This window comes from Blautia sp. AF26-2 (assembly GCF_003460955.1).
Taxonomy (GTDB): Bacteria; Bacillota; Clostridia; order Lachnospirales; family Lachnospiraceae; genus Fusicatenibacter; species Fusicatenibacter saccharivorans.
Genome location: NZ_QTWD01000004.1, coordinates 115344 through 230686, shown reverse-complemented (window position 1 = coordinate 230686; position 115343 = coordinate 115344). Strand labels below are relative to the sequence as shown.

At 48.9% G+C, this 115343-nt stretch carries 92 protein-coding genes and 2 tRNA genes (2 of these 94 cut by a window edge); 87 read left to right on the top strand and 7 right to left on the bottom strand.

Translation table 11 applies throughout. From position 1 onward, the window contains the following. Together DWY63_RS07390 and glgD are read left to right on the top strand one after the other, a co-directional pair. On the top strand, positions 1-1073 hold the 3' portion of the coding sequence (locus tag DWY63_RS07390; protein ID WP_117801748.1) for a glucose-1-phosphate adenylyltransferase. The gene continues 136 nt to the left of window position 1, outside the view; 1073 of the gene's 1209 nt are visible here — the last part of the coding sequence; the start codon falls outside the window, past its left edge; it ends in the stop codon at positions 1071-1073. Further along, entirely contained in the window at positions 1067-2209 is a 1143-nt protein-coding gene (glgD, locus tag DWY63_RS07385; protein ID WP_117801747.1) for a glucose-1-phosphate adenylyltransferase subunit GlgD, read from the top strand. The genes DWY63_RS07390 and glgD overlap by 7 nt, the downstream gene beginning before the upstream one ends. A gap of 221 nt (positions 2210-2430) precedes the next feature. Here glgD and DWY63_RS07380 read toward each other — a convergent pair whose 3' ends face one another. Together DWY63_RS07380 and DWY63_RS07375 are read right to left on the bottom strand one after the other, a co-directional pair. Continuing rightward, positions 2431-4194, bottom strand: coding sequence for a Na/Pi cotransporter family protein (locus DWY63_RS07380; protein ID WP_117801746.1), 1764 nt, complete (start codon positions 4192-4194; stop codon positions 2431-2433). Between the two features lie 283 nt (positions 4195-4477). Next, the gene (locus tag DWY63_RS07375; protein ID WP_022461386.1) at positions 4478-4906 is read right to left on the bottom strand and encodes a hypothetical protein; all 429 of its coding nucleotides are present in this window, start codon (positions 4904-4906) and stop codon (positions 4478-4480) included. A 181-nt stretch (positions 4907-5087) separates the two neighbouring features. Here DWY63_RS07375 and DWY63_RS07370 point away from each other — a divergent pair, with 181 nt between their 5' ends. From DWY63_RS07370 to DWY63_RS07320, 11 genes are all read left to right on the top strand, one after another. Next, positions 5088-6521, top strand: coding sequence for a glycoside hydrolase family 32 protein (locus DWY63_RS07370; RefSeq protein ID WP_117801745.1), 1434 nt, complete (start codon positions 5088-5090; stop codon positions 6519-6521). A gap of 4 nt (positions 6522-6525) precedes the next feature. Beyond that, positions 6526-7944 carry a GH32 C-terminal domain-containing protein gene (locus DWY63_RS07365; protein WP_117509271.1) on the top strand — a complete coding sequence of 473 codons (1419 nt, stop codon included), beginning with the start codon at positions 6526-6528 and terminating at the stop codon, positions 7942-7944. A gap of 190 nt (positions 7945-8134) precedes the next feature. After that, complete coding sequence (locus DWY63_RS07360) at positions 8135-9010, top strand: methionyl aminopeptidase (protein ID WP_022461385.1); 876 nt, start codon at positions 8135-8137, stop codon at positions 9008-9010. An 89-nt stretch (positions 9011-9099) separates the two neighbouring features. Further along, positions 9100-10008: a radical SAM protein gene (locus tag DWY63_RS07355; protein WP_242991110.1), complete on the top strand. Its 909-nt coding sequence runs from the start codon at positions 9100-9102 to the stop codon at positions 10006-10008. 136 nt (positions 10009-10144) lie between these two features. Then, the gene (locus tag DWY63_RS07350; RefSeq protein WP_117760780.1) at positions 10145-11347 is read left to right on the top strand and encodes a class I SAM-dependent rRNA methyltransferase; all 1203 of its coding nucleotides are present in this window, start codon (positions 10145-10147) and stop codon (positions 11345-11347) included. 67 nt (positions 11348-11414) lie between these two features. Continuing rightward, entirely contained in the window at positions 11415-11639 is a 225-nt protein-coding gene (locus DWY63_RS07345; RefSeq protein WP_117509268.1) for a DUF6472 family protein, read from the top strand. Between the two features lie 74 nt (positions 11640-11713). Beyond that, positions 11714-12235: a nitroreductase family protein gene (locus DWY63_RS07340; protein ID WP_022461381.1), complete on the top strand. Its 522-nt coding sequence runs from the start codon at positions 11714-11716 to the stop codon at positions 12233-12235. Between the two features lie 135 nt (positions 12236-12370). Next, on the top strand, positions 12371-13042 hold the full coding sequence (locus tag DWY63_RS07335) for a response regulator transcription factor (RefSeq protein WP_022461380.1): 672 nt from the start codon (positions 12371-12373) through the stop codon (positions 13040-13042). 23 nt (positions 13043-13065) lie between these two features. Further along, positions 13066-14085, top strand: coding sequence for a sensor histidine kinase (locus DWY63_RS07330; RefSeq protein ID WP_199607195.1), 1020 nt, complete (start codon positions 13066-13068; stop codon positions 14083-14085). 146 nt (positions 14086-14231) lie between these two features. After that, on the top strand, positions 14232-14999 hold the full coding sequence (locus DWY63_RS07325; RefSeq protein ID WP_055219485.1) for an ABC transporter ATP-binding protein: 768 nt from the start codon (positions 14232-14234) through the stop codon (positions 14997-14999). Next, positions 14992-16992 carry an ABC transporter permease gene (locus DWY63_RS07320; RefSeq protein ID WP_117801744.1) on the top strand — a complete coding sequence of 667 codons (2001 nt, stop codon included), beginning with the start codon at positions 14992-14994 and terminating at the stop codon, positions 16990-16992. Before DWY63_RS07325 ends, DWY63_RS07320 begins: the two co-directional genes overlap by 8 nt. A gap of 118 nt (positions 16993-17110) precedes the next feature. On the opposite strand, the gene DWY63_RS07315 is transcribed toward DWY63_RS07320, so the two are convergent. Beyond that, positions 17111-17650, bottom strand: a complete 540-nt coding sequence (locus DWY63_RS07315; RefSeq protein WP_199607193.1) for an FKBP-type peptidyl-prolyl cis-trans isomerase — start codon at positions 17648-17650, stop codon at positions 17111-17113. A 479-nt stretch (positions 17651-18129) separates the two neighbouring features. On the opposite strand from DWY63_RS07315, the gene DWY63_RS07310 reads away from it, so the two are divergent. From DWY63_RS07310 to DWY63_RS07265, 10 genes are all read left to right on the top strand, one after another. Continuing rightward, positions 18130-19602: a vWA domain-containing protein gene (locus DWY63_RS07310; protein ID WP_117801742.1), complete on the top strand. Its 1473-nt coding sequence runs from the start codon at positions 18130-18132 to the stop codon at positions 19600-19602. A gap of 87 nt (positions 19603-19689) precedes the next feature. Continuing rightward, complete coding sequence (locus DWY63_RS07305) at positions 19690-21129, top strand: ATP-binding protein (protein ID WP_117801741.1); 1440 nt, start codon at positions 19690-19692, stop codon at positions 21127-21129. A 29-nt stretch (positions 21130-21158) separates the two neighbouring features. Then, the gene (truA, locus tag DWY63_RS07300) at positions 21159-21896 is read left to right on the top strand and encodes a tRNA pseudouridine(38-40) synthase TruA (protein WP_117801773.1); all 738 of its coding nucleotides are present in this window, start codon (positions 21159-21161) and stop codon (positions 21894-21896) included. 106 nt (positions 21897-22002) lie between these two features. After that, positions 22003-23331, top strand: a complete 1329-nt coding sequence (rsxC, locus tag DWY63_RS07295; protein WP_117801740.1) for an electron transport complex subunit RsxC — start codon at positions 22003-22005, stop codon at positions 23329-23331. Positions 23332-23344: 13 nt separating this feature from the next. Then, positions 23345-24301, top strand: coding sequence for an RnfABCDGE type electron transport complex subunit D (locus tag DWY63_RS07290; RefSeq protein WP_117801739.1), 957 nt, complete (start codon positions 23345-23347; stop codon positions 24299-24301). Beyond that, the gene (locus DWY63_RS07285) at positions 24298-24936 is read left to right on the top strand and encodes an FMN-binding protein (RefSeq protein ID WP_117801738.1); all 639 of its coding nucleotides are present in this window, start codon (positions 24298-24300) and stop codon (positions 24934-24936) included. Before DWY63_RS07290 ends, DWY63_RS07285 begins: the two co-directional genes overlap by 4 nt. Further along, positions 24933-25637 carry an electron transport complex subunit RsxE gene (rsxE, locus tag DWY63_RS07280; protein WP_022461369.1) on the top strand — a complete coding sequence of 235 codons (705 nt, stop codon included), beginning with the start codon at positions 24933-24935 and terminating at the stop codon, positions 25635-25637. The genes DWY63_RS07285 and rsxE overlap by 4 nt, the downstream gene beginning before the upstream one ends. Continuing rightward, positions 25634-26209, top strand: a complete 576-nt coding sequence (gene rsxA / locus DWY63_RS07275) for an electron transport complex subunit RsxA (protein ID WP_022461368.1) — start codon at positions 25634-25636, stop codon at positions 26207-26209. Before rsxE ends, rsxA begins: the two co-directional genes overlap by 4 nt. Positions 26210-26222: 13 nt before the next feature. Beyond that, the gene (locus tag DWY63_RS07270) at positions 26223-27017 is read left to right on the top strand and encodes an RnfABCDGE type electron transport complex subunit B (protein WP_117509259.1); all 795 of its coding nucleotides are present in this window, start codon (positions 26223-26225) and stop codon (positions 27015-27017) included. A 191-nt stretch (positions 27018-27208) separates the two neighbouring features. Continuing rightward, positions 27209-27709: a heme-degrading domain-containing protein gene (locus tag DWY63_RS07265; protein WP_022461366.1), complete on the top strand. Its 501-nt coding sequence runs from the start codon at positions 27209-27211 to the stop codon at positions 27707-27709. 113 nt (positions 27710-27822) lie between these two features. Here DWY63_RS07265 and DWY63_RS07260 read toward each other — a convergent pair whose 3' ends face one another. After that, on the bottom strand, positions 27823-28713 hold the full coding sequence (locus DWY63_RS07260; protein WP_117801737.1) for an RluA family pseudouridine synthase: 891 nt from the start codon (positions 28711-28713) through the stop codon (positions 27823-27825). Positions 28714-28970: 257 nt separating this feature from the next. Here DWY63_RS07260 and ftsH point away from each other — a divergent pair, with 257 nt between their 5' ends. The 36 genes from ftsH (at position 28971) to DWY63_RS07075 (ending at position 76442) form a co-directional block, all read left to right on the top strand. Continuing rightward, positions 28971-30830, top strand: coding sequence for an ATP-dependent zinc metalloprotease FtsH (ftsH, locus tag DWY63_RS07255; RefSeq protein WP_117509257.1), 1860 nt, complete (start codon positions 28971-28973; stop codon positions 30828-30830). A gap of 220 nt (positions 30831-31050) precedes the next feature. Beyond that, the gene (locus DWY63_RS17955; RefSeq protein WP_158568337.1) at positions 31051-32748 is read left to right on the top strand and encodes a hypothetical protein; all 1698 of its coding nucleotides are present in this window, start codon (positions 31051-31053) and stop codon (positions 32746-32748) included. Positions 32749-32809: 61 nt separating this feature from the next. Beyond that, positions 32810-33202, top strand: coding sequence for a TIGR04086 family membrane protein (locus DWY63_RS17950; RefSeq protein ID WP_158568336.1), 393 nt, complete (start codon positions 32810-32812; stop codon positions 33200-33202). Between the two features lie 133 nt (positions 33203-33335). Continuing rightward, entirely contained in the window at positions 33336-33476 is a 141-nt protein-coding gene (scfA, locus tag DWY63_RS07245; protein WP_022461131.1) for a six-cysteine ranthipeptide SCIFF, read from the top strand. Positions 33477-33592: 116 nt separating this feature from the next. Further along, positions 33593-34951, top strand: coding sequence for a thioether cross-link-forming SCIFF peptide maturase (gene scfB, locus DWY63_RS07240; protein ID WP_117509255.1), 1359 nt, complete (start codon positions 33593-33595; stop codon positions 34949-34951). 24 nt (positions 34952-34975) lie between these two features. Beyond that, positions 34976-37255, top strand: coding sequence for a protein translocase subunit SecD (secD, locus tag DWY63_RS07235; protein WP_117801772.1), 2280 nt, complete (start codon positions 34976-34978; stop codon positions 37253-37255). 79 nt (positions 37256-37334) lie between these two features. Then, a complete protein-coding gene (gene recJ, locus DWY63_RS07230; protein WP_117801735.1) occupies positions 37335-39059 on the top strand; it encodes a single-stranded-DNA-specific exonuclease RecJ in 1725 nt (574 codons plus the stop codon). Between the two features lie 131 nt (positions 39060-39190). Beyond that, positions 39191-39715, top strand: a complete 525-nt coding sequence (locus tag DWY63_RS07225) for an adenine phosphoribosyltransferase (RefSeq protein WP_117509253.1) — start codon at positions 39191-39193, stop codon at positions 39713-39715. Positions 39716-39762: 47 nt separating this feature from the next. After that, the gene (locus DWY63_RS07220; protein WP_117801734.1) at positions 39763-42060 is read left to right on the top strand and encodes a RelA/SpoT family protein; all 2298 of its coding nucleotides are present in this window, start codon (positions 39763-39765) and stop codon (positions 42058-42060) included. A gap of 15 nt (positions 42061-42075) precedes the next feature. Further along, positions 42076-42699 carry an MBL fold metallo-hydrolase gene (locus DWY63_RS07215; protein WP_117801733.1) on the top strand — a complete coding sequence of 208 codons (624 nt, stop codon included), beginning with the start codon at positions 42076-42078 and terminating at the stop codon, positions 42697-42699. Beyond that, positions 42671-44170, top strand: a complete 1500-nt coding sequence (gene hemZ / locus DWY63_RS07210; protein ID WP_117509250.1) for a coproporphyrinogen dehydrogenase HemZ — start codon at positions 42671-42673, stop codon at positions 44168-44170. The genes DWY63_RS07215 and hemZ overlap by 29 nt, the downstream gene beginning before the upstream one ends. Further along, on the top strand, positions 44167-44847 hold the full coding sequence (locus tag DWY63_RS07205; RefSeq protein WP_070103204.1) for an HD-GYP domain-containing protein: 681 nt from the start codon (positions 44167-44169) through the stop codon (positions 44845-44847). Before hemZ ends, DWY63_RS07205 begins: the two co-directional genes overlap by 4 nt. Next, on the top strand, positions 44780-46036 hold the full coding sequence (hisS, locus tag DWY63_RS07200; RefSeq protein ID WP_117801732.1) for a histidine--tRNA ligase: 1257 nt from the start codon (positions 44780-44782) through the stop codon (positions 46034-46036). Before DWY63_RS07205 ends, hisS begins: the two co-directional genes overlap by 68 nt. Before the next feature lie 92 nt (positions 46037-46128). Then, entirely contained in the window at positions 46129-47937 is a 1809-nt protein-coding gene (gene aspS / locus DWY63_RS07195) for an aspartate--tRNA ligase (RefSeq protein WP_117801731.1), read from the top strand. Positions 47938-48160: 223 nt separating this feature from the next. Next, entirely contained in the window at positions 48161-48424 is a 264-nt protein-coding gene (locus DWY63_RS07190; protein ID WP_022461142.1) for a hypothetical protein, read from the top strand. A 222-nt stretch (positions 48425-48646) separates the two neighbouring features. Continuing rightward, on the top strand, positions 48647-50092 hold the full coding sequence (locus DWY63_RS07185) for an efflux RND transporter periplasmic adaptor subunit (protein WP_117801730.1): 1446 nt from the start codon (positions 48647-48649) through the stop codon (positions 50090-50092). Beyond that, complete coding sequence (locus DWY63_RS07180; protein WP_117801729.1) at positions 50089-50772, top strand: ABC transporter ATP-binding protein; 684 nt, start codon at positions 50089-50091, stop codon at positions 50770-50772. The genes DWY63_RS07185 and DWY63_RS07180 overlap by 4 nt, the downstream gene beginning before the upstream one ends. Beyond that, the gene (locus tag DWY63_RS07175; protein ID WP_117801728.1) at positions 50769-53165 is read left to right on the top strand and encodes an efflux RND transporter periplasmic adaptor subunit; all 2397 of its coding nucleotides are present in this window, start codon (positions 50769-50771) and stop codon (positions 53163-53165) included. Before DWY63_RS07180 ends, DWY63_RS07175 begins: the two co-directional genes overlap by 4 nt. A gap of 11 nt (positions 53166-53176) precedes the next feature. Next, positions 53177-54427 carry an ABC transporter permease gene (locus DWY63_RS07170; protein ID WP_055219448.1) on the top strand — a complete coding sequence of 417 codons (1251 nt, stop codon included), beginning with the start codon at positions 53177-53179 and terminating at the stop codon, positions 54425-54427. A gap of 275 nt (positions 54428-54702) precedes the next feature. Continuing rightward, the gene (locus DWY63_RS07165) at positions 54703-55170 is read left to right on the top strand and encodes a CBS domain-containing protein (protein WP_022461147.1); all 468 of its coding nucleotides are present in this window, start codon (positions 54703-54705) and stop codon (positions 55168-55170) included. Between the two features lie 22 nt (positions 55171-55192). Then, positions 55193-56959, top strand: a complete 1767-nt coding sequence (gene argS, locus DWY63_RS07160; RefSeq protein WP_022461148.1) for an arginine--tRNA ligase — start codon at positions 55193-55195, stop codon at positions 56957-56959. 142 nt (positions 56960-57101) lie between these two features. After that, positions 57102-58709: a serine/threonine protein kinase gene (locus DWY63_RS07155; protein ID WP_117801727.1), complete on the top strand. Its 1608-nt coding sequence runs from the start codon at positions 57102-57104 to the stop codon at positions 58707-58709. Further along, a complete protein-coding gene (locus tag DWY63_RS07150; RefSeq protein ID WP_117801726.1) occupies positions 58706-60148 on the top strand; it encodes a hypothetical protein in 1443 nt (480 codons plus the stop codon). Before DWY63_RS07155 ends, DWY63_RS07150 begins: the two co-directional genes overlap by 4 nt. A gap of 90 nt (positions 60149-60238) precedes the next feature. Next, complete coding sequence (locus DWY63_RS18705) at positions 60239-61858, top strand: HAD hydrolase-like protein (RefSeq protein ID WP_117801725.1); 1620 nt, start codon at positions 60239-60241, stop codon at positions 61856-61858. A 178-nt stretch (positions 61859-62036) separates the two neighbouring features. Then, positions 62037-62768, top strand: a complete 732-nt coding sequence (gene rpsB / locus DWY63_RS07140; RefSeq protein WP_022461152.1) for a 30S ribosomal protein S2 — start codon at positions 62037-62039, stop codon at positions 62766-62768. 120 nt (positions 62769-62888) lie between these two features. Beyond that, a complete protein-coding gene (gene tsf / locus DWY63_RS07135; RefSeq protein ID WP_022461153.1) occupies positions 62889-63827 on the top strand; it encodes a translation elongation factor Ts in 939 nt (312 codons plus the stop codon). A 254-nt stretch (positions 63828-64081) separates the two neighbouring features. Continuing rightward, entirely contained in the window at positions 64082-65761 is a 1680-nt protein-coding gene (locus DWY63_RS07125) for an FMN-binding protein (RefSeq protein WP_117801724.1), read from the top strand. A gap of 740 nt (positions 65762-66501) precedes the next feature. Beyond that, positions 66502-69240, top strand: a complete 2739-nt coding sequence (locus DWY63_RS07115; RefSeq protein ID WP_117801723.1) for a translation factor GTPase family protein — start codon at positions 66502-66504, stop codon at positions 69238-69240. Between the two features lies 1 nt (position 69241). Continuing rightward, positions 69242-69946: an IspD/TarI family cytidylyltransferase gene (locus DWY63_RS07110; RefSeq protein WP_055219430.1), complete on the top strand. Its 705-nt coding sequence runs from the start codon at positions 69242-69244 to the stop codon at positions 69944-69946. Continuing rightward, on the top strand, positions 69943-70956 hold the full coding sequence (locus tag DWY63_RS07105; RefSeq protein WP_117801722.1) for a galactitol-1-phosphate 5-dehydrogenase: 1014 nt from the start codon (positions 69943-69945) through the stop codon (positions 70954-70956). Before DWY63_RS07110 ends, DWY63_RS07105 begins: the two co-directional genes overlap by 4 nt. A gap of 6 nt (positions 70957-70962) precedes the next feature. Continuing rightward, positions 70963-71634 carry a ribulose-phosphate 3-epimerase gene (locus DWY63_RS07100; RefSeq protein WP_117801721.1) on the top strand — a complete coding sequence of 224 codons (672 nt, stop codon included), beginning with the start codon at positions 70963-70965 and terminating at the stop codon, positions 71632-71634. Positions 71635-71714: 80 nt separating this feature from the next. Continuing rightward, positions 71715-72275 carry a manganese efflux pump gene (locus DWY63_RS07095; protein WP_055219426.1) on the top strand — a complete coding sequence of 187 codons (561 nt, stop codon included), beginning with the start codon at positions 71715-71717 and terminating at the stop codon, positions 72273-72275. A gap of 139 nt (positions 72276-72414) precedes the next feature. Beyond that, the gene (locus tag DWY63_RS07090) at positions 72415-73179 is read left to right on the top strand and encodes a glycosyltransferase family 2 protein (RefSeq protein WP_117801771.1); all 765 of its coding nucleotides are present in this window, start codon (positions 72415-72417) and stop codon (positions 73177-73179) included. Next, positions 73179-74576 (top strand): sugar transferase, encoded by a 1398-nt coding sequence (locus DWY63_RS07085; RefSeq protein WP_117801720.1) that lies wholly within the window; start codon positions 73179-73181, stop codon positions 74574-74576. Before DWY63_RS07090 ends, DWY63_RS07085 begins: the two co-directional genes overlap by 1 nt. After that, the gene (locus tag DWY63_RS07080) at positions 74569-75444 is read left to right on the top strand and encodes a LicD family protein (protein ID WP_055219421.1); all 876 of its coding nucleotides are present in this window, start codon (positions 74569-74571) and stop codon (positions 75442-75444) included. The genes DWY63_RS07085 and DWY63_RS07080 overlap by 8 nt, the downstream gene beginning before the upstream one ends. 17 nt (positions 75445-75461) lie before the next feature. Next, entirely contained in the window at positions 75462-76442 is a 981-nt protein-coding gene (locus DWY63_RS07075) for a glycosyltransferase family 2 protein (RefSeq protein WP_055219419.1), read from the top strand. A gap of 58 nt (positions 76443-76500) precedes the next feature. Here DWY63_RS07075 and DWY63_RS07070 read toward each other — a convergent pair whose 3' ends face one another. Then, positions 76501-78747: a hypothetical protein gene (locus DWY63_RS07070; RefSeq protein WP_158568334.1), complete on the bottom strand. Its 2247-nt coding sequence runs from the start codon at positions 78745-78747 to the stop codon at positions 76501-76503. A 199-nt stretch (positions 78748-78946) separates the two neighbouring features. On the opposite strand from DWY63_RS07070, the gene DWY63_RS07065 reads away from it, so the two are divergent. The 5 genes from DWY63_RS07065 to DWY63_RS07045 all read left to right on the top strand — a co-directional run bounded on the left by DWY63_RS07065 (position 78947) and on the right by DWY63_RS07045 (position 82787). Continuing rightward, a complete protein-coding gene (locus DWY63_RS07065; RefSeq protein ID WP_117801718.1) occupies positions 78947-80014 on the top strand; it encodes a DUF6077 domain-containing protein in 1068 nt (355 codons plus the stop codon). Between the two features lie 12 nt (positions 80015-80026). Further along, on the top strand, positions 80027-80863 hold the full coding sequence (locus tag DWY63_RS07060) for a hypothetical protein (RefSeq protein ID WP_055227571.1): 837 nt from the start codon (positions 80027-80029) through the stop codon (positions 80861-80863). Positions 80864-80879: 16 nt separating this feature from the next. Beyond that, positions 80880-81230, top strand: coding sequence for an EamA family transporter (locus DWY63_RS07055; protein ID WP_022462984.1), 351 nt, complete (start codon positions 80880-80882; stop codon positions 81228-81230). After that, a complete protein-coding gene (locus DWY63_RS07050) occupies positions 81223-81561 on the top strand; it encodes an EamA family transporter (protein ID WP_022462983.1) in 339 nt (112 codons plus the stop codon). Before DWY63_RS07055 ends, DWY63_RS07050 begins: the two co-directional genes overlap by 8 nt. A 95-nt stretch (positions 81562-81656) precedes the next feature. Then, positions 81657-82787, top strand: a complete 1131-nt coding sequence (locus DWY63_RS07045) for an acyltransferase family protein (RefSeq protein WP_117801717.1) — start codon at positions 81657-81659, stop codon at positions 82785-82787. A 117-nt stretch (positions 82788-82904) separates the two neighbouring features. Here DWY63_RS07045 and DWY63_RS07040 read toward each other — a convergent pair whose 3' ends face one another. Next, the gene (locus DWY63_RS07040; protein WP_243001857.1) at positions 82905-84854 is read right to left on the bottom strand and encodes a sulfatase-like hydrolase/transferase; all 1950 of its coding nucleotides are present in this window, start codon (positions 84852-84854) and stop codon (positions 82905-82907) included. Positions 84855-85159: 305 nt separating this feature from the next. Here DWY63_RS07040 and rfbC point away from each other — a divergent pair, with 305 nt between their 5' ends. Genes rfbC through DWY63_RS06995 form a run of 9 tightly spaced genes read left to right on the top strand, consistent with a single transcriptional unit; the run spans position 85160 to position 96094 of the window. Then, complete coding sequence (gene rfbC / locus DWY63_RS07035; protein WP_022462980.1) at positions 85160-85720, top strand: dTDP-4-dehydrorhamnose 3,5-epimerase; 561 nt, start codon at positions 85160-85162, stop codon at positions 85718-85720. Between the two features lie 16 nt (positions 85721-85736). Beyond that, on the top strand, positions 85737-86537 hold the full coding sequence (locus DWY63_RS07030) for an ABC transporter permease (RefSeq protein WP_117801716.1): 801 nt from the start codon (positions 85737-85739) through the stop codon (positions 86535-86537). Positions 86538-86546: 9 nt separating this feature from the next. Further along, complete coding sequence (locus DWY63_RS07025; RefSeq protein WP_117801715.1) at positions 86547-87878, top strand: ABC transporter ATP-binding protein; 1332 nt, start codon at positions 86547-86549, stop codon at positions 87876-87878. Between the two features lie 28 nt (positions 87879-87906). Further along, positions 87907-88830 carry a class I SAM-dependent methyltransferase gene (locus tag DWY63_RS07020; protein WP_055227563.1) on the top strand — a complete coding sequence of 308 codons (924 nt, stop codon included), beginning with the start codon at positions 87907-87909 and terminating at the stop codon, positions 88828-88830. A gap of 4 nt (positions 88831-88834) precedes the next feature. Then, entirely contained in the window at positions 88835-90211 is a 1377-nt protein-coding gene (locus tag DWY63_RS07015; protein ID WP_117801714.1) for a hypothetical protein, read from the top strand. Positions 90212-90213: 2 nt separating this feature from the next. Next, entirely contained in the window at positions 90214-91185 is a 972-nt protein-coding gene (locus tag DWY63_RS07010) for a glycosyltransferase family 2 protein (protein ID WP_022462975.1), read from the top strand. A gap of 18 nt (positions 91186-91203) precedes the next feature. After that, positions 91204-92445: a rhamnosyltransferase WsaF family glycosyltransferase gene (locus DWY63_RS07005; RefSeq protein WP_022462974.1), complete on the top strand. Its 1242-nt coding sequence runs from the start codon at positions 91204-91206 to the stop codon at positions 92443-92445. Next, positions 92426-93859, top strand: coding sequence for an ArnT family glycosyltransferase (locus DWY63_RS07000; protein WP_022462973.1), 1434 nt, complete (start codon positions 92426-92428; stop codon positions 93857-93859). The genes DWY63_RS07005 and DWY63_RS07000 overlap by 20 nt, the downstream gene beginning before the upstream one ends. A 30-nt stretch (positions 93860-93889) precedes the next feature. Continuing rightward, the gene (locus DWY63_RS06995) at positions 93890-96094 is read left to right on the top strand and encodes a glycosyltransferase (protein ID WP_117801768.1); all 2205 of its coding nucleotides are present in this window, start codon (positions 93890-93892) and stop codon (positions 96092-96094) included. A 194-nt stretch (positions 96095-96288) separates the two neighbouring features. Here DWY63_RS06995 and DWY63_RS06990 read toward each other — a convergent pair whose 3' ends face one another. Beyond that, on the bottom strand, positions 96289-97596 hold the full coding sequence (locus DWY63_RS06990) for a D-alanyl-D-alanine carboxypeptidase family protein (protein ID WP_055227560.1): 1308 nt from the start codon (positions 97594-97596) through the stop codon (positions 96289-96291). Positions 97597-97847: 251 nt separating this feature from the next. Here DWY63_RS06990 and DWY63_RS06985 point away from each other — a divergent pair, with 251 nt between their 5' ends. The 14 genes from DWY63_RS06985 to carB form a co-directional block, all read left to right on the top strand. Then, positions 97848-99683, top strand: coding sequence for a glycosyltransferase family 2 protein (locus DWY63_RS06985; RefSeq protein WP_055219403.1), 1836 nt, complete (start codon positions 97848-97850; stop codon positions 99681-99683). Continuing rightward, a complete protein-coding gene (locus tag DWY63_RS06980) occupies positions 99671-100645 on the top strand; it encodes a glycosyltransferase family 2 protein (protein WP_117801713.1) in 975 nt (324 codons plus the stop codon). Before DWY63_RS06985 ends, DWY63_RS06980 begins: the two co-directional genes overlap by 13 nt. Positions 100646-100795: 150 nt before the next feature. Then, positions 100796-102205 (top strand): undecaprenyl-phosphate glucose phosphotransferase, encoded by a 1410-nt coding sequence (locus tag DWY63_RS06975; RefSeq protein ID WP_117801712.1) that lies wholly within the window; start codon positions 100796-100798, stop codon positions 102203-102205. Between the two features lie 18 nt (positions 102206-102223). Beyond that, positions 102224-103420 carry an LCP family protein gene (locus DWY63_RS06970; RefSeq protein ID WP_117801711.1) on the top strand — a complete coding sequence of 399 codons (1197 nt, stop codon included), beginning with the start codon at positions 102224-102226 and terminating at the stop codon, positions 103418-103420. A gap of 22 nt (positions 103421-103442) precedes the next feature. After that, the gene (locus DWY63_RS06965; protein WP_117801710.1) at positions 103443-104396 is read left to right on the top strand and encodes a glycosyltransferase; all 954 of its coding nucleotides are present in this window, start codon (positions 103443-103445) and stop codon (positions 104394-104396) included. Between the two features lie 173 nt (positions 104397-104569). Next, positions 104570-106396 carry a glutamine--fructose-6-phosphate transaminase (isomerizing) gene (glmS, locus tag DWY63_RS06960; RefSeq protein WP_117509223.1) on the top strand — a complete coding sequence of 609 codons (1827 nt, stop codon included), beginning with the start codon at positions 104570-104572 and terminating at the stop codon, positions 106394-106396. A gap of 145 nt (positions 106397-106541) precedes the next feature. Beyond that, the gene (locus tag DWY63_RS06955) at positions 106542-108263 is read left to right on the top strand and encodes a trypsin-like peptidase domain-containing protein (protein WP_117801709.1); all 1722 of its coding nucleotides are present in this window, start codon (positions 106542-106544) and stop codon (positions 108261-108263) included. Between the two features lie 225 nt (positions 108264-108488). Continuing rightward, on the top strand, positions 108489-109925 hold the full coding sequence (gene clpX / locus DWY63_RS06950; RefSeq protein ID WP_055219393.1) for an ATP-dependent Clp protease ATP-binding subunit ClpX: 1437 nt from the start codon (positions 108489-108491) through the stop codon (positions 109923-109925). Positions 109926-110005: 80 nt separating this feature from the next. After that, the gene (locus DWY63_RS06945; RefSeq protein WP_117509222.1) at positions 110006-110497 is read left to right on the top strand and encodes a zinc-ribbon domain-containing protein; all 492 of its coding nucleotides are present in this window, start codon (positions 110006-110008) and stop codon (positions 110495-110497) included. Continuing rightward, complete coding sequence (locus DWY63_RS06940; protein WP_022462960.1) at positions 110494-110952, top strand: signal peptidase II; 459 nt, start codon at positions 110494-110496, stop codon at positions 110950-110952. The genes DWY63_RS06945 and DWY63_RS06940 overlap by 4 nt, the downstream gene beginning before the upstream one ends. Positions 110953-111114: 162 nt before the next feature. Beyond that, a tRNA-Leu gene (locus tag DWY63_RS06935) sits at positions 111115-111198 on the top strand. A gap of 302 nt (positions 111199-111500) precedes the next feature. Next, positions 111501-111584 (top strand) — tRNA-Leu (locus tag DWY63_RS06930). Between the two features lie 241 nt (positions 111585-111825). Then, entirely contained in the window at positions 111826-112899 is a 1074-nt protein-coding gene (locus tag DWY63_RS06925; protein ID WP_055219571.1) for a carbamoyl phosphate synthase small subunit, read from the top strand. Then, on the top strand, positions 112899-115343 hold the 5' portion of the coding sequence (carB, locus tag DWY63_RS06920) for a carbamoyl-phosphate synthase large subunit (protein ID WP_117801708.1). The gene runs 762 nt beyond the window's last position; the window shows 2445 of its 3207 coding nt (coding positions 1-2445); it begins with the start codon at positions 112899-112901; its stop codon lies beyond the right edge, outside the window. Before DWY63_RS06925 ends, carB begins: the two co-directional genes overlap by 1 nt.

Below are 115343 nucleotides of genomic sequence, written 5' to 3'. Positions count from 1 at the left end.
GCGTAAATTCCGGAATTGATACCGTAGGTATTCTGACACAGTATCAGCCAATGGTGTTAAATGAGTACATAGGAAACGGCCAGCCGTGGGATCTGGACCGCCTCCATGGAGGTGTTCACGTGCTGCCTCCTTATCAGAAAGCCTCAGGTTCTGACTGGTATAAAGGAACTGCAAATGCCATCTACCAGAACATTCCATTCATCGAGAGCTACGATCCGGAGTACGTCATCATCCTTTCCGGAGACCAGATCTGCAAACAGGACTACAGCGATTTCCTCCGCTTCCATAAGGAAAAGGGCGCAGAATTCAGCGTTGCGGTTATGGAAGTGCCGTGGGAGGAGGCATCCCGTTTCGGACTTATGGTAGCAGATGAAAATGACAAAATCACCGAGTTCCAGGAAAAACCAAAACAGCCGAAATCCAATCTGGCATCCATGGGTATCTACATTTTCAACTGGGATATCCTGAAAAAATATCTGATTGAGGACGAGGCAGACCCGAATTCTTCGAACGATTTCGGAAACAACATCATCCCGAATCTTTTAAAAGACGGACGCAATATGTACGCTTATCATTTCAGCGGATACTGGAAAGATGTAGGAACCATCTCCTCTTTGTGGGAGGCAAATATGGAAATCCTCGATCCGGAACACAGCGGAATCAACCTGTTTGACAATAACTGGAAGATTTACAGCCGAAACAGCGGAAAAACAGGCCATAAGATCACCGAAACCGCTGTTGTGGAAAACTGTATGATCACCGATGGCTGCCGTATTGCAGGTCATGTCAAACATTCGATTCTGTTCTCCGGTGTAAAGGTTGCAGAGGGCGCAGAAGTAGAAGATGCCGTTATCATGGGAGGAACCGTGATCGAATCCGGAGCAGTCGTGAAACACTGTATCGTTGCGGAAAACGTTGTGATTGGCCAGAATGCCGTGGTAGGAGAAATGCCGCATGACGGTGAAAAAGGTGTTGCCACCATCGGATCCGGAATCCATATCGGTGAGCGTGCCAAAGTAGGACCAAATACAATGGTAAATGCAAATGTAAAGGATGGTGAAGAAGAATGGTAAACGCAAATGCAGATGCACTGGGCATCATTTTCCCAAACAGTTATGATGAGCAGGTACCGGATCTGGTAAACGAGCGTCTGATGGCCTCCATTCCTTTTGCCAGCCGTTACCGCATGGTGGACTTTATTTTATCCAGCATGGTAAACTGCGGAATCGGAAATGTATCCATTATCGTCCGCAAAAATTACCATTCGCTGATGGATCATCTCGGCTCCGGACGTGAGTGGGATCTCGCCAGAAAAAAAGGCGGCTTAAACATTGTTCCGCCTTATTCCGAGAAGAAAATTCAGGTGTATTCCGGAAGAGTGGAAGCACTGGCAAATGTTCTCGATTTTCTGAAATGGCAGAAAGAAAAATATGTTGTTATGGCGGACACCAACATTGCCTGCAATTTTGATTTCAAAGAGATGCTGAATCAGCATATCGAAAGCGGCGCAGATGTTACTGCAGCTTATACCAAGCAGCCGATTCCGGAAGGCGTCAGAAGCTCTTACGAGAAAACCAATTATCTGCACTACACCTTCTCCATGGCAGGACAGAAGATCAGCAAGATCTTTGTAAACTCGGAGGAAAACGGAGTACAGAATGTATCGATGAATATCTACGTGATGGAGCGTCAGCTTCTGATCGACGAAATCAAAAAAGGCTTTGTCCTTGGAAATAAATTCTTTGAGCGTGATGTCCTGGCACCGCAAACGGAGAAACTGAACATTCAGGGATATGAGTTTACCGGTTATCAGGCAAGAATCGACGATATGAAGAGTTATTTCGATGAGAACATGAAGCTCTTAAAAGATGAGAATCTCGATAGTCTCTTCTCCGGCAACCCGATCTATACCAAAGTCCGCGACGACAATCCGACCCGTTATATCAACGGATCAAAAGCGAAAAACGTGATGGTAGCAGACGGCTGTGTGATCGAAGGCGAAATCGAAAACAGCATTTTGTTCCGTGGTGTCAAGGTAGCCAAGGGAGCAAAAGTAAAGAACTGCATTCTGATGCAGGATACCGTGATTGAAGCAGGCGCTGAGATTGAGTACGTTGTTTCTGATAAATACGTTACGGTATCTGAAGGAAAACAGCTCAAAGGAACCGATTCCTTCCCGGTATTTATTGCGAAGGATCAGGTTGTATAAAGAAAAGAATAGAATGAAATAGAAATACCGACTGCCAATGTAGAATATATCAATATTGATGGGCAGTCGGTATTTTTTGGAAAAATTCAGAGAAAAATAGTAGATTGAGTAATGCATCTGTGATATGGTAATAAAACAAAACAGTGACAGCCTAAGGAAGGGAAGATTCTTACCATAAAAATTCCCGGTTGTACAGCTTATGGTTACAGTACAGTCTGTTTTCAGGCTTTTACATCCGGCAGCTGATACTGTTTTTTCAGCTCTTTATATTCTGCCTCAAATTCTTCTTCTTTCTTCAATGCATGCAGATATTCATGTGTATCGAACGATCCGCTGTGGATCTGGCTGACGCAGACGGCGATGTTGGAGCAGTGGTCGGAGATTCGCTCGAAATCGGTCATGACGTCGGATAAGATGAAGCCAAGCTCGATCGTGCATTTTCCACTCTGGAGCCGTTCGATGTGGTGGTTCTTCAGGCTGGAATTCAGGCTGTCAATCACCTGCTCGAGTGGTTCCACTTCATTTGCTTTTTTTACATCCTCATTGTTGAAAACGGAGAAGGTCAGGCTGACAATATCTTTGACTGCTTTTCCATAAACAGCAAGCTCTGCGGCTCCGTCAGAAGAGAACTGCAGGTTCTTGTCATGCATCTCTCTTGCAGCTTTCATGATGTTGACGGTGTGATCGGAAATTCGTTCGAAATCGCCGATGCAGTGCAGAATCATGGAAAGTGTCTGGCTGTCCTTCGGGGAAAGCTTTTCGCTGGAAAGCTTCACCAGATATGTGCCGAGGGCATCTTCAAAATGATCCACCTTTTTCTCAAGAATATCTACATTTTCCGCATCCGCCTCGTTGTAGGAGGCCATCAGGTCAACAGAAGTAACAAGGCCGGTTTCGGTCAGCTCTGCCATTTTTGCGGCTGCAACTTTACACTGCTGCAGAGCAAAAGCCGGGCTGTCGAGAAAACGGGTATCGAGCATCTGAACAGCTTCGTCTGCTTTTTCTTCCGGTCCGTCCGGAATGGTCAGTTTCGCAAGTTTGACCAGTCCGTCTGCAAACGGGAACAGGATCAGTGTTGCGAAAATATTGAAGCCGGAGTGAACGATTGCGATGCCGGCTGCATTTGCCGAGGTTTCCAGGAATGGAAAATGTACAAAGGCATTGATTCCATAGAAGAGAACCAGGAAAAGAACAGTACCGATAATGTTAAAATAAAGGTGAACCATTGCGGTACGGCGTGCATTGCGGCTTGTACCGATGGAGGAGAGCAATGCGGTGATACATGTACCGATATTCTGTCCCATGATGATAGGGATCGCTACGGCGTAGCTGACGGAACCGGTTGCGCAGAGTGCCTGGAGAATACCGACAGAAGCAGAGGAACTCTGGATCACGGCGGTCAGAATGGTTCCGGCAAGAACACCGAGCACCGGAATTGAGAATTTTACGAGAAGTCCCGTGAATTCCGGTACATCTGCGAGCGGTGATACAGCGCTGCTCATGGTGTGCATACCAAACATCAGAATGGAAAAACCGGTTAACAGGGTACCGACATTTTTCTTTTTATCGCTCTTTGCCAGCATCAGCATAAAAACGCCGATGATTGCAAGAATGGGGGAAAAGGACGACGGGTTCAGCATTTTAATGAATACATTGTCGCCCTGAATGCCGGTAAGACTTAAGATCCAGGAAGTGATGGTGGTACCGATATTGGCGCCCATGATGATGCCGACTGCCTGGTTCAGCTTCATGATGCCGGAGTTTACGAATCCGACAACCATAACAGTAGTTGCAGAAGAGGACTGGATAACTGCGGTAACACCGGCACCTAAAAGAACTGCCATAATCCGCTTTGATGTCAGCTTTTCCAGCAGGTATTCCAGTTTACCGCCGGAAAGTTTGGTCAGGCCATCGCCCATGGCACTCATGCCGTATAAGAACATGGCAAGGCCACCGACAAAGGATAACACTCCAAAAATGTCCATAATTTCTCCCTTTACGTAATTTTCTTTTTCTTTTCGTGGTTTTAACAATAGATACACGTTTTGCAGGTCTTACTCGAGAAAAAACCTACATTTAGAAGATAACACATCTAAAAACAGTTTTGTGTTAAATGTATGTAAAGTTTGTAAAACGGTCAAAACAACTCAAAATCCGGTGCGGCACTGTTTTGTGCCGGTACCGGATCGTTTCTCGATTCCTTTGCATCCGAAAGAAGCTGCCACTCGCAGGATCTGCAGATGCGGGTAGTTTGGCTGAATATGATTTTCATAAGAAATCTTTTAACTTTTCCATGTTGTATTCTTCAAATTTTCGCAGCTTATCCATCAGATCCCGGATTTTGGGATCCGCGTCCTCATACTGGCGGTACTTCTGGATTGCCTCGACGATGCCCATGCTGCTTCCGGTAATCAGCATGCTGGCAATGTGTGAGACGGACGGATCCGTCATAGTCTGCAGGTTTATCATAAAATACGTGCGTGCTTTTTCCATTATGCCAAGGCCTTTTTCATCGTAGCCGTGTTCATTCAGCAGCTCCTTTGCCGCCTGATGAAATTCCTCATAGCCCTGAAACTGGGTTTTCAGATGTTCTTTTAAGTCTTTGTCCTCAACGACTCCAATGAGCTGCCGGATCGTGTCGACACCCATCTGGGAATTCTGGTAAATAAAGTTTAAAAGCTCTGCATCTCCACTCATCGTGCATCTTCCTTTCTTGCTTTCTTTGGTGGTTTCATGAAAAAGTATTGCCGGAAATCGGGGCAAATATACCTGATTTTAATTGTAATTTTACAGGGGAAAAAGTATAATAAAAGCATCGGAAAAAGAGTACGAAAAAGCGGGAAAAACCGCAGAAAAACGGAAAGGAGAAGAAAAAAATATGCAGTTATTTTATACCCCGCAGCATGCCCGTGTCGGCGATGTGATTCCTTATTATGAAGATGGGAAATTCCACCTTTTTTATCTGAAAAACTGGAATCCATATTTCGGCAGCGACAGGAAAGACGGCTGGCATCTGCTAAACACAAAAGATATGGTGCATTACGGGCCGGAGACGGCGATTGGGATTCTGGGAGGAACGGGATCTGTCATCAAGGCAGATGGGATTTACCATTTATATTACTGCGTCTTTGAACAGAATCCGCAGCGGCAGTACGTCTGCCACGCGACGAGCAGTGATCTGGACAGTTGGACGAAACACGAAGAAGAAACATTCGGACCGGACGAAACGATCTATCTGCCGACCGACTGGCGCGATCCATACGTGTTCTGGAATGAGGAAGAAAACTGCTGGTGGATGCTGCTGTGCGCGCAGAGCCAGGGAAAAACAGGCCGCCGCGGCTGTGTGGGCTTATGTAAATCTGCCGATCTTCACCACTGGGAGTGCTGTGAGCCGCTGTATGCACCACATGCGAGCATGTCGGCATACGAATGCCCGGATATGTTTTACGAAAACGGCTGGTGGTATCTGATCTTTTCGCAGTTCACAGACCATTTCCAGACCATTTACCGCATGAGCCGTTCCTGCCATGGACCATGGAAACGCCCGAAAACAGATTCCTTTGACGGTCGTGCGTTCTACGCGGCAAAAAGCTGCGGGGATGGAAACCACCGGTATCTGTTCGGCTGGAATCCGACAAGGACACAGAACACCTGGAATTTCGACCCGGATCCGAACCACGAGGGATACGATTACAAAACATATGACTGGGGCGGTACGCTGATTCCGCATGAAATTTATGCACGGGAGGACGGCACACTGGCGGTAAGACCAAATCCGGCGCTGAAAGAGGTTCTGACCATTCAAAATGACGTAAAGTGGGCACCGATGAACGGCGCGTGGGAGATTGGTGAAACATCTGCCGTTGTTGATACGCCGTATGCTTATGCGTCTGCACTCAGTGAAAACGATGTTCCGCATCAGGGCTGTCTGGCATTTGATTTCACGTTTTCGGAAGGAACAGAGCGTTTTGCCGTGGCACTGCAGGTGGATGAGGAGTTTGCGAGAGGCTACTATTTCTACTTAGATCCGAAGCGGCAGCGTCTGGAGTACAAGAGCGCAATCCGTATGCATGAGCAGGGCGGATGGACGTTCCAGTACGATGTCGAGCTGGAGCGGCCGCTGGAACTGATTCCGGGGAAAACGTATTCCATGGAAATTTATATCGATGAGTCTGTGATGGAAGTCTATGTGGGCGGAACAACGGCTCTCAGTGTGCGCGCGTATGACTTGCACGACCGGAAGTTTGGTCTTGCTGTATCTGACGGAAAGGTGCGCTTTGAAAATATTCAATTGACAACGATGGGAGGATGAGCGGATGAGTCTTTATTTTCGACCGGAAAAGGCAGTGCTGGGTGATGTGATCCCCTATTATGACAATGGTGTTTTTAAACCGTTTTATCTTCGCAATTACCGTGCGAACCGGGATGAACAGCATCAGGACAGCTGGGTGATGCTGAGCACGACAGATCATATTCATTATACGGAGCATGATACAAAAATTGTGGGCGGCACGGGTTCTGTGATCAAAGTGGATGGCCTGTATCACATGTTTTACTGTACCTTTCAGAAGCTGCCAGAGAAGAACTACATGAATCACGCCGTCAGCACCGATCTGGATGTGTGGACGGAAATCCCGGAGGACCGCTTCGCATCGGATGATGTGATCTATGAGCCGATCCACTGGAGGGATCCGTTTGTTTTCTGGAGTGAGGAGGAAAACTGCTGGTGGATGATTTTTGCGGCGCAGAAAAAAGGAAAAACGACGAGGAGAGGCTGTGTGGGTCTGTGCAAATCGAAGGATCTGCATCACTGGGACTATTGCGAGCCGTTTTATGCTCCGATGAATGCACAGTGTGCGTTTGAGTGCCCTGACTTTTTCCGGATGGGAGACTGGTATTATCTCGTCTTTTCTTCGTATGCGGACCGCTATCAGACGATGTACCGGAAGAGCAGAAGTCCGTATGGACCGTGGCAGACGCCGGAAATTGATACGTTCGACACGCGTGCTTTTTATGCGGCAAAGACGGGAAGTGATGGCGTTCACCGATACGTTTACGGCTGGAATCCGACAAGAGAAGTCAACGAGCACAATTTTGATCCGCCGGGATATCCCGGAAAAGACTGTAATACATGGGACTGGGGCGGCAGTCTGGTGGTGCATGAGCTGTGGCAGGATGAGAATGGCGATCTTTTTGTGAAGCCGATTCCACAGGTGCTGGAAGCCGTGGGATGGGAAGAACCGCTTCAGATGCAGGCACTGACAGGAGAGTGGAAGCTGGAAAAGAACCAGGCAGAGGTTGATGCACCGTACGATTTTGGTGCGCTGCTGCTGAATCCGGTGGGGGAAACGAGCCGTCTTTCCTTTGACGTCGAAGTGGACGGGGATTGTCCGAGCGTTGGAATTGCCGTGCATGTCGAAGAAACATTTACGGTCGGTTATTATCTTCTGATTGATTTTGGCCGCCGCCGGATCGAGTTTAAATCCGGAGTCCGCATGACAGAGCGGGGCGGACAGATGTTCCCATATGAGGTGGAACTGGAACGGCCGCTGCCGTCATCAACGGGAAGAAGCTTTCATGTCGATGTGATTGCAGACGGTACGATTCTGGAAGCTTATGTGGATGGCAAAATTGCGCTTGGAACACGGATGTATGATCAGACGGGCGGATGCTTCGGGCTGTATGCATCGGATGGGAAAGCGGTATTTCGGGATATAAAAGTTTTTCACGCATGATAACCTTACTGCACGCGCCGTCCGCATGCGGAATCCGGCGGAGGGTCTCTTTTGAGAGAGTTATTCATTTGGGAACTTTTGCTTGCAGTTTTGCCGGAGTGTGGTAAAGTAGTAGAGGAGTTATATGAATTTCAGCGGGAGACAGAAAATCGGATCTGTCGTTCCGCGTTCAGAAAGAGGATAGAACATTATGCTGAAAAAAATTGGAAGAAATGATCCCTGCTGGTGCGGCAGCGGGAAGAAGTACAAAGACTGCCATCTGGCGCTGGATGAGAAAATCAATTCTTATAAATTAAAGGGATGGAAAATTCCGCCGAAGAAAATTATCAAAAGACCGGATCAGATCGATGGAATTCGTGAAAGCGGTCTTGTCAATATTGCAGTTCTGGATTATGTGGCCGAAAACATTCATGCAGGCATGAGTACGGAAGACATCGACCGTCTGGTCGCAGAAAAGACAAAAGAACTCGGCGGAATTGCAGCACCGCTGAATTATGAAGGATTTCCGAAGAGCGTGTGTACCTCCATCAACGATGCGGTATGCCATGGAATTCCGAACGAAGAGGAAATTCTGCAGGACGGAGATATCATCAATGTTGATGTTTCTACCATTTATAAAGGATATTTTTCCGACTCTTCCCGTATGTTCTGTATCGGTGAGGTAGACGATGTTTCAAAGAAGCTGGTGGAAGATACGTTAAAAGCCGTACAGCTTGGACTCTCCGAAGTACGTCCGTTTAACCGGCTTGGCAATGTCGGCGCGGTGATCAATGAATTTGCCCAGAGTCAGGGCTATAAAGTAGTCCGTGACATCGGTGGTCATGGCGTCGGTCTGGAGTTCCACGAGGATCCGTTCGTCAGCTATGTCACAAGACGCGATACCGGAATGCTGCTCGTACCGGGTATGGTATTCACCATTGAGCCGATGATCAATCTCGGAACGGATGAGATCTTCATCGACTCCGACAACGACTGGACTGTCTACACTGAGGACGGCGCACCGTCAGCCCAGTGGGAGGTTACGGTTGCGGTAACAGAAGATGGATATGAAATTCTGGCATATTAATTGACGCATAGAAATATGAAAGCTGTGTCTGTGGAAGAACTATTTTCCGGAGACACGGCTTTTTTCTAAAGAGAAAAGGGAGAAATACGATGCAGGATTTGGAACTGGAGATGAGCCGGTGCCGGGTTTGTCCGCGGAAGTGCGGAGCGGACCGGGAGCATGGAAAGACGGGATATTGTAAGGCGCCCTCCGGGGTTGCGGCGGCGCGGGCGGCGCTGCATTTCTGGGAGGAGCCGTGTATTTCCGGGACGACGGGGTCAGGGACGGTTTTCTTTTCCGGGTGCAATCTGCGGTGTGTCTACTGTCAGAACCATCATATTGCGGAGATGGAAAGCGGAAAAGTGATTTCGATCGGGCGGCTTTCGGATATTTTTCTGGAACTGCAGGCACAGAATGCAAACAATATCAATCTTGTGACACCAAGCCACTACGTGCTGCAGATCCGGGAGGCACTTTTTCAGGCAAAGAAAAAGGGACTTACCGTGCCGGTTGTGTATAACTGCGGCGGGTATGAGAGCGTGGAAGCCCTGCAGGCCCTGGATGGGCTGATCGATATTTATCTGACAGATTTTAAGTATATGGACTCCTCCCTTGCAAAAGTGTACTCGCGGGCAGAAGATTACCCGGAAACAGCAAAACGGGCGCTGGCGGAAATGGTGCGTCAGACAGGAGAGGCTGTATTCGATGAGAATGGTCTGATGAAAAAAGGTGTGATTGTGCGCCATTTATTGCTGCCCGGTGCTGTAAAAAATGCAAAAGCTGTGGTAAAATACGTCTATGAGACGTACGGCGATACCGTCTGGCTGAGCCTCATGAGCCAGTACACGCCGCTTCCGCAGGTGGAAAACATAAGTCCGCTGAACCGGAAAACGACAAAGCGGGAGTATGAGCGTCTGCTGGACTATACGTTTTCCCTCGGCGTCACCAACGCCTTTTTACAGGAAGGCCCGGTGGCCGAGGAGAGCTTCATTCCGGAGTTTGACGGAAGAGGAATCTGACGTTATAGTTCACTCGTGCAAAAAGGAGCTGTGCAGCAGCAAAAAGCGCTGGAAGCGCGGTTTTGTGAATGCAAGCAAAACACATTTGTCTATGATTAGATATGACTAACTATATTGTTTTAAGGAGGAAAAACTTTTGAGCAACGCAGTTGTAACACTGAAAAAAGGAGAGGGCCGCGCCTTAAAGCAGGGCGGAGCCTGGATTTTTGATAATGAGATCGCTTCGATTTTAGGAGCATATGAAAACGGAGATATCGTGCTGGTGCGCGACTTCGACGGATACCCGATGGGACGAGGTTTCATCAACGAGCATTCCAAAATCCGCATCCGTATGATGACAAGAAATATCGACCAGGAAATCGATGAAGCATTTTTGAGAAAAAGAGTGCAGGATGCCTGGGAATACCGCAAAAAAGTGACAGACACATCAAGCTGCCGCCTGATCTTTGGCGAGGCAGACTTCCTGCCGGGACTCGTAGTGGATAAATTCTCCGATGTGCTGGTCGTTCAGTCACTGGCACTCGGTATCGACAAAATGAAAATGACGATTATCCGCCTGTTGGAGGAGGTTCTGGCAGCTGACGGGGTTAAGATCCGCGGCGTGTTTGAGCGAAGTGATGCAAAAGTGCGTGAGCAGGAGGGCATGGAGCGTGTGAAAGGATTTCTCTCCGAGCCGTTTGACACCAGCGTGGAAATCGTCGAGAATGGTGTCCACTATCTCGTCGATGTCAAGGACGGCCAGAAAACTGGTTTCTTCCTGGATCAGAAATACAACCGTCTGGCTGTGCAGAAGCTCTGCAAGGACGCGAGAGTGCTCGACTGCTTTACCCATACCGGATCGTTTGCACTGAATGCGGCATATGCAGGAGCAAAGGAAGTTATCGGCGTTGATGCATCAGAGCTCGGCGTAGAGCAGGCACGGAAAAACGCATCCTTAAATGGTCTGGAAAACGTAGCATCTTTCGTGTGCGAGGATGTCTTTGAACTGTTGCCACGTCTTGAAAAAGAGGGAGAAAAATTCGACGTCGTTATCCTTGATCCGCCGGCCTTCACAAAATCAAGAAACTCTATCAAAAACGCAATCAAGGGATATCGTGAAATCAATTTGCGCGGCATGAAACTGGTCAAAGACGGCGGCTATCTGTGCACCTGTTCGTGTTCCCACTTTATGGACTACGAACTCTTCACGAAAACCATCAACCAGGCGGCTCACAACGTCCACAAACGCCTTCGTCAGGTAGAATACCGCACCCAGGCCCCGGATCATCCAATTCTGTGGGCGGCGGATGAGTCCTATTACCTGAAGTTTTACATTTTCCAGGTTGTGGATGAAAAATAGAAATTCTTCCTCTGCCGGAAGCGCCGAAACGGAAAAGCGAAGTGTAAGAAATGGGAGGAATTGCCATATGATAGAACCAACACCCCATGCACAAAAGAAAAAGCACTCCCGCCAGATGGCCACAAGCTGTGAGTCGTGCGGCAATTTTGTGTATGATGAGGAGTATGAGTGCTACACCTGCGAGGTCGATCTTGATGAGGATGAGATGGCACGTTTTCTGCAGGATAAATTTTACGACTGTCCGTACTACCAGCTCGGCGATGAGTATCGGATTGTGCGGAAACAGATGTAGGCAGGCAATGCGTCCGGTATACAAAGCTGCGGCGTTTGCGATAAAAACAAAAAAAGAACAGGAGGATTTTTACCATGAACAACGAAGTATTAAATGCAATCAAAACAAGAAGAAGCATCCGCAAATACAAAGCGGAGCAGATTACCGATGAGCAGCTCGATGCAATTCTGGAGGCCGGAACGTATGCGGCAACCGGCATGGGAAAACAGTCGCCGGTGATTGTTGTGGTACAGAAACCGGAGCTGATTGCAAAGCTTTCGAAAATGAATGCAGCTGTTATGGGTACAACATCCGATCCGTTCTACGGCGCTCCGACCGTTCTGATCGTGCTTGCTGACCCGGAGCGCGGAACTTATGTGGAGGACGGCTCTCTTGTCATGGGAAATCTGATGCTGGCAGCACATGCCGTTGGTGTGGATTCCTGCTGGATCCATCGTGCAAAAGAAGAGTTCGCGAGCCCGGAGGGAAAAGCCCTCTTAAAAGAGTGGGGACTTTCCGAAAATTATGTTGGCATCGGCCACTGCATCCTCGGCTATCGCGACTGTGAGTACCCGGAGGCAAAAGAAAGAAAAGCAGATTATATTGTAAGAGTATAATCATCTGCGAAAACGGCTCTGGGAGCGGCTGTGCGTTGAAAACACCCGCCCGGAGTCCATATTTTTAACCGAATCAAGCAAGTAGCGAAGCGGATTGTGAATATCCGCTTTGCTAGAGACAACAGAGGAACAGCCATGTATCGAATTATGATTGTAGAAGATGATGAAGTCATCGCCCGCGCCGTGCAGCAGAGCCTGGTTTCCTGGGGCATGGATGCGTTCTGCGTACAGGATTTTTCCGGCGTTCTCGCCGAATTTGCCGTGAAAAATCCGCAATTAGTGCTGATGGACATTCATCTTCCCTTTTTTAACGGATTTCACTGGTGCCAGGAGATTCGAAAGGTCTCTAAAGTGCCGGTAATTTTTCTTTCTTCTGCATCGGACAACATGAACATCATTATGGCCGTTAATATGGGCGGCGATGACTTTATCGCGAAGCCGTTTGATTTAAGTGTCCTGACCGCCAAAGTCCAGGCGATGCTCCGCCGCACCTACGAATTTGCCGGAGAAACGAATTTCCTCGAGCACCGCGGTGCCATGCTCGATACGGGAAGTGGTGTGCTGAATTACCGGGGAAAGCGGATTGAGCTGACAAAAAATGAGTGGCGCATTCTGCAGTCCCTTCTCGAAAATAAAGGAAAAGCCGTCAGCCGCGATATGCTGATGATGCATCTGTGGGAGTCGGACAGCTTTATAGATGACAACACGCTGACCGTCAACGTCACGCGCCTGCGGAAAAAACTGGAGGAGGCAGGACTTACAGACTTTATCCAGACGAAAAAGGGTGTCGGCTACCTGATCGCATGACGGAAGCAGAACAGGAGAAAAGGATGGAACAACAGAAAGAGGGAATCCGGCAGGAGTTTATGCTTCTTAACTGGTATTTGAAAGAGCATCTTGCATCGGCCGTGCGGATTGCCGCTTTTATAGGAGTATTTTCACTCCTCTGTTTTCTGCGCAATGTGCCGCAGGATGTCACCGTTTATATGATCGTGCTGATGGCTGCTGTCGGAGCCACAGGTTTTTGCTTTCATTATGGGAAGTACCGGAAACATCATCTGGTCTTAGCACTCCTTGCCGCCGAACCGCAGGGCAAAACAGAAGCGCTTCCGGAGGCGGACGGGCTTCTGGCGCGGGATTACCAGCAGATCATCGCATCCTATGAGCGGCAGTTTCAGGAAGAACAGATTAAGATGGAGCAGAAATACCGCGATATGATGGAGTATTACACGATGTGGACCCATCAGATCAAAACGCCGATTGCGGCGATGCGGCTGCTTCTGCAGGAGGAGGATACGCCGTTTTCGCGTGAAATGCAGAGCGAACTTTTCCAGACGGAGCAGTATGTGCAGATGGCGCTGCAGTACCTGCGCATGGAAAAAATGACATCGGATCTTGTCTTTGCAAGGTACGATTTGGATGCGCTGATCCGCCAGGCTGTGCGGAAATATGCTCCGCTTTTTATCCGCCGGAAGATTATCCTTTCCTACGAGCCGGTGCACTGCGAGGTGCTGACAGATGAAAAATGGCTCGTCTTTGTGCTGGAGCAGATTCTGTCAAATGCGCTGAAATACACGAAAAGTGGAAGCATTCACATCTATCTGTCACCGGATGCACCAAAAACGCTGGTGATTGAGGACACCGGCATCGGCATTGCGCCGGAGGATCTGCCGCGGATTTTCGAAAAAGGCTACACGGGCTGCAACGGCCGCGCAGACAAGCGGTCAACGGGCATCGGACTGTATCTGTGCCGCCAGATCATGGAGAAACTTTCGCATACCATCCGCATCGAGTCGGAGATGGGAGTGGGAACGAAGGTGTATCTTGGGCTGGATACCGTATCCCTGTAGTACATAGAGAGCTTCGCCGGGAATCTTACAGAAATGTAAGGTTGCCGGTCTTTTTGTAAGATGATCCTAAGGCAGAAGAGGGCGCGGACGGGTATAATAAGCCTTGTCAATTAAGAAAACAGTTCAGACAGAAAGGAAAATGTGACATGGCAATTCTGGAAGTAGAACATCTGAAAAAAACATATACCACGCGCCTTGGCAGCAACCGGGTGGAAGCGTTGAAAGACGTTAATTTTACAGTGGAACGGGGCGAATTTGTTGCAATCATGGGCGAATCGGGAAGCGGAAAAACGACGCTTCTGAACCTGCTCGCAGCACTAGACAAGCCAACCGGCGGACAGGTGCGGTTAAATGGAAAGAATCTCGGCGAATTAAAGGAGAAGGAGATTGCCGGATTCCGCCGCGAAAATTTAGGTTTCGTGTTCCAGGACTTCAACCTGCTGGATACCTTTTCCCTGCGTGACAACATTTATTTGCCGCTCGTGCTGGAAGGAAAAAAATACGAGGAGATGAGTCTTCGGGCAGAGCCGATTGCGAAAAAACTCGGCATCACCCAGATCCTCAATAAATACCCATATGAGGTGTCCGGCGGACAGAAGCAGCGTGCAGCCGTTGCGCGTGCGCTGATTACCAATCCGGAGCTGGTTCTTGCGGATGAGCCTTCCGGCGCGCTCGATTCCCATGCAGCGGATGGCCTCATGAAACTGTTCGGGGAGATCAACGAGGAGGGCCAGACGATTGTTATGGTAACGCACAGTGTGAAGGCGGCCTGCTCGGCGAAGCGTGTGCTGTTCATCAAGGATGGCGAGGTCTTCCACCAGCTGTATCGCGGTTCTTTAGGGCGCGATGAAATGTATCAGAAGATCTCCGATACGCTGACAATTCTTGCGACGGGTGGTGAACGGGATGAATAATCTGCTGTATGCCAGACTGGCAAAAACAAATTTGAGCAAAAACCGTCAGAATATTCTTCCGTATCTGCTGTCATGCATCGGCACGGTGGTGATGTTTTTTATCATGGATACACTGGCGCAGGGAAGTGGCTTTGAACCCATGATCGGAAAAGATACGATCCTGACAGTGATGGGGATGGGAACCTATATCATTGGCCTGTTCGCGGTGATTTTTCTGATCTACAGCAACAGTTTTCTGGCAAAAAGAAGAAAAAAAGAGTTCGGTCTGTTCCAGATTCTCGGCATGGAGAAAAAGCATCTGGCGAAGATCCTCTTTTTTGAGAGTCTGTATCTGTGGGCGGCATCGCTTGGAATCGGTATTCTGCTCGGTGTGTTGCTGTACCGCCTGCTGTTTCTGGTGCTGATGAAGCTGACCGGACTGAACGGAACAATTGGTTTTGCGTTCAGTGCAAAAGCCGTGGGAAGTACGATGCTGCTGTTCGGCCTGACTTTTGTGATCAATTTTCTCTTAAGCCTTCGCCAGATCCACGTCTCACAGCCGGTCGAACTGCTGCACGGCGGCGCGCAGGGTGAGCGGGAACCGAAAACGAAGCTTTTGACGGCGGTTCTTGGATTCATGCTTCTTGGTGTTGGCTATTATCTGGCTCTGACCAGCCAATCCTCGATGGACGCACTTGATAAGTTTTTTAATGCAATCGCCTTGGTTATGGTGGGAACGTACTGCCTGTTTTCTGCTGGAAGTATTGCATTTTTGAAAATTCTGAAGAAAAACAAGAATTACTATTACCAGACACGCCATTTTACAAGCATTTCGGGCATGCTGTACCGCATGAAGCAAAATGCGGTCGGTCTTGCGAATATCTGTATTCTGTCAACGGGTGTGCTTCTGGTTATCTCCATCAGCACATGTTTGTGGACGGGGATTGAGGAGGTTACCTATACGCGGTTTCCACATCAGATTTCGATCGAAGCAAATACTGGCGTGAGCGGCATTATGAAGACGGTGGAACCGGTCAGTCAGAAGATGATAGAGGAAGTGAAAACTGGGATTGATCAGCATCTGGAAGAAAAGCAGCTCAGAAAAAAGTATGAAAGTGATCAGAGATACTATGTTATGCTTGCTGTTGTAGATAGAAACAAAGTAGAAAAAACACAGTCAGATGATGCTGCGGCGAGCACACTGATAAAAATCATGGAAGAGTCGGAGTACAATCAGGTAACCGGCGAACAGGTAGAGCTGGAACCAGGGCAGGCTCTGGTTTTTCAGGAAAAACAGAAAAATTATGGATATGACACGATTGAACTGGGAAATCAGACGTATGAAGTAAAAAAATGGAATACCGATAAGAAATCGTACATTCTGGATGAGAAGACGCAGGTGTATGAGACAATGACGGTGGTGACGCGGAACAAGGAAGCAAAGGAAGCGTATGCAGCTGTGCAGGGAAAGGAGCCAGAAGGATACAGTTGGGAATATGCTCTGGATCTTATCGGGGATGCTGGCGAACAGATCACTGTTGGAGATGAGATTGAGACGATACTGACGGAGTCATCTTTTAACGGATGGGTGGAAGTGCGCGAAAAAGAGCGCAATACGGTTTACAGTCTGTATGGTTCACTTCTGTTTTTAGGTGTTTTCGTCGGTGCGCTGTTTTTGATGGGTGCCGTTATGATTATCTATTATAAGCAGGTTTCAGAAGGCTTCGATGACCGAAAACGGTTCCAGATTATGCAGAAGGTCGGCATGAGCCGCAAAGAAATCCGTCAGACGATTCAGTCACAGGTGGTAACGGTCTTTTTCATGCCGCTCGCGGTGGCCGTGGTGCATACAATGGTAGCGTTTCCATTGACCAGGCGTATCATGGCAATGCTGAATTTCCCGGACAGCAATCTGTTCCTGGCTGCAACAGCGATTACGATTGCGGCGTTTGCCGTGGTTTACCTGATCGTCTATGTGCTGACGGCGCGGGCGTATTACAAAATTGTGGAATAAGAAGATGTACTTTTTTTAATACATCGAAGCGCCTTTGAAAAAAACTTAACAAAAAAATAATAAGAAAAAGACATCCGGCGCAGACGGAAAATCTGCGGGGGATGTCTTTTTGGTTGTTCTATTTATAAATGCCGTTGATGGTAACTTTGAAAAGAGCTTCCTTTCCATTGAGTTCGTCTTTTCCATAGTCTTCCGGGAAAGTGACGGTTACATCTACGCTGTCGCCCGGGTGATGGCCGATGAGCTGTTCTTCAAAGTCATCGATGTAAGTGTGGGAGCCGATCACAAGATCAGCGCCGTTTCCTTTTGTGTTTCCACCTTCAAATTCCACGCCGTCAATGGAGCCGACATAGTCGATATTGACGGTATCACCGTCCTCAATGGTGAGGGAAGTGTCGGTCTGCAAAGAGGCAGAAGCCGAAGTGGAGGCTGATGAGGCGGATGCGGCCGATGAGGCTGTGGAGGTATCCTCCGAGGCACTTTTGACAGAGAGTCGTTTGGAATCGAGTACGCTGGCAATAATAAGGCCGACGATCACAACGACAATCAGAGCTGGTCCGGCCCAGCTCCAGATCTTTTTGTAATGCGCTACTTTCGCTTCGTGCTCCCGCTCTTTGGCACGCCGTTCCCTGGCAGCTTTTCTGTTTTCTTTGTTCATAAAAAGGATCTCCTTTGCGCTTTTACGACTGCAATCGTATTTTATAATATCAAGTATATCATAAAAATATGGTAAAAGTGTGAAAAAAATAACACGATCCAACATTGTCAATGCTCAAAAATGACGATATAATGAGTGCAAGTGAGTCAAATGAAAATTTATTTTCATTTGACGAACGACGAATGTCGCTTACGCGGCAGCGTAAGATTGAGTGCAAGTGAGTCAAACGAAAATTTATTTTCAGTTGGCGAACGACGAATGTCGCTTACGCGGCAGCGTAAGATTGAGTGCAAGTGAGTCAAACGAAAATTTATTTTCAGTTGGCGAACGACGAATGTCGCTTACGCGGCAGCGTAAGATTGAGTGCAAGTGAGTCAAACGAAAATTTATTTTCAGTTGGCGAACGACGAATGTCGCTTACGCGGCAGCGTAAGATTGAGTGCAAGTGAGAAAACGCGACGAGTAAGGGAGTGAATAAAATGGATGACTGGAGTAGTTTCAGAACGACGACATCCGAACAGCAGCGCCTCCGGGCTGCACTTTCCGGCTTTTGTGAATCGCAGGATCTTCCGGAAGAACAGCGAGCCGCATATACCGCATACCTGCGGAAACGCATCCGTCCCGCTGTCGAAATGCTGATTCGTGAGGATGATTTTTCAAAGCTGGAAAATATTCTGCAGACCGGATGGCTGTCCGATGCAGACCGAAAACGTTTTCTCAACCTTGCCGCCGACCAGCAGAAATGGCAGGCCTTCCACATTCTCCTGAACCGGAACTCACAGGATCCGATGCAGGAGAATACGGAAAGCAAAAAAACAGAAGCTGTGGTTCAAAAAGAAAAGCCCACAAAAGAAAAAGAAGCACTGGCGCTCCGGCTTTTCGAAGAAGCCCGCAAAAACCTCTGCTGGATGTACCCGGAACTTGGTGAAGCGATTCTTTTCTTTCAGCATCAGCCGTCCGGCAGGACAAAAACCATCACATCCGACGGTTATACGATATATTTTAACTCCGATTTTGTACTCCGCATGTGTGCCGAAAATTCATCGTTCCTCAAGGAAGGCTATCAGCACCTGCTGCTGGAATGCATCCGCCGGTTTGGGAAAGAAACACCGGAGCCGGAAAAAGAAGAACAGCCCCCGGTTTCATGGCTGATGCCGGAAAAAGAAAAACAGTCTCCGGTTTCATGGCTGGTGCCGGGAAAAGAGCCGGAACTTATCGAGTCTTTTCAATCAGTCTGGAAACGTGCTTCCCGCAAGTTGGCGGAAAACTACGGCACCGGCGGCCTGCGGCGAGGTCAGAACCGTGGTGGAAAAAAAGAAACCCTGTCCGGGATCGAAAAAAGAGCGTACGATTACCGCCGCTTCCTGAAACGCTTTACCGTTACCCGCGAGGAAATGGAGCTGGATCTCGACAGCTTCGATCCAGTCGCTTACCATTATGGGCTTATGTATTACGGAAATTTCCCTTTCATCGAGCCGCCGGAGACGCGCGAAGGAAACCGTCTCGAAGAGCTGGTTATCGCGATCGACACATCCGGTTCGTGCAAAAAAGAAATTGTAGCAAAGTTCCTTGGTGAGACGCGCAGCATTCTTGAAGAAAAAGAAAACTTCTTTTCCCGATGGAACGTCTGCCTGATCCAGTGCGACAGCTTCGTGCAGGATGTCACGATGATCCATTCACCGAAAGAATGGGAAGCTTACCGTGAAACAATTATCATCAAGGGCCGAGGCGGAACCGATTTCCGTCCTGTCTTTCAGAAAGTGGAAGAGTTGCGGGAACAGCACGTATTCCGAAACTTAAAAGCGTTGATCTATTTTACCGACGGAGACGGAATTTATCCCGAACAAAAGCCCGATTACGAGACGGCATTCGTCTTTGTCAGACAGACCGAAAAAATGAATCTTGTCCCAAAATGGGCAAAAAAACTGCTGACAGAAGAATGTACTCTTTGAACAAAACTGACAAAAAAGCATCTCGCAAAATCAAACACAGAAAGATTTCGAGAGTACATAAAGAGTGCATAAGATAAGAGAGATCATATGAACATACAAGAAGCAAAAGAGACAATTGAAAAAGCCCTGCGCGCATACTTTGCAAGAGATGAAATTGGTTTTCCGCTGGTTCCGCTCCGGCAGCAGCGTCCCATTCTCCTGATCGGCCCGCCGGGCATCGGAAAAACGGCAATTATGGAGCAGATCGCAGAAGAGTGCGGTGTGGGGCTTGTCGCCTACACGATGACACACCATACGCGTCAGAGTGCCATGGGCCTTCCGGAGATCTGCACACGTGGAATCGAAGGGAAAATGGTACATACAACGGAATACACGATGAGCGAGATCATCGCCTCGATCTATGACTGCATGGAGCAGACCGGAAAGAAGCGGGGTATCCTCTTTCTCGATGAAATTAACTGCGTCTCCGAGACCCTCGCTCCGGTAATGCTGCAGCTTTTGCAGGACAAAAAATTCGGCAATCAGCACATCCCGGATGACTGGCTGATCGTGGCCGCCGGAAATCCGCCGGAATATAATAAATCTGTGCGGGAATTTGATGTGGCAACGCTTGACCGTGTGCGGAAGATCGAGGTGCTTCCCGAGCTTTCCGTGTGGCTTTCCTATGCAGAGAAAAATCAGATCCACAGCGCCGTGACAACGTACCTTATGGCACACAGTGACCATTTTTATTCTGTTTCGCAGGAAGCGGATGAGAAGCGTTTTGTGACAGCACGCGGCTGGGAGGATTTGTCGGCAGTGCTGAAAAGTTATGAAATCCTGCATTTTCCGGTCGACGAAGCACTGATCGGACAATATTTGCAGGAAGAAAAGACGGCGGAGGAATTCAGCTCGTACTACAGGATTTACGAAAAATATGGACAGGATTACGGTGTAGAGGAGATTCTGACCGGTGCATTTTCCGGAAAAATCATGGCAGAAAAACAGAAGATGGCGGCAAATGGTTCCGCAGAAGAGCGATCTGTACTGCTGTCTCTGTTTCATGCGGCACTTCAGAAAGAGGCATCCGGCTGCCAGAAGCAGGAGCACACGGCAAAGGAGCTCTCCGAGTGCTTTCGCCAGTTTACCGGGCTTTGCAGGCAGAAAAAAGATGAGACATACGCATCCTGGCTACAACAGAAAGAGCAGGGATTTGCAGTGTGCAAACAGCAGGGACTGCTGAAAAAGGGCGAGGAAGAAACGAATGCGCGGGTCTTGAAAAAGTTAAAAAAACTCGAGGAGACCGCTAAAAAATGTCGCAAAACCGATTCGGATCAGATGAAAGAGCTTTTTGAAACGGTATGTGAACTGGAACAGGAAAAAGTGGAGAAGGAAGTAAAGGATGTGAAACTGCAGATCCGCCGTGCCGCTGAATTTTTACAGAACAGCTTTCCGGGCGGAGCAGAAGTGGTGCTGTTTGAAGCAAATCTGGCGCGAAGTCCAGCGTTACGGAGCTTTTTGATTGAGAAAAGCATGGATGCCGAATGATAAGCGGCCACTTTGGAAAGGAGAAAAAGATGAATTATAAAATGATCCTGCAGTACGATGGCACGCGCTATAACGGCTGGCAGAAGCAGGGAAATACGGACAACACGATTCAGGGCAAGCTCGAAACGCTGCTGTCCAGGATCGCAGGAGAGCCGGTGGAGATCCACGGCGCGGGCAGAACCGATGCCGGCGTCCATGCGGCGGGACAGGTCGCAAATGCAAAGTTTCATACGGATCTATCCGATGAAGAACTTCTGCAGACAATCAACCATTATCTGCCGGAAGACATCGAAGTTACCAGCCTCGCGCGGATGCCGGAGCGCTTCCACAGCCGTCTGAATGCGGTGGACAAAACATACGAATACCGTATCGTGATCGATGGCAGAAAGCATGTTTTCGAGCGGAAATACGTGTATTTTCCGGAAGCACCGCTCGATGTGGAAAAAATGAAAGAAGCATCGAAAGCGTTTATCGGAACGTATGATTTCAGGAGCTTCTGTGCCAACAAACGTATGAAAAAATCGACAGTACGGACGATTACCGGAATTGATTTCTGCGAGAAAGACGGGATTCTTATCATTTCCTATACCGGAACCGGTTTTCTGTACCACATGGTGCGGATCCTGACCGGAACACTTGTGGAGGCCGGGATGGGAAAACGGGATATCGCATCAATGACGGAGCTTCTCAAAGCAAAAGACCGCGAAAGTGCGGGTTTTCTTGCACCGGCATGCGGACTCCTGTTAAAAGAAGTCCGATATGAATAACCGAAATAATCAGGGCAATGCACCAGCCTTTTTTGCATAAAAAACCGAAAAAAGGCTGTGAATTGATAAATGCAGCATAGAAAAGAGAAAGGATGAGGTGAAAAGCATGTTTCAGAAGAAAAGAAATACTTTTCATGGCGGCGTTCACCCGTACGAGGGAAAAGAGCTCTCCAAGGACAAACCGATTGTCAAAGCGCAGCCGGGCAACTTATTGTATTACGCAGTGTCACAGCACATCGGAGCGCCTGCGGTGCCGATCGTACAAAAAGGCGACCATGTAAAAGCGGGACAGAAAATCGCAGAAGCGGGAGGATTTGTTTCGGCTCCTGTTTACGCATCGGTTTCCGGCACGGTAAAAGGAATTGAGAAAAAAGTTTCCGCAGCCGGTTCCCCGGTAGACTGTATCGTTGTGGAGAACGACGGGTTGTATGAAAAAGAAACATTTGAGGAGTGCCCGCACTGGGAAAAACTCGACGCAGATACGATCCGGAACAAGATCAAAGAGGCCGGAATCGTGGGAATGGGAGGTGCAGGCTTCCCGACACACGTCAAAGTATCCCCGAAAGATCCGTCAGCGATTGACCACATTCTCGTCAATGGAGCAGAGTGTGAGCCGTATCTGACGAGCGACTATCGCAGAATGCTCGAAGAGCCGGAAAAGGTGATCGGAGGCTTAAAAATCATGCTGCATATGTTCCCGAAAGCAAAGGGAATCATCTGCATTGAGGACAACAAACCGGACTGTATCACAAAATTCCGTGAGCTGGTACTTCCGGAGGACAACATTGAGGTTCTGGAGCTCAAAACGAAATACCCGCAGGGTGCCGAGCGTATGCTGATCTATGCAGCAACAGGACGAAAGGTAAATTCCTCCATGCTGCCGGCGGACGCGGGCTGTATCGTGGATAACATTGATACCGTGACCGCTATTTACCAGGCAGTCCGCTTCGGCGAACCGCTGATGAGCCGTATCGTTACCGTGACGGGGGATGCTGTACAGAATCCGTGCAACTTTGAAGTACCGGTCGGCATGCTCTTGTCCGAACTTTTAGAGCAGGCAGGCGGTCTGAAAAACGAGGCGGTCAAGATCATCTGCGGAGGCCCGATGATGGGAAAAGCATTGTTTACAATGGATGTTCCTGTTACCAAGACAACATCTGCACTGACCTGCCTTACGGAGGATGAAGTATCTGCGCTGGCACCATCTGCCTGCATCAACTGCGGACGCTGTGTTTCCGTCTGTCCGGGTCAGATTCTTCCGGCCCGCCTTTCTGTTTTTGCGGAGCACGGTGAGGAAGAGAAGTTCCTGAAATACGGCGGAATGGAGTGCTGTGAATGTGGCTGTTGTTCCTTTATCTGCCCGGCAAGACGTCCGCTGACGCAGGAAATCAGCTCGATGCGTAAAGTGCTTCTGGCAAAGAGAAAGAAGAAATAGGGGGATCTTACATATGAATGGATTATTACACGTATCATCTTCCCCACACGCGCGGTCCAAGGTGACGACAGACAAAATCATGTTTGCCGTCCTGCTTGCCCTTGCCCCGGCAGCCTGCGTGGGAGTCTGGAATTTCGGCCTTCGGGCACTGCTTCTGATTGCGATTTCGATGGCAGTCTGTCCCCTGACGGAATATCTGTATGAAAAAGGAATGAAGAAACCGGTGACGATTGCCGACGGCAGTGCACTGGTAACTGGTCTTCTGCTGGCAATGAACATGCCGGTGCAGGCACCTCTTTGGATGCCGGTGATCGGTGGTGTGTTTGCAATTCTCGTTGTAAAACAGCTTTTCGGCGGTCTTGGCCAGAACATCATGAACCCGGCGCTTGCAGGAAGATGTTTCCTTTTGATTTCCTTCCCGGGTCATATGACCAATTTCGCCGCTCCGGCAGCCGCACATCTTGTGGATACCGTATCCGGTGCGACACCGCTTGCCGCAGCAAAAGCAGGAGAGCAGGTGAATCTGCTGTCCATGTTCCTTGGAAACACGACAGGAACCATCGGCGAGACTTCCGCGCTTGCCCTTCTGATCGGCGGAATTTTCCTTGTCTGCATCCATGTGATTGACCTCAACATTCCGCTCATTTACATCGGAACCGAGCTTTTATTCGCCCTGCTTTTCGGCGGCCACGGCTTTGACATCAATTTCCTTGGCGCGCATCTTTTGGGCGGCGGTCTGATGCTCGGCGCATGGTTCATGGCAACCGATTACGTTACCCGCCCGATCACAAAGAAGGGACAGTATATCTATGCGGTCATTTTAGGACTTCTGACCGGCGTATTCCGTATCTTTGGAAATTCGGCAGAGGGCGTTTCCTATGCCATCATCTTTACCAACCTTCTGGTTCCGCTCATTGAGCGCGTGACCGTGCCGGTTGGATTCGGAAGAGGAGGCAAGAAGAAAGCATGAATAAAATAGTAAAAAATGCCCTGATTCTTGCGGCGATTACGCTGATCGCCGGCCTGCTTCTCGGTGCGGCCCACCAGGTAACCTTAGAGCCGATCCAGAAACAGCAGGAAAAAGAAAAACAGGAATCCTGCCAGAACGTATTCCCGGAGGCAGTTTCCTTTGAAGAAGTAACAATGAGCGATGCGGAACAGGCAGAGCTTACGGCAGCACTGATCGGCCACGGTTTTGAAGCACAGACGATTGACGAACTGCTGCTTGCAAAAGACGCATCCGGCGCGACGATCGGCCTGGTTGAGATCATCTCCACAACCGAAGGCTATGGCGGCGGCATGCAGTTCTCGATGGGAATTGCATCGGACGGAACGACAAAGGGAATCTCTTTCCTGTCACTTTCCGAGACGGCCGGCCTTGGTATGCGTGCCGACACAGACGATTTCAAGAATCAGTTCAAGGATAAAAACGTAGAAGCATTCTCCTACACAAAATCCGGCGCATCCGCGGATGATGAAATCGATGCGCTGAGCGGAGCAACTCTGACAACGAACGCTGTAACAAACGGTGTCAATGCAGGAATCTGCTGTTTTAACTACTGCAACGAATCCGGTCTGCTTTCCGGAGAGGGAGGGAACTCATGAGAAAAGATACGCCGCTGGAACGGCTTTATAATGGTATCATAAAAGAAAACCCGACCTTCGTCATGATGCTGGGTATGTGTCCGACGCTTGCGGTTACCACTTCTGCAAAGAACGGTATCGGCATGGGCCTTGCGACGATGGTCATCCTGACCGCCTCCAACCTGATGATTTCCCTGCTTCGGAAAATCATCCCGGACGGCGTGCGTATGCCAGCATACATCGTTGTTGTGGCATCGTTTGTAACCATCGTGGAATTTTTGATGGAAGGTTTTATTCCGGCACTCTATTCCGCCCTTGGCATCTACATCCCGCTGATCGTTGTAAACTGTATCATCCTGGGACGCGCCGAGGCATATGCTGGAAAACATGGTCCGATCCCGTCTTTATTTGATGGTATCGGCATGGGCCTTGGATTTACCGTCGGCCTGACCCTGATCGGTATGTTCCGTGAGCTGATCGGAGCCGGAACCCTGTTCGGTATCCAGGTAATGCCGAGTGCTTACGAGCCGGTAAACATCTTCATCATGGCGCCGGGTGCATTCCTTGTGCTGGCAATGCTCGTTGCGGTGCAGAACCGCATCAAACGCCAGAAGTCAGAGAAAACCGGAAAACCGGCAGTCCCGGCAGAAGAGACCGGCTGTATGGCATGCGCCAATAAGGCATACTGCCAGGCTGTGAAAGGAAAGGAGGAAGCGAAATGAAAGAACTGATTTTGATTGCCATCGGTGCTGCGCTGGTGAACAACGTTGTCTTAAGCCAGTTCCTCGGCATCTGTGCGTTCCTCGGTGTTTCCAAAAAGATGGATACGGCGGCCGGCATGGGCGGAGCGGTTATTTTTGTCCTCACGATTTCTTCATTTGTGACAAGTCTGATTTACAAATTTATCCTGGCACCGGCAGAACTTGATTATCTGAAAACGATCGTTTTCATTCTTGTCATCGCGGCGCTGGTACAGCTCGTTGAGATGTTCCTGAAAAAGACGATTCCGTCTCTGTACCGAGCGCTCGGCGTTTACCTTCCGCTGATTACAACAAACTGCGCGGTACTCGGTGTGGCACTCATCAACGTACAGAAGGATTACACGATTCTGCAGGGTACGGTTTACGGTCTGGCAACCGCAATCGGCTTTACGATTGCCATGGTGCTGATGGCCGGCTTGCGGGAAAAGATGGAGTACAACGATATCCCGGAGTCATTCAAAGGAATGCCGATCGTTCTTCTTACGGCTATGCTGATGTCAATGGCATTTATGGGATTTTCCGGAATGATCTAGGAGGGATGAAGAGATGAATGGTATTTTAGCAGCCACCCTGATGGTGGGTGGAACCGGCCTTTTGATTGGTATTCTCCTTGGAATTGCCGGAAAGAAGTTTTATGTGGAAGTGGACGAGCGCGAGACGAAGGTCCGTGAAGCGCTGCCGGGCAACAACTGCGGCGGCTGCGGTTACCCGGGCTGTGACGGAGCGGCGGCTGCAGTGGTAAAGGGTGAAGCCCCGATTTCGGTCTGTCCGGTCGGCGGAGCGCCGGTTGCGGCAGCGATCGGTGCCATTATGGGACAGGAAGCCGGAGCACAGGAGCGCAGAAAAGCAGTGGTACGGTGCGCCGGTACGTGTGACGTGGCAAAGAACAAGTATGAATACACGGGTGCAAGGGACTGCTCCTACGCCGGTTTTGTACCGGGCGGCGGTCCGAAGAGCTGCGGAAACGGATGTCTTGGTTTTGGAAACTGCGTGAAGGCATGTAAGTTTGATGCGATCCATATTGAAAACGGCATTGCCGTTGTGGACGGCGAAGCGTGCAAGGCATGCGGTGCCTGCGTGAAGGCCTGTCCGAGAAATCTGATCGACCTGATTCCGTATGAGCAGAGGATCACGGTGAAATGCCGCTCAACCGAGAAGGGCAAGGCGGTGATGGCAGCGTGTGAGATCGGCTGTATCGGATGTAAGAAGTGCGAGAAGAACTGCCCGTCGGATGCAATTCACGTTGTGGACCAGCGCGCGGAGATCGACCCGGCAAAATGTACAGGCTGCGGCCTCTGCGCGGAGAACTGCCCGCGGAAGTGTATTATGGTAGAAAAATAAAAATGAGAAATTCCATGCTGTGGGAGGGAACTTCTGCGGCGTGGAATTTTTGCTTTTCGGTGATATCGTGTTAGCCAATGCCGGGGGTGGCTGGCTTGACTTGAATTTGGGAAAATGATAAACTGAAAGTCAGAAAACGAGGGGCGAAAAGCTAAAAAAATATAAAATGGCAGAAAGGATGGGGCAAAAGTATGACAATGACAATGGATGAACTGATGAAAGTGCTCGATATGCAGGAGGATATTCTGCAGTTTACGCATTTTACAAATGCAGACGCATGGGAACTGGGAACGATGATCCTGATGGAGGCAAGACGGCGCGGAGCGCAGGTTGGCATCATGATCCGCAGAAGCAATGGAGAAGTTGTATTCCAGTATTGTGATAACGGCATTACGCCGCACAATGTGGAGCTGATGAGACGGAAGAGCAATTCGGTGCTTCTGACGGAGCGGAGTTCGCTGCAGCTCTACATGGCAGCGACGAATGCGCCGGAGAGCGTAAAACAGATGGTACTGGACCCGAAGGAATACGCAATGCTGGGCGGAGGTTTTCCGATCTGCGTGGAAGAAGTCGGCGTTGTGGCAACCGTAGCAGTGTCCGGCATGGGACAGGTTTCGGATCATGATGTGATTGTGAAATGCATCAGCAAATATTTGCATATCGATGAAGTACCGAGAATCAGAACTGTATGAAAATGATGATTGAAACTAAATTTTGTGTATGATACAATGTCACCGGCAAAAAGACATGATAGTTCCATCAGGGACAACAAAACCCCCGTGAGCGGCAACTCACGGGGGTTGGTTTATGTCAGCAGGTTTTGCATATCTTCCGGCAGTGGTGCGTGGAAGTTTAAGGGTTCTCCGGTGATCGGATGGACGAAGGAGAGCGATGCAGAGTGAAGTGCCTGGCGGGGGAAAGTGCCGGGAGTTTTGTTGTAGAGGGTATCGCCGAGCAGCGGATGGCCGATGTAAGCCATGTGGACGCGGATCTGGTGGGTGCGGCCGGTTTCGAGGTTGAGTTCGAGGTGGGAGAAAACGGAGCAGTGCGCGAGGGTGCGGTAATGGGTTACGGAGCGCTCGCCGGAGGCAAAGTCGACGGTGCGCTGAATGAGGGAGCCGTCGAGGCGGGCGATCGGGGCGTCGATGGTGCCGGATGCAGCGGTTTCGCCGAGGGCGAAGGCCTGATACGTGCGGTGGATTTCGCGGGAGCGCATGGCATGGGAGAGGACGGCGGCGCTTAAGGCGTGCTTGGCGAGCACGATAAGGCCGGTGGTGTCGCGGTCGAGGCGGTTGATGCAGCGGTAGACGAAGGGTTCACCTTTCTGTTCAAAATACCATGCAATGCCGTTTGCCAGCGTATTTTCATAATTTCCAATCGACGGATGAATCGGCGTATCAGCGGGTTTATCCACAACGAGGATGTCGTCATCCTCATACACAACCGAAAACGGAACCGGCCGCGGCAGAATTCCGTCGGAGGGTTCTGTTTCGACAAGGTGCGTTTCGATCACATCCCCGGCGTGCACGGCCTGGCTCGTCCAGGCGCGGACGCCGTTTCGGAAAATGCCGTCCTCTGTGCGTTTTAAGCCCGTAATAATATGGCGCGAATATCCATGCCGGCGGAGAAACCATTCCACAGTCAGATTTTCCCGTTCCTCCTCCGGCGAAATCACATATGTAAACCTGTGTCCCATACACAAAACCTCCGTTTCTATAGCTTTTTTATCGAATGAACCCTGTCATTTCGGGGCAAAATTTCAAAAAGAGACTTTCCCAGTCTTTCGCAAGTATAGCCGAAAACAGATGGAAAAGCAAGAAATTTACCTTTCTATAGCGAAAATATAAAAAAGTATAAAAGTTTCATGAAATGTCAGAATTTGATTGATTTTAGCGAAAGAAAAGTTTATGCTACTAAAAAAGAAAGAAAATCAAGAAACAGGAGGGGATACAGATGAAGCAGGTGCAAAAACCGAAAAAACCCATAATTTTTTATTATGTAATTGCGCTGATCGTCATTCTGCTGTTAAATCTTCTGCTTTTCCCGAGACTTCTCGAGCCCAAAGTAACAGAAGTTGATTACGGAAAATTTTTGCAGATGGTAGATAACAACGAAATCAGCGAAGTCCAGATCCAGTCAAATGAGATTATTTTCAGCGACAAATCAAGCCCGGCGAATTATTATAAGACGGGTGTGATGAATGATTACAAGCTGGTAGATCGTTTATATGAGGCAGGTATTACCGAATTCGGAACGCCGATCATAGAGCAGATGTCGCCACTCATGGAATTTCTTTTAACATGGGTAATACCGATCGTTGTGATGGTTGCGCTCGGACAGTGGCTGATGAAACGCATGACGAGCAAGATGATGGGCGGCATGGGAAATGCGATGAGCTTTGGAAAGAGCAACGCCAAGGTTTATGTACAGTCCGAAACCGGCATTAAATTTGCAGATGTTGCCGGAGAGGATGAGGCAAAAGAAATTTTACAGGAGATTGTTGACTTCCTGCATAATCCCAAAAAATATGAAGAAATTGGTGCAAAAATGCCGAAAGGAGCACTGCTTGTCGGCCCTCCAGGAACCGGTAAAACGCTGCTTGCAAAGGCAGTAGCCGGAGAGGCAAATGTTCCGTTCTTCTCCATTTCCGGTTCTGAGTTTGTCGAGATGTTCGTCGGCATGGGAGCTGCGAAGGTGCGTGACCTGTTCCAGCAGGCAAATGAGAAAGCACCGTGTATCGTCTTTATCGATGAGATCGATACCGTCGGCAAAAAACGTGACGGCGGCGGATTCTCCGGAAACGACGAGCGTGAGCAGACCCTGAACCAGCTGCTTGCCGAGATGGATGGATTCGATGGAAAGAAAGGCGTTGTCATTCTGGCAGCGACGAACCGTCCGGATTCCCTGGACCCGGCACTTCTTCGTCCGGGCCGTTTCGACCGCCGTGTGCCGGTTGAACTGCCTGACTTAAAAGGCCGTGAGGAAATCCTGAAAGTCCATGCGAAAAACATCCGCGTGGGCGACAATGTCGATTACAATGCGATCGCACGTATGGCATCCGGTGCTTCTGGTGCAGAACTTGCCAATATGATCAACGAGGCAGCACTCCGTGCCGTCCGTGATGGAAGAAAATTCGTCACCCAGGCGGATCTGGAGGAGAGCGTTGAGGTTGTCATCGCCGGATACCAGAAGAAGAATAAGATCATGACCGACAAAGAGAAACTGATCGTTTCCTACCACGAGGTCGGCCATGCACTCGTCGCAGCACTGCAGAGCCATTCCGCTCCGGTTACGAAGATCACCATTATCCCGCGTACGTCCGGCGCCCTCGGCTATACGATGCAGGTGGATGAAGATGAGCATAATCTGATGAGCCGTGAAGAGCTGGAAAATAAAATTGCAACCCTGACCGGCGGCCGTGTGGCAGAGGATCTGGTGTTCCATTCCATCACGACAGGTGCTTCGAACGATATCGAGCAGGCAACGAAGGTGGCAAGAGCCATGATCACCCGCTTCGGTATGAACGAGGAATTTGGTATGGTTGCATTTGAGACGGTAACGAACCAGTACCTCGGCGGTGACACTTCCCTGGCATGCTCCGAATCGACAGCAGCACAGATTGATGAGAAGGTTGTTGCAGCAGTCAGAAAACAGTACGACAAAGCAGAGCAGCTCTTAAAAGATAACATGCCGAAACTCCACGAGCTGGCAAAATATCTGTATGAGAAAGAGACGATCACAGGTGATGAGTTTATGGAAATCCTGAATTTATCCCCGGATCAGCTCACGACAACGAGAATGGAAACAAACTAAAAAGCGATAAAAGCAGATGAGAATCCCGCGTTACTGTTCACCCAGCAGTGAAACACTTGCTGTTTCACTGCGTAAGAAAGTGATTCACGAATCCCGCGTTTCAAGGCGACTTCAGCCTTGCGCGGGATTCTTTCTTGTGCTATAATGCTGTAATGCGAAATTATGACACAAAAAGACAGATTTTTTTAGGATAGACCAAGAGAACATAAGGAGAAACGCAATGAAGAAAAAACAGGCATGGAAAGTGATGGGTGCTGTCCTTGCGGGCACACTGGTATTTTCCGATGCAGTTCCGCTCCGTGCCAGCGCATCGGCAGGAACGGAAAAAAGCGCAGTACAGAACGAAACTGTCTCCGGAACGGAGAACGGTACAGAGACAAAACGGGCAGCCGTTTATGTGAATCTGAAAACCGGCGATGATACGGCAGACGGTACAACGGCAGAGACAGCAGTAAAAACCGTGGAAAAAGCACAGGAGCTTCTTGCAGTTGCAGCGGCAGAACTGCAGGCGGACGGGAAAACAACCGAAAAAAACACTGCTGCAGATACCAGCAAAACGGCAGCGGAGGAAGCAGCAGAAAAATATCTGGTATTCGTCGGAATGGATGAAAAAGAGCTGGAAACGTATCGAAAGAAACAGCAGAAAACAGACTTCAGGGGAAGAGTAACAGATACCGTTTTTGCGGCAGATGAAATCGTGGTGACAGAAGCCGGATATGAGGCTGTTCTGGCAGCAGAAAAAGCAAAAGAAACGGTTTCGGAAACACCAACGCTTGCGCCAGGCGAGTCTCCGGCACCGGATGCGGCAGAAGATACCGTAACACCAACTCCGGGTCCGACGGAAACGCCGGATGCAGAGCCGACCGCAGAACCAACGGTGACCCCGGACGCAGAACCAACGGTGACCCCGGACGCAGAGCCGACCGTAACGCCGGCGGAGGAACCAACGGCAACTCCGACACCGGATGCGGACAACGGAGAAGATACAGGGGATACACCAACGGCAGCGCCGACACCGGATGCGGAACCGACCGTAACGCCGGAAGTAACTCCGACGACAGCACCGGGCGAGAATACCGATGACAGTGAAAATCCGGAGAATCCGGAAACTCCGGCAGAAGATCCAACCGTGACACCTGCCCCGGATGATACAGCAAAAGACGATCCTGCAGCAGATGATACAAACCAGGACGATACAAACCAGGATAACCAGAACGGAACGGGAAATGATGCATCATCGGACCAGTGGAAACAGGATGAAAATCTGGATGACCTTGTAAAAGATGAAATTCAGAAAGAAAACGAAACCGTAAAAAATTTCGATGAAATTTCCAATCCATCCGGTACGGACAGCACAGAAGACGGCTATCTGATCTCCAATGTCTCTCTTTTGATCCAGCCGGTGGCAGTAAGTCTATCCAGAAGCCTTGTATCAGAGGAGCAGACGGAAACAGCAGAAGCTGAGACGGCGGACGAAGGCGAGCATGAACTGCTTGCAGCTGCAGAGCAGAAATCCAACCTGAGTGCAGGTGAAATGACAGCAAGTGCAGCCGATGACGTAAGTACGCTGCGTGCCGCAGGAACGATCCTTGTAGGACCGGACAACTACGGAACGAATAAGACATCCACTCCGACTCCGACAGCCACACCGTCGAAGAGCAGCAGTAACAACAGCTCTTCCAATTCCAATACCGGAAGCACAAAGATTCCGCAGAAGAAGACACAGACCACTGTAAGCATCCGCAGCATCCCGGTCAACACCGGCGATGAGACGATGGTGCTTCCGCTGGCGATCAGCTCCGCACTTTCTGCAGCCGTTATGTTCTGCATGGCATTCCTTCAGATGCAGGCGAAACGCGCAAAGAGCATGGCCGCATGGCTGGAATTCAAAAAGAATCATCCGTTTGACGAAAAATAAAGAAACAGGCATATCCGGAAAAGCCATTCCATACATTTACAGTATGGGAGGGCTTTTTCTTATGGAAGAAAAGAAAACATGGGCGGTGAGTGCGGGCAGCGGGATCAGCTGGCTGAAGGCTCTTCTCGTTTCCTATCTGATCTCGGTGCTTCTTCTTTTGCTGCTGTCTTTCCTGCTCTGGAAATTTTCCTGGAAGGAAAGCTGGGTGCAGGCGGGCATTGTGGTGATCTATCTGGCATCAAGCTTTTCCGGCGGAAGAATGGCAGGAAACATGGCGGGAAAACGGCGGTTTCTCTGGGGCATCTGCTTTGGAATCGTGTATTTTGCCATTCTGATCATCGTCTCCGCAGTCTTCCTGCCGGGCGGATTTGCCGGAGCCGGAAGACTTCTGTGGGCGGCAGCAGTCTGTGCCGTCGGCGGAATGGCAGGCGGAATGACGGCACACGGCAGATAAAAGCGGACAAAACAGAACATTTTTTCAAAAAACAGACTTTTAAATTTGAAAAACCTATGCTATAATGGGAAGAGCTAATGGCCGAAGACTATAAAAAAGTCGCGCGTCAACTACAATGAAGGAGGAATGTGCCATGAAACACATCAAAACTTTAAATACAAAAAGCTTACAGAACACTGTAAAAAAAGGTGGATGCGGTGAGTGCCAGACATCCTGCCAGTCCGCATGTAAGACTTCTTGCACCGTAGGCAACCAGAGCTGCGAGCATAAGTAAAAGTAATCCATAAGGACGAGTAAAAGGTGTTCCCAGAACCGGTTTCGCCGGATTTGGGAACATTCTTTTTGCCAGGCACATCAAAAAAAGAGAGAGTTATAGAAAGGAATACCACAGTGATACATTTATATAAAAGCAATGGCTTTAACATGGTGCTGGACGTCAACAGCGGCTCCGTCCATGTTGTGGATGACTGCGTATACGATGTCCTTTCCTGCATGAACGAAGGAAAAAATGCAGAAGAGGCAGCAGAGGCGCTTAGCAGTAAATATGCCGAGCAGGACATCACCGAAGCCAGAGAAGAAATTCAGGAACTTACAGACAACGGCATGCTCTTTACAAAAGACATCTACGAAAACGCAATTGATCAGTTTTCCAACCGTCCGACCGTCGTAAAAGCACTCTGCCTCCACATTGCACACGACTGCAACCTTGCCTGTCGTTACTGCTTCGCAGAAGAGGGCGAGTATCACGGAAGACGTGCACTGATGTCCCTGGAAGTCGGCAAAAAAGCGCTTGATTTCTTGATCGCAAACTCCGGCAGCAGAAGAAACCTCGAGGTAGATTTCTTCGGCGGTGAACCGCTGATGAACTGGGATGTTGTAAAACAGCTCGTAGCCTACGGAAGAGAACAGGAGAAGTTACATAACAAGAACTTCCGTTTCACCCTGACCACCAACGGTGTTCTCTTAAACGACGAGGTCATGGAGTTCTGCAATAAAGAGATGGGCAACGTCGTATTAAGTATTGACGGAAGAAAAGAAGTTCACGATCACATGCGTCCGTTCCGCAAAGGTGCCGGAAGCTACGATCTGATCGTGCCGAAATTCCAGAAATTCGCTGAGCTTCGTCATCAGGACAAATACTATGTGCGCGGAACCTTCACGCATTACAACACAGACTTTGCAGCTGATGTTCTCCATCTGGCAGACCTCGGCTTCAAGCAGATCTCGGTTGAGCCTGTTGTAGCGCCTCCGACCGAGGACTATGCGATCCGTGAGGAAGACCTTCCGGTGATCTTCGAACAGTACGACATTCTGGCAAGAGAGATGATCAAGAGAGAAAAAGAAGGAAGAGGCTTCAATTTCTTCCATTTCATGATCGATCTGACCGGCGGACCATGTGTTTATAAACGTCTTTCCGGCTGCGGTTCCGGAACCGAGTACCTTGCGGTAACACCATGGGGCGATTTCTATCCGTGCCACCAGTTCGTAGGACAGGAAGATTTCTGCCTTGGAAATGTTTACGAAGGCGTGAAAAAGACAGAAACTGTCAACGAATTCAAAAAATGCAACGTTTATTCCAAGAAGGAGTGCAGCCAGTGCTTTGCACGGTTCTACTGCAGCGGCGGATGCGCGGCAAACTCCTACAATTTCACAGGTAAGATCAACGATGTTTACGAGATCGGATGCAAGATGCAGCAGAAACGGATCGAGTGTGCATTGATGATAAAGGCAGCTCTGGCCGAAGATTAAAGAAAAGAGGAAAATCGCGACATGATGAAGAAGAAACAGAGTATCATCGCACTCGTCCTGGCAGCCATTGTAACAGTGCTTCTTGGATGGACGATGATCAAAGGATGGGGTCCTACCGGAACCGGTTCGATGAAGAATATCAACCTGGGTCTGGATCTGTCCGGCGGTGTCAGCATTACCTATCAGGCCGTAAAGGACAACCCGACAGACGAAGAAATGTCAGATACCCGCTACAAGCTGGAACAGCGTGCGCAGCAGTACAGCGAAGAGGCACAGGTATATCTGCAGGGCGACAACCGTATCACCATTGAAATCCCGGGTGCAACCGATGCAACCACCATTCTGGAAGAGATGGGTAAACCGGGAAGCCTGTATTTTATCAAACAGACGAATGATGATGGTACTGAAAACTATGTCAGAGACAGCTCTACAGGAGAATATGTCCTGAACGGAAAAACCATCGAAGAACTCGAAGCAGACGGTTCTGTTGTTCTGACCGGTAAAGATGTAGCATCTGCAGAGGCACTGCATCAGCAGAACTCTACGACAAAAGCAACCGAGAGCGTCGTTCAGCTGAAAATGACAGACGAAGGAAAAGAAAAGTTTGCCACAGCGACACAGGAAGCTTACAGTGCAGGAAAAAGCATTGGTATCTATTATGATGAAAGATTCGTCAGCGTACCGGGCGTTAATGCTGTTATCTCTGATGGTACGGCAGTGATCTCCGGCGGAAACATGGACTGGGATGAGGCAGTCAGCCTGGCATCCACCCTCCGTATCGGTTCCCTTTCCCTGAAACTTGAGGAGATCAACTCCAGCGTCGTTGGAGCACAGCTTGGATCTGCAGCTGTTTCCACCAGCGTGAAAGCGGGAGCGATCGGCATTATCCTGATCATCATCTTCCTTGCAGTTGTATACCGCCTGCCTGGTATTGCAGCCGGATGGGCACTGCTCATTTACGTTGAGCTGAACCTGATTTCTTTAAATGCATTTGACCTGACCCTGACTCTGCCTGGTATCGCCGGTGTTATCCTGTCGATCGGTATGGCAGTCGATGCGAACGTTATCATCTACGCCCGTATCGAGGAGGAGATCGGTGCCGGAAAGACGGTTCATGCGGCAATCCGCGACGGATTCAAGAAGGCAACTTCTGCCATCCTGGACGGAAACGTGACGACCCTGATTGCAGCAGCTGTTCTGTATGCGCTTGCGAGCGGAAGTGTCCGCGGATTCGCCATGACACTTGCTCTTGGTATTGTTCTTTCCATGTTCAGCGCCATGGTTGTTTCCAGACTGCTGGTCAACAGCCTGTACGGTATGGGACTGAAGGATGCGAAATACTACGGAACCAAGAAAGAGCGCAAGGGATTTCCATTTGTGGAAAAGAGAAAGATCTTCTTCACGATCTCCTGCATTCTGCTGCTTGCCGTTCCGGCCAGCATGATTTTCATGCATCAGACAAAGGGAAGCGCACTGAACTTCGGCCTTGACTTCAAGGGCGGTACTTCCATCAACGTTCCGTTCAACGAGGATTACTCCATCGAAGAGCTGGACAAAGAGGTAGAGCCGGTTGTGGAAGGCGTGACAAAAGATTCCAATATTCAGATGACAAAGGTTGTCGGAGGCAACAATGTCATCATCAAAACACGTTCTCTGACTCTGGAAGAGCGTGAGCAGGTTTACCAGGCAATGGCAGACAATTTCGGTGTCGATACTTCTGAAATCACTTTCGACAACATTTCTTCTACTGTAAGTAAAGAAATGAGCCAGAATGCGATGAAAGCAGTTATCATCGCTGTAGTCTGCATGCTGCTGTACATCTGGATCCGTTTCCGCGACATCCGTTTCGCATCGAGTGCCATCCTTGCACTGATGCACGATATCGCCATTGTATTCGGATTCTATGTGGTATCCCGTATTTCGGTCGGCAGCACCTTTATCGCGTGTATGCTGACGATCCTCGGCTATTCCATCAACAGTACGATCGTCATCTTCGACCGTATCCGTGAGAATCTGCCGGAGTTAAAGAGAGAGCCGATCGAGTCCCTGGTTGACCGCTGCATCACGGACACCCTGACCCGAAGCATTTACAGTTCCCTCACCACCTTTATCACCATCTTTGTTCTGTTCGTGATGGGAGTTTCTTCCATCCGCGACTTTGCAGCACCTCTGATGGTTGGTATCGTATGCGGAGCTTACACTTCTGTCTGCATCACAGGTGCCCTGTGGTATGTGATGAAGCACGTTGGAAAAAACAAATATGTGCCGTCCAAAGCAGTACAGAATAAGACAAAAAATAAATAAAAGCAGCAAAAACCATAAAAAGAGAAACGCCGGACCGGAAAAGTCCGGCGTTTCCTGCTAACAGGAAAGAGGAGAACATATGAAGAAAGAACGCTGGGTAGTTTCGGCAAAACGCGCCGATTTCCAGGCAATTGCGGACCGGTTCGGCATCGATCCCGTCATCGCCCGCCTGATCCGGAACCGGGATGTGACCGGGGAGAAAGAGATCGAAGAGTATCTCTTCGGTGATCTGGAGCAGCTCCACGATCCGCTGCTGATGAAGGATATGGAGCGCGCGGCAGATCTGATCGCAGAAAAAATCCGGGAGAAAAAGCCGATCCGCATCATCGGGGACTACGACATCGACGGTGTTACGGCAACGTATATTCTGCTGACCGGCTTAAAAGATCTCGGTGCCGATGTGGATGTGCGTATCCCGGACCGGATTGCAGACGGATACGGCTTAAATGAGCATCTTGTGCAGTTTGCCGCGGATGAGGGGCGGGACACGATCGTCACCTGTGACAACGGCATCGCGGCGGGCAGTCAGATCCGTCTGGCAAAAGAGCTTGGCATGACGGTTGTTGTGACGGACCACCACGAGGTTCCGTTTGAGGAGGATGAAAACGGAGAACGCCGCTACATCCTGCCGCCGGCGGACGCGGTTGTCAATCCGAAACAGAAAGACTGTTCCTATCCGTTTCCGGGCCTCTGCGGTGCGGCCGTCGCATGGAAACTGATCCAGACGATGGAGGCAAAAGCAGGTATTCCAAAGGAGCACAGCTTCCGCTTTCTGGAATTTGTCGCCATTGCGACGATCGGTGATGTGATGGATCTGCAGGGAGAAAACCGGATTTTTGTAAAAGCCGGCCTTCGGGCGCTCCATAAAACGCAGAACCTCGGCCTGCAGGAGCTGATCCGTGTGCAGGGCATCGAGGCGGAAAACGTGACACCGTATCACATCGGCTTCGTTCTCGGCCCGTGCATCAACGCATCGGGACGGCTTGACACGGCGGAGCATTCGTTAAAACTGCTCTGCGCAAAGACACGTGAGGAGGCTGCAAAGCTTGCCGGGGACTTGAAAGACCTGAATGAAAGCCGCAAAGAGCTGACGCGCCAGGGTGAGGCGAAAGCAATCGAGCTCGTGGAAACCTCCCCGCTGCAGAACGACAAAGTCCTCGTCGTCTATCTGCCGGACTGCCACGAGAGCCTTGCCGGAATCATCGCAGGTCGCCTGCGGGAGCACTTCCACAAACCATCCTTCGTACTCACCAGAAGTGAGGAGGGCGTCAAGGGCTCCGGCCGCTCGATCGAAGCGTATTCGATGTATGAGGAGCTCTGCAAATGCAAAGAACTGATGACGAAATTCGGCGGCCACCCGATGGCTGCGGGCCTTTCCCTCGCAGGAGAGGAGATGATCGAACCGTTCCGCCGGGCACTGAACGATAAGTCCACGCTGACGGAAGAGGATTTCGTCGAAAAAGTCGTGATCGATGTGCCGATGCCGATCACCTACATCACCAAAAATCTGATCCGCCAGTTAAGCCTCTTGGAGCCGTTCGGAAAAGGCAACACGAAACCGCTGTTCGCACAGAAAGGACTGACTGTATTAAATTACCGCATTTTTGGAAAGAATAGAAACGTGGTGAAAGTACAGCTTGCCGATGCGGGCGGATACCAGATGGATGGTGTCTATTTCGGCGAGGGAGAAGCGTTCGCCGCATACGTGGATGCACATCCAACCCTCTCGGTAGCGTACTATCCGTCGATCGATACGTGGAACGGACGCGACAAATTACAGATCAATATCCAGAGTTATTTTTAAAGATGCAGAAAAGCCGCAAATACCTGATTTTTCTGCCCTGTTTTCTATCGGAAACAAAATTGACGCAGAAGAATATTGATGCTATACTGTAAGGTGAATTGTCAAACCTTGACGAAACGGAGGAATATTTTATGAAAAAAGTAGAGGATTACGTAAGAAGTATTCCGGATTTCCCGGAACCGGGTATTATTTTCAGAGATGTAACGAGTATCCTGCAGGACGCAGACGGACTGCAGCTTGCCATAGATGAGATGCAGCATTTTGTAGAAGAAGTAGACTGTGACGTAATCTGCGGAACCGAGTCCCGCGGCTTCATTTTCGGTATGCCGATTGCTTACAATCTGCACAAACCGTTCGTGCCGATCCGTAAAAAAGGAAAACTTCCTCTGGAGACCATCGAGGAGAGCTATGACCTGGAGTACGGCAGCGCAACGATCGAGATGCACAAAGACTCCATCAAACCGGGCCAGAAGGTAGTCATCATCGACGACCTGATTGCAACCGGCGGTACCGTGGAGGCTTGTGCAAAAATGATCGAGCGCCTCGGCGGCGAAGTAACCAGAATCGTGTTCCTGATGGAGCTTGCCGGCTTAAAAGGACGCGAAAAACTGGCAAAATATGATGTAAAATCTGTCATCCGTTACGATGGCAAATAACGTATCCAACGAAACGCAGGGGTTAATCATGAGAGCGGAGGATACATATGGAAGAAGAGAAAAGAATCAGTGAAGAAGAATTAAAGAAGGATGTGGCGGCGGCAGAAGCCAGAATCCGCAAGACGGACGATTTTACAAGTCCGGAGGAATTATACGGGGAATTGATCGCTTCTGTGAAAAAATATCATCCATCGGACGATATTTCCCTGATCGAAAAAGCATACCGCGTGGCAGCGGATGCACATAAGGACCAGAAAAGAAAGAGCGGGGAACCGTACATCATCCATCCGCTCTGTGTGGCAATTATCCTGGCAGATCTGGAGCTCGACAAGGAGTCGATCGCGGCAGGCCTTCTGCACGACGTTGTCGAAGATACCGTCATGACCGAAGAAGAGCTGACCGAGGAGTTCGGCCCGGAGGTGTCCCTGATTGTAAGCGGTGTCACGAAGCTGGCACAGCTGAAATATTCTGCGGATAAGGTCGAGGAGCAGGCAGAAAACCTGAGAAAGATGTTCCTTGCGATGGCAAAGGATATCCGTGTTATTCTGGTAAAACTGGCGGACCGTCTGCACAACATGCGGACCGCACAGTACTGGTCGCCGGAGACGCAGAAGAAAAAAGCGCGTGAGACGATGGATATTTATGCCCCGATCGCACAGCGCCTCGGTATTTCCAAGATCAAGGTCGAACTCGATGACCTTTCTCTGAAATATCTGGAGCCGGATGCGTACTATGAACTGGTGCAGAAGGTCAGCATGAAGCGGGAGCAGCGGCAGGAGTTTGTCGATGCGATCGTAAAAGAGGTGACCCGTCATATCCACCAGGCCGGCATTGAGGCAGATGTCAACGGACGAATCAAGCACTTTTTCAGCATCTACAAAAAGATGGTCAACCAGCACAAGACGCTGGATCAGATCTATGACCTCTTTGCGGTCCGTATCATCGTGGAATCCGTCAAAGACTGCTATGCAGCGCTCGGTGTCATCCATGAAATGTACACGCCGATCCCGGGCCGTTTCAAAGATTACATTGCGATGCCGAAGCCAAACCGTTACCAGTCCCTGCATACAACCCTGATCGGACCGAACGGACAGCCGTTTGAGATTCAGATCCGTACTTATGAGATGCACCGGATTGCAGAATACGGTATCGCTGCACACTGGAAATACAAAGAGGCCTCCGACGGCAAGAAACCGGGACCGGAGCAGGAAGAGGAAAAACTGACCTGGCTGCGCCAGATTCTGGAGTGGCAGCAGGACATGGCGGACAACCATGAGTTCATGAACCTCTTAAAGAGCGATCTCGACCTGTTTGCCGACAATGTTTACTGTTTCAGCCCGGCGGGCGATGTCAAAACGCTTCCGGTCGGCTCCTGTGCCATCGACTTTGCTTATTCCGTCCACAGTGCGGTCGGCAACAAGATGGTCGGAGCGAGGGTCAACGGAAAACTCGTGCCGATCGAGACGGAACTTCACAACGGAGACCGCGTCGAGATCATCACCTCGCAGAACTCCAAGGGACCGAGCCGCGACTGGCTGAAAATTGCGAAGAGTTCCCAGGCAAAGAGCCGCATTAACCAGTGGTTCCGCCAGCAGAACAAGACGGACAACATCGTCAAAGGCAAGGAAATGCTCACCAACTATGCAAAGCTGAAGGGCAAAAACCTTGGAATCTATACGAAACCGATGTACGAAGAGGCTGTCATGAGAAAGTACGGCTTCCGCGACTGGGATTCCGTTCTTGCGGCCATCGGCCACGGCGGCTTAAAAGAGGGCCAGGTCCTCAACAAGCTGATTGAGACGTACGAAAAGCAGCATAAAAAAGAGATCACCGACGAGCAGGTGCTCGAGGCGGCATCCGGAGAGAAAGTTCTGCCGGTTGGAAAGAGCAAGGGCGGCATCGTCGTGCGCGGTATCCACGATGTGGCAGTTCGCTTCTCAAAATGCTGCAATCCGATCCCGGGCGATGAGATCGTGGGCTTTGTCACAAGAGGACGCGGCGTGACCATTCACCGCACCGACTGTGTCAATGTCCTGAATCTGCCGGAATCTGAGCGGGTGCGCCTCATTGATGCTGAATGGCAGGCAGAGGACAACGGCGGCTCTCTCTATACCGTGGAGATCAGCGTTTACGCAAACAACCGTACCGGTCTTCTGGTGGATATCTCCAAGATCTTTACCGAGCGGAAGATCGACCTTGCGGCGATGAACGTGAGAACGAGCAAGCAGGGAACGGCTTCCATCGATGTGACGTTCGACGTGCACAACAACGAAGAGCTGAACAGCATCATCGAGAAGGTGCGCCAGGTGGAGAGCGTGATTGATATTCAGAGATCGAGAGGATAAAAAGGAGAAAAGCGTATGATAAAGGTAAATTACCGGGCACTTGGAATGCTCTCGACAAACTGCTACGTTGTGGAAAATCCGGACAGCCAGAAGGTGCTGATCGTGGACCCGGGCGATTCGCCGCTGGAGATTGAACGCCAGATCGACGAGATCGACGGCGACCCGGAGGCCATTCTGCTGACCCATGGCCATTTCGACCATATGCTGGCAGCGGATGCGCTGCGGAAAAAGTACCATATCCCGGTCTATGTCCATGAAAAAGAGCAGCACCTGCTGGGGGATCCAAAGGAAAATCTTTCCGGGCTCTGGAGCAAACCGTACACGATGCAGGCGGACAAAACCGTAAAAGAGGGCGATGTGCTGCATCTCGCAGATTTTGAAATCCACGTTCTTGCGACACCGGGGCACACGGCAGGCGGTGTCTGCTACTATATTCCGGCAGAGAAAACACTTTTTTCCGGTGATACGCTGTTCTGCGAGTCCTACGGAAGATACGACTTCCCGACATCCTCCGGCAGAGAGCTGACCGCGTCGGTCAAGCGCCTGTTAAAAGAGCTTCCCGGGGATGTGACCGTGTATCCGGGCCACAACGATGAAACTACGATTGAACATGAAAAGAGGTACAATCCCCTTGCTTAATATCAGCCTTTGTTTTAACAGAAAAGATTTTGAATACGATGTGTATTCCCTGATCAAGGCATTCTATCCGGGCTGTGAGATTACCTCATGGTACGAAGAGGATGGGGCGCTGGACGGGGAATTTGCATATTATGATACGATCACATACGAGGCGGATCAGATCTGTTTTTCGATTGCAGACGAGAAACATGAGACGCTCGCTTCGCAGTGTGAGGCGGTGGAATATGAAAAAGACCGCCATGAAACGAAAAATGTCCTGAAACGGATGGTATACCGCACGCTTTCCGAAGTGAGCGGCAAAGAACTTCCATGGGGCGATCTCACCGGCATCCGTCCGACGAAAATTCCGATGAAGATGCTTGAAGAGGGTAAAAAAAATGTAGAGATTGCGAAATACATGCGCGAAACTTACTACACCAGCCCGGAAAAGACGGCACTTGCGATCACGATTGCCAACCGGGAAAAGGACATTTTAAAGACGATCGACTACGAACACGGTTACAGCCTGTACATCGGCATCCCGTTCTGTCCGAGCATCTGCCTGTACTGTTCCTTCGGCTCCCATGTGTTAAGCCGCTGGGAGCATATGGTAGATCCGTATCTCGATGCACTGATCAAAGAACTGATCTTTATCAGTGAGAACATGAAGGATTACACCCTTGATACGATCTACATCGGAGGCGGTACGCCGACCACGCTGAATGCGGCACAGATGGAGCGCCTGCTCACGAAAGTGACAGAGCTCTTCCCGATGGAGCAGGTGCAGGAGTTCACCGTGGAGGCAGGACGGCCGGATACGATCAATGAGGAGGTCTTAAAAGCCATCCGCAAATTCCCGGTCACCCGTATTTCGATCAATCCACAGACCATGAACCAGGAAACGCTGGATCTGATCGGACGCCACCATACCGTGGAGGAGATCGAGGAGAAGTTCCGTATGGCGCGTTCCCTTGGATTTGACAACATCAACATGGATCTGATCGTCGGTCTGCCGGGCGAGGACAAGGAAAAAGTGGCGCATACGTTGGAAAAAGTGGAAGCGCTGAATCCGGATTCCCTGACCGTCCATTCCCTTGCGTTAAAGCGTGCAACGAGACTCAACCTGTTCAAAGACAAATATCAGGAAATCTCGTTTGAAAACTCTGCCGAGATCATGAAAATGACGATGGACAGCGCACACCGCATGGAGATGGGACCGTATTACATGTACCGCCAGAAAAATATGGCGGGTAACTTTGAGAATGTCGGCTACTCCCGCGAAGGAAAAGCAGGTATCTACAACATCCTCATTATGGAGGAAAAACAGTCCATTCTGGCCGCGGGAGCCGGAGCGTCCACGAAATTCGTGTTTGAACACGGAGAGCGCATTGAGCGGGTGGAGAACGTGAAGGATCTGAAAAACTACGTGGAGCGTATCGATGAAATGATCGAGAGAAAACGTATCGGAATGGAGAAGTATCTGCCAAAATGAAAGAAAATTCCAGTCAGCAGCTTCACATGCTGCGCTATACCCTGACCGAGCAGCTCATCCATGGCATGGAAGTGAGCAATTTAGCTTACGATCTTGCGCGGGAACTGGGGTATGAGAAAGAAATCTGCTATGAGCTTGCAAAAGCGGGCGTTCTCCACGATATCGGAAAGATTGTACTGGAGAATTACGTAGAAGAACAGGATACGCTCGTCGTTGAGGAGATGCGCTTTGTGCGGACCCATTCCACACTGGGCTATGAACTCCTGCAGGGACGCGGCTACTCCGATTTTGTGCTGGAGAGTATTCTGTATCACCATGAAAATTATGACGGAACCGGGTATCCGGCCAATCTGGCGGGAGAAAAGATTCCGTTTGGGGCGCGTATCTTACGCATCTGTGATGTGTACTGCGCGCTGACCTCCGACCGCCCGTACCGGAGTGCGTTTACGCGGAAACAGGCGATGGAGCTTATGACAGAAGAAGTCAAAAATTTCGATCTGAAAATGTTCCTGGCATTTCAGAGAGTGATCCACAGCGGCAGCCGGAAAGCGATCGAGCTTTCTGATGTCGATGAATTGATCCGGGAAATCATAAAGGAGAAAACAGAAAATGGCATTAAAAAAGAAACCGGTTACCGGAATGAAAGATATTTTACCGAAAGAAATGGCAATCCGTGACTACGTGATCCGTCTGATCAAGGAAACTTACGGAACCTTCGGCTTTACCTCCATGGAGACCCCATGCGTGGAGCACATCGAAAACCTGAACAGCAAACAGGGCGGCGAGAATGAGAAACTGATTTTCAAGATCTTAAAAAGAGGAGAGAAGCTGAAACTCGAGACCGCTGAGAAAGAAAACGATCTCGTAGACAGCGGCCTGCGTTATGACCTGACCGTTCCGCTCTGCCGTTACTATTCCAACAACGCAAACGAGCTTCCGTCCCCGTTCAAAGCACTTCAGATGGGAAATGTATGGCGTGCAGACCGTCCGCAGAGAGGAAGATACCGCCAGTTCATGCAGTGCGATATCGATATCCTCGGCGAGCCGACCAACCTCGCAGAGATTGAGCTGATCCTTGCTACCACCACACTGCTTGGAAAACTGGACTTCAAGAACTTTACGATCCGTATCAATGACCGCCGCATCTTAAAAGCAATGGCAGCCTACAGCGGATTCCCGGAGGAGTCCTATGACACCGTATTTATTATCCTCGATAAGATGGATAAAATCGGTCTTGAGGGCGTTGCCAAAGAGCTCGAGGAAGCCGGCTTTGCAAAAGAGTCCGTAGAGAAATACCTGAAAATGTTCGAGGAGATCACCCCGGATACCGCAGGCGTGGAATACTGCCGCGAGAAACTGGAGGGATTCCTTGACAAAGAGTACGCTGACGGCCTGAAAACCATCATCGACAGTGTAAATGCGGTAAAGACTGCAGAGTTCAAGATCGCATTTGATCCGACTCTGGTACGTGGAATGTCCTACTACACCGGACCGATCTTCGAGATCGCCATGGATGAGTACGGCGGATCGGTCGGAGGCGGCGGACGCTACGACGAGATGATCGGAAAATTCACCGGCAACCAGACCTGCGCATGCGGATTCTCCATCGGATTTGAGCGTATCGTTATGCTGCTGCTCGAGAGAGATTATCAGATTCCGGGTGCTCAGAAGAAAAAAGCATATCTGATTGAGAAAAACATGCCGGCAGAAGGAATGCAGAAGATCATCCAGCAGGCAACGAAAGAAAGAAGCGAAGGCACTGCCATTAACATCGCTGTTATGAAGAAAAACAAGAAATTCCAGAAAGAACAGCTTGCCGGAGAAGGATACACCGAGATCGAAGAATTTTTTGTTGACAAAATGTAAGGAATATCCAATAATAGTAATCGCATGAAAAAACGATGTGCTGCGGATGCGAACCCTTTGCGTCCGCAGTTCCAAATAGGAGGAACAAGAAAATGGCTGAATCCATGAAAGGCCTGAAGAGAACCTGCCGCTGTGCGGAAGTCACAAAAGCAGATATCGGAAAAAAAGTAACCCTGATGGGCTGGGTACAGAAGAGCCGTAATAAAGGCGGAATTATTTTCGTCGATCTGCGCGACAGAAGCGGTATTATGCAGATCATCTTTGAGAACGGCCCGATCAGTAAGGAAGGTTTTGAAAAAGCAGCAAAACTGCGCAGCGAGTTTGTGATCGCCGTAGAAGGCGAAGTCATGGCCCGCTCCGGTGCTGTCAATGAAAATCTGGCAACAGGAGAGCTCGAAGTAAAGGCTGAGTCCTTACGCATTCTTTCCGAGGCAGAAACCCCGCCGTTCCCGATCGAGGAGGATTCTAAGACGAGAGAAGAGCTCCGTCTGAAATACCGTTACCTGGATCTGCGCCGCCCGGATATCCAGAGAAACCTGATTATGAGAAGCAAGGTGGCAATGCTCACCCGTGAGTTCATGTCAAAAGAAGGTTTCCTTGAGATCGAAACCCCGATGCTGACGAAATCCACACCGGAAGGCGCCAGAGACTATCTGGTACCGAGCCGTGTTCATCCGGGCAGCTTCTATGCACTGCCGCAGTCTCCGCAGCTGTTCAAACAGCTTCTGATGTGCTCCGGCTATGACCGCTATATCCAGATTGTAAAATGCTTCCGTGACGAGGACCTGCGTGCTGACCGTCAGCCGGAGTTCACCCAGATCGATATGGAGCTTGCTTTCGTTGATGTAGACGATGTCATCGATGTCAATGAGCGACTGCTGGCACACCTGTTCAAAGAGGTGCTTGGCGTTGAGGTACAGCTCCCGATTCAGAGAATGACCTGGAAAGAGGCCATGAACCGTTTCGGTTCCGACAAACCGGACCTGCGTTTCGGTATGGAGCTGGTTGATGTTTCCGAGACCGTAAAAGATACCGAGTTTGTTGTATTTAAGGGCGCACTGGAAAACGGCGGTTCTGTCCGCGGTATTAACGCAAAGGGACAGGGCGCAATGCCGAGAAAGAAAATCGACAAGCTCGTTGAGTTTGCGAAAGGTTACGGTGCAAAAGGTCTTGCATACATTGCAATCCATGAGGATGGAAGCTGGAAATCTTCCTTCTCCAAATTTATGACAGAGGAGCAGATGGAAGCCCTCATCAAAGCCATGGACGGACAGGCTGGAGACCTTCTTCTCTTCGCAGCAGACCGCAACAAGATTGTTTGGAACGTTCTTGGCGCACTTCGTCTGGAACTGGCAGAGCAGATGGGACTGCTCGACAAGAACGAGTACCGTTTCGTATGGATTACCGAGTTCCCGCTTCTGGAGTGGTCCGATGAGGAGAACCGTTTCACCGCAATGCATCACCCGTTCACCATGCCGATGGACGAGGATCTGCCGCTTCTGGACACCGATCCGGGTGCAGTTCGTGCAAAAGCTTACGATATCGTCCTGAACGGCACTGAGATCGGAGGAGGAAGCGTTCGTATTCACCAGAACGATGTGCAGGAGAAGATGTTTGAGATGCTTGGTTTCACAAAGGAACAGGCACATGAGCGATTTGGTTTCCTTCTGGATGCTTTCAAATACGGAGTTCCGCCTCACGCCGGACTGGCTTACGGACTGGATCGTCTCGTTATGCTGATGGCAAAAGAGGACAGCATCCGCGACGTCATCGCATTCCCGAAGGTAAAAGATGCTTCCTGTCTGATGACCGAGGCTCCGTCACCGGTTGACGCAGCACAGCTGGAAGAGCTTGGTCTTGAGGTTGAGCCGCAGGCTGAGGAAGAGACAACAGAAGAGTAAAGAAAATTTTGTAATTTACAGGACAGACAATTTTGCAGAAGTGCAGCGTTGTCTGTCCTTTTTTAGGTTTCACTCGATCGGTGTAAAGAAAAACTTAAGAAATTCTTCCACGTCTTCCCCGTTGTTTTGCTGGAAAAAAGTGCTACAATATGGTTTGTAAGAAAGATACGGAAACATCCACAGCAAGTGGAACACATAGAGAAAAAGACAAGGAGGAATCACGATGTTAGTTACATTAGTCATGCTGGCAACCTGTTTTGGTCTGCTCTGCGGAATTGGAATTTTATTTGGGATCGTCGGACTGCTGCTGAAATTTGGAGGAAAAGTCCTCGGCGCATGCGCCACTATTCTTCTCCCGATCGGCGTGATCTGGCTCGGATTTAAAATCGTGTTCGCCGTCGTTCCGCTTCTGTTCAAACTGGTCTGTGCAGCGCTGATCTGTTATCTCGTATACCGCATTCTGCGGGAGATGAAACTTGTAGCATAAAAAATAAAATCTAACAGATTCGAAAGAAAACCTGCTTTCCGTCATAAACACGGAGGCAGGTTTTTAATGACAAAAACAAAAATCTATTTTCAGAAAAAGCCAGTATTTGCTAAAAAAAGAGTAAGGAAAAAGTAAGAAAACAAAAAACAAAATGTGATACGATAGAACTAACTTGGGAAAGCAGAAAATTAATTTGTAAAATAGAAAAGTGGGAGGAAGCATATGAAGAAAAAAGTAATCGCGATTGTGTGTGCAGTCGCAGTGCTGGCGGCAGCCGGAGGGGGAGTGACATGGCATTTCCTTGGAAACAGTACAAAAGAGGACGATAACGTCGTCTATGTCAATACTGTAAAAGCCCTGACCAATCTGGGAACCGGAAATGGAATGGAAAACCGCTATGCCGGTGTTGTGGAGTCGGAAAATACCTGGAAGGTAGAGAAAAACAGCGAGAAAAAGGTAAAGGAAGTTTATGTGGAAGTCGGTCAGGAGGTTCAGGTCGGAACACCGCTGTTCTCCTACGATACCGAGAAATTCCAGAGTGACCTCGAGCAGGCGCAGCTGGATCTGGAACGCATAAACAATGAACTTTCAAGTATGAATACCAATATCAACCAGCTTTACAAAGACAAAAAGCAGGCATCAAAAGACCAGCAGGCAAGCATCACACTGGAAATTCAGGAAGCGGAGCTGGATTTAAAGAAAAAAGAATATGAAGGAAAATCAAAACAGGCGGAGATTGATAAATTAAACGATAACATCACCAATGCGACCGTGATCAGCGAAATCGCCGGTGTTGTAAAATCAATCAACAACGATGACAGCAGCGCCGGCGCTTACTCCGGTGACAACTCCGACAATTCCTTCCTGACCGTTCTTGCAACGGGAGATTTCCGTGTAAAAGGCCAGATCAATGAACAGAATATGAGCGACGGTTCGATTACCGAAGGAAGCCAGGTGATCGTGCATTCTCGTGTAGATGAGAATCAGACCTGGACCGGAACCGTGACAAAGATTGATCGGGAAAATGCACGGACAGGAAGCAATAACGTTTACAGCAGTTCGGGAGACGGTATGACGCAGTCAAGCAACTATCCGTTTTATGTACAGCTCGATGGAACAAATGGCCTGATGCTCGGTCAGCACGTTTACGTAGAGCCGGATGTCGGCCAGCAGGAAGTCAAAACAGGAATCTGGCTGTCTGACTCCTTTATCAACGATGTCGACAGCAATCCTTACGTCTGGGCCGATAATGGAAAAGGCAAACTGGAAAAACGAAGCGTAACCCTTGGAACACACGATGAAAATATGATGGAATATCAGATCACCGACGGCCTTGCAGAAGATGATGCAATCACCTTCCCGGAGGACGGTCTGGAAGAAGGGATGAAGACCGTAGTCAGCACCGACGGATCACTGGGACAGAGCAATCCGGCCGGCGGCGAGGATGACGGAATGGTGGATGACGGTATGCTTGACAACGACGATGGAATGGTCGACGACGGTATGACGCAGGATGAAAACGGCATGGTTGACAATACCATGGACGGCGCAGAGTACAGCGGTGAGGAAGATACAACGAACGTGATCGGCGGCGCCGACAATGGTAAGGCAGAACCGGCAGACACACAGGAAGCCGGATCAGCAGATGACGGGGAGGTGCAGCCGTGATTCTGGAATTAGAGAATATCTGTAAAGAATATATGCAGGGCAAAATCCCGGTTCCGGTTCTGAAAAACATCAACTTCTCCATGGAAGAAGGCGAGTACGTTGCGATCATGGGTCCTTCCGGTTCCGGAAAAACAACACTGATGAATATTGTCGGCTGCCTCGACCAGGCGACGAGCGGACGGCTGATCCTCGACGGACAGGACATCAGCAAATGCAGTGACAATCAGATGTCGGACATCCGCCTGCAGAAAATCGGCTTTGTCTTCCAGAACTTCCAACTCCTTGCAAGACAGAGCGCAATGGAAAATGTATGCCTGCCGTTGACGTACGCGGGCGTGCCGAAAAAAGAGAGAAGAGAGCGGGCAGCGATTGCCCTCGAGCGGGTGGGGCTCGGCGACCGTATGAGTTTCAAACCGACCCAGCTCTCCGGCGGACAGAAACAGCGTGTGGCGATTGCAAGAGCGATCGTCAACCATCCGAAAATTCTGCTGGCTGATGAGCCGACCGGAGCGCTCGACTCCCATTCCGGCGAGCAGGTCATGGAGCTGTTCCAGAGCCTGAACGATGAGGGCGTCAGCATCTTGATGATTACGCATGACGCGGAGATCGCATCGATGGCACAGCGCACCGTGGAGATCCGCGACGGAATGATGAAATCGAAGGAGGTGGCCGAAGCATGAAAAAAGGAAAAGCCGCAAAGAAAGCAGCGATTGCAGTCGTGACAGCGGTTGCCGTGGGTGGCGTAAGTGTCGGCGGCTATTATGGGATTCGCCAGGCGCAGAAGACAACCGTAAAAGTGTATCCGGTCAGTGACTTTACGAGTGGATACTGGGGAGACAGCATGAACATGGAAGGCCAGATCACCTCGACGGCTTCCCAGAACATCTATCTTTCCGACAGCCAGACCATTTCCCAGGTTCTCGTCAAAGAGGGCGATGTGGTAAATGCCGGAGACACGCTGATGACATACGATACCAGCATGATTGAGCTGGATCTGGAAACGCAGCAGTTACAGCTTGCACAGACAAAGCTGAAAATCCAGCAGAGTGAAAAAGAACTGGAAAAGCTGAAAAAGACAAAACCGGTATCGGATACGCCGCTGAATCCGGTGGAGCCGGATTTCCCGGATTTCCCGGATTTTCCAGATGAACCCATCGATCCGGATTTCCCGGACGAACCGATTCCGACCCCAGAACCGGAGCCGACGTACGAGGATGCTGTTCTGTACAGCAGTACGAATAAGCTTGTATTTGGTTCCAAACCATACAAAGGAGAAGGAACGCAGGAAGACCCATACACCTATCTCTGCGCACCGGGAACAGTCCTGACAGGCGGATTCCTGAATCAGATGGCAGGATACGCGGATGAAAAGGGAACGAAAAAAGAAGAGGACAGCGAAGGATACTGGTTTCGCCTGGAGATTCATGAGGAAAACAAAGCCGCAGAGGCGCTGGAAACCGTGTGGGAGCAGGATGGAACGAAGATTGCGAAAGCATACGAGACTTCGTATGAAGCAGTCCTGAGTCTGAAAGAATCCGAATCGGCGGATGCACCGGAAATAAAAATCACCACGCCGCTTGCCAACACAGAGGTGGCAGAGGGCGGCGAGCTGAAGCTGAAAATCGGAATCAATGAGAAGAAAGATACCGAAGAGAAGCCGGATGAGAAAGCCGACGATAAAACGGATGATAGAACCGAGAGTCCGTCCGAGGACGATGTGACACAGCCGGGTGAAGCCGGAAATGGAAGCGGTGAGGCAGACGATTCCACGGAAAACACCGAAACGGATGTCACTTACACATACGTCTGGAAACACAACGGAAAGACAATCGACGGAGATTTTAAGGATACTTACACAAAAGAAAACATCACAAAAGAGGATGCCGGAATCTATACAGTAGAAGTGACAGCGAAAAATGACAAGGGTACTTCCATGGCAGTCAGCACTGCAAATGTGGCGGTAAAAGAAGGAACGATTACCCCGACACCAAGTGTAACTCCGACCCCGAGCGTTACGCCGGGACCGAGTGTAACTCCAGAGCCGACCGTCAGCCCGGAACCAAGTACAACACCGATTCCGACCACAGAGCCGGTTCCAACAGAAACTCCGGTGCCGAGCGAGACCCCAGTTCCGACGGAAACGCCGACGCCGACCGAAGCCCCGGCAGAACCGGAAGCGGAACCGCAGAGCGAAGATGCGCCGGAAGCAGTGCAGACGACAGCAAAAACCGTATTCTACGGTGAAAAAGCATCGGTACAGTCCCTCTTTACATCATCCACAGGAAGCAGCGCAAATAACAATACTTCTTCCGGTGATGATACCCAGATGACCTACACAAAAGATGAGTTGAAAAAAGCCATCAGCGAAAAAGAAAGCCAGATCCGTAATCTGAAGCTGGATCAGAAGGAAGAGGAACTCAAAGTCAAAAATACGCAGAAATCCCTGGATTCCCAGACCGTAAAAGCGACGATCAGCGGTGTGGTAAAGAAGGTTGGAAATGCAGAAAACCCGTCCAACGACGGAAGCGCCTTTATCCAGGTCAGTGGAAACGAAGGTCTGTACGTGCGCGGCTACTTAAGCGAGACGTATCTCGATCAGGTAAAAGTCGGCGATGAACTTAACGTGACTTCCTGGTCTTCGGGTGCTTTTGCAGCGGCAACCGTAACCGAGATTTCTCCGTACCCGACAACAAGCTACATGTCGTACAGCGAGACACCAGCCTCCTTCTATCCGTTCACAGCCGTTATCCCGGAAGGCGGAGAAGGTTTTGAAAACGGTGACTGGATCGAGATTGCAATCACTGTCGGAAACGATGTAGAAAACGGCAACGGCCTGTACGTCAGCAAAGAATTCATCCGCGAGGAAAACGGACAGAAATTCGTTTATATCCGGGATGAAAATGATAAATTAAAGAAACAGAATGTGGTAACCGGAAAACTTCTGTGGGGCAGTTATTACGAAGTGAAGAGCGGTCTTTCCGAAGAGGATTACATTGCATTTCCGTACGGCAAAACCGTGGTGGAAGGCGCAGACACGAAGGAATCCAGTTCATCGGATTATTACAACAGTTAAGGAGGCGCATTATGTTAGAAAATGTAAGACTTTCCTTTCAGGGAATCTGGTCACACAAAATGCGTTCCTTCCTGACGATGCTGGGTATTATCATCGGAATTGCGTCGATCATCTCAATTGTCTCCACGATCAAGGGAACGAATGAGCAGATCAAACAGAACCTGATCGGAGCCGGAAACAACAACGTGACCGTCAGCTTAAAGCAGGGCGACGGTGATTACTGGATGGACAACGGACTGCCAAGCGGCGTGTCGAAACTGTCCGATGATCAGAAAAAGCGGATCCGCGAGCAGGATCAGGTGGAAAATGCATCGTTTTACACCGAAAGAACGTATGTGAGCGGCATCGCAAAAGGAAACACAACACTGGACAGTGCGAAGGCGCTTGGCGTGGATGAAAATTATCTGTCGACGTGCGGATATCAGATTTATCAGGGACGCGGCTTTGTGGAGAGCGATTTCTCGAAGACCCACAAAGTTGTCCTCCTCGACGATACCGCAGTGCTGACACTCTTCCCGGATGAGTCGCCGGTCGGCAAAACGATCGAGATCATGGGAGAGCCGTTCACGGTGATCGGCGTGATCAAAAAAGCCGATTCGTTCCAGCCGGTCATCAATTCCAGAGATGACTACTATACGTACAATCAGGAATCCTATCCGCTGGTGCTGATGCCGGATGTCTGCTGGCCGATCGTATTCCAGTATGATGAACCGGAAAATGCCGTTGTGATGGCAAAAACGACCGAGGATATGAGCACGGTGGGAAAGACAACAGCGGATATCATGAACGAATCCGTGACCAATACAACTGATTCTCTTTCCTATCAGGCAGAGGATCTGCTGGAGAAAGCAAAGAGTCTGCAGGAGTTAGGCCAGAGCACGAACCAGCAGCTGATCTGGATCGCGAGCATTTCGCTTCTGGTCGGCGGTATCGGTGTTATGAATATTATGCTGGTATCTGTAACGGAACGTACAAGCGAGATCGGCCTGAAAAAGGCGATCGGAGCAAGAAAACGCAGAATTCTGTTCCAGTTCCTGACCGAGGCGGCGGTGCTCACCAGCATCGGCGGACTGCTCGGCGTGCTGGGCGGCATTATCATGGCACAGGTGATTTCGAGGGTATCGCAGACGCCTGTGGCGATCAGTATTCCGGCAATCATTTTCTCCGTGGTCTTCTCCATGGTGATCGGTATCGTATTCGGACTGCTGCCGTCGGTAAAAGCAGCGAACCTGAATCCGATCGATGCGCTGCGAAGAGAATAGAACAAAAAAGAGTTGAAAAATCCGTGCGGGTACAGCGTAGGTGCTGGATCCGTGCGGATTTTTTGTGCGGCGTGTGCGGATGAAACTTAAGATCTTTACTTTTTGCGGAAAGTCGGTTATACTGGAAAATAAGCGCAATTTGCGGCGCAGCAAAGAGGCATTCGAGTTTCGGATTCGGTATGTTTATGAAAATATAAGAAAGATTCAAAGACATTTCACATTCGTTTATGGTATAATCAAACAAGAGTATGACCAACGAAAAGGAGTATACGCGAATGAATATTTTGTTTTTTATCACACCGAAAAGTGAAACGGCTTATCTGTATGACGACTGCTCACTTCGGCAGGCCATCGAGAAGATCGAATATCATAAATACACGGCGGTTCCGGTACTGAACAAAAAGGGCTGCTACGTGGGAACACTGACAGAAGGAGATCTGCTCCGCATCATAAAAGAACGGTATCTGCTGAATTACCATGAAGCAGAGGATATCCCGCTCTGGCAGGTTCCGAAACGGTGGAATTATGAGTCCGTCAACATCAACAGCAACATCGAGGACCTGATCGAGATGTCCATGCGGCAGAATTTCGTTCCAGTTGTGGATGACGAGGGAATCTTCATCGGCATCATCCGAAGAAGAGATATCATCCAGTACTGTTATCAGAAAAGCGGCATCAAAGAAGAGGAAGAAGCCCGGCGCAGCGCGCGGAAACAAAACGCAGAACAGATGATTCTGCAGTAAAGAAGAAAATGAGGGAAACATTATGAAAAAACTGATCGATCTTATCCAGGAAGAGCTGGTAAAAGCCTTTACCGCTGCGGAGATGGACCCGTCCTATGCAAGGGTTTCCGTTTCCAACCGCCCGGATCTGTGCGAATACCAGTGCAACGGCGCAATGGCAGCTGCAAAAGCATACCACAAAGCACCGATCCAGCTGGCTGAAGCAGTTGTAGAAAAAGTGACCGATCACAGCGTGATCGGTGAAATTGAAGCCGTAAAACCGGGATTCATCAACCTGAAAATCAACCCGGAATTTCTGGCAGATTATCTTTCCAAAATGCAGAACGACGAAGATCTTTCTGTAGAGAAAGCAAAAAATCCGAAAACCATCATCGTAGATTACGGCGGAGCAAACGTGGCAAAACCGCTTCACGTCGGCCATCTCCGTTCCGCGATCATCGGCGAGAGCATCAAGCGTATGGGACGCTTCATGGGCCACAACATGATCGGTGACGTTCATCTTGGAGACTGGGGTCTGCAGATGGGACTGATCATCACCGAGCTGCAGGAGCGCCATCCGGAGCTTGTTTATTTTGATGAGTCCTTTACGGGAGAGTACCCGGAGGAAGCACCGTTTACGATCAGCGAGCTCGAGGAGATTTATCCTTGCGCAAGCGGCAAATCGAAAGAGGACGAGGACTATAAGAAACGTGCACTCGAGGCAACGAGAGAGCTGCAGCAGGGCAGAAGAGGATATCGTGCGATCTGGAAACACATTATGAACGTTTCTGTTGCCGATCTGAAAAAGAACTATGGAAATCTCGACGTTCATTTCGATCTGTGGATGGGTGAGTCCGATGCACAGGAGTACATTCCGGACATGGTAGATTACCTGAAAGACAATGGTTATGCACATTATGACCAGGGCGCACTCGTTGTTGATGTCAAAGAAGAGACAGACACAAAAGAGATCCCGCCGTGCATGATCTTAAAATCCGATGGAGCAGCTCTGTATGATACGACAGACCTGGCAACCATCATCCAGCGTATGAAACTGTACAAGCCGGACGAGATCTGCTATCTGGCAGACAAACGTCAGGAGCTTCACTTCGTACAGTGTTTCCGCTGTGCAAGAAAAGCAAAACTGGTGAATGATGATACCGTTCTTTCCTTTATCGGCTTTGGTACCATGAACGGAAAAGACGGAAAACCGTTCAAGACCCGTGAGGGCGGCGTTATGCGTCTGGAGCGTCTGATCGGCGAGATCAACGATGAGATGTATCAGAAGATCGTGGAGAACCGCAGCGTAAAAGATACGGATGCAAGAGGAACGGCACAGATTGTCGGACTGTCTGCTATTAAATACGGTGACCTGTCCAACCAGGCATCGAAAGATTATGTATTCGATGTTGAGAGATTTACTTCCTTCGAGGGAAACACCGGTCCGTACATCCTGTACACGATCGTTCGTACAAAATCCATCCTCGGAAAATATAAAGAAGAGGGAAATGAACTGAAGAAAGGCGCACTTCTGGCACCGAAGAGCGACAGCGAGAAAGCTCTGATGCTTTCCGTATCCCGTTTCAACGGCGTTGTGGAGAACGCATTCGAGGAGAAAGCACCGCATAAGATCTGTGCTTATATCTACGAGCTTGCAAACGAGTTCAACCATTTCTACCACGAGACCAAGATCTTAAGTGAGCAGGATGAGGCAAGAAAAGCATCTTACCTGGCACTGCTGGATCTTGTCCGCGAGGTACTTGAGACTTGCATCGACCTGCTGGGATTCTCGGCACCGGAACGGATGTAAGATTCGTCAAGAGGGAAAAAATAGATAAAAAACAGGCGATTTTTTTGGCAGCCGTCGGCTTCTGTAGTTCTTGCGGAAACGGCGGCTGTTGTGTTATACTTACATCACGATTTTTCATCCGCTTGGACATTCGTCCTGAAAAATCGATTCTATATTACTCTATCGAAGAGCCATTCGGCTCAATTTATATCCATGTACAAAAACAGAATATCGGACTGACAAACACTTTGACGTAAAAAGAGGAGGCGGGATCATTGGAAAAGTAGAACTTCCGGGAGGGAAGTATCGCCTGCTGTCAGTGCTCGGAAGAGGGGCAACGTCTGTCGTTTATCTTGCAGAGAAAACTGGATCCGGAAAGCGGTATGCAGTCAAGGTAAGTATATGTGACAGGGAAAAACTGCGCCGGGAAGCGTTTCTTTTACAGAAGTTTTCATATCCCGGGATTCCCTGTGCGGTGGAACTTCTGGAAAGTGGGACAAAAAGCTTTCTGGTGATGGAAGCTGTAAACGGAAAATCTATCGGACAGCGTATGCGTAAGGGAGAACGGTTTTCCAGCCGGGAAATTCTGAAAACGGGAATTGCCCTGAGCGGGATTCTCTGTTATCTCCATGCACAGAACCCGCCGGTTTTCTACCGGGATCTGAAGCCGGACAACGTGATGATAACAGAGCGTGGTGAAATATACCTTGTGGATTTCGGTGCAGCCGGAACAGAAGAAACGGGTGTGGAAGTCCGTTATGGAACCCGCGGTTATGCAGCGCCGGAGCAGTATGACGGGAAGTGTGACGCCCGTTCTGATCTTTATGCACTCGGCGCACTGCTTGCGGCAATGGCGAAGCATGCGAAAAAGCGGCAGAAAAGAGGACTCTGGCGGGTGATGGAAAAGTGTATGCAGAAAAAGCCGGAGGAACGGTATGCGTCTGCCGGAGAAGTCAAAAAGGCACTGCGGCGGCTGGAAAGAAAGCAAAAAGGCAGGAAGACTCTGCGGATCTTTGCAGTTTTTGTTTTTCTGACAGGAGGAGCGGCTGCAGTTGCCAGCAGGATGCCATGGGGGCAGTTTCCGGCGGCAGACGAATGGGAGGAGCAGGGAGATCTCTGGTTCTGCGGAAATCCGGTGGAAGAAGGCAGTCTGCCGAACTACCAGAAAGCGCGGGAAGCGTTTTTAAAGGCAGACCATCTCAGTCAGGCGGGGCGTGTGGAGCAGGAACTTGTGGAATACTGTCTGGCGGATGATGCGGCAAGGGAAAAAATGCAGATGGCGCCATTGCTGGCTGAATTTTATGATGACACGCAGCAGGAGCCGGAAAAAGAAAAACGCTGCCGCAGATATCTTGCTGTTGCAGGAATGTATTTCAGTTTTTCCGAAGAACTGGCGCGTGAAAATGACATAGACGCCATGCGGAAAGGAATCGAAGTGCTGGAAAAGGCCGCAGGCGAGAATATGGAGGGGAAGTGGGAGGCGGTTATCTGGCAGAGACTGGCGGATGCGTGCTATCTTGGCGGAAAATCTGGGGATGGGGAAAGAGAACAGGACTGGTGCCAGGAGAGCTTTCTCTATTACGAACGGCTTCTGTGCAGCAGACAGGATGGAAACCGGCGGAAAAATCTGCTCAGGGCCGCAGAGCTGGCACTTCAGTTCGACATGCAGGAAAAAACAGAACAGTACCTCAACGAGGCAGCAGAAATTCCGGGAATGGAGGAGGACATTTTTTATCAGCAGATCAGAAAAAGATGGGAGGAAGCAGGATGAGAAAAAAGACCATATGCGCAATGATGACAGGATTCCTGGCCGTCCAGGGAATCGAAGTCCATGCGGAGACACAGCAGACGACAGGCGAGGCCGCAAGTGCGGTGGAAAGCGTGGAATTAGAAGCTGAAATCATCGAGAACAGTGATGTGACAGATGCAGACGGGAAAGCCGGACCGGAGGAACTGCTGCCGGACGAAAAGTCAGAAGAAGAACCGCCTATAGAAGAGAAACCAGAGCAGGAACCAGAGCCGCCGGAAGAGAAAACAGATCCGGCAGAGACCGGAAAGAAAGAGACAGAAGAAGAAAAAATGCTTCCCCCGACGGTAATTCCGGATCCGGAGAAAGAACCAGCGGAAAGGTGGGAAGAAGAGGAGGAAGAAATTTCGGAGGATTCAGAATCGGGGAAGCCAGAAGAATTGCCGGAGGCAGGAGATATGGGTTCCGGGGAATCGGAATCAGAGGAAGAATGTGAAGAAACAGATACAAAAGAATCAGAGACAGAAGAGTCAGATTCGGAGAGAACGGATTTTGGAGAAATGGACACAGAAAAACCAGATTATGAAGATACAGGTTCAGAAAAATCCGGAACGGAAAATTTGATGCCAGAAGATCCGGAACCGGAAAAGCCTGATATGGAAGAAACGAAGCAGGAATCTCCGTCAACCGAAAAAGAGTCAGAAAATCAAACCTCGGAAACAAAAGCACCAGAAAAAGAGGAGCCTACCGTAATGCCAGATGCCGGAAAGTCAAACACAGAAAAGCAGGAACAAACGGAGCCCGGGCAATCGTCTCCGGAGAAAGAAGAACTCAAAACAGACGAACAGCTGCCCGTTGCTGCAGCCACGCCCGAGGAGGTGACCCAAGATCCAGATGATACTCCGCTACAAACAGAAGAAAGCAGTCCTCCGCCTGCCGAAACTCCATCTGAGAGTGCCGGGGAGGAGCCATCTCAAATACCGCCGCAGATCATCGCCGATTTCATATTATCACAGATAGCAGACGAAGATTTCGAAGCGCCGAACCCCCTGATTATCCGCCCGGCCGACACCAGCGTCGAAATAGATCCCGGTTATACCCCGGAAATTCTGCTCGAGGGAGCCGCCGACACGGCTGAAATTCTTTCCTGCATGGTAAATGGCTCCGAAGCCGAATACGAATGGAAAGAAAACAAAATCTGTCTGAAAGCCGAGAGCCTTTCCGAAGGCTACAACCGCATCACTGTAAAAGTGCGTGGCGCAGACGGCATTGTACGAACCATGAAACCGTGGGAAGTCAACGTGAAACCAAAAACTTCCACACTTGTCAGCCAAAGAACCAGCCAGAAACCAAAAGGAACCCGCCTCTTGCAGTCCTTAAGGCGCCTCTGGAACCTGATTCGTGCCATTGCCGAAATTCAGAATCAGACCACCCGCTATCTGCGTGCACTCTGCAGAAAATAGCCTGATCCGGTTTTGTTTGTATTTCTAATTTCGATATGCTAGAATAAAAGACATGTCATACGATAAAAAAGTAAAAGAGGAAATAAGAGTATGTCAGATATGATATTATTTGATCTGGACGGAACCCTGACCGATTCCGGTCCTGGAATTACAAGATGCGTACAGTATGCGCTGGCATCCTTTGGCATCGAAGAGCCGGATCTGGAAAAACTGAACTGTTACGTGGGGCCGCCGCTTCTGGAATCTTTCATGAATTTTGCAGGCCTTGGCTGCGAAGAAGCACAGCAGGCCATCACAAAATACCGGGAGCGGTACGAGGCAGAGGGCATTTTTGAAAATGAAGTATACGAGGGAATCCCGGAGGTTCTGGCGTATCTGAAAGAGAAGGGAAAAATTCTGGCGGTAGCATCGTCCAAACCGGAAAAATACGTGGAGCAGATCCTGGAGCATTTCGAAATCAGAAAGTATTTTACCGTAGTAACCGGTTCAGAAATGAACGAAACCAGAACCGATAAAGGAGAAGTCATCGCAGAGACGCTGCGCCGACTCGGAGCAGAAGACAGCCGTTCCGACGTGGTGATGGTTGGTGACAGAAGCTATGACGTAATCGGGGCAAGAGAAAACGGACTGCTCTGTGTCGGCGTATCGTATGGGTACGGCGGAAGAGAGGAACTCGAGGCAGCAGGTGCCGCAAAGGTATGTGATACACCGGAAGAACTGAAACTGCTGGCGGAGGATCCGAAAGAAGAGAAGAAAAGACGCGACCGCATCAAAAAAATGAAGCCGGAGCGTATCCCGTGGCTGACAAGAGGAGAAAGTGGAACAGGAATCTTTGCGCCGAAAGAGAAAAAAGCAGAGAATATAAAAGAAAAAAGGACAGCGAAAACAGAGCCAAAAACGGAGGAAATCGTAATTCCTATCCAGCGGAAGCTATGGCGTCTTTTAAAACCGCTTCTGACGTACGAACTGTTTCTGATCGGAGCAACCGTACTTCTGGCGCTGATCCTGATGACGTTTACGACCGGCGGTTATCTGGAAGAGCGTATGCACGCGACATCCGTTCTTGCATCAGCAATCGGCAGTCTGGCGGCGATCCCGGTTCTCTGGAAACAGTACAAAAAAGATGAAGGCATGTTCCCGAAACCGGAAAAACGGTGGAGTGCGGCAGAGGCAGCCGCCTGTATTCTGCTGGTTATGACCTTCGGCCATCTCCTGAATACTGTAATGAACGTGACCGGCTTTACCAGAATCTTTTCCGGCTATCAGGACATGGCATCAAAGATTTATGAAGGACAGAACCCGCTGCTTCTGATCCTGTCCGTCGGTGTGCTGAGCGCGGCCGCAGAGGAAATTGTTTTCCGCGGCATGATTTACCGCAGGGCAAAAGATTTCTGGGGAACCGGCTGGGGCATCGCAGCATCATGTCTGCTGTTCGGTGCATATCACGGCAATGTGACGCAGTTTGTCTATGCAGCCGTGGTAAGTGTGCTTCTGATCCTTATTTATGAGCGGTGCGGAACACTCCTTGCCCCGGTTCTTGCGCACATGGCAGAAAATATCTGGGGACTTTACCGGAGCCAGTTCGTATCCTGGATGACCCAAAAAGCGCCGGCAGGTGCATGGATGTTCATCTTTTTGGAAGCGGTAATCTGCGCCGGAACATTCTGGTATCTGTTTTTAAAGGATAAACAGGGAAAAACACAAAAATAACAGAAAAAAACCGCAGAATCCGCGAAAAAAATGCTTGTCATGAAAAAAACTCTGTGATACAATCTTACTGTTGCACAATAAGCACCCATGCGGTACCAAGGATGGTGCCTGTTTTTTGAAAAACAGGTTCCAAGGTGAAAAAACATGGGGAAGAATAAAACCATAAGGAGATAAAACAATGAGCGTAATTTCAATGAAACAGTTACTGGAAGCCGGTGTTCATTTCGGACATCAGACAAGAAGATGGAATCCTAAAATGGCTCCGTACATCTACACAGAGCGTAATGGTATCTACATCATCGACCTGCAGAAATCTGTAGGAATGGTAGATGACGCATACAAAGCTGTTGCAGACATCGCAGCAGACGGCGGCACAATCCTTTTCGTAGGAACCAAAAAACAGGCTCAGGACGCTATCGCTGTTGAGGCAGAGCGCTGCGGAATGTACTATGTAAACGAGAGATGGCTCGGCGGTATGCTGACCAACTTCAAAACCATCCAGAGCCGTATTGCAAGACTGAAAGCAATCGAGACCATGGAGCAGGATGGCACCTTCGAAGTTCTTCCGAAAAAAGAAGTCATTGAGTTAAAGAAAGAGCTTGCAAAACTGCAGAAAAACCTTGGCGGTATCAAAGAAATGAAGAGACTGCCGGACGCTATCTTCGTAGTAGATCCGAAAAAAGAGAGAATCTGCGTACAGGAAGCTCATACACTGGGAATTCCGCTGATCGGTATCTGCGATACCAACTGCGATCCGGAAGAGCTTGACTATGTAATTCCGGGTAATGACGACGCTATCCGTGCCGTAAAACTGATCGTTTCCAAAATGGCAGACGCAGTGATCGAGGCAAAACAGGGCGAGGCTGAGGAAGCTGCATACGAAGAAGCAGCAGAGACAGACGCTGAATAATTTACGCGAAGTAATGAACTGGGGGGAACTTGAAATTCAGGTTCCCTTCGGCGAATCTCACAATAGCAGACCGGCATGAAGATGCAGTCTGCTGAATCACGTATACGGAGGAATAAAACAATGGCTATTACAGCAGCAATGGTAAAAGAGTTAAGAGAAGTAAGCGGTGCTGGTATGATGGACTGCAAGAAAGCTCTTACAGCTACCGAAGGTGATATGGACAAAGCAATGGAGTTCCTGAGAGAAAAAGGACTTGCTACTGCTCAGAAAAAAGCTGGCAGAATCGCAGCTGAGGGTATCGTTATGCTGAACGTATCCGAGGATGGAAAGAAAGCTGTCGCTGTAGAAGTAAACGCTGAGACAGACTTCGTTGCAAAGAACGAGAAATTCCGTGGCTATGTAGCACAGGTTGCAGAGCAGGCTATGGATACAACTGCAGCAGACGTAGAAGGATTCCTGGCAGAGCCTTGGAAATTCGATACCAACGAGACCGTTGGCGAAGAGCTGGCTCATCAGATCGCTACCATCGGCGAGAACATGAACATCCGTCGTTTCCAGCAGGTAAAAGAGGAGAACGGTTTCGTTGCTTCTTATACTCATATGGGCGGTAAAATCGGTGTTCTGGTTGACGTTGAGACAGATGTTGTAAACGATGACCTCAAAGAGATGGCTAAAAACGTTGCAATGCAGATTGCAGCTCTTCGTCCGCAGTACACAAACCGCGACGAAGTAAGCGCTGATTACATCGCACATGAGAAAGAAATCCTCATGGCTCAGATTCAGAACGACCCGAAAGAGTCCCAGAAACCGGAAAAAGTTATCCAGGGAATGATCCAGGGCCGTATCAACAAAGAGCTCAAAGAGATCTGCCTGCTTGACCAGGTATACGTAAAAGCAGAAGACGGAAAACAGTCCGTAGCTCAGTACGTAGCACAGGTTGCTAAAGCAAACAACGCAACCGTAGCAGTAAAAGGCTTCGTTCGTTTCGAGACCGGTGAAGGAATCGAGAAGAAAGAAGAGAACTTTGCTGAGGAAGTTGCAAAACAGATGAACGCATAATTCAACTGTGAATTTGTAAAAATAACGCAAAAATATAAAACCCTCATAAATGTGCAGAAAATACACGATTTATGAGGGTTTTTTACTGTCACAGGCAGTATCCATCGGAAATGCAGTAAGTGCCCTGAAGGATACCGTCCCCGGAGATTTCCCGGCAATGAATCTTTCGGAGATTTGTGAATTAATCCAGGAACATAAATCGAATGGTCCGGTAATGGAGATGAAACGTTAAACATAAGAAAAGAGGAACAAATTTGAAAAAACAAGACAAAAGAAACTGGCCGAAAGCAGTGATTCAGATCCTTTCTTTCCTGCTGATCCCGGGCTTGTTTGAGGCGCAGTTTTCTGCGGTTGGGACGATTATTTCCGCAGTTTATCAGGGGACGGTTTCGTGGGAACGGATCAGGTATTCGGTATGGATGGTGCTGGCGACGGTTCCGGCGGTGATTATTGTGGGACGGTTTTTCTGCGGATATTTCTGCAGCTTCGGGGCTGTGCAGGATTTTCTGTGGTTTGCAGGAAATAAGCTGAAAAAGCGGTTTCGAAAAGCAGGTGCGAAAAACCTGCATTCAAATTCAAAGAAGAGTGGAAGAAATGTTCCAACAGGCTGGATCAAATATGGTGTGCTCCTGTTCTGGGCAGTCTTCGTATGGAGCGGTATGATAAAATGGAACATCGCAGGGCCGTGGCAGGTGTTTGGACAGTACAGTTCCATCGGACACTGGCCGGGCGTGAAGCCGATGTTTTCGATTGGCGGTGCGCTGATTCTGGTGATTTTCGTCGGATCCGTCTTAATCCAGCGTTTTTTCTGCCGGTATCTCTGTCCCATGGGAGCCATCTACAGCCTGATTTCCAGATGTACGCTGTTAAAAATTGTAAAACCGCGGAGCAAATGCGGAAACTGCCGTCTCTGTACTGCAAAATGTACCATGGGAATTGATCTGACAGAAAAAGAGCAGACGGCAGGCGGCGAGTGCATTGGATGCGGGGTATGTATAAACGGATGTCTGAAGAACAATGCACACTGGAAGTACCGATACAGCGTGTGGATCGGTGTCGGGGTGACCTGTCTTACGATTGCAGCGTCACAGTTCCTGATCCGGAGCGAGAGCGGTTCCGTTGGTAAGACAGCAGGTGATGCGGCCATTAATACGGCAGAACAGAATCTGGACAGCAGATTCCAGGACGGCGCTTATTCCGGAAGTGGAGAAGGCTACCGCGGAACCGTGACCGTTTCCGTAAAAGTGGAACAGGGAACAATAACCGGATTGACGATAGAGAACGCCGAGGATGATCAGACATATCTGGACAGAGCAAAGTCAGGAATCTTTTCGGAAATCATGAAAAAACAGAGTGCCGAGGAGATAGATACCGTTTCCGGCGCCACCTACAGCAGTAAAGGGTTGATTGAGGCCACTCAAAATGCGTTAAAAGAAGCCGCCGGAGATGAGAATACTGTACAGGAAAATACAGCATCTGAATCGACGGATACAACGGAAGAAAAACAGGCATTCCTGGACGCCGGCCGTTTCCACGACCTGAAAGACGGTATCTGCACGGGTACCGCCGATGCCTTCCGCGGGGATGTCGAAGTGCAGGTAACGGTAGAAAACCAGAAAGTGACCGACATCTCCATCCTTTCCTACTGCGACACCGAGGAATACTTTTTCCGTGCAGCGCCTTACGTGATAGGGCAGATGAAAGAAGAACAGAGCCTTAACATCGACGCCTTGAGCGGTGCCACCTACAGCAGCAACGGTATCATTCACGCCACCGCCAATGCACTCGAAATCCCGGAAGACGAATATGCACCGCGTCCTGGCCGGGATCTGGCACATAAGCAGAAAGAGCACGGTCATATTGTAAAACATACGATCGAGAGCCAGGAGCAGTATGAAGAAAAAGTAAAAGAATACGAAGACGCACAGAATTAAAAAACAAAAATAATCTCAAAATAAGCACTGTAAATACATCCATCTGTATTTGCAGTGCTTTTCTGCTGTAACAGAACCCCGCCTGACTGCATCAAAAATATAAAAAATTTAACAATCATTTGATATAGACCTTATAGGAACAGGATAGCAGTTAAAATACAAATGTGCTACGATCGTGATTGTAGTAAAAAATATTCTGAAAGAAATGGCAGGAACAGCAAAAATACAGCGGTTAGGCTGGAGTCTGGAATGGATGCAGCGCATATCTGAAAAAGGAAACGAAAACCTGGGACAGCTGGGATATACGGATCATTCGCAGAAACACTGTATGCAGGTTGCCCATCATGCAGAGTACGGTACACTTCTTGCAAATGAACTTTTAAAAGAAACGGATATGACGTTGGAAGACAGAGTAACCATCGTTCCTCGGTTCTGCAGTTATTGCAGCTGTAAAACTGGCAGGCGGAACGATCAACGTGGCGGTTGCATGCCTGGCGATTTTCTTTGCACTGGGATTTGTTTTCCTGAAAATTGCAGATCGGCAGCCGATGGCGGGGGAGAGATAAAACAGAACATAGCATAAAAAATCTCAAAGCAGGAGAAAAAGCCGCTTTGAGATTTTTTGCGTTTCACTCCGGGGTTCCGCAATGAGAGGTTTTGTGGTACAATAAGCAGTGAGTCGGGCCGCAGGGGATGAGGGGGCCTGAAAAATATGAATCATACAGACAGGATGAAACAAAATGGAAAAAACCAAAAAACTGGCGGTAGGCATTTTAGCGCATGTCGATGCGGGAAAGACGACGCTGGCAGAGGGAATTTTATATAAAACAGGCCAGATCCGGAAAGCCGGAAGAGTGGATCACAAGGACGCCTTTCTGGACACGGAGGAACTGGAAAAAGCAAGGGGCATCACGATCTTTTCCAAACAGGCCGTGCTGAAGCTGAACGAGACGGAGGTCACACTCCTTGACACGCCGGGCCATGTGGATTTCTCGGCGGAGATGGAGCGCACTTTACAGGTCATGGACTATGCGGTTCTTCTGATCAGCGGTGCGGACGGCGTGCAGGGTCATGTGGAAACCCTGTGGCGGCTGCTCGCGCGGTATGAGATCCCGGTCTTTCTCTTTATCAACAAGATGGATCAGCCAGGCACGGATGCGGAAAAACTGCTGGAAGAACTGCAGAGCCGTCTCTCAGAGCACTGCCTGAATTTCTCGCAGGATCTCCAGAACGCAGAATTGCTGGAAGAACTCGCCATGTGTGATGAGGACGTGCTGGAGCAGTATCTGGAAACGGGAAGCGTGGAAGAAGACCAGATCCGCACGATGATCGCAGAGCGGAAGGTTTTTCCGTGCTGCTTTGGCTCTGCACTCAAGATGGAGGGCGTGACGGAATTTCTGAAAATTCTGGACCGGTTTACAAAAACGCCGGAGTACGGCGGGGATTTTGGCGCGCGCGTTTTTAAGATTTCAAGGGACACGGCAGGAAACCGTCTGACGCATCTGAAAATCACGGGCGGCGTGCTGAAGGTGAAGCAGATGCTCGGCGAAGAAAAGGCAGACCAGATCCGTATTTATTCCGGTGCGGGCTATACGATGGTACAGGAAGCACCGGCGGGGACGATCTGTGCCGTAACGGGACTGAACAGCACTTTCTCCGGTCAGGGCATCGGCAACGAAACCGAGGCGGAAAAACCGGTGCTGGAGCCGGTGCTGACGTACCGCATCGAGCTTCCGCCGGACTGCGATGTCCATCAGATGCTTGGAAAACTGCGCCAGTTAGAAGAAGAAATCCCGGAGCTCCACATTGTCTGGAATGAGCGCCTCGCGGAAATCCATGCGCAGGTCATGGGTGAGGTGCAGATCGAGATCTTAAAGAGTCTGATCCACGAGCGTTTCGGCGAATGGGTGGAATTCGGAGCCGGAAATATTGTATACAAAGAGACGATCCGCAGTACCGTGGAGGGTGTCGGCCATTTCGAGCCGCTGCGCCATTATGCGGAAGTTCATTTGCTGCTGGAGCCGGCAGAACCGGGCAGCGGACTGCAGATTGGAACCGTCTGCAGCGAGGACACCCTGGACCGCAACTGGCAGCGTCTGATCCTCACACATCTGCTGGAGCGGAAGCATCCCGGCGTGCTGACCGGGTCGGAGATTACCGATATGAAAATCACGCTGGTCAAGGGCCGTGCGCACATTAAGCACACCGAGGGCGGCGACTTCCGCCAGGCGACGTACCGTGCGGTGCGGCAGGGACTGAAAAAAGCAGAATCCGTTCTGCTGGAGCCGGTCTATGCGTTCCGTCTGGAAATTCCGTCGGAATCGACGGGACGGGCGCTGAACGATATCCAGCGGATGTACGGCAGCTTTGAACCGCCGGAAATGGAAGGCGATATGACAGTGATCACCGGAACCGCACCGGTTGTGACGATGCGGGATTATCAGAAAGAAGTGACTGCTTACAGCCGGGGACGCGGAAGAGTGTTCTGTACCTTAAAAGGATATGAGCCGTGTCACAACGCGGAGGAAGTGATTGCCTCCATCGGCTACGATTCCGAGGCGGATGTGGAAAATCCGACGGGTTCTGTGTTCTGTGCCCACGGGGCAGGCTTTGTCGTTCCATGGAATGAAGTGGAAGACCATATGCATCTGGAATACACGCTGGAAAATCCGGAAGAAGAAAGCGATTCAGCCGAATCTGCGGCAGACCGGAGCGGCGGAGCATCCTCTGTGCAGAAAGCAAAAAAAGCATCCGACCGCGTGCCGATGGCAGCTTCCCTGCAGGAGGCAAAGGAGCTGGAAGAAATCTTTACGAGGACATACGGCAAAGTGGAGCGGAAGCGCGCCGGTTTCGAGCGGCGGACACGTCCGGTCACCTCGTCATCCGGCATCGGGGATCCCAAATATGCAAAATCAAACCGCCCGAAGGAGCCGCAGGAGGAATATCTGCTGGTGGACGGCTATAACATTATTTTTGCATGGGATGATTTAAATGAGCTGGCGAGGTATAATATTGAGAGCGCCAGAGGAAAGCTGATGGACATCCTGTCAAATTATCAAGGATATAAAAAAATGACGCTGATTCTTGTCTTTGATGCCTACAAAGTAAAAGGCAACCAGGGTGAGGTCGGCATGTACCATAATATTCATGTCGTTTATACGAAAGAGGCGGAGACGGCTGACCAGTACATCGAGAAAACGGTTCACAGGATCGGCCACAACGGCAACGTAACGGTGGCTTCCTCGGACGGTCTCGAGCAGATCATCATTATGGGAGCGGGCGCGCATCGTCTCTCCGCACGGGATCTGCGCACCGAGATTGAACATACAAACGGCCAGATCCGGGAAAACTATCTGGAGAAAGAACAGAAAACGAAGTCGTATCTGCTGGAGAACGCCTCTGGAGAACTGGGAGACTTTTTAAAAGAGCTGGAAGAAGAGCGAAAAAAAGAGAGTAAAAAGAGCAAAGGAAAGGCTTAAGATGAATTACGCAATCATATTATCGGGGGGAATCGGAACGAGAATGCAGATGGGGGATTTTCCGAAGCAGTATTTGGAAGTGGAAAAGAAACCGATTCTGCTGTATACGCTGGAGCAGTTTCAGAAAAGCAGTGCCGTTGAGAAAATCGTCATCGTGGCGGCAGATGCCTGGAGAGAGAAGATCCGCGGATGGATGGAAGAAGACGGGATTACGAAATTTCTCGCCTTTGCGGATGCCGGGGATACGCGGCAGGAATCCATTCATAATGGCCTTACCGTCTGCATGGAGGATTCCGTATCGGAGAACGACGGTGTGATCATCCACGACGGCGTGCGGCCTCTGGTGAGCGAACAGCTGATTGGCGACTGCCTTGCGGCGCTTGCCGATCATGAGGGCTGTATGCCGGTGCTGCCGATGAAGGACACGATCTATCAGAGCAGCGATGGAACGAAAATTGACCATCTGCTGGAGCGCAGCACGCTGTTTGCCGGTCAGGCGCCGGAAGCCTTCCGGCTGCATCCGTACGCGAAGATCAACCGGGAAGCATCGAAAGAGGAGCTGTCCCTCACAAGGGGAACGAGTGAAATTGCCTACCGCCATGGAATGGATGTGGCGATGATCCCAGGGGATGAGCGGAACTTTAAGATTACAACAAGGAGCGACCTGGAGCGTTTCTGTACGATTGTGGAAGGAGAAACGAAATGAGAGCATACGAGCTGCATGGAGTCAATGATTTAAGAAGGGAAGACATCGAAAAACCGGAAATCCCATCCGGCTGGGTTCTGGTGCAGGTAAAGGCATCAGGAATCTGCAGCTCCGATATTCCGCGGATTTTCACAAACGGAACATACCATTTTCCAACGATTCCGGGTCACGAGTTTTCAGGCGTGGTTGCCGCATACGGCGAGGGTGTGCCGGAAGAGCGAGTTGGAAAACGGGTCGGCATTTTCCCGCTGATCCCATGCCGCACCTGCCCGCAGTGCCGGCAGAAAAAATATGAGATGTGCGAACACTACGATTACCTCGGCTCGCGCCGGGACGGCGGCTTTGCGGAATACGTGGCCGTGCCGGACTGGAACCTGATGGAGCTGCCGGAAAACGTCAGCTTCCGCGAGGCAGCAATGCTGGAGCCGCTCTCTGTGGCGCTTCATGCGGTGAAACGAAGCGGTGTGAAGCCGGGCGATACCGCAGCAGTGATCGGAACGGGCATGATCGGTTTTGCAGCGGCAGCGTGGGCGAAAGCGCTCGGCGCCGAAACCGTTTTTGTGATTGGACGGGGCAAAGCAAAACGTGCGATCGCAGAACAGATCCCGGGCATCTCATATGTGACGGAAGAGGAGAGTAAAGCGATTCAGGCGGATGTTGTAGTAGAAGCGGTCGGAACGCCGCAGGCCGTTTCCAGTGCAGTTCTTCTTGCAAGACCGGGCGGAAGCATCGTGCTGATGGGAAATCCATCGGGCGATCTTGCGATGGAAAAGAACGTGTACTGGCGCATCCTGCGCAAACAGCTGAACCTGATGGGAACGTGGAATTCTTCTTATGAAAAAGATGAAGCCTGCGACTGGACGGAGGCACTCGATGCGCTTTCGAAGAAGAAAATCCCGGCACAGGCGCTGATCACGCACTGTTTCCCGTCCGAAAAGCTGATGGACGGACTGGAACTGATGAAAAATCATAAAGAGCCATACTGCAAAGTAATGGTTTCATGGGAGTAGAAAAATATGAGAAAAAGTCAGATATCGGCATCCATGATGTGCTCAAACCTTGTGGATCTGCAGGCGACGATCGATGTATTTGAAAAAGAAAAAGTCGAATATCTCCATATCGATGTGATGGACGGCGAGTTCGTTCCGAACTTCGGCCTTGGCGTCGACTACATCCGCGGACTGCGGGAACTGACGAGTATTCCGCTCGATCTTCATCTGATGATTAAAGACCCGGAGTACAAGCTGCCGTGGATCGGCATTTACAAAGAGGACATCGTGACGATTCATTATGAGAGCACTTTCCAGGTGCAGCGCGCGCTCGATTACCTCGTGCCGTACGGCTGCAAGCGGTTCCTCGCGATCAACCCGGCAACACCGATCGGGCAGATCGAGGAAGTGCTTGATTATATCGACGGCGTCAATCTTCTGATGGTGAATCCGGGCTTTGCCGGACAGAAAATTGTGCCGAGTACGCTGCGCAAGGCGGAAAAGCTGCAGAAATTTCTGCAGGAGATGCACCGGGAGGACATCATTTTAGAAGTGGACGGAAACATTACGAAGGAGCACGGCGCGACGCTGCGTTCCTTTGGAGCCAGCATTTTTGTGGCGGGAACTTCGAGCATTTTCTGCACCGATGTATCGCACTTCGGAGAAAAAATCCGGGAATTCCGGAAAGCAGTGGAATAAGAAAAAGAACTGCCTTCCCGGGATGCACGGTTTGAAAAACAGACGAATACTGTAAAGTGAGAAATGACGGAGCGTGTCATATGGTAGAATTGCTTCTGCTTGCTGCGGCGCTCTCAGCCGATAACTTTGCAGTAAGCATCGGATATGGAAGCAGCAATACGAGAATTTCACCCGGCATGACGGCGCTGCTGAATCTGTTTTGCAGTGCTGCCCTGGTTGCTTCCGCGCAGTTTGGAAAAAGATTTCTGCAGTCCGCAGGACCGGAATGGGGAACCAGAGTGGGTGCGGGCTGCTTTTTTCTTATGGGAACGCTGAAAATTTTTGAAGAACTGAGAAAACGCAGAAGAAAAAAGCAGGGAAAACCAGAAGCAAGACTGGAACATCTGGAAAAACAGCTCCACCCACTGGAATTTGGCCTGCTGGCGGTTTCGATGTCGGTGGATGGAATTGTCTCCGGCGTCTTTGCCGCGGATCTTCCGGTGACAGGAGGACAGATCTTTTTTGCCTCCTTCGCGGTCGGAATGGCGGCGATGTATGCCGGAACTGCCATCGGAAAAAAGACGGGGCAGAAAAACGGCGGAAACGGAGCACTGTTCGGAGGAATTCTGTTCTATTTACTGGCGTTTTTAAAGCTCACATAGAATTACATGTAAGAAAGAAAAACCAGCAGATCCCGGCGTAAAATTGACAAGCCCGTGCAGATATGCTATAAAAGTAGGAGGTTTGCTGCTGGAAAATTTAAAAAACAGATGCAGCAGACAAAGTAAGAGAGGAAAATACATGATTTCAGTAGTAATCCCTTCGTACAACGGTGCAGAAACACTGTTTCAGGCAATCGACTCAGTCCTTTGCCAGACAACAAAAACCCCGCTGGAAATCCTGGTGATCGACGACCATTCCACGGACGATACGATGGAAAAGATGGGGCGTTACGGAGAAAATGACCGGGTACGGTATATCCGGAATGAGACAAACAAAGGAGCATCCGCATCCAGAAACCGCGGTGTACAGCTCGCAAAGGGCGATTACATTGCCTTTCTGGACGCGGATGATTACTGGGATCCCGAAAAACTGGAAAAGCAGGAAAAAGCCCTTGCAAAGACCGGTGATGTGCTCTGCTGTACGGGTCGGGAGCTGATTTACGATCAGGAACCGGAAAAGCAGAAGATTTTTTCTGTCCCGGAGCGGATCACCTACAAAATGCTGCTGCGCGGCAACGTGATCGGCTGCTCGTCGGTACTGGCCAAAAGAAGCGTTCTGCTGGAATTCCCGATGGAAAAGGACGAGTGCCACGAGGATTATCTGGACTGGCTGCGGATCCTGAAAAAATACGGGACAGCCTGCGGTGTGGATGAGCCTTTGCTGAAATACCGGCTGTCCAGCACAGGAAAATCGGGGAATAAACTGCATTCTGCAGGAATGACTTACCGTGTTTACCGCGAGCTGGGAATGGGAACGTTCCGCTCCCTGTACTGTTTTGCGTGCTATGCGGTAAACGGTGTGCGGAAGTATTACGGTAAGGGCAAAAAGAGAGGAAGAGGTTGATGAACTATAAAAACAGGGAACAGTACAAACATCTGATGCGTGTCCTGGCGGTCGCGGCGATTGTGCTTCTGGAATGCGCTGTTTTTTCTGTGTTCTGGGACAGATACTATGCGAGCCACCTGTGGCTGGAGCCGTTCTGGGATAAGGGAAATCAGATTATCGTCGTGATCTACGGCATTTTTCTTCTGGTTTTCATGTACATTTACGGCGGCATGAAGATCGGCTACATGAAGGGAAGCAGCATCATCTATTCCCAGATGATGACGGCATTCTGTGCCAATGCGCTGATGTATCTGCAGATTATCCTGCTGTGGCGCCACCTGCCGTACATTCTGCCGATGGTCGGCATGACACTCGTGGACTTTGCGCTGGCAGGCATTGTATCCTGGCTTTTTGAGAAGACGTTTGCGCGTCTCTTTCCGCCAAGAGAGGTGCTTCTGATTTACGGTGAATACCCGATGGAAAGCCTGGAGCTGAAGATGAACCAGCGGCCGGACAAGTATATTGTAGCACATAAGGTGAGCACGGAAGTGGGAGAGAAAGAGCTCTGCCGCCAGATTGACACATACGGTCAGGAGGGTGTGATCCTGGGCGATCTTCATTCGGAGCTGCGCAACCGTCTGCTGAAATATTGCTATGCGAAAGAAATCCGTGTCTATCTGACGCCGAAGCTGTCGGATATTATGGTACGGAAAGCGGAAGCGCTCCATATTTTCGATACACCGCTTCTGCTCGCGCGAAACAGTGGTCTTTCGTTTGATCAGAGATTCTGCAAGCGCCTGCTGGATCTGCTCGTATCGACGATTCTTCTTGTGATCACGTCGCCGATTATGCTGATCGCAGCGCTCTGCATCAAGCTGTATGACCATGGCCCGGTGTTCTTTAAACAGAAACGTCTCACGATCGGCGGAAAAGAATTCTATGTCTACAAATTCCGAAGCATGATCGTGGATGCCGAAAAAGACGGCGTAGCCCGCCTGGCAACGAAGAACGACAGCCGCATTACGCCGGTCGGGAAGGTGATCCGCGCGACGAGAATTGATGAGCTGCCGCAGCTTCTGAACATTTTCAAGGGCGATATGAGCGTCGTCGGACCGCGCCCGGAGCGGCCGGAGATTGCAAAGGAATATGAGGAATCGATTCCGGAGTTTGCTTACCGTCTGAAAGTAAAGGCAGGCCTTACCGGCTACGCCCAGATTTACGGAAAGTACAACACGACCGCATACGACAAGTTGAAGCTGGATCTGATGTACATAGAAAGCTATTCGATTTTAGAGGATCTGAAGCTGATTCTTGCAACCTTTAAGATTGTCTTCACAAAGGAGAGCACAGAAGGGCTCGAGGAAGGACAGACGATCAGCCTGAACGCGAAGGAAGAGGAGAAAAAAGATGTTTAATACCGAGGACGAAATTCTGCGCCGGCTGCAGGAAAAAAATCTGGAAATGGCCGTTATGTTTTACCACTGGTGCCAGAGAAATCATCTGACCTGTTATCTCTGCGGCGGCGGCTGTATCGGTGCAATCCGCCACGGCGGCTTTATTCCGTGGGACGATGATCTCGACTTTTTCATGCCGCGGAAAGATTACGAGAAGTTCCTGAAAATCTGGGATACGCAGGAGGAGAGTAAAATCTACAAGCTCGAGTACCCGAAAGAGGGCTTCTGCAATGCTCACACGTTTGCGAACATCCGCGACAGCCGCACCACGCAGGTGAAAAAGGAGCAGGTCGATATGGATCTCTGCCACGGCGTTGCACTTGATATTCTCCCGATCGAGGGCTATGCACCGGGAAACCTTGCGCGGAAATGGCAGGTGATCGAGGGAAAGATTTTCCAGCTCTTCTGCACGCAGGTTATTCCGACCAAAGAACGCCACGGCGCGTTTATGCATTACCTGGGAACGATTCTGCTGGCGCTGGCTCCGACGCAGAAGATGCGGTACCGGATCTGGAAGCAGGCAGAGAACTATATTACAAAATTTGATATCGACAGCCCACGGGTGGACGGCATCACCGAGATGTGCGCACCGCAGGCGATTCTCCGGAAATATCCGAAAAAGATTTTTGCATCGGCGATTGAGGTTCCGTTCGAGAACGAGCGCCTGCCGATTCCGGTCGGATATGACACATATCTGCGCATGGCGTTCGGCGATTATATGAAACTGCCGCCGAAAGAACAGCAGAAAGGCCACCACGATGCGGCGTTTCTGGATCTCGATCATCCGTATGAGCAGTATAAGGGGATACACTACTGCTGTAAGAAATAAAGAAAGAGGATAAAACAATGCCGGAAATTTCAATCATTACCCCGGTGTATCAGGCAGAAAAATTTTTAAAAAAATGTGTGGATTCCATTCTTTCCCAGTCTTTTACGGACTGGGAGCTGCTTCTTGTAGATGATGGAAGCACCGACAAGAGCAGTGAAATCTGCCGGACATACGCAGAACAGGATGCGCGGATCCGTTATCACCAAAAAGAGAACGGCGGCGTCAGTTCGGCGCGGAATGCGGGCGTTGCGCTTGCAGAGGGGCGTTATATCACGTTTGTGGACAGCGACGATTTCGCAGCGGAGGATCTTCTGGAAACACTGTATCGTCTGGCGGAAAAATATGATGCCGAAATGAGTATCTGCCGCGGATACGATCTCTATGAAGGAAGGCCGGTGCCGGATCTGAAACAGGAGGGAATCGAATCTGTGACCGACAGCGAGGAGGGACTGCGCCAGGTGATGAAGGCGCGCGTGTTCGGCGTGATGCCGTGGGGCAAGCTGTATCGGAGAGAGATTTTCGAGGGCGTTGTCTATCCGGAGAAAACAATCGCCGAGGATGCATACGTCATCGTTCCGTTAATGGAGCACTGCCGGAAGGTGGCCTTTTCCACAGCACAGAAATACTATTATGTGCACCGGCGCGAAAGCCTCACGACAAGCGGTTTTCGCTGGTCAGATCTGGGTTCGGTGGAAGTATGGGATCATAATCAGAATGTCGTGGAAGAACGCCACCCGGCGCTGAAAAAAGAAGCAGGTGTGCGCTGCTGCTGGGCGCGGTTTTTCGTGCTGGACAAGCTGATGCTGTTGGAAACCATGGACGCGGAGAAAAAGGCGCTTGCGAAGAGGCTGGCAAAAGAGCTTAAAAAGCATCCGCTTCTGGTACTGGAAGGCGATCACTTCACGAATGGGCGGAAAATCGCCTATCTGACCCTGTTTCTGGGAACCGGAATTTACCGGCAGTGCGTTCGTGCACTGTTCCGGAAAAGAAATTTATAAAAAATGCGGCAGAAACGAATGAGATTTTCGTTTCTGCCGCATTTTTATATGGATTTTTCTAGCTTTCTTTTTCGGAAAGCAGAACACCGTTTTTATCAAACACATACGTTGTTCCGTCAATTTTTTTCGTCCCGGTGACGCATCCGCCCCAGCTCTGGAAATAATATGTTTTTCCGTCAATTTCTGCCCAGCCGGTCTGCATGGAAGCATCATCGTTGAAGTAATACCAGTTGTTTTTATAATAGAACCACTGCGATTTTCTCGCACCGCCCCAGCTGTAGGTAAAGTACCAGACACCGTCCCGGATCACCCATTGGTTTGCCGGCATGACGCCGTTTTCATCAACAAAATAAAGATTGTTATCATACGTAAAGGCTTCATCCGTTTTCCGTGTACAGTCCTCATTAATATAATAGTATTTATTCTGAAGCAGCAGCCAGCCTTCGTGTGCGGCACCGCCCCAGCTTCTGAGATAATAATAGTTTCCATCCCATTTCAGCCACTGGTTCTGATACATTTTTCCGCTCTTATTTACAAAGTAGAGATTGTTGTCATACAGGAAACTTTCGTTCTGCTTCAGGGAACCGTCCGCATTCATAAAATACCAGGCGCCATCGATCTGATACCAGCCATTGGTTACGCAGGAATATTTCTGTACATAATACCAGGCACCGTCATGGTACAGCCAGGTGCTGCCGGAAATACCGCCCCAGGAAAGAAATTTGACGCGGTAACCGTTTAAGGTAAGTGTCGTATTGCGTGCGGCACCTCCCCATGTGTAAAAATAGTACATCGTTTTGGTCTCCGGATCAGCGTGCCATCCGGACGAATACATAATACCGGTATCCTTGGCGAGATAGTACCAGTTGTTGCTGATAAACTGCCATCCGGTCTGCATCTCACCGCTGCCGGAAAAATAATAGTAATCTCCATCAAGCAGAAGCCAGCCTGTTGCCATAACGCCGTCCGCGCCGAGGTAATACGTTTTGTGGTCGAGGGTGAGCCAGCCGGTATACGGTGTTTCATCATCGTTGTAGTAATACCATTTTCCATCCCGTTTTACCCAGCCGATGACGTGGCGTTCGTTTGTGATCACGCCGTTTTCATCGGAGGTATATTCGATGCCCGTTTCTGTGTCGCGCCAGGAAGTGGAGCATACGAGAAGATGGCTGCTGTCTGCATAATATTTCTGTCTGCCGCGGGTGAAAAATCCGCTGTACGGGATGCCGTCATGATAAGCAACGAGCTTGGAAGAACGGCCGCGGTAAATTTCATAGGTATCATCCACGTTGGAAGTGACCGCGGAACCGGAAAAGTCAGCAATGACTGCCGGAAGATCGCCGGAATATTCTGTCGTGGAAAATACGCGCAGCCCCAGAGAGGTCAGGGTCTCGACGGTATCGTTATCCATAATACGGAAGTCACCGGTCTGGATAAAATATTCCGGGTTGACGGCAGCAAGATAGTCTGCATCGACAGCATTCGGATATCCGTGATGATTGGAAGTCATCAGATCAATGCTGTACAGCCCGTAGTTCGAAACAATCCGGCTGGCATCTCCCTCGACGTCGTCGATATCGCTCGTCAGAAAAGCGCGGTGGTCGTTTGCGGAGGCAATTACACCAAGACAGAACTGGTTGGCGTCCTCTTTTGGACTTGTGAGATAATCTTCCTCGTAGTTGACAATCTGGATCTGGAAATTTCCAAAAGCAAAATCAGGAGATCCTTCTTCTGCGGAGGCGGCACCGGGATTCAGATGCTGGATCAGGGTCACGCCTTCAGTCTCTTCTGCAGCAGTAAGAAGCTGGTCGTAGACATAAAGATTGTCCCAGAGACGCGCAGTATTATAGATATAACTGTCATCATACGGGAGCAGATAAACCCGGTCGGGGGAATACAGCCGCACGATGGTATCGCCGGTTCCAATATGGTCGCTGTGCGGATGTGTTGCAACATAAAACTGCAGATTATCGGAGGTGACACCGAGGGAGTCCAGGTAGGAGAGTACCTCATCGTCGTAGCCGGTCGACGTTGTGATGCCGCTGCGCAGCGGATAACGCGGATCAGATCCGTCAGGGTAATCCCAGTCCTCGCCGGAGTCTACCATGCCGAAAATTTTCTGGCCATTATCGTCTACACTTTCCAGAACGATGGCATTGGAGCCGCTGCCGAGTGTCAGAATGTGAATTTTTGCTGTAGTATCAGCCGCATGTGTGTTTTCCGGGGTGAGAAAAAGAAAAGCAGCGGCAAGGGATGCAGCGCCGATGGAAAACACGGATCTGCGGGTATGCCGGGAAAAAGGCATATCAATGGCTCCTTTCGTAACATATATCATTAAAACAAAAAGTAAAACAGCCGGGTGGAAAATAAGCGCTCAACATCACAATTATACAAAATTTCAGGGAAAAGTCAATGTTTATTAGAATTTCGATTACTTGACGCAGACAGGGCATCATGTTAGAATGAGTGGGATTGGGAATGTAAGGAAAAGAAAGGAACCAAACATGATTACCTTATTAAAAATGCCGGCACTGTTTCTGGGAATGCTCGCAGTGTTCTGCTGCCTGGGTTCTTTTTTTATCAGAGAAAACAGGTATGAGAGCGGACATCTGAGTGAAACTGTGCTGTTTGGCTTTATTGCATATTACTTCTTATTTGAACTGATTTCTGTGCCGATGATGGTGCTCGGTGCAAAGCTGCATCTGCTCGCATGGGTATGGGCTGCTGTTGTGGCTGTCCTTGTAATTGCTTCCATCTGTCTTCATCTGGGAATGTGGAGAGAGTGGGGAAAAAGAAGCGGCGGTTTCTGGAGAGGAAAGACGGCGGCTTTTTATGTGATGCTGGTGCTGATTGGAATCCAGCTGTATTTTGTTGCTGCACTGCAGGAAAACGGCAGTGCGGATGCAGCGTATTATGTGGGAAGTGTGACAACGAACCTTGCGACAGATTCCATCAGCAGCTTTGACCCATATACAGGAAAAGCACTGGATTTTTTTAACATCCGTTATGTGTTCAGCATGTATCCGGCAGCAAATGCAGTACTGTGCCGTTTAACGGGCCTTCATCCGCTCGTAGTGACGAAGGTGATTCTCTGTATGATGACGGTAGTTTTAAGTTATCTCGTCTATGCACAGATCGGAAAGGCGCTGTTAAAAGAAAAACAGATGGTATGGGTGCTCCTGTGCTTTATTAGTGTTGTGAATCTGAATTTTCATACGATCTTTTCGAATGCGTCGTTCCTGCTGACGAGGGGATACGAGGGAAAGGCCGTATTGTGCAATATCATCCTCCCGTTTCTGTTTTATCTTGGCCTGCGCATGTATCAGGAGAAAAACGGAAAGAGAGTCTGGCTGCTGTTTTTCATGACAGGCGTCGCTGCAATTGACCTTACGATGTCATCCATGATGACCGTACCGGTGGCCATGAGTGCTGTGATTCTGCCGAATCTTGTGCGGAAAAAACGCTGGGGACAGAGCGGGCTCTATCTGCTTGCTGTGCTGCCGTGTGTGCTGGTGCTTGGGGTCTATCTCCTTGGTGTGCGCGGTATCCTGCAGATTCCGGTTGTGCGGTAGAAAGGAGAAAATGTGGGCGGAATAAATCTGAATGAGAGCGGCCTCGATTTTGTGAGACAGGTCTTTGTGACGTTTGGAGGAAACACAACCGTACTGACGCTGTTTCTGCTGTCGGTGCTGTATCTCGCTTTAAAAGGAAAAAAGGAAGAGCGGTATGTGTTCGTAACAACCGCTGTTTTTCTGGCCTTTACGGTATACAATCCATTTGCGGTGAAATATATCCTGGGAAAACTTGGAATGGTCAATGTCTATTACCGGTTTTTCTGGATTCTGCCGATGGTACTGACCATCGGATATGCCTGCACGAAAGTTGTGGGCGGGCAGAAAAAAGGCTGGAGACGGTATCTGACCGCGGCTGCGCTGGCAGCGGTCATCTGTTTTGGCGGAAATTCCGTACTGGCTGGCGGACTGCCGAAGCTGCCGGATAACCAGTACAAGATGCCAGATGATCTTCTGGCCGTCTGTACGGTGCTGCACGAAGAAGCGGGAGAGGGAACCGTAAGAGTTGTCTTTGAACCGGATTTCAACCTGATCGTGCGGCAGTATGATGCTTCGTTTGAACTGGTTCTGGACCGCGATATGGTTCTGACCTATCAGGGCTCCAATACGGTATCAACCGATGCACTGACCGAGCAGGAAATTGAAGACGAAACAAAGATCCTTCAGATTATCACACAGATGGATCTGTCGCTGGATCAGAAAGAATTTTACAGAAGTCTTAGGGAAATGAATGCAGAGTATATTGTACTTTCGAGCAGTTCAGCGGCAGTATCCTATGTGGAAACAGCGGGGTGCATCCCGGTAAGAGAAGTAGAAGGGCATATCATTTTCCGCGTGGAAGAAAAGTAAGAAGGAGGACTTGTTTTTGAATAAGGCAAAAGATTATATTCAGCTGCACCTGAATATCCTGCTGTTTTCTCTGACGAGTGTGTTCTCGAAAGCAGCGTCGGTTCAGCTGAACCGGGGAGGAATCAAAAATCCTCTATTATATGTATTTTTATTTCTGATGGTTGCAAACTGTGGCATTTACGCTATTGCATGGCAGAAGGTAATCAAAAAATTCTCTTTGTCAACCGCATATGCAAACCGCAGCGTCTATCTGATCTGGTCCCAGATCTGGGCCGTGATCATTTTCCATGAAAATCTGACGGTAAAAAATATCATCGGCCTTCTGATTGTGCTGGTGGGAGTTATGGTGGTGCAGCGATATGAATAAATATATGATTTTAATGCTGATCTGTACAATGTTTTCAGCAGTATCACAGATTCTGCTGAAACAAAGCGCCAACGAGGAGCATGCATCTGCACTTCGCGAGTATCTGAACTGGCGCGTGATTGTGGCGTATCTGATTTTTGGCAGTGTACTTCTTTTAAATACGTATGCCTACACACAGGTAGATTTGAAATACGGTCCGGTGTTGGATACCTTTACGTACGTCTTTGTCCTGCTGCTTTCCTTTGGCGTTTTGAAAGAAAAGGTATCAAAAGGAAAGCTGATTGGGAATCTGATTATTATCCTGGGAGTACTGGTGTATACATTGCCGTAAAACGTTCCGATGATGGAAAGAAAGCGATATCAGCTAAGCAGTCCTTGTCCTTTGAAATAGGGGGTCTGCGTACAACAAACGAACGGCTTTTGATTATGAATAAGAAAAAAATAGATTATCGTTTTAAGATATTATATGCTGTGGCGATTCTGATGGTTGTTGCGGGACATTGTGATGGTGGTGGAATTTCTTTGGACTTTGCGCAATGGTTTCCGTATGAGGGAATCCATCTGGCGCTGTTTACTTTTTGTTCAGGATATTTTTTTAAAGATGCAGCACTGAAACGACCGGGGAGATATGTCTGTAAAAAGCTTCGTACCCTGATACTTCCAATGTATGGGTATACGATTGCGTATGGGCTGCTTGTCAGGTTATTACATCGGTGGGGCTTTCAAATCGGTGGAAAATTTAATTTGCACAATATTCTGATTTCACCTTTAAACGATGGGCATCAGTTTGTCCTTAATATGGCCGGCTGGTATATTGTGCCCTTGTTTATGGTAGAAATATTAAATTGTATGATTCGGGCATTTTTTAAGCGAAAAGGATGGCAGATACCGGAATGGATATTTTTTGCAGGGGCAGTACTTATTGGAATGGGCGGCAATTTTTTGGCGATTATGGAATATCGCACCAGCTGGTGGCTGACAGTGGTCAGAATTCTGTATTTTGCTCCGTTTTATGCAATGGGTATTTTTTATAAAAAGATACTGGAGAAATATGTGGACAGGATTCCATCTGTAGTGTATTTTGCGATTGTGTTTGCTGCAAAACTTATGATTTTTCTTCATTATAAAACTAGGTTGGCTTATACGCCAGCGTGGTGCAATGACTTTAATCAAGGACCGGTCATGCCAATTATTATTGGTTTTTTGGGAATTGCACTTTGGATGCGGATTGCAACGATAATGGAACCAGTATTTGGAAGAAAAAAGTGGATTAATCTTCTTTCAGACAACACATTTTCGATTATGGAAAATCAGTTTTTGGGTTTTTTACTTGTAAAAGTTGCTTTCGGAACAATTGCGAATGGCACAAAGCTGTTTTTGAAGTTTGACTGGTCAAGATGTAAAAGTGATATTTGGTGGTATTATATGCCGAAGGACGTAGAACAGACAAAAATTCTGTATTTATTAGCAGCGATTTTTGTTGCCTTACTGATCCAGTGGATCCTTACACAGGTGAAAAAAATGGGAAAAAACATATTTTTGTACGTAAGACAATAGTTAAGCGTATACTGCTTTAAATATTTTGCAAAATAAAAATCCCGCAGAAAAAGAAATGAAAACTTTTTCTGCGGGATTTTATTTTATATTGCATAGATCTGAATCGTTATCAAATTTTTATTGATAATCGATAGGAGACAGGTTGTGAGGATCATCTTCCGCAGAAGAGCCTAGATGTCTGATGGTTTTGGAATTATCCTCATTTTCAGAGAAATCGTCCTCATCTATTCCAGAAGAAGAACTTTCGACTGTGGAATCCAAATCGTTTTCTGTAAAAGAAGAAGCGGAGGAAATGTCACTTACCGAAGTGGAGTCGGGTGTTTCCTCTTCCAATTCAGGATTTGTATCGCAAGGACCCTCGATGAGATGGTAATCCGACTCGGAAAAATGATACCATTTCCCATCCTCAAGCTTTTGCCAGCCGGAAACCGCGTGGCCGTCCTTATCAATAAAATAAGACTGCTTACCGTCAGCCCAGAGCTGATGTGGATTGTAAGTTACCCATTCGTTATTGGCAAATCGATCTTCTTCCTTAATATAAAATTTCTGATATTCGCCATCGCCGACCCAGACGGGGGTAAGATCAGCATCAAGTTCATCGAAGAATCGGGAGCCCATAGAGAGCTGGCGATTCAGTTCATCGAAGCCAAGTTCTTCGGCAAGTGTAGGCTTGTCTGAAAAAAGATTCGTACCAAGTCCAAGACGGTCACCGTCAATGACAGCTCCAAGGCTTGCGAGAGTAGTTGGGAACATATCCATCGTGGTGAAAATCCGATTTTTTTCATGAACCGGAAGAATGGGTGAATTTAAAATAGCGTTATAAGTAGAACGTTGATAATCTTCATCGATGTTTTCACAAAAATCAGAGTCCATGGTCAGATGATCACCGGAAAGAATTATAGTCGTGTTTTCATAAAAAGGCTGTTCCTTGATCCAGTCTATAAACTCACTGACACGGGAACTGGAGCAGTCAATCACCATACCGTAGTGGTCATCTCCGTACTGCTTTTCATCACACTCGTCACATTTGTAGCCGTCCTCGAAGTGGGTGGCAACAGTCAGCATACTGAAGTTGAACGGTTCGTCATTCTTGGAAATCTCCGTCAGTTTATCTTTTGCATACTCAAACAGTTTAGCATCTTCATAGCCCCACCACTGGTAGTAGCCTTCCGGGATCAGTCCCTCGCTGATCGCCCAGTAGTAATCGTCAATTTCATAATCACCGTGCGAAGTGAAGTAATTCTTCCGTCCGCCGAATGCGGCATCGGAACCCATCATAAAGTACTGTTTGTAGCCGGCTTCATTGAGAACGTCGCCAAGTGTTGAAAGCTGCGGAAAAAAGCTGTCCTGATAAGCCATCTCATTGCCTTGAATCGAAAGCTTCAGCGGAAGACCGGAAGTCTGTGCAAAGAGACCGCCCATGGTCCAGGTGGTTCCGGTTGTCGGATAAGCGCCGCCCAGCTTGTCGGAGTTGGAAAAATTGATATTGTCCAGGGCAAGATTAGTCAGGGCGGGAATAAAATTGTGGTCGTAAGCACCGCCGTCTTTTTTATCAGAATAGGTGCTTTCCATTGATTCCAGATAAATATAGATCAGATTCCGTTTCTTTTCCGGGAATGTAATCGTTGTCTGGGACGGATTGACGTAATTATCTTCGATCAAAGTGCTGTAGCTGTTCTGAATGTGCAGGTAAGTATCGATATCCAGCGTCGTCCAGACATTATAAAGAGAATAGGAAGAAAGAGCGATTCCCAGGGCAATGCAGATGCAACCGAGAATGATTTCCACTTTCTTCCGATGGCGCAGGATAATAAAAAGCGCGATCAGAATAGCAAGAACGGCAAAAGAGATCATGCCGCAGGACCAGACGTAACTCCAGAGCACATCCTTGCTGGTACCCTCAAGGGGTGCCTTTAAGTGATAAACAAGTTCTTCCATATCAAGATGCGCCCAGGTCGCGAGCATCCAGCGGGAAGACGTAAAAAGAAGGATCCCAAGGAATCCTAACAGAACGGAAAGAATGGAAAAAAGTATCTTTCCAACATGCTGTACTTTTTTGCGAGACACAGTAAATAACCTCCAGTTTTCTTTAGTGTTTTATAATAGGTAACAAACAGGTAGCGTTAGGTATAAAATATAACTGGGAACTTACGATATTATAACAGAAACTTTACGAAAAAAATAGTATTTTCTTAAAAAATACGAGTGGAAAATGAAAATCCGGGAATTTACATAAAAAGCGGCGGGGCGGGCGTGAAAATGGGTTCTTGAGTTTCTCAGAAAAGAATGGTATAATAGCAAAGATTGTAGACACAAAAGAGGTCAAAAAAAGATCTGTTCACATTTTTGTGGAGAAGAGAAAGGAAAGAAAAATGGGAAAAATTAAAGTAGAATCTTGTGAAATTGAAGGATTAAAAGTAATTACCCCAACCGTATTCGGCGATGAGCGCGGATATTTTATGGAGACATACAATTACAATGATTTTAAAGAAGCCGGCATTGATGTCCAGTTCGTACAGGATAACCAGTCTGCATCCAAAAAAGGTGTCCTGCGCGGACTTCACTTCCAGATCAATTACCCGCAGGACAAACTGGTACGCGTGGTAAACGGTGAAGTATTCGATGTTGCAGTTGACCTTCGCGAGGGATCCAAAACCTACGGAAAATGGTTCGGCGTGCTGCTTTCAGCAGAAAACAAGAAACAGTTCTTTATTCCGAAGAATTTTGCACACGGATTTATCGTACTCTCTGACTACGCAGAATTTGCTTATAAATGTACGGATTTCTATCATCCAAACGATGAAGGCGGTCTGTATTTTGACGATCCGGAGATCGGCGTGGAGTGGCCGATGCCGGAAGGAATGACAAAAGAAGATCTGATTATTTCGGAAAAAGATCATAAATGGGGCGGAATTAAGGATTTAAAGAAATAAGGAGTAAAAAACATTTATGAACGTATTCAAAGAACTTTATCAGAACCGGAAACTGATCTGGAAACTGTCGAAAAATGATTTCCGCAACAAATTTGCCGGAGCGTATTTTGGCATCGTATGGGCATTCATTCAGCCGATGGTGACGGTTGCTGTTTATTTTGTCGTGTTTCAGCTCGGACTGCGTGTACAGCCAGCTGCCACTGGATATCCGTATATCTGCTGGCTGGTTTCCGGTATTATTCCGTGGTTCTTCTTTTCTGATGCACTGCCAAGTGCGTCAAATTGTCTGCTGGAATACAGTTACCTGGTAAAGAAGGTTGTGTTTAAGATCAGTGTGCTTCCAATTGTGAAGGTGATTTCTTCCCTGTTTGTACATCTGTTCTTTATTGTGTTTGCTATTTTGATTTTTGCACTGATGGGAAAACTTCCGCCGGTTCAGATTATCCAGATCGGGTACTATACCTTTGCGGTGATCAGTCTCGTCGTTGTACTTTCCTATCTGACCTGTTCCATCACACCGTTTTTCCGCGATTTCGGCCAGATTATCAATGTAATTCTGAATGTCGGCATGTGGGCAACCCCGATTTTGTGGGATACCACAACAATTCCGAATATTCCGAACTGGCTGAACAGCCTTCTGAAGCTGAATCCTCTGTACTATATTGTCCAGGGATATCGTGACAGCTTTATGAATGGACTCTGGTTCTTCGAGCATCCATGGCACACCCTTTACTTCTGGGCTTTTGTGCTTATGGCAGGACTAATCAGTTCCAAAGTGTTCAAGCGCCTCCGGGTTCATTTCTCAGATGTATTATAGGAGGATGGAATGAGCACAGAAAATACAGAAACAGTAATTTCAATTAACCATGTCAGCAAGGTCTACAAGCTGTTTGAAAAGCCGATGGACCGTCTGAAAGAATCGCTTTCACTGACACATAAAAACTATCACACCGATCATTTTGCGCTGGAGGATATCTCGCTCGAGGTGCACAAAGGCGAGTGTGTCGGTATCATTGGAACGAACGGTTCCGGAAAATCCACACTGCTGAAAATCGTCACAGGTGTCTTAAACCCGACGAGCGGAAACGTGGAGTTAAAGGGAAGAGTCAGTGCCATTCTGGAACTGGGTGCAGGCTTTAACATGGAGTATACCGGTATTGAGAACATTTTCCTGAACGGAACGATGCTTGGCTATACCGAGGAGGAGATGAAGGCAAAGCTCGACGATATCATTGCGTTTGCAGAGATCGGTGACTTTATCAATCAGCCGGTTAAGACGTATTCCAGCGGTATGTTTGCCCGCCTTGCCTTCGCGGTTGCGATCAATGTGGATCCGGATATTCTGATTGTCGATGAGGCCTTAAGCGTCGGAGACATTTTCTTCCAGTCCAAGTGTTACCGGAAATTTAACGATCTGAAAGAAGCAGGAAAAACGATCCTTTTCGTTTCCCACGATATGGGCAGCGTCATCAAGTACTGTGAGAGATGTCTTCTGATTAACAAAGGAAAACAGGTGATGGTTGGAAAATCGTCGGAGGCAGTCGATGTCTACAAGAAGATTCTTGCCAACCAGTACGATGACGAGACAAAAGAAGAGGAAGAGACCGAAGAGAGTGCAGAACAGACCGAAGAGAGAACCGAAGCAGATGCATCCGGTGCCGTATCGGCAGAAAAGCCGAAAAAAGGCCTCTGGAGAGAACGCCTGATTGCGAATGCGCAGCTGGTAGAGTATGGAGACAAGGCTGCGGAGATCGTGGACTTTGCGATTATCGACCACAAAGGTATGATTACATCTTCTGTGGATAAAAACCAGAGATTCCGCATCAAGATGAAAATCAAGTTCCATGAAACGATGGAGCATCCGATTTTTGCCTTTTCGATCAAAGACCGGAAGGGAACGGAGATTACCGGAACGAATACGGCGCTGGAGGATTACACAAAAGATGTGGTGGAAGCAGGAAAGACCGTCACGGTATGCTTTGACCAGATCATGCCGCTGCAGAGCGGACAGTATCTGATGTCGTTTGGATGTACCAGCTACCATCTGGAAGAGCTGGTGATCCACCACAGACTGTACGATGCTTGCTTCCTGGAAGTCTTCTCCATGAAAGACACCGTAGGATTTTTTGATATGAACTCTACCGTGACCTACGAGTAGGATGCGGAGGATAAACGACGGGGGTTATATGAAAGAAACAATAGGAAATGTTCTTTTGAACCTGGATTATTATGACGGCGAAGATGCTTACAGCGACGGCAGCATTGAGGACCGGCTGCTGGAGATCGTCAAGACGACGCCGAAAGAGGATTACCAGAAGGTAATCCTCACAGAAAAAAGCTGGCCGATTTTTTATCACCTTTCTCCAGAACGGGAAAATATTCTGGACTGGTATGAGTGGAAAGACGATGCTTCCGTATTTGAAGTCGGAGCCGGCTGCGGAGCCATTTCCGGCGTGCTCTGCAGAAATGCAAAGCGGGTAGTGGCAAACGATCTGTCGAAGCGGCGCAGTACGATCAATGCCTACAAAAATCAGGATGCGTCCAACCTGGAGATTATGGTTGGAAACTTTAATGTTGTTGCAGAAAAAATGGAAGAACGCTTCGATTACGTGACACTGATCGGTGTTCTGGAGTATGCAAAAAGCTATATTGGAAAGGATAATCCGTATCCGGAATATCTGGAAAAGATCAATCGTCTCTTAAAACCGGGCGGAAAAATCCTGATTGCGATTGAGAACCGTCTGGGACTGAAGTATTTTGCCGGCTGCAGGGAAGACCATGTGGGCCGGGAATTTGTCGGAATTGAAGGATATCCGGGGATTGATTTTGTCGAGACATTCAGCAAACCGGAGCTGGAGCAGATGCTGCAGGAAAACGGTTTTTCGAAGTTTAAGTTTTATTATCCCTATCCGGATTACAAATTTCCGGCGGTCATTTATTCGGATGAATATCTGCCGAAGCCGGGTGAATTGAGAAAAAATCAGCGGAATTTTGATGCTGACAGGATCACACTTTTTGACGAAGGCAAAGCATTTGACGGAATCCTGAAGTCCGGTCTGTTTCCGGTTTTTTCCAATTCCTTTCTGATTGAAGTGGAGAAAAAGGAGTAAACGTATGAGGAAAGTTCTGTATACGAAATTTTCGAGAGAACGTCGGAACGAATTTCAGATTATGACCCGGATTACAGAAGAGGATGGGATCCGGCGTGTGTGGAAGCTTCCGCTGCAGAAAGAGGGAGAACTCCACATCCGGCATATGTATGAAAACTATAGAAAGCTGGAGCATCTGTACACCTATGCGGGCGTACAGATCTGCCCATGCGAACTGGATGAAGAAAAATGCGCGCTTGCATTTCCTTTTGTAGAAGGGGAAAGTTTGGAAACGCGCATTTCCCGTCATGGAAAAGAAAAAGATTTTGCATCGCTGAAAAAGGATTATGAACTGCTGTATCAGATCATTGCATCGGCAAAAGGGCAGAAATCCTTTGTGGAAACCGATGCGTTCTGTGAGGTGTTCGGCCATCCGGCATTGAAAGAAGGACTTGCCGCAGCGGAGATTTCCAATATTGACATGATTCCGGGCAACCTTCTTCTGGATGGAGAAAAGGTCTGGGTGGCAGACTACGAGTGGGTATTCCCGTTTGCCGTACCGATTGCATTTATCTATGCGCGGAGCGTCTTTTTACAGGAGGCGGCGAGTGCACTGACGAAGGAAGAGCAGGAAGAACTGTACGCCATTGGCGGTATTTCCATGGAAGAGATTCCGGTATACTACCATATGGAAGAGTGCTTCCAGGAATTCGCGGCCGGAAAGGGTGAGCCAAATGCGCTCGCCACGTTCTATGGAAAACTGCACCGGCACAATTATCCGCTTTCTATCTGGGAAAAAGAAAAAATGATGTACCCGGTTGTGCTCACCGAAACAGCACCGGAGGAGAGAGAACTCTATTATGAGGACTGCTTCGGCTTGGATGAGCAGAAGGTGATGATGCTTGAAAAGGCAGACGCGGACGGAGAGCTTTCCCTTCAGCTGATGCAAGAGGGGGCTGTCATTAAAATCCGTTCTCTCGCGGGCGTATGCAGCGATGGAAAGACGGAATGTATCGCTTTTTCGCACAACGCCGAGCTTGAGATTATCGACGACTATTATTTCCTTGGAACGCCGGTTCTGAAATTCCGGAATGCCGGTTATGAACAGATCCGGATTGATTACCGGATTTACTACAAAGGCGATGGCGTTACGTCCCAGTTTATTCAATATATCCGTCAGAATAAAGATCTGAGGGATGAACTGAACGGGGAGATTTATCGGAAAGGCCAGCTGCAGGCAGAAATCGAAGCAGAAAAAGCGGCACTTGCACACAGGGAAGAAGAACTCCAGGAAACGAGAAAACAGAAGCAGTTTCTGGAGGAAGAGCTGGAGCGGATGCGCCAGCGTAAGGTTGTGCGTATGGCAGATAAAGTGCAGCATGTGATAAAAAGGAGTAAATAACTATGGATGTATCCATTGTCATTCCTACCAAAAATGGTGGGCATCTGTTTGAAAAAGTGCTGGATGCCGTTTTCAAACAGAAGACAGAGTATGAATATGAAGTAATTTGCGTGGATTCCGGGTCAAAGGACGGAACGCTCGATGTGATCCGCAAATATCCATGCCGTTTGTTTCAGATTGAGCCGTCCGAATTTGGACATGGAAAAACGAGAAACTATGGTGCTTCCAAAGGAAACGGAACGTATATCATCTTTATTACGCAGGATGCGCTTCCGGCGACCGATACCTGGCTGCAGAATTTCATTGATGCCATGAAGATGGACCCGGAAATCGTGGGAGGATTCGGGATTCATTATCCGTATCCGGACTGCAATCTGCTTGACAAGCGTGATCTGGATGGCCATTTTAAAGGATTTGGAGAAACTAATACGATTTTCCACCTTGATGATCCGGAACGCTACGAAAGAGAAGAAGGATATCGTCATTATCTGGCGTTTTTCTCCGACAATAACTCCTGTATCCGAAGAGATATTTTTGAAAAATATCCGTATGAGGATGTCAACTTTGCCGAGGATCAGATCTGGGCGAGAAAGATGATTGAACTCGGATTCAAAAAAGTATACTGCCCGTATGCGCCAGTATATCATTCCCACAATTTCAAACTCAGAACGTATTTCAAACGGTATTATGATGAGCAGAAGGGATTATATGAAGTTCATCAGTATATGATTGCACAGAAATGGACGCAGCTTCCGGGCATGCTGTACCGGCAGGTGAGAGGGGACTGTGTGTATATCCGTCAGCAGCCGCTCAGTAAAAAAGAGAAAATCCACTGGGCATTTTATTCCCTGTTTCGCAATTTTGACCGCTTTGTGGGCGGCTATCTCGGCGGAAAATACCATCTGTATTCCAAACGGAAACAACAGTTCCTGGATCGTCACATTTCGCAGCAGTACGATCAGAGACATGCATAGAAGAAAGGAAAAAGAAACGTGAAAAAACCAAATGTAGCATACCGTGCGTTACGGTATCTGAAGAATCATGGATTAAAAGAAACGATTGAGCGCGCAAAACAGGGCAATGAGCCGGCTGTACCGCCGAAGAACAACGTCATCGGATTTTACAGATTTGTCGTAGACAACGATCCGATCCCGTTCAATCAAAAAGAGTATGAGAAACATAAAAACGACAAGAAAAAGATCCTGAATTGGGTTGTACCGGAAATGGGACCTGGTTCCGGCGGTCATACCACCATTTTCCGTTTTATTTCCAACCTGGAGCGCCTCGGTTTCCACAGTAGAGTTTATCTTTACATGTCCCCGAATTTTCAGGATAATGCGTCCATCCGCAAATTCCTAAAAGAGTACTTCCCGCTTCTTGTGCCGGAAGTAGAAGTTTACTGCGATGTATCCCAGATGAAATTTGCACATGCAACCGTAGCAACCTCCTGGACCACCGCTTACTACGTAAGAAAATTCCAGAATACGATTTCGAAGTTTTACTTCGTACAGGATTTCGAGCCGCATTTCTATGCACACGGTTCCGAGTATGAATTTGCTGAGAACACCTATAAGATGGGATTCCGCGGAATCACTGCAGGTGATTGGTTAAGAGACATCATGAGAAATGAGTACGGCATGCAGGCAGACAGCTTCCATTTCTCCTACGATGACAAAGTATATCAGCCGAAAGAAAAACCGGACAACGAAAAGAGAGTCTTTTTCTATGCGCGCCCGGTTACCCCGAGACGTGATTTTGAGCTCGGTATGCTGGCACTCAATGAGCTGTGCCGCAGAATGCCAGAGATCGAGGTTGTTTTCGCGGGATGGGATGTCAGCGGCTATGAGATTCCGTTCAAACACAGAAATTTAGGTATCGTAACACCGCAGGTGCTGGCAGATTCCTATGCGATCTGTGATATGTGCCTTGTTATTTCGAATACCAACCTTTCCCTCGTACCGTTCGAGGTTATGGCCTGCAACTCGGTCGCTGTCTGCTCCAAGGGTGCAAACAGCAGCTGGATGGTAAATGAGGAAAACTCCATTCTGGTTGACTATGATCCGATCCAGATCGCAGACAGAATGGAATATTACTTCAACCACCCGGATGAGCTGGCTACAATCCGCAAAAAGGGAATGGATTTCGTAAAGGGAACCTCCTGGTACAAAGAAGCAGAAAAAGTTTATGCAAGCATGTTAAAGGGAATTGAGGAAGATGAGAAAAAACTGCAGTAAGGATGTGAGCAGAGAACACAGAATAGAAATTCTGTTTGTGTTCGGTGTATTCCTGTTTTACTTTTTATGGTCCTGTACGCAGCGATACAATTTTTCGGCGGATGAATCAATGCGCTATCAGATTGCACAGTTTATCTATGAACACGGAAGTCTTCCGCGCGGGGATGATCCGCTGATCCGGAATGAGGACTGGGGAACCTCCTATGCGTTTAATCCCATCCTTTCTTACATGGCATCAGCCGTTCTGATGAAAGGCATGAGTCTTTTTACAACGAATGAATGGATGCTGCTGCTTTCCGCCCGGTTTGTTAATGTACTGCTTGGAGCGTTGATGGCATGGGTTGTGTTGAAGGCAGCAAAATTGTTGTTTCCGAGGCGGTATGCATGGATGTTTACCGCACTGGTTGTCTTTCTGCCGGGAAATGTGATTCTGTATTCTTACGTCAACTGCGATGCGCTCGCCATGTGTTCAACGGCTATTATTTTTTATTCCTGGGTCAAGGCGTATAAGGAAGGATGGAACTGGACAACTTGTGCAGTGTCTGCCATTGGAATGGGTCTTTGTTTCCTGTCGTATTACAATGCGTATGGATTTATCCTGACGACATTTTTCTTCTTTGTGGGAACGATGCTGACCGATCAGGAAAAGGCACCAAAAGAGCGTTGGAAAGAGATGATCCAGAAAGGTCTTTTTATTCTTGTGATCGTCTGTGTCATTGCTTTGTGGTGGTTTATTCGAAATGCAATTCTCTATCACGGGGATTTTCTGGGAAGAGAGACATCGAGTGCGTGTGCGGAACTGTATGCGAGAGCTAAGTACAAGCCATCGAACAGCAAAACATTCCAGAAAAAAGGCGACTCCATGCTATGTATGATCTTCTACAGACCAGTTTATCTGGAACATGACTGGCTGGTAACAGTGCTGTACAGCTTTGTCGGCGCGTTTGGCTATAATAGGATTTATCTTTCCAAAATGATTATTGTTCCATACCTCTGCTGTCTTGGCATCGGCCTCATTCTGATGCGGAACTGTTGCCAGAGAGACTTTTTCTTCTGGAATGCCGATGGCACACAGACGGCGATTGCTGGTAAAACAAAGAGAAAATGGAGTAAAACAGGATGGTTTACCTGGGCAAATGTGTTTGCACTGCTGATTCCAAACTATCTGAATGCATATTACTCCTACAGTTCTGATTTTCAGCCGCAGGGACGATACAGCATGCCGATGCTGATTCCGCTGATGTATTTCGTGACGAAGGGTGTGCAGGCGTTCCTGAAACGGGAGAAAAAACTACAGAAGTATGAAAAATTGTTCTGTATTCTGGTCTGTGTGGCGGCAGCGGCATTAGCGGCATTCACTTGGGCGAGAATCATCTATCCGATGTACTTGCAGAACTACTACGGATTGCGGTAAGCGGAACAGAGAAAGAAAGCGGTGAAACGTTTGGAAAAAATTTCAGTGCTGACAGCAAAATTAAAAAAAGCTGTTGCAGAAGAAGGAATCGGCGGTCTGGCTGGGCGTACGAAAGGGTACCTTGCGCGGGCAAAAAAAGAAAAAGAGTTTCAGAGAGAAAAATCCCGGGTCTACCGGGATATTCTCTTTATCAGTGGCTGCAATGAACAGCTGCCGCATCCACACCGGTACCGCGTGGTGCATCAGATGGAGCAGCTGGAGGCAGGCGGATATACGTGTGATACGGTTTATTTTCAGGAGCTGAAGCCCTGGATGGTACGTTGCTACGGCGCGTTCGTGATTTTCCGCTGCCCGATGACGGACACCCTGCGGGAATTTGCCACAATGGCAAAGCAGATGAACAAGCCTCTGTGGTACGATGTGGATGATCTTGTGATCGATACGAAATACACCGATCAGATTCCGTTTCTCGACCGGATGCAGCCGGAAGAACGGCAGGCATACGATCAGAATGTCCGAAACATGGGCGAGCTGCTTTCCCTCTGTGATGCGGCGGTTACGACGACAGCGGCGCTGGCAGAAGAACTGAAGCAGTACGTACCGGAGGTGCTGATCAACCGCAACTGTGCGTCAGATGAGATGCTGCTACTGTCCGAGGCGGTGTTAAAAGAAAAACAGAAAAAGAACGAAGCAGATAGAACGGCGAAAAAAGTACGCCTTGGCTATTTCAGCGGCAGTGCGACGCATCTGGACGACATCGAGATGATCGTTCCGGTGCTGAAACAGCTGCTTGGCAAAAATCCGAACCTGGAACTCCTCATCGTGGGAATTCTGGAACTCCCGGTGGAGCTGAAACTGTTTGCTTCCCAGATCCAGATGGAGGGATTTGTTGATTACCAAAAACTGCCGGAGCGGATTGCGTCGGTGGATATCAACTTGGCTCCGCTTACCGATACAATTTTTAACCGTGCGAAATCGGAAAATAAATGGGTGGAAGCGGCTCTGGTGCAGACCGTGACAGCAGCCAGCAATCTCGGCGCTTTTGCTGAGATGGTACAGGATGGAGAAGACGGCGTACTCTGCCGAGACGAAGCGGAGTGGTTGGAAAAACTGCAGTGGCTGATCGACGACGAACCGGCACGAAAAGCCATTGCCGGACGGGCATATGGCCGGTGCAGCCGCGAGTGTGTCACAATCTTTCATGCCACCGGGATTTGCGAGTGGGTGGAGCGCCACTGGAATCTACGCTGTGCCTTTGTGCTTCCAGCGATGGAGATCAGCGGAGGCATCCGCGTTGCACTTCTTCATGCGGAAATGCTGGTAAAAGCAGGAGCGCAGGTCAGCCTCTTTACTCTGGAAGGGGAGACGGAGTGGTATCATGAGGGTGATTTCCATTTTCCGGTGCTGTCGGCTGAGCGAGAGAAACTGCAGGGAACGCTGGATCTTGCGGTAGCGACGATGTGGAATACCGCAGAGTTCGTCGAACAGTCCAGTAAGATCCGAAAGAAAAAATATCTGGTGCAGAATTTTGAAGTTGGATTTTATCCGCCGGGAAGCCCGTACCGGATCGCAGCTTCGGCGACTTACCGGATGAGGAGCCCGATGGAGTACGTAACTATTTCCAAATGGTGTCAGAACTGGCTGCGGGAGGAATACCATACCGAAGCAGTCTATCTTCCGAACGGCATCGATCCGTGCTTCTATCCGAAACGGGGGCGGGATCTGCAGGGAAAAATTCGGATTCTGATCGAGGGAGACTGCAGCGCGGAGCATAAAAACGTGGACGAGAGCTTCCGTATCGTGGAACAGCTGGATCTGGAAAAATTCGAGATCTGGTACATGTCCTACAATGGAAATCCGAAATCCTGGTACCGCGTGAACCGCTTTTTATACCGGGTTCCGTATGAAAAAACACCGGAAGTCTATGCGGCGTGTGATATCCTGCTGAAAACAAGCCTGCTGGAGAGCTTTTCCTATCCGCCGCTTGAGATGATGGCGTCCGGCGGCTACGTCGTTGCTGTGCCGAACGGTGGCAATCTGGAATACCTGAAAGATGGGGAAAACTGTATTCTCTATCCGCAGGGAAATCTCGCGGAGGCAAAAGCGGCGATTGAGCGTATTCTGACAGATGCGGAACTGAGGAAAAAACTGGATACGGGAGCAGAAGAGACGGTAAAGGAAAGAAACTGGAAAAGAATCGAACCACAGATTTTAGAACAGTATCTTGGAAAATAAATAAGCAACAAAAAGGGCTGTCGCACTAGCAAATATTTCTGGCGGTAGCTCTGCTTTATACCCAAATGGCATCGAAATCGGTTGCGTTTTCGATGCCATTCTTTACTTCTTATAGGAAAGTTCGACTTCCGTCGAACTCTTGAATCAGGATCACCCGTTGGACGGGAGGTCCTGATTGCTTATAAATTAGAAGATCAGTGCCGTTTGTTTCGGTTATTGCGGCGTCTGTTTCTGCGTTTCCGTCTCTTTCTCGCGTTGTTGATCACGACAATGATCAGAATCAGAAAAGCGACACCGTTCAGGCCAAGCAGAATATAGAGCAGTGTGGAGAGAAAAGAAATTTTCTTGGTTTCTTCCGGTGTTGGAATATCTGTGCTGTCGGTTTCTTCTGATGAATCGGAGGAAACCGAAGAACTGTCGGAAACAGTACCTGGAGCGGAAACCTCGGCTGTTCCGATGAAGTGATCATCGAAAAAATACTGGCGGGTGTACGGTTCCTCAACGGAAGCGCCGTCCGGATCGGTGTAGGTTGCAGTTTCAATTTTCGCATTCTTTGGAAGCGTTACCACACCGGAAAGACTTTCCTTTTTTGCGTTCTTCAGGGTATAATGTGTAAAATTATCATAACCGAAATCAAGTACGGTACGGGTATCGTTGATATAATCGAGGTTATCACAGGTTAAAACAACGCAGACCAGCGTCATATTGCCTCGCTTGGCAGCGGTAACGAGTGTGTTGTGTGCCTCATCGGTATAACCGGTCTTTCCGGCGAAAGCACCCTTGTATCCCCACTGACCGTCCTGGAACAGCAATGCGTGGTGGTTCTGAAGATCACGCGGTGTCGAGGTCATATTGGTCGGCTGAATTGTGTAGGTCAGATCGGACTCGATGCGGCAGAAGGTCTCGTTTTTGATGCACTCCTGCATAATGAGTGCCATATCGTGTGCACTGGTGTAGTGGTTCGGATCTGGCAGACCGTTTGCATTGACAAAATGGGTATTCGTGCAACCAAGTGCAGCGGCGCGTTCGTTCATCATGGCGGCGAAACCTTCCTCGCTTCCGGCAATGTCGATGGCAAGCTGTGTGCAGACCTCATTTGCCGAGGCAAGAAGAATCGCGTGAAGAGCATCCTCCACTGTGATCGTTTCGCCAAGCTGAACGTTGATGCGGGCATTTCCCGGAATGGATTCGCTGACAGCATGTTCGCCGAAGGTAACGGTGTCGGTCATCTGCTTGTTTTCAATGATCAGCAGAGCCGTCAGAATCTTGGTGATGCTGGCAGGATAGCGCTGCTCGTCCATGTTTTTATCGTATAAAACAGCACCAGTATCGGCATCGAGTAAACAGACAGCGCCGGAATTGTTTTCCGGTCCTTCGGGCCAGGTGGTGACTGTTTTTTTATCGGTTGTGGCAAAAATCGTCTGCGGGAGGCAGGACGCGGCAAAAACAAAAGCAAGCAACAGGCATAAAAATGTGCGGGCTGCAGAATTCTTTCTAATCATAACTCACTCCTTCTGATCCAGCGGGTACAGCTGCATAAGACTGTCCGGGCAGCGGATCTCTCTAAAATGTATTAGACACACTTTTATTATTATAACATAAAGCGAGCAGGGAAGAAACACATAATTTCTTAATATTTTCAGTCGGGATTTGCAAAATGCAGTAAAATAGAGTATAATGCGAACGAGTTCATACGGAAAAAACAAAAAACCTGAAAAACAAAAACCCCAAGGAGTTAAAAAAAGTGTCAGATATGAAATGGCTCCGTTTTATACGGAAATTGAAACCTTACAACATACAGAAGGGACTGCGTTACCTGAAACATTATGGCCCAAAGGAATTCCTGATCCGTCTTTCGGAGAGGATGGAGCCGGAGGAGGTTCCGTACGGACCGTGGCGGGAGCAGTACTGCGCAAAAGAGGAGGACCTGGCGTGTCAGAAAAATCATAAATTTTCTTATTGTCCGAAGATCAGCGTTGTTGTTCCGGCTTACCGTACGCCGGAAATTTTTCTGCGTCAGATGATCGAATCCCTGGAAAAACAGAGTTATGAAAACTGGGAACTGGTGATCGGAAATGCCAGCCCGGAGGATGAGACGATGGCGCGCATCCTGAAAGAGTATACCGGAAAAGATCCGCGCGTAAAGAACGTTCCGATTCCGGAAAATATCGGCATTGCAGAGAATACAAATGCAGCGCTTGCCGCAGCAGCGGGAAATTTCGTCGGTTTTATGGATCACGACGATCTGCTTGCGCCGGATGCACTCTTTGAAATTGCCATCCGTCTGGAAAAAGATCCGTCCATCGATGCTTTTTATACCGATGAGGACAAGGTACGGACCGATCTGTCCGAGTATTTCCAGCCGCATTTCAAACCGGATTTCAATCTGGATCTGCTGCGGTCAAACAATTATATCTGCCATTTCTTCGTTGTACGGCGGGAGATTGCGGAGAAAACCGGCGGCCTTCGTCCGGAATACAATGGGGCGCAGGATTATGATTATATCTTCCGCTGCACGGAAATGGCGGGAAAAATTGTACACATTCCGAGAGTTTTATATCACTGGAGGGTCCACAGCGCTTCCACCGCAGACAATCCGGCAAGCAAGCTGTACGCGTATGAGGCCGGAAAAAAGGCAATTGAGGGAAACCTTGCGCGCTGCGGCGAAGAGGGAACCGTCACACTGCGTTCGGATTATGGCTTCTACGATGTAGATTATAAACTGCGGGGAACGCCTCTGGTTTCGATTCTGATCCCGAACAAGGATCAGGCCGATACGTTACGCACCTGTCTGGAATCCATTAAGAAGAAGTGCATGTATCCATCCTATGAGATTCTGATTATTGAGAACAACAGCACTGAGGAAGCAACGTTTTCCTATTACAAAGAACTCGAAGCACAGGGCATCCGTGTCCTGAAGTATCCAAAACAGGGCTTTAACTATTCTGCGATCAATAATTTCGGCGTCAAAGAGGCAAAGGGAGAGTATCTCCTGTTTCTCAATAACGATATGGAAATTATTACACCCGATTTTATGGAAAAGATGGTGTCCAATCTGCAAAGACCGCAGATCGGGGCGGTCGGCGCGAAGCTGTATTACCCGGACAACACGGTGCAGCATGCGGGTATCATCATCGGTATCGGCGGCATTGCGGGCCACGCCTTTTTAGGACTGGCGCGCGGAAGAAGCGGCTACCTGCATAAGGCATCGCTCCAGATGAATGTGAGTGCGGTGACAGCAGCGTGCATGATGATGAAAAAAGAGGTTTTTGAGGAGGTCGGCGGCTTTGAAGAAGAACTGTCCGTCGCTTTCAATGATGTTGATCTGTGCCTGCGCATTGGAAAAGCAGGTTATAAAATCGTATACAATCCGCACGTGGAGCTGTACCATTATGAATCGAAATCCAGGGGAGCAGAGGATGACGAGAAGAAGGTGCGCCGCTTCCAGTCGGAAATCGAATTTATGCGCAGCCGCTGGATTGGGCTGTTAAAGGCAGGAGATCCCTGCTACAATCCAAATTTAACACTGGCATCGTGGAACTATGGACTGCGTGCCGACGGCAGGGGAGTAAAACCATGGACAAAGTAGCAGTTGTAATACCAAATTATAATGGATACCGGTATCTGGAGACGTGTTTTGCAGCGCTTGCAAAGCAGACCTTTACCGAATTTACCACATATTTCGTGGACAATGGTTCACAGGATGAGAGCTGTGCGTTTCTCCGGGAACACTACCCGGAGACGAAAATCATCCAGCTCGATGATAACTATGGCTTCAGCCGTGCGGTCAACGAAGGCATCCGCCGGTCGACAGAGCCGTATGTGATCCTTTTAAACAACGACACCGAAGTGTTCCCGGACTTTGTCGAGCGCCTTTATGAGGGAATCTGCAAAAGAAAAAATGCGTTTGCATGCAGCGCAAAGCTGATTTCCTATCAGGAGCGTGATAAAATCGACGATGCGGGAAATTACTATAATATGCTGGGATGGGCGTTCGCAAGAGGAAAAGGAAAATCGGTCAGTGAATTTGAAACGTCCGACCGGATTTTTGCAGCCTGCGCCGGAGCAGCGATCTACCGCCGGGAATTTCTGGAAAAGACCGGACTTTTTGACGAAGAACATTTTGCTTATCTGGAAGATACCGACATCGGCTATCGTGCGCGGCTTTTGGGCTACGAGAACTGGTATGAGCCGTCCGCGAAGGTTTACCACGTCGGAAGCGGAACGAGCGGCTCCCGGTATAACCTCTTTAAAATCCGTTATTCTTCCAGGAATAATATTTATCTGATCTATAAAAATATGCCGGTTTTACAGATTTTGCTTAACCTGCCGGCCTTTATCCTCGGCTTTTCGGCAAAACTGGTCTTTTTTGCATCGAAGGGATACGGAAAAGAATATCTGGCAGGAATCAAGAATGGTTTTTTCATCTGCCGGAAGCCGGAAAACAGAGCAAAAAAGATCCGTTTCGAGTGGAAGCGCCTCGGCACGTATTTTGTCATCGAATGGGAGCTTTTTATCAATGTGTTCCGGAGATTTCTGGAGAGGGCATAAGGATTCTTTCAAAAGATTACGAAAAAGTTAAAAAGTTTACGGAAATAAGAAGAATGTTAGAAAAATATGATTGCTCTTTTTTGAAACTTATTGTATAGTTAGGGGTAGGGAATTTTTAAATCCCGAAAAAAACAGATAAGGTGAACGAATTTGATCAACGATAATCAGAAATATTTTGACCGGATGCACGTTCTGATCGATGCCCTGGTGCTCGCACTTTCCTATGTACTGTCCTGGTACTGCTATGTGCGGCTGGGTGTTATGAATAATCATCCGGAGAGGGGAATTCTGCCGCCGGCGACGTATATGATGGCACTGCTCTATATCGTGCCCGGCTATCTGCTGCTTTACTATGCATTCAATCTCTATGCATCCAAGCGTTTTCAGGGAAGACGTCTGGAATTTGCCAATATCTTAAAAGCGAATACGGTTGGATTTCTGGTCTGGCTGGCCAGCCTTTACATGGTGCGCCAGGTTCACTTTTCCCGTGGTATGCTCTGCATCTTCTTTGTGCTGAATGTGACACTGGAAACGATCGTAAGAAATCTGATCCACTATATCTTAAGCAATATGTGGAAACACGGCCGCAACCAGAAGCAGATTCTGATGGTCGGCTACAGCCGTGCGACCGAGGAATACATTGACCGGATCATTGCAAACCCGGAGTGGGGCTATCTCGTCCGCGGAATCCTCGATGACCATGTCAAAGCGGGAACGATGTACCGCGGTGTCAAGGTTCTTGGAAGAATCAACAATCTTTCAGTCATTCTGCCGGAAAACAAACTGGATGAAATTGCCATTACCCTTGGCCTGAACGAATACTTCCGCCTGGAGGAGATCGTTGCCATGTGTGAAAAATCCGGCGTACATACCCAGTTTGTGCCGGATTACCACAACATCATTCCGACAAAGCCGTACACAGAAGACCTGCAGGGACTTCCTGTCATCAATATCCGCTATGTGCCGCTTTCCAACACGTTCAACGCGATGCTGAAACGGATTGTGGATATTTTCGGCGCGCTCGTGGCGATCATTCTGTTCTCACCGGTGATGCTGTTTTCCTGCATCATGATCAAGCTGACCTCACCGGGTCCGCTGATCTACCGTCAGACACGCGTCGGACTGCACAACAAACCGTTTGAAATGTACAAGTTCCGTTCGATGGAAGTTCAGACGGAGGAGAAAGAAAAGAAGGCATGGACCGTGAAGAATGATCCGCGTGTGACGGGATTTGGAAAATTCATGCGCCATACCAGCATTGATGAGCTTCCACAGCTCTTTAACATCTTAAAAGGAGATATGAGCCTGGTCGGACCGCGGCCGGAGCGACCTTTCTTTGTGGAAAAATTCCGGGAGGAAATCCCGCGTTATATGGTAAAACATCAGGTGCGTCCCGGTCTTACGGGGTGGGCACAGGTGAATGGATACCGGGGAGACACTTCCATCCGAAAGCGTATTGACTGTGATCTGTATTATATTGAAAACTGGACGCTGGGACTTGATTTTAAAATTCTGTTCCTGACCTTTTTCAAAGGATTTGTGAATAAAAACGCTTACTAAAAGATAAGGGGAAAAGAGATGTCGAAGAAGAATTACAAAAAGAGCAGAAAATACAAAAAAATGCGCCGCAGAAAAATAATTTTCGGAATTGAAATCACCGTTCTGCTGATTCTTTCCGGAATTCTGTTCGTCTACGCATGGATCAACCGTTCGATGGATAAGATGAATCAGGATACGCTGGACAGCTCCCAGATTCAGATCAACAGTGAAGTAAAGGCAAATACCGATCTCTCACAGATGTCCGGTACACAGGTCATCGCGCTGGTCGGCGTGGATGCCAGAGGTGTGAAAGGCTCCGAGCTGGCAGAAAGCATGAACAGTGACACTATTATTCTCTGTTGTATTGATCACGACAAGCAGGAAATCCGTATGGTGTCGATTATGCGTGACACCTGGATGAATATGGCGAAATATACCGATGAATATTATGAGTTTGACAAAGCCAATTCCGCATACAACCGCGGCGGCCCGGAGAGTATGCTCTCCATGCTGAATACAAACCTTGACCTTGCACTGACCGATTACGTTACCGTAAACTTCAAGGCACTCGCCGATGCGATTGATGTCTTGGGCGGTCTCGACATCGAGATGACAAATGCAGAGTGTGTTCATGCAAACAACTACAACAGAGAGGTATCGGAAGCACAGGGCGTAGAGTATGAAGCTATTCCGTATGATGAGGACCTTGGGGATGATTACAGCGAAGTACGTCATGTCAGCGGTGCACTTGCAACCTCCTATGCGCGGATCCGTTACGGCGGCGGCGACGATGCGAAACGTACGAGCCGTCAGCGAATCGTCATCAATCTCATGGTACAGAAGATTAAACAGAATCCGACCAAGATTCCGGAGATTCTGGATAAAGTGATGGGAAATGTCAGCACCAGTCTTACCAAAAACGAAATTCTGGAGCTTGGCATGCATGCGGTAACGTACAAAATGGGAACATCTTATGCATATCCGTTCCAGCTGTGTTATGGAGAAAATGTAGAAAGCGCACTTGGTGTTGATGTCGTAATTCCGGTTACACTGGAACACAATGTAAAGGAACTGCACGCTTATCTGTATCCGACGATGAGCTATGATCCATCTGCAGCCGTGATAGAGTACAGTGACTATATTGCAAGAAAGAGCGGCTACGATGATGATATGATTGAGTATGTACTGAATCAGGGACCGGGCGCTGCAACAGATTCTGTGGTAGCAGGAGATTAAAATACAGGGAGAATACGACAAGATGAGTCAATATACCGTTGATGTCATGATACCAACGTATAAACCAGGGCAGGAGTTCGCAGAACTTCTGCCCCGCCTTTTAAAACAGACTTACCCGATCCGTTCGATCCGGGTCGTGAATACGGGGAAAAAGTTCTGGAATCCGGCGTGGGAGCAGCTTTCAGACAAGATTATGGTGGAGCATATTCAGCCGAGCGAGTTCGACCACGGCGGAACCAGAAGGGCAATGGCGGAGAGCTCCGATGCGGACCTTCTGCTTTTTATGACCCAGGATGCCATGCCGTACGATAACGAGTGCGTGGAACATCTGGTGGAAAAATTTTCGCTGCCGCATGTGAAGGCGGCGTATGCACGGCAGCTTCCGCGGGATGACTGCCGTACACTGGAACGGTTTACGAGAGGCTTTAACTATCCGGACGAGAGTGATATCAAGGATGCCGGTGATCTGCCAAAACTTGGTGTTAAGACTTTTTTCTGTTCCAATGTCTGTGCAATGTATGACCGCAGGACATATGAAGAGCTGGGTGGATTTGTAGAAAGCACCTTGTTTAACGAAGATATGATCTATGCCGGGCATCTTGTGCAGGCGGGCTATGCGATTGCCTATGCGGCAGATGCGAAGGTGGTACATTCCCACAATTACGGTTGTCTGGCACAGCTTCACCGCAATTTCGACCTCGGTGTATCCCAGGCACAGCATCCGGAGATCTTTGATGCGTATCCGTCTGAGAGTGAGGGAATCCGTATGGTGAAAAAATCGGCATTCTACGTCTGCGAAATTCATAAGCCGTGGCTGCTCGTCACTTTATTCTTTCAAAGCGGATTCAAATATGTGGGCTACTTCCTCGGAAAACGATACAAAAGCCTTCCGGACAGTGTAATCCGCTGGTGTACCTCAAACAAAACATGGTGGGAATATCACGGAAAGATACGAAAAAAACGAAATAGAAGATAAGTGAAAGTAAAAAACAAAAATAAAAAGATCTTGTAAGTAAATACGAAATGCTCCATAAGGTTGACAGAGAACGGAGCAGAGTGGTAAAAAAGTAAAGAACAAGAAATTAGAAGGCGGCATAACCTGAAAACAGAACAAGGGTGCCGCCTTTTACTGTTAGGAGGAAAAAATCTATGTGTGGAATTGTTGGATATATTGGAACCTGCCAGGCTGCCCCGGTGCTGCTGGACGGATTGTCAAAGCTGGAGTACCGCGGATACGATTCGGCCGGAATTGCTGTATACGATGGAAACAAAATTCAGATGCAGAAAGCAATGGGCCGTCTGAAGGTGCTTGAGGAAATGACACAAAATGGAGCGACACTTCCGGGTACCGTAGGAATCGGACATACGAGATGGGCAACGCATGGGGCACCTTCCGATCTGAATGCACATCCGCATTTCAATAAAGACCACTCGATTGTCGTTGTACACAATGGAATTATTGAGAATTATCTGAAATTAAAGAAAAAACTGATGTCCAAAGGATATGAGTTCCTTTCGGAGACAGATACCGAGGTAATTGCCCATATGCTGGATTACTATTATAACGGCGATCCGCTTGCAACGATCACAAAGGTTATGCACCGTATGGAGGGATCGTATGCACTGGGTATCCTGTTCCGCGACCATCCGGATGAGGTGTATGCGGTCCGTAAAGACAGCCCGCTGATCGTTGGTACAAGTAAGAGCGGAAACCTGATTGCATCCGACGTTCCGGCTGTACTGAAATATACAAGAGATGTCTATTTTCTGGAAAATGAGGAGATTGTCAAGCTGACCCGAGACGGCCTTCATTTTTACAATATCGATGAGGAGGAGCTGCAAAAGGAGCCTACGCACATCGAATGGGATATGAATGCCGCAGAGAAAGGCGGCTATGAGCATTTTATGCTGAAAGAGATGCATGAGCAGCCAAAAGCCGTAAAAGATACGCTGACCCCACGCATCAAGAATGGTGACGTAGTGATCGAGGAGCTTGGCATGACGGACGAAGAGATCCGTGCAATCAGCAAGATCTTTATTGTTGCCTGTGGTTCTGCATATCACACCGGTGTAACCGCAAAATACATCTTCGAAAAGCTGGCAAGAATCCCGGTTGAGGTAGATCTGGCAAGCGAATTCCGCTACCGTGATCCGATTCTGCCGGAAAATACGCTCGTGGTCATCGTCAGCCAGTCGGGTGAGACGGCCGATACCCTCGCGGCTCTCCGCCTTGCAAAAGAAAAGGGCGTGCGTACCCTTGGCATCGTAAATGTAGTTGGAAGTTCGATTGCAAGAGAGGCAGACAATGTCATGTACACCTGGGCCGGTCCGGAGATCGCTGTTGCGACAACGAAAGCGTACAGCACACAGCTTATCGCGCAGTATCTTCTGGCGATGAAGTTTGCCAAAGTACGCGGAACCGTTTCACAGAATGACTTCGATGCAATGATCCAGAGCCTTGAGCGCCTGCCGGAGCAGATTTCCCTGCTGCTGTCCCACAAGGAGAACGTACAGCGTTTTGCCAACCGTTATCTTGCGGCAGAACACGTCTTTTTCATCGGACGCGGCATCGACTATGCAATCTCGATGGAGGGCTCCCTGAAGCTGAAAGAGATTTCCTACATCCATTCCGAGGCGTATGCAGCCGGTGAGCTGAAACACGGAACCATTTCCCTGATTGAGGACGGACGCCTTGTCGTAGCCGTGCTGACCCAGCCGGAGCTCTACAAGAAAACGATCAGCAATATTCAGGAAGTGAAGACACGAGGCGCGTTTGTCATGGCGGTAACGACCGTTGGCAATACAGAAGTGGAAAAAGTAGCCGACTACGTAGTTTACCTGCCGGAGACAAATCCGATTTTTGCAAACTCCCTGGCGATCATTCCACTGCAGCTCTTTGGCTACTACGTATCGATCGGCAGAGGCCTCGATGTGGATAAACCGAGAAACTTGGCGAAATCCGTTACGGTAGAATAAAAACCGCAGCATAAAATTCCTCTTTTTTCAAAATTATCACAGTTTCAACACAATTCTAACGTACAATAGGCAGTAGAAAATGAAGAAAGAAATAAGAGCACTGTGTATTGGTGCCTGAGATAGAAAAGAGAAAGAGGGATCAGCCATGAGTGAAGAATTCAAAAAAGAAGAAATAAATGGTGAGGCAGCAGAGGAAACCAAAGCTGCAGAGCATACAGAAGAAGTAAAAGCAGAAACGACAGCAGAGCAGAGTGCGGCAGAGACGGAAAAACCGCAGGAAACCGCAGAAGCGCCGAAGGCGGAAGAAAAGAAAACGACAACCTACAGCTGGGTGAATCCGAAAATCAGCGGAAAGACCGACGAGGAGAATAACAGTGCTTCCTACACCGGAAAACCGGACCCGTCGGAGGCAAAGGCAGAGCAGACATCTTCTGCAAAGACAGAACATTATCAGTACCAGTCACAGACACAGAGTGCTCCGAAGCAGGAAAAACCACAGTTTTCTGCCGTTCCGCAGCCGCAGGATCACAAAAAGAAAGCGAAAAAACCAATGTCAGCCGCAAAAAAATGGGGCATGACACTTGCCATGGCAGCGTGCTTCGGACTCGTGGCAGGCGGTGTTTTCATTGGGACTGCAGCAGTCGGTACGAAAGTGATCGGTACAGCAACAGAGCAGAAGCAGGAAGTTACAATTCCGACGACCACCACAACAACGGCAGCAGACAGCAGTGATACCTCCGATACCGTAAAAGCAACCGGCGAGATGTCCGTGAAAGATGTTGCATCGAGTGCGATGCCGTCTCTGGTAGCAATTTCTACGACAACGGTGGAAGAAGTTGAGACATTCTTCGGAACCACAAGCCAGGAAGTTCCTGCAAGCGGAACCGGAGTTATTGTCGGACAGAACGACGATGAGCTCCTGATTGCGACAAACAACCACGTTGTCAGCGGTGCAACGTCTCTTTCCGTCAGCTTTATCGACGATGAGACGGTAGAAGGCCAGATCAAAGGTACCGATGCGGACAATGACCTTGCTGTTGTTGCAGTAAAACTTTCCGACATCAAGGACGAGACAAAGAGCCAGATCAAAATTGCCGTGATGGGAAATTCCGATGACCTTGAGGTCGGTGATCAGGTTGTGGCAATCGGAAATGCACTGGGAACCGGCCAGTCCCTGACGAGCGGATATATCAGTGCAAAAGACCGTACGATCTCCAGTCAGGATGAGAGTACCGGCGAGACGATTACTTCTGAGGGACTGATCCAGACCGATGCAGCCATCAACCCTGGAAACAGCGGCGGCGCCCTTCTGAACATGAACGGTGAGCTGATCGGCATTAACGAAGCAAAATACAGCTCCACACAGGTCGAGGGCATGGGCTTTGCGATCCCGATTTCGAAAGCGGAGCCGATTCTGCAGAACCTGATGAACCTGACAACAAGATACAAAGTCAGCGATGATGAGGCTGCTTATATCGGAATCAACATGGCGGATGTCAGCGCAGATGTTTCCCAGAACTACGGTATTCCGACCGGTGTCTGCATCATGAGCGTTGTGGACGGCAGCCCGGCAGCCGATGCGGGCTTCAAGAAAGGCGATGTTATCACCACGTTTGATGGAAGAAGCATCTCGAACGCCAAAGGCTTAAAAGAGACACTGACCTATTATGCGGCAGGCGAGACTGTAGATGTCACCGTACAGCGCGCGGATAACGGTGAGTACAAAGAAGTAACACTGACGCTGACCCTTGGCTCTGCAGCAGATATGCCGCAGACGAGCGGAAGCAGCAACGGAACCACAAACGATGGAACCGGAAGCTCCGATCAGAATGACCAGGGTATTCAGAATCCGTTTGGCAACAGATAAAAACTCGAAATAACTATTTCCTAAGAGAAAAAAGACGGACAGCACAGGAATATGAACGCCTGGCTGTCCGCCTTTTTCTGCATTTTTTGATATAATTTTTTGAATTCGTAAAATTCTTAAAAAAGTTGGTAATTTTTAAGAAAGTTTTTACTTGTGACCCTATGGCTTTTGGGCTATAATCAAGCTAGACCAAGCGATCTATTACAGAAAGGAATTTGAAAAATCATGTCAGAAGAGAAAGACAGAGTGGACGGTACCGCGGACGAAACGAAGGCGGAAACAAAAAGCTCTGACCATCATACAGAAGATACTTATGAAAAAGTCTGCTTCATGTGCCGCAGACCGGAGAGCAAAGCCGGAAAGATGATTACCCTTCCGGGAAACATCAATATCTGCCCGGACTGCATGCAGAAGAGCTTTGATACCATGAACCAGAACCCGGGCCAGATCAATGAGATGATGAATAATATGAACAACATGCCGAATATCGGCATGTTCGATCTCTCCGGGCTTTCCAACCAGATCCCGAACCGGCAGCGGGTAAAGAAAAAAGAAGAAAAGAAGAAAACAAAAGAATTTTCCATCAAGGACATTCCGCCGCCGCACCGGATCAAGGCGATGCTTGACGAATACGTCATCGGCCAGGAACGTGCAAAGAAAGTCATGTCGGTTGCCGTTTACAACCATTACAAACGTGTCTTTGCACCGCAGGACGGAAATATCGAGATCGAAAAATCCAACATGCTGATGATCGGACCGACCGGTTCCGGAAAAACGTATCTGGTGCAGACACTGGCACGCCTCTTAGATGTGCCGCTTGCCATCACGGACGCCACATCCCTTACCGAAGCGGGTTATATCGGCGATGATATTGAAAGCGTGGTATCTAAGCTTTTAGCGGCCGCAGACAACGATGTGGAGCGCGCGGAGCACGGTATTATCTTCATCGACGAGATCGACAAGATTGCGAAAAAGAAAAATACAAACCAGAGAGACGTCAGCGGAGAAGCCGTACAGCAGGGAATGCTGAAGCTCCTCGAGGGCAGCGACATCGAAGTTCCGGTGGGAGCCAACAGCAAAAATGCGATGGTTCCGCTCGAGACCGTCAATACCAGAAACATTCTCTTTATCTGCGGCGGTGCCTTCCCGGATCTGACGGACATCATCAAGGAGCGTCTGAACAAGACAGCTTCCATTGGCTTCCAGGCGGATCTGAAGGACAAGTATGATGGGGATAAGAACCTGCTGTCACAGGTGACCTTAGAAGACCTTCGGACTTTCGGTATGGTGCCGGAGTTCCTTGGCCGTCTGCCGATCGTATTTACGCTGGAGAGTCTCAATGAGGATATGCTGGTCGAGATCTTAAAAGAACCGAAAAATGCGATCCTGAAGCAGTATAAGAGACTGCTCGAACTCGACGAGGTGAAACTGGAATTTGATGATGATGCACTTCGCTCTATTGCAAGAAAAGCGCTGGAAAAAGATACCGGTGCGAGAGCACTCCGTTCGATCATCGAGGATTTCATGCTGGATATCATGTATGAGATTCCAAAGGACAGCAGCATCGGAGAGGTTATCATCACAAAAGACTATATTGAAAAGACCGGCGGGCCGACGATTCTCCTGCGCGGCCAGGAAGTTCCAAAGTTAGAGCAGAAATAAGGTAACTGGAAAACACAGCGGAGCAGACGTGAAACTGGCGTTTTCTTGAAATAAGAGATAAGAAAGAGAGGGTTTTAACTATGGCAGAGGATTTTTTTGGAAATTTAAGTAAAACACTGAAAAAAACAGTGGATACTGTGGGAAAGAAAACAGATGAATTCGTAGAAATTCAGAAGATCCGCACCCGTCAGCATGCGCTCGAGGATCAGATTGAGAAGAATTACCAGGATATCGGACAGATCATCTACAACCGCTATTTGAACGGCGAAGCATTCGACGAGAATCTTGCCGGCTTCTGCAAAGATATCACCGATCTGGAAAAAGAGATTGCAGACTGCAAGGAAGATGTGGCAAACAAGAGAGGCCGCATCGTATGCCCGGCCTGCGGCGCAAGTGTTCCGAAAGATGCAGCTTTCTGCATGCGCTGCGGTGCTGCTATGCCGGAGAAGGAAGATGAGCCGGAGGATGCCGAGTTTGTACACGTAGAACCGGAAGAAAAAGCAGAAGAAACCGAAGCAGCAGCGCCGGAAGAAGAGCCTGAAAAAGAAGCAGAGGTACCGGAAGAGGAATGATCTGGACCCTGCTGCCGGGAGCGGTTTTCCTTGCAGACGGATGCCTGAAAAAGAAGGCAGAAGAGGAGTTAAAGGAAAATGAGCAGATCCCGGTCTGCAAAGGACATATTGTCCTGCGGAAATGTCATAACCGCGGCGTAGCGGGCGGCGGCTTCGCGGACAGCACGAAGAAGGTGGAAATTCTCACCTTCTTTTTGCTGTCCGGACTGTGGGCGCGTCTCGGAGCGCTGGCGGGCAGACGTAAGTGTAAGGCGAAGAAGCTTGGGCTTGCGCTTACGATTGGCGGCGGCATGTCGAACTGGTATGACCGGCATAAGAGAGGTTACGTGACCGACTATGTCAGCTTCCGGTTTGGACCGGAGAAGTTCCGCAGACTTGTGTTCAATGTTTCTGATTTCTGTATTTTCTTCGGACTTGCGCTGCTGACGGCAATTTCCTGCCGGGAGTCCAGGTGATGCAGGATCTCACGAAAAGCCCTGCGGATGGCGGGCTTTTCGGGGCAAAAAAGAAAATTTGAAATTTTTTGAAAAAATTTGAAAAAAGCTGTTGACAGATTCGGAATCATCTGGTAATATATGTTTTGTTGAGCGGCATATGAGAGCTGCAAGACAAGAAATGCAGGAGTGGCGGAATTGGCAGACGCGCAGGCTTCAGGTGCCTGTGGTCGCAAGATCGTGTGGGTTCAAGTCCCATCTCCTGCATTATTTTTCGCTTTGCGTATCAAGAATTGGTCCGGTGGACCAATTCGGATTACCCTGCCTGGAATGATGCAGAAACTTCCCGGCAGGGTCTTTTTATTTCTGTGCGGAGAAGATGTGCAGACGGGGAAAGAAAAACAGACGAATCTCAGACAGTGTAAAATTGTTTAAAATTATCGTTATTATCCATATTTTTCATAAAATTAAAAAAATTAAAATTTTTTCAAAAAAAGTGTTGACTTTTCTTTAGAAAGCTGTTATTATCTATCTTGTCAAGCGGACAACCGCTAAGACAACTAAGAAATGCAGGAGTGGCGGAATTGGCAGACGCGCAGGCTTCAGGTGCCTGTGGTCGCAAGATCGTGTGGGTTCAAGTCCCATCTCCTGCATTATTTTTTCGCTTTGCGTATCAAGAATTGGTTCGGTGGACCAATTCGGATTGCCCTGATGGGAAGTGTGAAAACTTTCCGTCAGGGTATTTTTATTTTTCCAGAAAAGAAATTTCCGTAATTCGACAAAAATAGTTGAAATGTTTCCCTGGTTGTGATAGAATCTGAAAGATTAAAGTATGAGATGCATATTTCATACAAACTCAAAACCGAACGAAAAAGAAAGGAAAACGGTGGAATGATGAAAGCTTTTCTAATCTTAGAAGACGGGCATGTCTTTACCGGAACCAGCATTGGTTCACAAAAAGAAGTGATCAGTGAAATCGTATTTAATACATCCATGACTGGATATCTCGAAGTGCTGACCGACCCATCCTATGCGGGACAGGCAGTATGTATGACGTATCCTCTTATTGGAAACTATGGAATTTGTTATGATGATCAGGAGTCCTTAAGACCCTGGCCGGATGGCTATATTGTAAGAGAATTATCCCGTCTCCCCAGCAACTTCCGTTGCCAGGACACCATTCAGAATTTCCTGAAAAAGTTCGATATTCCCGGAATCGCCGGAATCGATACTCGTGCTCTTACCAAAATTCTTCGTGAAAAAGGTACCATGAACGGTATGATCACGACCAACGAAAATTATCACCTCGATGAAATTATTCCAAAATTAAAAGCGTATAATACCGGAAAAGTTGTAGAAAAGGTAACCTGCTCTGAAAAATCAGTTTTAAAAGGAGAAGGCTTTAAAGTTGCACTTCTGGATCTTGGCGCAAAGAACAACATCGCACGTTCCTTAAATGAGCGCGGATGCGAAGTGACCATTTATCCGGCGCTTACTACAGCAGAAGAGATCCTCGCCGCAAATCCGGACGGAATCATGCTGTCCAACGGCCCTGGAGATCCGAAAGAGTGCGTATCCATTATCAAAGAGATTAAAAAACTGTACGATTCCAATGTACCGATCTTTGCAATCTGTCTTGGACATCAGCTGATGGCACTGGCTACCGGCGCAGATACCCACAAGATGAAATACGGCCACCGCGGCGGAAACCACCCGGTCAAGGACCTTGCAACCGGAAGAGTTTACATTTCTTCCCAGAACCACGGCTATGTCGTAGATACCGATACCCTGGATCCGAATGTGGCAGTTCCGGCCTTTGTGAACGTCAACGACGGCACCAACGAGGGACTCAAATACGTCGGCAAAAACATCTTTACCGTACAGTTCCATCCGGAGGCATGCCCTGGCCCGCAGGATTCCGGATACCTGTTTGATCGATTCCTTGAGATGATGGGAGGTAACAAATAATGCCAAAGAATCCGAATATTAAAAAAGTTCTGGTTATCGGTTCCGGTCCGATCGTCATCGGACAGGCAGCAGAGTTCGACTACGCAGGAACACAGGCGTGCCGTTCCCTGAAAGAAGAGGGAATGGAAGTTGTTCTTCTGAATTCCAACCCGGCAACCATCATGACCGATAAAGACATCGCAGACCGCGTTTACATCGAGCCGCTGACCGTAGAAGTGGTAGAGCAGCTCATCCAGAAGGAAAAACCGGACAGCGTTCTTCCGACTCTGGGAGGCCAGGCAGGACTGAACCTTGCGATGGAACTCGAAGAAAAAGGCTTCTTAAAAGAAAACAACGTACGCCTGATCGGTACCACAGCACAGACCATCAAAAAAGCAGAGGACCGTCAGGAATTCAAAGATACCATGGAAAAAATCGGCGAGCCGGTAGCGGCATCCCTGGTTGTCCATGATGTACAGGCTGGTATCGATTTCACCAACAAGATCGGTTATCCGGTTGTACTGCGTCCGGCTTACACCCTCGGCGGAAGCGGCGGCGGTATCGCTTACAACGAAGAAGAGCTGATCGAGATCCTCTCGAACGGACTCCGTCTTTCCCGTGTCGGCGAAGTACTCGTTGAAAGATGTATCGCCGGATGGAAAGAGATCGAGTACGAGGTAATGCGGGACAGCGTAGGAAACTGCATCACCGTCTGCAACATGGAGAACATCGACCCGGTCGGCGTTCACACCGGAGACAGTATTGTCGTAGCACCGTCCCAGACCCTGGGAGATAAAGAGTATCAGATGCTGCGTACTTCCGCACTCAACATCATCACCGAGCTCGGCATCACCGGCGGATGCAACGTACAGTATGCGTTGAATCCGGACAGCTTCGAGTACTGTGTTATCGAGGTAAATCCGCGTGTCAGCCGTTCTTCCGCACTGGCTTCCAAAGCGACCGGTTATCCGATTGCAAAGGTTGCTGCAAAGATCGCACTTGGCTACACTCTGGATGAGATCCCGAACGCCATTACCGGAAAAACCTACGCAAGCTTCGAGCCGATGCTGGATTACTGTGTTGTAAAAATCCCGCGTCTGCCGTTCGATAAGTTTATCAGTGCAAAACGTACCCTGACCACACAGATGAAGGCGACCGGTGAGGTTATGAGTATCTGCAACAACTTCGAGGGCGCGCTGATGAAAGCCATCCGTTCCCTGGAACAGCACGTAGATTCCCTGATGTCCTATGACTTCAGCCACTTGTCCAAAGACGAGCTGATCGAAGAGCTTCACATCGTAGACGATATGAGAATCTGGAGAATCGCAGAGGCGATCCGTCAGGGCATCTCCTACGACGAGATCCACGAGATCACCAAAATCGATGTATGGTTCATCGATAAGCTGGCTATCCTCGTTGAGATGGAGCAGGCATTACAGGCCAAAGAGCTGGATGAGGATCTTCTGCGCGAAGCAAAACGCCTTGAGTTCCCGGATTACCTGGTGGCAAAACTGGCAGGAAAGACCGAAGAAGAAGTAAAAGCGTTAAGAAAACAGTATGATATCACCGCAGCTTACAAGATGGTAGATACCTGTGCCGCTGAGTTCGCAGCAACCACACCGTATTACTATTCCGTATACGGCGGCGAAAACGAAGCTGTCGAGACAAACGACAGAAAGAAAGTCCTCGTCCTTGGTTCCGGCCCGATCCGTATCGGACAGGGTATCGAGTTTGACTTCTGCTCCGTACATTGTACCTGGGCATTCAAGAAAGAGGGCTATGAGACCATCATCATCAACAACAACCCGGAGACCGTCAGCACCGACTTCGATATCGCAGATAAACTGTATTTCGAGCCGCTGACACCGGAAGATGTAGAAAATATCGTCAACATCGAGCATCCGGACGGAGCCGTTGTACAGTTCGGCGGCCAGACCGCGATCAAGCTGACCGAAGCACTCCTGAAAATGGGTGTGCCGATCCTTGGAACATCTGCAGAGAACGTAGATGCCGCAGAGGACCGTGAGCTGTTCGATGAGATCCTGGAGCAGTGTGAAATCCCGCGTCCGAAGGGACACACCGTATTCACCGCAGAAGAGGCGAAAAAAGCAGCCAACGAGCTCGGCTATCCGGTACTCGTCCGCCCGTCCTACGTCCTTGGAGGACAGGGTATGCAGATCGCCATCAGCGATGAGGACGTCGATGAATTTATCGGCATCATCAACCGGATCGCACAGGAGCATCCGATCCTGGTTGATAAATATCTGCAGGGCAAGGAGATCGAGGTTGATGCGGTCTGCGATGGTACCGATATCCTGATTCCTGGTATCATGGAGCACATTGAGCGCGCCGGCGTTCACTCCGGAGACAGTATCTCGGTTTATCCGGCACAGAGCATCAGCCAGCATGCAAAGAATACGATCGTAGAATATACGAAACGTCTGGCAAGATCCCTGCATGTCATC

Coding starts and splice junctions, on each gene's coding strand:
- glgD (WP_117801747.1), top strand. CDS start 1,067: ATGGTAAACGCAAATGCAGATGCACTGGGCATCATTTTCCCAAACAGT.
- DWY63_RS07380 (WP_117801746.1), bottom strand. CDS start 4,194: ATGGACATTTTTGGAGTGTTATCCTTTGTCGGTGGCCTTGCCATGTTC.
- DWY63_RS07375 (WP_022461386.1), bottom strand. CDS start 4,906: ATGAGTGGAGATGCAGAGCTTTTAAACTTTATTTACCAGAATTCCCAG.
- DWY63_RS07370 (WP_117801745.1), top strand. CDS start 5,088: ATGCAGTTATTTTATACCCCGCAGCATGCCCGTGTCGGCGATGTGATT.
- DWY63_RS07365 (WP_117509271.1), top strand. CDS start 6,526: ATGAGTCTTTATTTTCGACCGGAAAAGGCAGTGCTGGGTGATGTGATC.
- DWY63_RS07360 (WP_022461385.1), top strand. CDS start 8,135: ATGCTGAAAAAAATTGGAAGAAATGATCCCTGCTGGTGCGGCAGCGGG.
- DWY63_RS07355 (WP_242991110.1), top strand. CDS start 9,100: ATGCAGGATTTGGAACTGGAGATGAGCCGGTGCCGGGTTTGTCCGCGG.
- DWY63_RS07345 (WP_117509268.1), top strand. CDS start 11,415: ATGATAGAACCAACACCCCATGCACAAAAGAAAAAGCACTCCCGCCAG.
- DWY63_RS07340 (WP_022461381.1), top strand. CDS start 11,714: ATGAACAACGAAGTATTAAATGCAATCAAAACAAGAAGAAGCATCCGC.
- DWY63_RS07335 (WP_022461380.1), top strand. CDS start 12,371: ATGTATCGAATTATGATTGTAGAAGATGATGAAGTCATCGCCCGCGCC.
- DWY63_RS07330 (WP_199607195.1), top strand. CDS start 13,066: ATGGAACAACAGAAAGAGGGAATCCGGCAGGAGTTTATGCTTCTTAAC.
- DWY63_RS07325 (WP_055219485.1), top strand. CDS start 14,232: ATGGCAATTCTGGAAGTAGAACATCTGAAAAAAACATATACCACGCGC.
- DWY63_RS07320 (WP_117801744.1), top strand. CDS start 14,992: ATGAATAATCTGCTGTATGCCAGACTGGCAAAAACAAATTTGAGCAAA.
- DWY63_RS07315 (WP_199607193.1), bottom strand. CDS start 17,650: ATGAACAAAGAAAACAGAAAAGCTGCCAGGGAACGGCGTGCCAAAGAG.
- DWY63_RS07310 (WP_117801742.1), top strand. CDS start 18,130: ATGGATGACTGGAGTAGTTTCAGAACGACGACATCCGAACAGCAGCGC.
- DWY63_RS07305 (WP_117801741.1), top strand. CDS start 19,690: ATGAACATACAAGAAGCAAAAGAGACAATTGAAAAAGCCCTGCGCGCA.
- truA (WP_117801773.1), top strand. CDS start 21,159: ATGAATTATAAAATGATCCTGCAGTACGATGGCACGCGCTATAACGGC.
- rsxC (WP_117801740.1), top strand. CDS start 22,003: ATGTTTCAGAAGAAAAGAAATACTTTTCATGGCGGCGTTCACCCGTAC.
- DWY63_RS07290 (WP_117801739.1), top strand. CDS start 23,345: ATGAATGGATTATTACACGTATCATCTTCCCCACACGCGCGGTCCAAG.
- DWY63_RS07285 (WP_117801738.1), top strand. CDS start 24,298: ATGAATAAAATAGTAAAAAATGCCCTGATTCTTGCGGCGATTACGCTG.
- rsxE (WP_022461369.1), top strand. CDS start 24,933: ATGAGAAAAGATACGCCGCTGGAACGGCTTTATAATGGTATCATAAAA.
- rsxA (WP_022461368.1), top strand. CDS start 25,634: ATGAAAGAACTGATTTTGATTGCCATCGGTGCTGCGCTGGTGAACAAC.
- DWY63_RS07270 (WP_117509259.1), top strand. CDS start 26,223: ATGAATGGTATTTTAGCAGCCACCCTGATGGTGGGTGGAACCGGCCTT.
- DWY63_RS07265 (WP_022461366.1), top strand. CDS start 27,209: ATGACAATGACAATGGATGAACTGATGAAAGTGCTCGATATGCAGGAG.
- DWY63_RS07260 (WP_117801737.1), bottom strand. CDS start 28,713: ATGGGACACAGGTTTACATATGTGATTTCGCCGGAGGAGGAACGGGAA.
- ftsH (WP_117509257.1), top strand. CDS start 28,971: ATGAAGCAGGTGCAAAAACCGAAAAAACCCATAATTTTTTATTATGTA.
- DWY63_RS17955 (WP_158568337.1), top strand. CDS start 31,051: ATGAAGAAAAAACAGGCATGGAAAGTGATGGGTGCTGTCCTTGCGGGC.
- DWY63_RS17950 (WP_158568336.1), top strand. CDS start 32,810: ATGGAAGAAAAGAAAACATGGGCGGTGAGTGCGGGCAGCGGGATCAGC.
- scfA (WP_022461131.1), top strand. CDS start 33,336: ATGAAACACATCAAAACTTTAAATACAAAAAGCTTACAGAACACTGTA.
- secD (WP_117801772.1), top strand. CDS start 34,976: ATGAAGAAGAAACAGAGTATCATCGCACTCGTCCTGGCAGCCATTGTA.
- recJ (WP_117801735.1), top strand. CDS start 37,335: ATGAAGAAAGAACGCTGGGTAGTTTCGGCAAAACGCGCCGATTTCCAG.
- DWY63_RS07225 (WP_117509253.1), top strand. CDS start 39,191: ATGAAAAAAGTAGAGGATTACGTAAGAAGTATTCCGGATTTCCCGGAA.
- DWY63_RS07220 (WP_117801734.1), top strand. CDS start 39,763: ATGGAAGAAGAGAAAAGAATCAGTGAAGAAGAATTAAAGAAGGATGTG.
- DWY63_RS07215 (WP_117801733.1), top strand. CDS start 42,076: ATGATAAAGGTAAATTACCGGGCACTTGGAATGCTCTCGACAAACTGC.
- hemZ (WP_117509250.1), top strand. CDS start 42,671: ATGAAAAGAGGTACAATCCCCTTGCTTAATATCAGCCTTTGTTTTAAC.
- DWY63_RS07205 (WP_070103204.1), top strand. CDS start 44,167: ATGAAAGAAAATTCCAGTCAGCAGCTTCACATGCTGCGCTATACCCTG.
- hisS (WP_117801732.1), top strand. CDS start 44,780: ATGGCATTAAAAAAGAAACCGGTTACCGGAATGAAAGATATTTTACCG.
- aspS (WP_117801731.1), top strand. CDS start 46,129: ATGGCTGAATCCATGAAAGGCCTGAAGAGAACCTGCCGCTGTGCGGAA.
- DWY63_RS07190 (WP_022461142.1), top strand. CDS start 48,161: ATGTTAGTTACATTAGTCATGCTGGCAACCTGTTTTGGTCTGCTCTGC.
- DWY63_RS07185 (WP_117801730.1), top strand. CDS start 48,647: ATGAAGAAAAAAGTAATCGCGATTGTGTGTGCAGTCGCAGTGCTGGCG.
- DWY63_RS07175 (WP_117801728.1), top strand. CDS start 50,769: ATGAAAAAAGGAAAAGCCGCAAAGAAAGCAGCGATTGCAGTCGTGACA.
- DWY63_RS07170 (WP_055219448.1), top strand. CDS start 53,177: ATGTTAGAAAATGTAAGACTTTCCTTTCAGGGAATCTGGTCACACAAA.
- DWY63_RS07165 (WP_022461147.1), top strand. CDS start 54,703: ATGAATATTTTGTTTTTTATCACACCGAAAAGTGAAACGGCTTATCTG.
- argS (WP_022461148.1), top strand. CDS start 55,193: ATGAAAAAACTGATCGATCTTATCCAGGAAGAGCTGGTAAAAGCCTTT.
- DWY63_RS07150 (WP_117801726.1), top strand. CDS start 58,706: ATGAGAAAAAAGACCATATGCGCAATGATGACAGGATTCCTGGCCGTC.
- DWY63_RS18705 (WP_117801725.1), top strand. CDS start 60,239: ATGTCAGATATGATATTATTTGATCTGGACGGAACCCTGACCGATTCC.
- rpsB (WP_022461152.1), top strand. CDS start 62,037: ATGAGCGTAATTTCAATGAAACAGTTACTGGAAGCCGGTGTTCATTTC.
- tsf (WP_022461153.1), top strand. CDS start 62,889: ATGGCTATTACAGCAGCAATGGTAAAAGAGTTAAGAGAAGTAAGCGGT.
- DWY63_RS07115 (WP_117801723.1), top strand. CDS start 66,502: ATGGAAAAAACCAAAAAACTGGCGGTAGGCATTTTAGCGCATGTCGAT.
- DWY63_RS07110 (WP_055219430.1), top strand. CDS start 69,242: ATGAATTACGCAATCATATTATCGGGGGGAATCGGAACGAGAATGCAG.
- DWY63_RS07105 (WP_117801722.1), top strand. CDS start 69,943: ATGAGAGCATACGAGCTGCATGGAGTCAATGATTTAAGAAGGGAAGAC.
- DWY63_RS07100 (WP_117801721.1), top strand. CDS start 70,963: ATGAGAAAAAGTCAGATATCGGCATCCATGATGTGCTCAAACCTTGTG.
- DWY63_RS07095 (WP_055219426.1), top strand. CDS start 71,715: ATGGTAGAATTGCTTCTGCTTGCTGCGGCGCTCTCAGCCGATAACTTT.
- DWY63_RS07090 (WP_117801771.1), top strand. CDS start 72,415: ATGATTTCAGTAGTAATCCCTTCGTACAACGGTGCAGAAACACTGTTT.
- DWY63_RS07085 (WP_117801720.1), top strand. CDS start 73,179: ATGAACTATAAAAACAGGGAACAGTACAAACATCTGATGCGTGTCCTG.
- DWY63_RS07080 (WP_055219421.1), top strand. CDS start 74,569: ATGTTTAATACCGAGGACGAAATTCTGCGCCGGCTGCAGGAAAAAAAT.
- DWY63_RS07075 (WP_055219419.1), top strand. CDS start 75,462: ATGCCGGAAATTTCAATCATTACCCCGGTGTATCAGGCAGAAAAATTT.
- DWY63_RS07070 (WP_158568334.1), bottom strand. CDS start 78,747: ATGCCTTTTTCCCGGCATACCCGCAGATCCGTGTTTTCCATCGGCGCT.
- DWY63_RS07065 (WP_117801718.1), top strand. CDS start 78,947: ATGATTACCTTATTAAAAATGCCGGCACTGTTTCTGGGAATGCTCGCA.
- DWY63_RS07050 (WP_022462983.1), top strand. CDS start 81,223: ATGAATAAATATATGATTTTAATGCTGATCTGTACAATGTTTTCAGCA.
- DWY63_RS07045 (WP_117801717.1), top strand. CDS start 81,657: ATGAATAAGAAAAAAATAGATTATCGTTTTAAGATATTATATGCTGTG.
- rfbC (WP_022462980.1), top strand. CDS start 85,160: ATGGGAAAAATTAAAGTAGAATCTTGTGAAATTGAAGGATTAAAAGTA.
- DWY63_RS07030 (WP_117801716.1), top strand. CDS start 85,737: ATGAACGTATTCAAAGAACTTTATCAGAACCGGAAACTGATCTGGAAA.
- DWY63_RS07025 (WP_117801715.1), top strand. CDS start 86,547: ATGAGCACAGAAAATACAGAAACAGTAATTTCAATTAACCATGTCAGC.
- DWY63_RS07020 (WP_055227563.1), top strand. CDS start 87,907: ATGAAAGAAACAATAGGAAATGTTCTTTTGAACCTGGATTATTATGAC.
- DWY63_RS07015 (WP_117801714.1), top strand. CDS start 88,835: ATGAGGAAAGTTCTGTATACGAAATTTTCGAGAGAACGTCGGAACGAA.
- DWY63_RS07010 (WP_022462975.1), top strand. CDS start 90,214: ATGGATGTATCCATTGTCATTCCTACCAAAAATGGTGGGCATCTGTTT.
- DWY63_RS07000 (WP_022462973.1), top strand. CDS start 92,426: ATGAGAAAAAACTGCAGTAAGGATGTGAGCAGAGAACACAGAATAGAA.
- DWY63_RS06990 (WP_055227560.1), bottom strand. CDS start 97,596: ATGATTAGAAAGAATTCTGCAGCCCGCACATTTTTATGCCTGTTGCTT.
- DWY63_RS06985 (WP_055219403.1), top strand. CDS start 97,848: ATGAAATGGCTCCGTTTTATACGGAAATTGAAACCTTACAACATACAG.
- DWY63_RS06980 (WP_117801713.1), top strand. CDS start 99,671: ATGGACAAAGTAGCAGTTGTAATACCAAATTATAATGGATACCGGTAT.
- DWY63_RS06970 (WP_117801711.1), top strand. CDS start 102,224: ATGTCGAAGAAGAATTACAAAAAGAGCAGAAAATACAAAAAAATGCGC.
- DWY63_RS06965 (WP_117801710.1), top strand. CDS start 103,443: ATGAGTCAATATACCGTTGATGTCATGATACCAACGTATAAACCAGGG.
- glmS (WP_117509223.1), top strand. CDS start 104,570: ATGTGTGGAATTGTTGGATATATTGGAACCTGCCAGGCTGCCCCGGTG.
- DWY63_RS06955 (WP_117801709.1), top strand. CDS start 106,542: ATGAGTGAAGAATTCAAAAAAGAAGAAATAAATGGTGAGGCAGCAGAG.
- clpX (WP_055219393.1), top strand. CDS start 108,489: ATGTCAGAAGAGAAAGACAGAGTGGACGGTACCGCGGACGAAACGAAG.
- DWY63_RS06945 (WP_117509222.1), top strand. CDS start 110,006: ATGGCAGAGGATTTTTTTGGAAATTTAAGTAAAACACTGAAAAAAACA.
- DWY63_RS06940 (WP_022462960.1), top strand. CDS start 110,494: ATGATCTGGACCCTGCTGCCGGGAGCGGTTTTCCTTGCAGACGGATGC.
- DWY63_RS06925 (WP_055219571.1), top strand. CDS start 111,826: ATGAAAGCTTTTCTAATCTTAGAAGACGGGCATGTCTTTACCGGAACC.